The sequence below is a fragment of the Amycolatopsis sp. MEPSY49 genome (assembly GCF_051337345.1).
Classification (GTDB): Bacteria; Actinomycetota; Actinomycetes; order Mycobacteriales; family Pseudonocardiaceae; genus Amycolatopsis.
Genome location: NZ_JBDLYJ010000001.1, coordinates 1384653 through 1496227, shown reverse-complemented (window position 1 = coordinate 1496227; position 111575 = coordinate 1384653). Strand labels below are relative to the sequence as shown.

Genomic DNA, 111575 nt, shown 5'->3' with positions numbered 1-111575 from the left:
TCGCCGTCGTCGTGGCGGCCGGTGATCTCGGCCTGGTCGCCGGCGCCTTGATCTTCACCACCGGGACCGACTGGGTCTACGGCGCCGTCTGGATGAGCAGCATGCTCGTCGGCGCCAGCGCCTTCGTGCTGCTGCGGATCCTCACCGGCCGGATGAGCGGCGGCTTCTCGCGGCTGCTGGACGAACGCGAGCGCGAATGGCGCCACCGCGTGACCTACATCGGCTTCCAGATCCTGAGCTACCTGATGATCGCCGCGATGATCTACGGCATCTTGGTGGCGGACACCGAAGACGGCGGCTTCCGCGGCGCGATGATGCTGTCCGCACTGCTGGTCACCGGCACCACCATCCCGACCATCATCCTGGGCTGGGCGCTGCCGGACGACGACCCCGAGGACTTCGAAGAGGGGATGGCATGAACGGCACACTGGAGATCGACGGGATCTCCAAGCGCTACGGCGCCAAGGTCGCGCTGGACGGCGTCACGTTCGACGTCCGCGCCGGGGAGCTGTTCGGCTTCGTCGGCAGCAACGGCGCCGGCAAGACCACCACCATGCGGATCGTGCTCGGCGTCCTCGCGGCCGACGGCGGTGAGGTCCGGTTCCGGAACGAAAAGATCACCCACGAGACGCGCACCCACATCGGCTACATGCCCGAGGAACGCGGGCTCTACCCGAAGATGAAGGTCCTCGAGCAGCTCGTCTACCTCGCCGAGCTGCACGGACTCACCGCGAACGAGGCCCACCGCAACGCCGAGAACTGGATCTCCCGGCTCGGGCTGGCCGACCGCCGCAAGGACGAGGTCCAGAAGCTCAGCCTCGGCAACCAGCAGCGCGTCCAGCTGGCCGCCGCACTCGTGCACGACCCCGCCGTGCTGGTGCTCGACGAGCCGTTCTCCGGGCTCGACCCGCTCGCCGTCGACGTCATGAGCGGCGTGCTGCGCGAGAAGGCCGCGGCAGGCGTGCCGGTCGTGTTCTCCAGCCACCAGCTCGACCTCGTCGAGCGGCTGTGCGACCGGGTCGGCATCATCCGCGGCGGCCGGATGGTCGCCGTCGGCACCGTGGACGAGCTGACGGCCGGGGCGAGCAGCAAGCTCGTCGTCACCGCGCCCGCCGCGCCCGAAGGCTGGGCCGCGGGGCTGCCCGGCGTGCGCGTCCTGGAAAACCACGGCCCCACCACCGTCCTCGACCTCGACCCGAGCGCCGACGACCAGGCCGTGCTCGCCGCCGCGCTGGCGACCGGGCCGGTCACCGAGTTCAGCCGCCGTCGCCGGTCGCTGACCGAGCTGTTCCGCGACGCGGTGTCCGACAAGGGGGAACGATGAAGAAGCTGAGCGGCCGGCGGGCCGTCTGGCTCGTGATGAAGCGCGAGCTGAACACGCGCCTGCGCACGCGCTCGTTCGTCGTCGGCACCGTGGTGCTGCTCGTGCTGCTGCTGGGGTACGTCGGGTTCCAGACGTCGCTGGCGGGCTCGGCGGACAAGAGCACGGTCGGGCTCACCGGCCAGGCGACCGGGATCGCGCAGCAGCTGCAGGTCGCGGCGACCCAGTCCGGCCGGCACGTCGACACGGTCACCGTCACCGATCCCGCGGAAGGGCGCAAGAAGGTCGAGGACGGCGACCTCGACGCGCTCGTCTCGGGCAGCGCGGCGAAGCTGACCGCCACCTACAAGTCCTCTTTGGACGAACAGCTCCGCAAGGTGCTCGACCAGGTGGCGCAGCAGCAGGTCCTCGACGGCGTGCTGTCGTCCGCGCAGCTGGAGCCGGCCGACGTGATGGCGCAGGTCAACGGCACCCACGTGCAGGACGACCCGATCTCGCCGGAACCCGCCGACCACACGCAACGGCTCGTCGTCGGCCTGATCGTCGCGTTCCTGCTCTACCTCAGCATCATCACCTACGGGATGATGGTCGCCCAAGGCGTCGTCGAGGAGAAGTCGAGCCGGGTCGTGGAGATCCTGCTCGCCAGCGTGCGGCCGTGGCAGCTGTTGCTGGGCAAGGTGATCGGGCTCGGCCTGGTCGGGCTGACGCAGCTGGTGATCCTGGGCGCGGCCGGGCTCGCCGCCGCGTCGGCGACCGGGGTGTTCTCCCTGTCCGGCTTCGCCACCGGCACGCTGCTGTGGGGGCTGCTCTGGTACCTGCTCGGTTTCCTGTTGTACGCCACGATCTACGGCGCGCTCGGGTCGCTCGTCTCGCGCCAGGAGGACACGCAGTCGGTGGTCTCGCCGCTCAACGTCATCCTCATCGTCGGGTTCATCGCCGGGATCAACCTGCTGCTGCAGGACCCGTCCGGCTCGGGGACCAAGGTGCTTTCGTTGATCCCGCTGCTCTCGCCGATCCTGATGCCGGCCCGGATCTCGACGGGCGCGGCGGCGGGCTGGGAGATCGCGCTGTCGCTCGGGCTGACCGTCGCGCTGGTCGCGCTGCTGACCTGGCTGGGCGGCAAGATCTACGGCAACAGCGTGCTGCGCATCGGCAGCCGCATCAAGCTGTCGGAGGCGCTGCGCGGCTGATCACGACGTGATCCTGCCGTACCGCTCCAAGGACACCTGGCGCTCGTGGGCGTGGTCGACCATGGGTTCCGGGTAGTCCGACGGGCGGTCCTTCAGCTGGTGGACGGCCTTCCCGGGCACCGACCGCAGCTCCGGCACGTACTTGCGGACGTAGTCGCCGTCGGGGTCGAACTTCTCCCCCTGCGTCGTCGGGTTGAAGATCCGGAAGTACGGCGCCGCGTCGGTGCCGCAGCCGGCGACCCACTGCCAGTTCAGCTGGTTCGACGCGAGGTCGCCGTCGACGAGGTGCTTCATGAAGTGCCGCGCGCCGAGCCACCACGGCAGGTGCAGGTCCTTCACCAGGAAGCTCGCGACGACCATCCGGACGCGGTTGTGCATCCAGCCCTCGGCCAGCAGCTGCCGCATCCCGGCGTCGACGATCGGGTAGCCCGTCTTGCCGGCGCACCAGCGCTCGAACGCCTCGGGATCGTCGTCGTGCAACATGGCGTCGAAGCGCTTGTCGTAGTTCTTCCGCGCGGTTTCCGGGCGGTGCCACAGGACGTCGGCGTGGAACTCGCGCCAGCAGATCTCGCTGCGCAACGACTTCGCGCCGACGCGGGCGTCACCTTCCAGGTCGGCCAGGATGGTCCGCGGGTGGATGCAGCCCCAGCGCAGGTACGGCGAAAGCCGTGTCGTCCCTTCGCGGTCAGGCCGGTCGCGGTCGGCGTCGTACGTCTCGATCGGGCCATCGAGGAAGTCGTGCCAGACGTCGAGCGCGGCCTGCTCGCCCGGCTCCGGGAGCGTCGCGGCAACGCGAGGCGCGCGCGGGATCTTCAGTGACTTCGGCGGTGCCACCCAGTCCACAAGGGACGGTCCGGTGTCGGCCGGCGAGTGCCGGCCGCGTGCGGTCCACGCCCGGTGGAACGGCGTGAAGACGCGGTACGGATCGCCGTCCGGCTTGGTGACCTGCCCGGGCGTCACGGCGTAGGGCGAGCCCGTCTCGACCCAGTCGATGTTGTGCTCCGCCAAGGCTTTCGCGACGGCGGCGTCCCGCCGGCGGCCGTACGGGCCGGTGTCGGCGCTGACGTGCACCGCGGCCGCGCCGATCTGCTTCGCCGCGCGGACCACTTCCACGGCCGGTTCGCCGCGCACCAGCATCAGCCGCCCGCCGAGCTGCTCGTCCAGCTTCTCCAGGCACCCGTACATGAAGGCTTCCCGCGGTGCCCCACCGGGCTTCAGCAGCACGTCGTCGAGGACGTACAGCGCGAGGACGTGCTTGCTGTGCTTCGACGCCTCGAGCAGCGCGGCGTGGTCGCCCAGCCGCAGGTCACGGCGGAACCACAGCACGACGGGCGCTTCGCGAGTCACGACGGACAACGATAAGCGCCCCGCCGTGCGGGTGCACGGCGGGGCGCTTACCAGGGTGACTGACTCAGCGGTCGGACATCGGGACGTAGTCCCGCGACGCGTAGCCGGTGTAGATCTGCCGCGGGCGGCCGATCTTGGTGGCCGGGTCGTTGATCATCTCGCGCCAGTGCGCGATCCAGCCCGGGAGCCGGCCCAGCGCGAACAGCACCGTGAAGAACTTCGTCGGGAAGCCCAGCGCCCGGTAGATCAGGCCGGTGTAGAAGTCCACGTTCGGGTACAGCTTCCGCTCGACGAAGTAGTCGTCGGAAAGCGCCGTCTCCTCGAGCTTCTTGGCGATGTCGAGCAGCTGGTCGCCGCCCTTCAGCTTGCCGAGGATCTCGTCCGCGGTGTTCTTGATGATCTTCGCGCGCGGGTCGTAGTTCTTGTAGACCCGGTGCCCGAAGCCCATCAGCTTCACGCCCTTTTCCTTGTTCTTCACCCGCTCCACGAACTTGGCGACGTCGCCGCCGTCGTTCTGGATGCCCTCGAGCATGTCGAGGACCGCGGCGTTCGCGCCGCCGTGCAGCGGGCCGAACAGGGCGTTGATGCCGGCCGAAATCGACGCGAACAGGTTCGCCTCGGACGAGCCGACCAGGCGCACGGTCGAGGTCGAGCAGTTCTGCTCGTGGTCGGCGTGCAGGATGAACAGCAGGTCGAGCGCCTTCACGACGTCCGGGTCGACGTCGTACGGCTCGGCCGGGAAGCCGAAGGTCATCCGCAGGAAGTTCTCGACCAGGCCCAGCGAGTTGTCCGGGTACAGCAGCGGCTGGCCGACGGACTTCTTGTACGCGTAGGCCGCCAGGGTCGGGACCTTGGCGAGCAGGCGGATGGTCGACAGCTCGACGTTCGGCTCGTCGAACGGGTCGAGCGAGTCCTGGTAGAAGGTCGACAGGGCCGACACCGCGCTGGACAGCACGGGCATCGGGTGGGCGTCACGCGGGAAGCCGCTGAAGAACGCCTTGAGGTCCTCGTGCAGCAGCGTGTGGCGCTGGATCTTCTCGGTGAAGTCGGCCAGCTGCGTCTCGGTCGGCAGCTCGCCGTAGATCAGGAGGTAGGAGACCTCGACGAAGGTCGACTTCTCCGCCAGCTGCTCGATCGGGTAGCCCCGGTAGCGGAGGATCCCGGCGTCACCGTCGATGTAGGCGATGGCGGACGACGCGGCACCGGTGTTGACGAACCCGGGGTCGTAGGTGATGTACCCCGTCTGCGCCAGCAGCTTCCCCAGTTCGATCCCGGGCGCGCCCTCGACCGGGTGGACGATCTTGAACTCGTGCTCGCCACTCGGCAGGGTCAGCTTCGCGGTTTCGCCGCCGGACTGCCCCGCAGTCGTCGCGTCGGACATGCAAGTCCCTCTCACGTTCGGCACGGGTCGGCGGCGCCTGCGGGTTCCACAGGTAGCCACGTGTTAACGCGAGGAAACACTGGCGCCTCGCTGCACACCGCCCCGCTGGGGTATGAAGAATGCCCCTCAACGTTAGTCGAGAAACGTGCGTTCGCGCAGCGGTGGCGTTGCTCCTGGGTGCCCCTTTGGGACCAGGTTCACACGGCGGCCGCCATATCGGCGGACGTGGGCGGCTCGGCACCGCTCCGCGAAACCGTGATGGACGCCGCTTTCGCGGCGAATTCGAGCGCTTCGCGCCACGCGCCCGCGTCGAGGGAGGCCAGGTCGGTGACGTCGTGGGTGTGCAGCCAGGCCAGCAGCGCGCCCTGGACGGTGTCGCCGGCGCCGATGGTGTCGACCACCGTCACCTTGCGCGACGGGACGTGGGCCAGCTCACCTGCGGCGGTGATCACCGCGACGCCGTCGGCGCCCCGGGTGAGCACCACGGCGTCCACACCGGACTCGACCCACGTCTTCGCGGCGGCGACCGGGTCGGCGCCGCCGGTGAGCCACGCGGCGTCGTCGTCGGAGATCTTCAGCAGGCGGACGTCCGGCAGCCAGGAGGTGAACCGGGCGCGGTAGGCGGCCGGATCGGTGATCAGCGCCTCGCGGATGTTGGGGTCGAGGACGGTCAGCACGCCACGCGCGGCCTCGCGCCGCAGCATCGCCTCGTACGCCGACGCGCCGGGCTCGAGGACCATCCCGAGGGTGCCGAGCGAGAGCGCGGTCACGTTCTCCGGAAGCGGTCCCGGGTCCGCGACGAGCCGGTCCGCGGTGCCTTCGACGTAGAACGTGTAGCGCGCGGCGCCCTTCGCGTCGAGCGCGACGACGGCGAGCGTCGTCGGCTCGTCGCCGCGCTGCAGCAGCGACGTGTCGACGGCGGAAGCGTGCAGCCGCTCGACCATCGCGTCGCCGAAGCGGTCCGTGGACACGCGCGAGAGGAACGCCGCCGGCACGCCGAGGCGCCCGGCCGCGAGCGCGACGTTGTACGGCCCACCGCCGAGCCGCGGCAGCAGCGCGCGCAGCCCACCGTCCACAGTGGAATCCAGGGGGTCACCGGGGACCAGGTCGACCAGAGCTTCTCCGCCTACGACGATCACGCCGGGAGTTTAATGGAGTTCGGGCTGACAATTCCTGTCCGCTATTTGTTCAGCCCGCCGAGCAGCAGTTCACCCAGGGCGGTGAACGCTTCGGCGTCGGAGACGTCGATCCGCCGCCCGAGCACCCCGGTCTGGATGCCTTCGATGATCAGGGTGGTCATCTCGGCGACGAGCCGGGCGTGGACGTCGCGGAAGACGCCGTCGGCGACGCCCTTGTCGATGAACTGCCGGAGCCGCTGCGCCGCGAACCGGCTGTTGACCTGGTAGGCCTCGCGGGCCGGCCCGAACTCGGCGAGGTCGCGCATGAACTCCGGCGACGCGCGGTTCAGGTGCTCGGCGACGCCGGCCAGGTACTCCTCGATGAGCTTGCGGGCGTCGTCGATCCCGGCGACGCGTTCCTCGATCCGTTCGCCGGCGCCCCGGAAGAAGTGGGTGACGACCTTGAGGGCGAGCTGCTCCTTGCTGGGCGCGAGCGCGTAGAGCGTCGACTTCGAGCAGCGGAGGCGGCCGGCGAGGTCGTCGAGGGTGAAGCCGGCGAACCCCTCCGCGAGGAAGAGCGCCTCGAGGTCACCGAGCAGGGCGCGCTGGCGCGCGGTCGGCCGGCGGCGGGGTTCGGGGGGCATCGGCTCACTATCTCCTACGTCTTCCGGCCACCCCAGGCCTGCCGTACTGTACTCTAAACGAGCCCACAGTACTGTTTTCAGTACCGCTTTGGAGGACACCGATGCCCGCCGAACGCCTGCTGCCTTCTTCGGAGGCCGAGGACCTGGTCTCCCTGGCCCGCGAGATCGCCCGCGGCGAGCTGGCGCCCCGAGCAGCGGCGGCCGAGGAGGCGGAGCAGTTCCCGCGCGAGCAGTTCCGCCTGCTGGGCAAGTCCGGCCTTCTGGGGCTGCCGTACGCGGAGCGCTGGGGCGGCGGCGAGGTGCCGTACGAGGTGTACCTGCAGGTCCTGGAGGAGATCGCGGCGGCGTGGATGACGGTCGGCGTCGGCCTGTCGGTGCACACGATGTCCTGCTACGCGCTGGCGGAGTACGGCACGGACGCCCAGCGCGCGGAGTGGCTGCCGGAGATGCTGGAGGGCTCGCTGCTGGGGGCGTACGCGCTGTCGGAGACGCAGGCGGGCTCGGACGCGGCGGCCTTGTCGACGCGCGCGCGTCTCGACGGCTCGGACTACGTCGTCAACGGCACGAAGGCGTGGATCACGCACGCGGGCGTGGCGGACTTCTACACGACGATGGTGCGGACCGGTCCGGAGGAGATTTCGTGCCTGCTGGTCCCTGGTGCGACCGACGGTCTCTCGGCGGCCCCGCGCGAACGCAAGATGGGGCTCACGGGCTCCCCGACGGCCCAGCTGATCTTCGACGGCGCCCGGGTGCCTGCCTCGCGGCTGCTGGGCGCGCCCGGTGACGGGCTCCGGATCGCGCTGTCGTCGTTGAGTTCGGGACGGCTCGGGATCGCGGCGTGCGCGGTGGGCCTGGCGCAGGCGGCGCTGGACGAAGCGGTGGCGTACGCGAAGGGCCGGTCGCAGTTCGGCCGGCCGATCATCGAGTTCCAGGGGGTCGAGTTCCTCCTGGCCGACATGGCGGCGGTGGTGGAGTCGTCCCGCGCGATGTACCTGGACGCGGCGCGCCGCCGTGACCGCGGGCTGCCGTTCCAGCGCCAGGCGTCGATCGCCAAGCTGGTGGCGACCGATGGGGCGATGAAGGTGACGACGGACGCCGTGCAGGTGCTCGGCGGGGCCGGGTACACGCGGGACTTCCCGGTGGAGCGGTACCTGCGGGAGGCGAAGGTGCCGCAGATCTTCGAAGGGACGAACCAGATCCAACGGATGGTCATCGCCCGGGAGCTGAAGAAGGCTTAGCCGGTCGAGGGAACGGTGTCACACGCTCGGTACAGATAGCGTTACTCATGGCCGGCTCGGATGGTCGGCGACGTGAGGAGGCGCGGTGACCGCTGTTCCGGTTCGACTGCTGACCATCGAGGAGTACTCGGCGCTCGGCGAAACCGAAGTGGGTTTCACCGAACTCGTGGAGGGCCGGGTGGTGACGTCACCCAATCCGGGCGCGGCGCACAACCGAGTCGCGTTTCAGCTGGCCGGCCAGCTCGATCCGCAGCTGCCACCCGAGCTGAGAGTCATCCCCGGCATCGACATCGACCTGCAGCTGGCACCTGCCGATCAGCCCGGCTTCTCGCGCCGGCCCGACTTGTCGGTTGTCGACAAAACAGCGCTCGCGCGCCGGTACGAGGAGATGCTGCGCGCCGACGAGGTAGCAGTGGTGGTCGAGGTCGTGTCGCCGGCATCGACGCGCACCGACTACCGGGTCAAGCGCGACGAGTACGCCGACGCCGGTATTCCGCACTACTGGATTGTCGACCTCACCGAGCCGGTCTCACTGATCGCCTGCCAGGGCTACCGGAGCGTCGCCGCGGTCACCGGGACCTTCACCACCGACGTCCCGTTCCCGGTCAAGATCGACCTGGACACCCTCCTCGACTGATCGGACGGCACGCCGGAACCGCCCGGTAACCGGCGTGCCGTCCGAAGCTCAACGGGCTTCGCGGTACCGCCGGTCCTTCGACACGCCTTCGCCCAGCGACTCGTCGAAGTGGTACACCTCGTCACCCCGGACGAACACGCGCAGCGCGCGGTTCATCACGTCCAACGGGTCGCCCGACCACAGCACGACGTCCGCGTCCAGGCCCGGCTTCAGGGACCCGATCTGCTCGTCCAGCCCCAGCATCGACGCCGGGTTGATGGTCAGCGAGCGCAACGCCGTCGCCGGGTCGAGGCCGTCCTTGACCGCCAGCGCCGCCTGGTAGACCAGGAAGTTGATCGGGATCACCGGGTGGTCCGTCGTGATCGCGATCTTCACGCCCGCGCGGGCCAGGATGCCTGCCGACCGCAGCGTCCGGTTGCGCAGCTCGACCTTGGACTTCGTCGTGAACAGCGGGCCGAGGATCACCGGAACCTCGCGTTCAGCCAGCAGGTCCGCGATCAGGTGGCCCTCGGTGCCGTGGTTGATCACGAGCTTGTAGCCGAACTCGTCGGCCAGCCGCAGCGCCGTCACGATGTCGTCCGCGCGGTGGACGTGCTGGTCCCAGTACAGCTCGCCGTCGAGGACCTTCGACAGCGTCTCCATGGTCAGGTCGACCTCGTGCGGCTTGCCCTCGGACTCCGCGTGCGCGCGCTTGGCCTGGTAGTTGCGGGCCTTGGTGAACGCCTCGCGCAGGATCGCCGCGACGCCCAGCCGCGTCGACGGCGTCTGCTTCTTGTCGCCGTACACGCGCTTCGGGTTCTCGCCGAGCGCGCTCTTCACGCTGACGTGCTCGGCGAAGATCATGTCGAGGATGCTGCGGCCCCAGGTCTTGACGCCGATCGTCTGCCCGCCGATCGGGTTGCCCGACCCGGGCTTGATGACGACGCTCGTGACGCCGCCGGCCAGCGCGTCGTCGAAGCCGGGCTCGTACGGGTCGATGCCGTCGATGGCGCGGAAGCGGGCGCCGTTCGGGTCGGTCATCTCGTTCGTGTCGTTGCCGGCCCAGCCCTCGCCGTCCTCGTGGACGCCGAGGTGGGCGTGGGCGTCGATGAAGCCGGGCAGCACCCAGGTGCCGGCCGCGTCGACCAGTTCGGCGTCTTCCGGGATGTCGACATCGGCCTCGGCGCCGATCGCGACGATCTTGCCGCCGTCGATCAGGACCGTGCCGCCGTCGATGGGATCACCGTCGATGGGGACGACATAGCCCCCGACAATTGCCTTCGCCATAGTTCGCCACGCTAACGAACTCACTCGGACGCCCGCACGCGGGCCCCGGCGGCACCGGCCGGGGCGGGCATCCGGCAGGCGCCCGGTGACGTGAATGACTCATTCATGTCGCCTGGCGACATGAATGAGTCATTCACTACGTTCGTCCCGGCACGCGGGACTTCTCCAAGTGCACCAGTTCGTGGTTGTTCTCCGGCGTCCGGTGCGTCTCGCGGTACCCGTGCTTGGCGTACAGGTGCAGCGGCCCGACGCTCTTCGACCCCGTGAACAGCCGGAACACGGTCACTTCAGGCGGCGCCACGGCCTCGACGGCGAGCAGCAGCGACCCACCCAGCCCGAAGCCCTGCCGGTCCGGCGCCACGACCAACCGCCCGATCACCGCCACCGATCCGGTCACCGTCAACCGCACCGAAGCCACCAGCCGGCCCGCCTCCCGGATCCCCCACGACAACCCGGCCAGCGCCGCCCGCGTCTCCTCCAGGGTTTCCAGCAGCGGCGGCAAATCCCAGTCGTCGTGGGCACGCGCCTCCGTCACGTACGCCGCGCGTTGCAGCGTCAGCACTTCGCCCGCGTCGGAAGGACCGAGCCGGATCACCGGACGCGGATGCCCCAGCTGCCCGACCACGACGAGGCCGGCTCCAGCTCGATCAGGTCCGTGCCCGTGTTGAGCGCGTCCGCCGGGCAGGTCATCGGCTCGATCGCCACCGCGCGGCCGCGGCCGACCAGGTCGTCCGGGGTGAACACCTGCGCCCAGCGGAAGTCCGGGCCGGTCCACACGACCAGCCGCTGGTCCTCGTGGGACAGCACGAAGTGGTGCTCGCCGTCCGAAGCGGACAACGAGCCGAACGCCGTGTCCAGGTTGACGCCGGCCAGCACGCGCCCGGACCGGAAGTCGTACTCCGTGCCCTCGACGTCCTGCTCCGGCGCGTACGGCATCTGCTCGTCGCCGAGGTACGGCCGCACGCGGCTCGCCGGCAGCGTCAGGGTCAGCTCGTCGGTCGGGACGTCGCCGATCCGGAAGTACGGGTGTGTGCCGACGCCGACGCCGATCGGCTGCTCACCCTCGTTGCGGATCTCGTGAGTGACGACCAGTTCGCGCGGCGCGACCTCGTACGTCACGGTCGCCCGCAGCGGCACCGGCCAGCCCGGCTGCACCTCGACGTCGACGGCCAGGGTGATCGACGACTCGGCGTGCTCCAGCAGCTCCCACTCGAGGTGGCGGGTCAGGCCGTGGATGGCGTTGCCGCGCGCCTCCTCGGTGATCTCGAGCTGCTGTTCCTCACCCTGGAACGTCCACTTGCCGGCCTTGGTCCGGTTCGGCCAGGGCAGCAGCACCTGCCCGGCGCCCTTCGGCGGCTTCGCGTCTTCGGGGAACTCCTCGACGTACGGCACTCCGCCGACTTCGAACGCGCGCAGGCCCGCGCCGATCTCGGTGACGACGGCGCGCGCGTTGCCGCGGGTGATCTCGAACTGCTGACCGGTCGGGTTGCCCATGAGACGACCTTACCGATCCAGAATCTAACTAGACCGGTCGTCATAGTTTGAGTTACAGTCGGCGCCATGGTCCGTCGCACCGACACGCGGCAGCGGATGCTCGACACCGCCGCCGACCTGTTCCAGACCCAGGGCTACCACGCCACCGGCCTCACCCAGCTGACGACGGCCGGCGGGGCGCCGAAGGGCTCGCTCTACTTCCACTTCCCCGGCGGCAAGGAGCAGCTCGCCGCCGAAGCCGTCCGGCTGTCGGGCGAGCGCACCGGCGCGCTGCTCGAAGCGGTCCTGAAGGACGCGCCCGACGCGCCGACGGCGATCGACCGGGCCGTCGAAGCACTGGCGGCCTTCCTCACCGAGTCGGACTTCCAGCGCGGTTGTCCACTTGCGACAGTCGCGCTGGACGCCGCCGCGGACAGTGAGCCGATCCGCGAAGCCTGCGTCGACGGCTACTCGTCGTGGCACGGCATCCTGCGCGAATACCTTGCTCGGCAACAGCTTTCCGCCGAGCGCGCGGACGAGCTGGCGACCGTCGTGCTCGCCGCGATCGAAGGCGGGCTGCTGCTGGCCCGCACCCGCCGCGACCTGGCGCCGCTGCGCGCCGTCGCCGCCCACCTGCACGCCACCCTCGACCGGGAGCTGTCCTGATGCGCGTCCACCACCTGAACTGCGGCACCATGCGCCCGCTCGGCGGCCGGCTGATCGACGGGCGGCCGGGCCTGTTCCGGCGGGCCACCATGGTCTGCCACTGCCTGATGCTGGAGACGGATACGGGTCTCGTGCTCGTCGAGACCGGCATGGGCACGCCGGCCGCCGTCGACCGGAACGCCTGGCTGGGCGCGGGTTTCGTCCGCCAGTCCAACCCGGTCGCGGACCCGGCGCAGACGGCGATCGCCCAGATCCGCGCGCTCGGGTTCGACCCGGCGGACGTCCGCGACATCGTGCTGACCCACCTCGACCTCGACCACGCGGGTGGCCTCATCGACTTCCCGTGGGCGCGGGTGCACGTCTACGCCGAAGAGCTGCGGGCGTTCACCGAACCGCGCGACGCCGCCGAGCGCGGCCGTTACCGCCGGATCCAGTTCGCGCACGGTCCACAGTGGACGTCCTATGCGGACACGGGCGAACCGTGGTTCGGGTTCGACGCCGTCCGGCAGCTGGACGGGCTGCCGCCGGAGATCCTGCTGGTCCCGCTGTCCGGGCACACGCGCGGCCACGCCGGGGTCGCCGTCGACACCGGCGCCGGCTGGCTGCTCAACGCCGGCGACTCCTTCTTCTTCCACGGCCAGGTCGCCGCCGATCCGCACTGCCCGCCGGGCCTCAAGTGGTTCGAGGGCCACATGGAGACGGTCAAGCGCGCCAGGCTGGACAATCACCGCCGCCTGCGCCAGCTTGTTCAGGAGCACGGCGACGAAGTGACCGTCTTCGCCGCGCACGACGAGACCGAATTCGTCCGGCTTAGCGCTGGTGACAACCGGGGCTTCGCCCCGGGCCGGGGGCTTCGCCACCCGGACCCCCGAAAAACGAGCAGGAGCAGGGTATGAAAGTGCACCACCTGAACTGCGGATCGATGCGCCCGGCGGGAGGCAAGCTGCTCGACGGCGAGCCCGGCCTGCTGCGGCGCTCGGAGCTGGTGGCCCACTGCCTGCTGATCGAGACCGGCGACAGCCTGGTGCTGGTCGACACCGGGTTCGGCACCCAGGGCGTGGCCCGGCCGGGCGAGTGGCTCGGCCGGCCGTTCCTGGCGATGGTCGGCGCGAAGCCCACGGCCGCCGAGACGGCGGTCGCGCAGATCGAGGCGCTCGACCTGGACCCGGCCGACGTCCGGCACATCGTCGCGACGCACCTCGACGTCGACCACGCGGGCGGCCTGGCCGACTTCCCGAACGCCGTCGTGCACGTCCGCGCGGAGGAGCACCGCGCGGCGACGTCGCCGGCGAACGCGGCGGAGAAGAACCGCTACCGCGCGATCCAGTTCGCGCACCGCCCGCTGTGGAGCACGTACGACGAGCTGGGCGAGCCGTGGTTCGGCTTCGAGGCGGTCCGCCCGCTCAAGGGCCTGCCGGAGGAGATCCTGCTGGTCCCGCTGACGGGCCACACGCGCGGCCACACGGGCGTCGCGGTCGACACCGGCGACGGCTGGCTCCTGCACGCCGGCGACGCGTACTTCTTCCACGGCCAGCTGGACCCGGTCGCGCCGCATTGCCCGCCCGGCCTGACGGCGTTCCAGAACATCGTCCAGACGCTGCGCCGGCCGCGCCTGGAGAACCTGGCACGGCTGCACGAACTGGCGCGCGACCACCAGGACGAGGTCAAGGTGTTCTCCGCGCACAGCCCCGTCGAGCTGGCGGCGCTGCGGCGTTAGCTCGCGTCGATGGCCGCCTTGACCAGCGGGGCCATCTGCTCCGGCGTCATCTTGGCCGGGCCGGTGTAGTTGACGAGCACGGGCGTGCCCGACACCAGCTCGGCCGAAGCGAGGGTGGCCGTCTTCTGTTCGTCGACGTAGTAGACGGCGCCGTCCGGGAAGCCGGCGACGTCCTGCGCGCCGGCCTTCGCCTTCTTGATGGACGCGACCATGTCGGCCGGCTTCGCCTGGCGGCCCTCGTAGCGGGTCACCGCGAGCGCGCCCGCGGCCTTGCCGTTCAGCTGGTACTCGCAGCTGCGGGCCTTGCCGCCGTTGGCCGCGTTGTCCTGCACCGGGCCGGCGACCGCCTGGAGGTTGTCCAGGAACAGGGCCTTAGACACGGCGGCGGCGGGCAGCAGCTTGCACGGATCGAGCGACGCGGCGGCCGCGTTCGAACTCGGCTTCGGCGCTTCGGACGGCTTCGACGACGACGGCGCCTTCGACGGCTCGTCGCCCGAGGAGCAGGCGGTCAACGCGGCAAAAGCGACCAGGACGACGGCGAGAGTACGCATATCGGGCACCGTACTCCGAACGGTCTACGCCGTGGGCGCCCGGTACCGCCAGAACGCCGGGAGCAGGAACATCGACGCGCACACGGACACGATCACCAGCACGCCACCGACGGACGCGGCCGCCGCGGTGCCGAACGCGGCCGCGCCCCAGCCGTGCACGAGGTCGGCGATCCGCGGGCCGCCGGCGACCACGACCGTGAAGACGCCCTGGAGCCGGCCGCGCATCTCGTCGGTGGTCGCGACCTGCAGGATCGCCATCCGGTAGACGGCGCTGACCATGTCCGCCGCGCCGGCCGCGGCCATGAAGACGACGGCGAGCCACAGCGAGTGCGCGAGCCCGAACGCGGCCACCGCGGCGCCCCACGCGCAGATCGCCACGACGACCGCGACGCCCTGGCGCGGGATGCGCGTCAGCCAGCCGGAGAAGAGGCCGATCAGCATCGCGCCGGCGGGCAGGGCGGCGTAGAGCCAGCCGAGGGCCGGGCCGCCGCCGGGTGGGTCGCCGAAGGTGCGTTCGGCCATCTCCGGGATCAGCGCGCGCGGCATGCCGAAGACCATCGCGATGATGTCGGCGACGAACGAGGCCAGCAGCACCTTCTTGGTGGCGAGGTACTTGAAGCCGTCGATGACGTCGCTGACGCCCGCGCGGCGCGACGGCCCGTTGAGCGGCGGGATCGCCGGCAGCCGCCAGACGGCGAGGAGCGTGATGGTGAGGGCGACGACGTCGATCAGGTAGAGGGTCGAGAGGCCGAGGACGGGGATGAGCGCGCCGGCGAGCAGCGGCCCGAAGACGGCGCCGAAGGTGGACATGGTCGAGCTGAGCGCGTTGGCCGAGGGCAGCAGTTCGTCCGGCACGAGCCGCGCGACGACGGCGCCGCGCGTCGGCATGTTGATCGCGAAGAGCGCCTGGTTGACGGCGAGCAGCGCGAGGACGAGCCAGACGGAGCCGAAGTTCAGGAAGGCCTGCAGCCAGAGCAGGGCGGAGGTGATCGCGACGAGGACGTTGGTGACGACGAGCAGCTTCCGCCGGTCGACGGCATCGGCGACGGCGCCGCCCCAGAGCCCGAAGACGAGCAGCGGAACGAGCGCGACCAGGCCGGTGAGGCCGACGTAGGCGGAGGACCCGGTGAGGTCGAAGACCTGCTTGGGCACGGCGACGGCGGTCAGCTGCGTCCCGACGGCGGTGACCACAGTGGACAGCCAGAGCCGCCGGAAAGCGGGGATCTTGAGCGGCCGGGTATCGACGATGATCCGGCCGAGAAGTCCACGCACGCCGCCCGCGCGAGGCGGCGCGGTCTCGGGCTCAGAGGTCACAACCAATGAGCTTAGCTCGGCTAAGTACCTGCGGTCGCGTGATTTCCGTCGCCTGCGGGGTGGTGCTTTGAGGCGGCGCCGGCGGGGAGTGGTTTTGCCGGGGCGATGGCGCGGGAGCTGTACTTCTCGGGGAGCGGTTTCGCGGGCGTGCGGTCCCCGGGTGAGCGATCCTCCGGTGAGCGGTTCCCGGGGGCACGCCGTTCCTGGCGAGCGCTTCCCGAGGCGCGGTTCCCGCCGAGCGACTCCCGGGACACGCCGTCCCGGTGAGCGAATCCCAAGGCACGCCGTCCCCGCAGAACGATTCCCGAGGCGCGGTCCCGCCCAGCGACTCCCGAGGCACGCGGTCCCCGCCGAGCGATCCTCGTCGTCCGGCGCCCGCCGAGCAGCCCCGCCGCGCAGAGCCCTCCCTCCCTGGGGGAGCCCCCGCTTTCAGCGTATCGGCACCGCCTGACAGAAAGCCGGAAAAACGCAGGTGAGCCGGTCGTTCATCCACATCACGGACCACCTGTGGACAATCCCGGCCCACCGAAGGCCGCCCGACTGAAAGCCCCGCAAAGACCCGAAAAGCCGCGGCCGTGACGTGGTTGTCCACATCACGGCCGCGGCTGTGCACGAACTCAGGGAGCGACGCGCTCGATGTTCCACCCGTCGTCGTTCCGGACGTACCGGAGCCGGTCGTGCATCCGGTCCTCGCGGCCCTGCCAGAACTCGACCAGGTCCGGCCGGATCCTCCATCCGCCCCAGTGCGGCGGCGCCGGGATCTGCTCGACGTCCGCGAACCGCCGCTCGATCCCGCTCAGCGCGTTGTCCAACGCCCGCCGGCCGTCGACCACCCGGGACTGCGGCGATGCCCAAGCCCCCAGCTGCGAGCCGCGCGGGCGCTGGGCCCAGTACTCCGCCGTCTCCTTGACGCCGACCTTCTCGACCTCGCCGCGGACGTGGACCTGGCGGTGCAGCGCGTACCAGGGGAACGTCACCGACGCGTACCGCGTCGCCGTCAGGTCGTGGCTCTTCGACGACGTGTAGTTCGTGTAGAACACCACGCCGCGGTCGTCGAGGCCCTTGCACAGCACCGTCCGGGACGATGGCCTGCCTTCGGCGTCCGCTGTCGCCAGCACCATCGCGTTCGGTTCGGCGATCCCGGCGGCGACGGCCTGGTTCAGCCAGCCCTGCAGCTGATCGGTCCAGGTGGCCGCCAGCGCGGATTCGTCGAACGCGGCACCGTCGTACGCCACCCGCATCCCGGGCAGGCGAACCACGGCGTCTTCGATCTCCGGCATCATCGCCAAACCTCCACGCCCGGTCGGGGCATCAGTCGACTTCGGCTCTAGGCACGTTAGGGCCTTCCGAGCTGCGGCGGAACCCACTGAACGGTGACACCCGCCACCACCGCGGCGTAACCGCCGGACAACAAGCCGTAACCCGTGCGTTACCCACCGGACCAGGATCGATACAGGACGCACCTACCTTCGGCCCGTTCCCCACCACCCCGGAGGCAGGCATGACCGAGACCCTGTCGAACGCCGAAGAAACCGCGAAACGCCGGTACGCCCCGCTCGCGGCCAACGAAAACCGCGAAGACTACTCACTGCGCTTCGCCGCCCATTCGTTCCGGAAATGGTCACCGTTCGTGGTCGCGACGACGGCGCTGGGCGGCATCGCCTACCTCGCCGACTTCGCGATCGGCGCCAGCATCGTCCTCTCCTACGGCTTCACCTCCGGCGTCCTGGCGATCCTCGCCGCGGCCGTCGTCATCTTCGTGACCGGCGTGCCCATCGCGGCCGCCTGCGCGAAGTCCGGAGTGGACATGGACCTGCTGACCCGCGGAGCCGGCTTCGGCTACTTCGGGTCGACGCTGACGTCGCTCGTCTACGCGAGCTTCACCGTCATCTTCTTCTCGCTCGAAGGCTCGATCATGGGCCAGGCGTTCGAGCTCGCCCTCGGCATCCCGCTGCCGATCGGCTACCTGCTGGCGACGCTCATCGTGCTGCCCTTCGCGCTCTACGGCATGGGCGCGGTCGCGAAGATGCAGACCTGGACGCAGCCGCTGTGGATCGCCGGGCTGGTGCTGCCGTTCGTCGTCGTGCTGGTCCGCGAGCCGGGCAAGTTCGCCGAGTTCGCGCACTTCGGCGGCACCGAGGGCACCGGCTCCGGGTTCTCCGCGATCGGGTTCGGCCTCGGCATGGGCGTCGCTCTGTCGCTGATCGGGCAGATCGGCGAGCAGGCCGACTACCTGCGGTTCATGCCCGAGAAGACGGCGGAGAACAAGCGGTCGTGGTGGGCCGCGGTGCTCGCCGCCGGCCCCGGCTGGGTGATCCTCGGCGCCGCGAAGCAGATCGGCGGCGCGCTGCTGGCGTTCCTCGCGCTCGGCGTCGTCGGGAAGACGCACGCGCTCGAGCCGATCGCGCCGTACCTCGAAGCGGTGAAACCGGCGCTCGGCCCGGTGGCGCTGACGTTCGCCGCGCTGTTCGTCGTCGTCTCGCAGATCAAGATCAACACGACCAACGCGTACTCGGGCTCGCTGTCGTTCGCGAACTTCTTCTCGCGCGTGCTGCACAAGCACCCGGGCCGCGTCTGGTACGTGCTGGTCAACTGCGGGATCGCGCTGGCGCTGATGGAGTTCGGCGCGTTCGGGTTCCTCAACAAGATCCTGGGCTTCTACTCGAACGTCGCGATCGCGTGGATCGGCGCGGTGTGCGCCGACCTGGTGATCGCGAAGCCGCTCGGGCTCTCGCCGCGCTACATCGAGTTCAAGCGGGCCTACCTGCACAAGATCAACCCGGTCGGGTTCGGCTCGATGGTCGTCGCCTCGGCGGTGTCGATCGTGGCGTACTTCGGCGCGTTCGGGCCGTTCCTGGCCGCGTTCAGCCCGCTGCTCGCGCTGGTCATCGCGATCGTCCTGGTGCCGACGCTCGCCGTCGCGACGAAGGGAAAGTACTACCTGGCGCGGGAGAACACGGTCATGGCGACGGTGACCGATCTCCGCGCGACGCACACCTGCTCGGTCTGCGGCGACCCGTACGAGCTGCCGGACGTCGCCGACTGCGCGAAGCAGGACGGCCCGATCTGTTCGCTGTGCTGCACCCTGGACAACAGCTGCCACGACATGTGCCGGACGGCGGGTCCGGTCGACCTGGGCCTCCCGGCCGCGCGCACGACGTAAGGTCCGTGCGGGCCCTTTCCCGGCGTCCGCGGCCGGGAAAGGGCCCTCACGTGAGCCGGCTTCCCCCCGGGCCCCCCTCCCGGCTCGACTCTTTCACGTTCGGGGCGGCGCCGGGGTTGCCCGGAGTTTCCAAGATCTTTTCCGGCCGCATGATGGCGGCCAGCATCAGCGCGCGCAGTTCCGCGCCGACGTCCTCCACCGGCAGCGGCGGCTCGTGCGCCTGCCACTCGCGCAGCAGCCCGGTGGCCGCGCCGACCAGGGCGATCGCCGTCAGCCGGTAGTCGCGGTCGGGCGCGACCCCGTGTTCGGCCGCGCGCCGCGCCTCGGTCGCGATGAACGTCGCCCAGCGGTCGACCCACACCTGGTGCTGCTCCTCGAGCTCCGTGCTGACGCCGACGGCTTCGACGTAGTTGAGGCGCGGCAGCCGCGGGTCGACGGTGACCGTGTCGATGAAGACGTCCAGCAGGGTCGCGATGCGGGTCATCGCGTCGGCGTCGGCGACCTTGTCGAGCGCCGCGGTGACGTGGTCGAGGGCGAGGCTGTTGATGCGGTCGTGGAGGGTGCGCAGCACGTCCTCCTTGCCGCTGAACTCCTCGTAGAAGTTCCGCGTCGACACACCCGCGCGGCCGCACACTTCGGTGATCTTCGTGTGGCGGAAGCCGGCGGAGGTGAACAGCTCGAGCCCGGCCGCGAGCAGCCGCTCGCGGCGGTCGGCGCGGCGTTGCTCGGGTGCGACGCCGCCGTACGTGCGAGCCACCGGTTGTCTCCTCCTTCTGAGGGATTGCCAGATCCTACCGGGCTGGTTACTTTGTGAAAATCTTGATTACCAAACAGCCGGAGGCAACGATGCTTCGTCGGTTACTGGTCGCCGTCACGCTGCTTTTCGCGGTGCTCACCCCCGCGGCGCAGGCGGATCCCGGTGTCCTGCTGTCCGCGCGGGCGACGACGGTGTTCGTCGGCCCGTTCCCGGCACCGGTCCGGGCGTGGCACCTGCTGTACCGCTCGACGTCGGCGACGGGAGCGCCGAACGCGGTCTCGGGGACGCTGCTGGTGCCGCCGGCGCCGTGGCTGCGCGGCGGCCCGCGTCCGCTGATCACGTACGCGGTGGGGACGCACGGCCTCGGTGACCAGTGCGCGCCTTCTTCCCTGCTGGCGCGCGGCATCGAGAACGAAAGCGCGCTGCTCGCCCAGGCGTTGTCGCAGGGCTGGGCGGTGGTCGTGACGGACTACGAGGGACTCGGCACGCCGGGGACGCACACGTACGCGGTGGGCCAGTCGGAGGGGCGGGCCGTGCTGGACGCGGCGCGCGCGGCGGTTCTGGTGCCGGGGACGGGGTTGTCGCCGTCGGGGCCGGTGGGCGTGTTCGGCTACTCGCAGGGCGGCCAGGCGGCGGCGTGGGCGGCGGAGCTGCGGGGGTCGTACGCGCCGTCGGTGAACGTGGTCGGCGTGGCGGCGGGCGGGGTCCCGGCGGACCTGAACGCGGTGTTCGCGGCGAACGACGGCGGCGCGGCGTTCGGCCTGGTGCTGGGCGCGGCAACGGGTTTCGCGGCGGCGTACCCGGACGTGCCGTTCACGTCGATCCTGAACGACCGCGGCCGCGAGGCGGTGGCCCGGGTGTCCCAGGCGTGCACGGTGGAACTGGGCGCGGCGGCACCGTTCGCACACTTGACGGACTTCGTGACGGTGCCGGACCCGATCCACGACCCGCGCTGGCAGGCCCGGCTGGCGCAGAACTACCTGGGGACGACGGCCCCTTCGATGCCGGTGTTCCTGTACCACGCGACTCTGGACGAGCTGATCCCGTTCAGCGTCGGGACGGCGTTGCGGGACCGCTGGCAGTCGGCGGGCGCCGCCGTCACCTGGCAGGAGTTCCCGCTGCTGGAGCACATCGGCGGGGTGTCGGTCGGCGGGCCGGTGGCGATGACCTGGCTGGGCACGAAGTTCTGAGAGTTCCGCTCGCCGGGGACGGACGCAGGGGGTCTGTCCCCGGCGAGCGGGCGATCCACCCGAAACTGTCGGTGGCCTCCGGTAGCGTGGAAAACGGGGGCTGCTCAGACCGCCGCGGCTCCGGCCTCGGTCAGCCCCTTCATCGCCGCCACGGCATCCGGCGCCAGCGAAGTCACCAGTGAGCCACGGGCGGCGAGCGGGCTGCGCGACCACCACTCGCCCGAGGCCGCCGGCAGTTCCGGCCCGCCCACCACGAGGTCCGATGCCAGGACCCGGCGGCCCGCCAGCACCGCCAAGCTCCCGTCCAAACCCGAGCCGATCGGCAACGTCTGGCGCAGCACCGGCATCCCGGCCCGCACCACGTCCTGGGTGCTCGTCAGCGAACCCGGGCGCTCCCCCGCCCGCCCCAGCACCAACACCTCCCGCGCGTGCAGGTACGCGTCCATTGCCAACGAAGCCCGGAACACCGCCGTGTGCCGAGCCCGCGACGTGATCACCGTCGGCTCCGGCAGGTACTCGAGTGACCCGCCCTCCGCCACCGAAACGTCCACTGTGGACACGGATGGCTCGCCGTGGAGACCGGGCAAGGCCAAAGTCGCCGCCACACCGGACAACCGAAGCGACGCACCCGGCTCGACCCGTACCGTGAGCAGCAGATCGTCCCCACCCAAAGGCGAAGTCGCCGAGTTGACCAAGTGGACCACCGCCGTCGTCCCGCGGCCTCGGCGGGGGAACAACGTCAACGGGGCCATCGACCTCAGCTCGCTCAGCACCGTGCGCGTTCCGTCGAAGCACGCCGTCACGCGGGCGTGGGCCTTCACAGCAGGGAACGGACCCAGGCCGCGACGTCGGGCGCGTCCGGGGTGTCCACAAGGGACTGCGTGATGACCGGCAACGACCCCCGCATCCGGTGCGCGTCCGAGGTCATCACGTCCATGTCCGCGTTCACCAGGTGCGCGATGTCGATCTTGTTGATCACCAGCAGGTCCGCCGTCGTGACGCCGGGGCCGCCCTTGCGCGGGACCTTGTCGCCGCCCGCCACGTCGACCACGAAGATCTGGCTGTCGGCCAGCCCGCGGCTGAACACCGCCGTCAGGTTGTCGCCGCCGCTCTCGATGATCACCAGGTCCAGGCCCGGGAACTTTTCCTCCAGGCGCTCGACAGCGTCCAGGTTCGCGGTGATGTCGTCGCGGATCGCCGTGTGCGGGCACGCTCCCGTTTGGACCGCCTCGATCCGGGCCGGGTCCAGCACCCCGGCCCGGCGCAGGAAGTCCGCGTCCTCGGTCGTGTAGATGTCGTTCGTGACGACGGCCAAGTCGATCTCGTCACCCAGCGCTCGGCACAGGGCGGCAGTCAGCGCCGTCTTGCCCGAACCCACCGGGCCGCCGATGCCGATCCGGTACGCGCGACCCGCGGTGGGCGCCGCGTCGTAGTGGTCCGGCTCGGCGGCCGTCGGGTCGAAGTTGACCTCGTGAAAGTGCCCGTGGCCCTTAGCTGGCAAAGAGACGCACCTCTTCCTGGTGGTGCCGGGCGTGCGCCTCGGCGAACAGATCCAACGCGGGCGACCCCGGTGACGGCAACGACGCCGGGTCGTCTCCCGCCACCGCCGCCGCGTCCGAACAAACCGAAGACAGGTCCAGGCGCGCCACAACAGCGTTGACCGCGAAGGGATCCAGTCCCAGCAGCCGCACGGCCGCACTCGCCGGCCCGCTGACCGACAGGTACGCGGCCGCCATCGCGGCGTCGTACGGCGAGCCACCCGCGACACCGACCAGCGCGCCCAGCATGATCGGGTGGTGCGGCCGCGGGGTCTCGGCCAGCAACCCTTCCAAGACAGGAGACGGCCAAGCGATCCGGCCGGCCCGTGCGGTTCCCCTGCCCTGGGCCCGCGACGCCTCACGCTGAGCGAGCGACGGCGTCCGCGCATCGAGTTCGGAATCCAAGCGAACCCAGTGTCCACTGGAGACAGAACGCGCGGCAGCGTGTGCGGAAGCGGCAGCGAAGACCGCGGCAAGGAACCCCGCCGTTCGCAATCGTCCGAAAAGGAATCCCGGCAGGTCGCGCACGGACGTCACCAGCCGACGGGCGACGACTTCCTCCAACCCGCCACTGTGGACGTGCCCGCCGCCGGGGAAGCGGGAGTCCGCGAGGATCAGCGCCGAGAGGTCCATCAGAAGAGGAAGTACCGCTGGGCCATCGGCAGTTCCGTGACCGGCTGCGGCTCGATCAGCTCGCCGTCGACGTGCACGGCGAAGCTGTCGGGCTCGACGCGGACGTCCGGCGTGGCGTCGTTGAGCACCATGTCCGCCTTCGTCCGCGCGCGCATGTTCGACACGGCGACCAGGGGCCGCGTGATGCCGAACGTTTCGCGCAGCCCGCTGTCCAAAGCGGACGGCGCGACGAAGTGCAGGCTCAGCGCGGCCCCGATGTTCGCCCCGAACATGGGGCGGGCCATGACCGGCTGCGGCGTCGGGATGGACGCGTTCGCGTCGCCCATCGCCGCCCACGCCGGGAACCCGCCCTTCAGGACCACGTGCGGGCGGACACCGAAGAACTTCGGCTCCCACAAAACGAGATCCGCGAGCTTGCCGACCTCGACCGAGCCGATCTCGGTCTCCATGCCGTGCGCGATGGCCGGGTTGATCGTGTACTTGGCGACATAGCGCCGGGCGCGCAGGTTGTCGGCCGCGCCGTCGCCGGGCAGCGCGCCGCGACGGCGTTTCATCACGTGCGCGGTCTGCCACGTCCGGATGATCACCTCGCCGATCCGGCCCATCGCCTGCGAGTCCGAGCTCATCATCGAAATCGCGCCCATGTCGTGCAGCACGTCTTCGGCGGCGATGGTCGACGGCCGGATCCGGCTCTCGGCGAACGCGAGGTCCTCCGGCACCGACGGGTTGAGGTGGTGGCAGACGACCAGCATGTCGAGGTGCTCGTCGAGCGTGTTGGCCGTGTGCGGCCGGGTCGGATTGGTCGACGACGGCAGCACGTTCGGCAGTGAGACGACCTCGATGATGTCCGGCGCGTGCCCGCCGCCGGCGCCCTCGGTGTGGTACGCGTTGATCGAGCGGCCGCCGATGGCGTCCACAGTGGACTCCAGGAAGCCGGCTTCGTTCAGCGTGTCCGTGTGGATCGCGACCTGGACACCGGCTTCGTCGGCCACGGTCAGGCAGGCGTCGATCGCGGCCGGCGTCGTGCCCCAGTCCTCGTGCAGCTTGAAACCGCCCGCGCCGGCCGCGAGTTGTTCGCGCAGCGCCTCCTGCCGGACCGTGTTCCCCTTGCCCAGCAACAGGACGTTGACCGGATAACCGTCCATGGCGGACAGCATCCGGCCGAGGTTCCACGCGCCGGGCGTGACGGTGGTCGCCTTCGTGCCCTCGTTGGGACCGGTGCCGCCACCGACCAAAGTGGTCAGTCCGGCGGCCAGCGCCGTGTCGACGAGCTGCGGGCAGATGAAGTGGACGTGGCAGTCGATGCCGCCGGCGGTCAGGATCTTGCCGTTGCCGGCCAGCACTTCCGTCGACGGCCCGATGACCAGGCCTGCGTCGACGCCGTCCATCGTGTCCGGGTTGCCCGCCTTGCCGATGCCGACGATCCGGCCGTCGCGCACGCCGACGTCGGCCTTGACGACGCCCCAGTGGTCGAGGATCACCGCGCCGGTGATGACCAGGTCGGGCGCGCCCTCGGCGCGGGTCGCCATCCCCTGGCCCATCGACTCGCGGATGACCTTGCCGCCGCCGAAGAGCACCTCGTCGCCGGAGCCGCCCGGCCCCATCGAACGGTCCTCGGTGACCTCGATCAGCAGGTCGGTGTCGGCGAGCCGGATCCGGTCGCCGGTGGTCGGGCCGAACAGCTCGGCGTAGCGCTCGCGGTCGATCTGCGGCATTTCAGAAGTCTCCCGAGAATTCGGACCGCAGCCCCGGCACGCGCCGGGCGCCGGCGAGCGGAACAAGATCGACTTCCCGTTCGACGCCGGGTTCGAAGCGCACCGACGTCCCCGCCGGGACGTCGAGCCGGTGGCCGCGGGCGAGATCGCGGTCGAATTCGAGGCCGGGGTTCACCGCGGCGAAGTGGTAGTGCGAGCCGACCTGGACCGGCCGGTCGCCGAGGTTGCGCACGAGCAGCCGGACGCGCGCGCGGCCGGGGTTCAGCTCGACCGGCTCGTCGCCGGGGATGATCTCACCGGGGTGCACCGGCCCTCCTTCACACGATCGGGTCATGCACGGTGACGAGCTTGGTGCCGTCCGGGAAGGTCGCTTCGACCTGCACGGAGTCCACCATTTCGGGGACGCCGTCGAGCACCTGCGCACGACTCAGCACGCTCCGGCCGCTGGCCACGAGCTCGCTGACCGTGCGCCCGTCGCGGGCCCCTTCGAGGACGTGGTCGGTGATCAGCGCGACCGCCTCCGGGTAGTTCAGCCGGACGCCGCGGTCCAGCCGCTTCCGCGCGACGTCCGCCGCCACGTGGACCAGCAGCTTGTCGCGCTCCTGCGGGCTGAGGTGCATGCGCTAGGTCTATCACCCGGACCACGCCCGCGCCTGGTTCGGAAACATACCTTTAACCTGCGCTTCGTCACACTGAGTGGTGAAAATTCTCCGGCCGGACGGCCTCGGTGACTGAATCGTTCTCGTAATCGTGACCGAAACCACCGCATCTTTCGATTGCCCCCTGGCCATCGAGGGAGCAAGGTCTATCCATCCGTGCGATGGTGCGCGCTTTCCGTGCGCTATTCCGTCCGCGCGAGCACCACCACCAAGACGGGGAAAAAAGCGCACCGAAAGGTTCCGCGAAACAGTGACTACCTCCACGATCAGCAAGCCACAGCCGTCCGGCCAACCCGACGACGGCTTCCGACCGGGCCTGGAGGGCGTCGTCGCCTTCCACACCGAGATCGCCGAACCCGACCGGGACGGCGGTGCGCTGCGCTACCGCGGCGTCGACATCGAGGACCTCGCCGGCAAGGTGACCTTCGGTGACGTATGGGGCCTCCTCGTGGACGGCCGGTTCGGCCACGGCCTGCCGCCCGCCGAGCCCTTCCCGCTGCCGGTGCACACCGGCGACGTCCGGGTGGACGTCCAGGCCGCGCTGGCCATGCTCGCGCCGATCTGGGGCTATCGCCCACTGCTCGACATCACCGACGACGAGGCCCGCGAGCAGCTGGCCCGCGCCTCGGTGATGGCGCTGTCCTACGTGGCGCAGTCGGCGCGCGGCATCGGCCAGCCCGCCGTGCCGCAGACCCGCGTCGACGAGGCCCACTCGATCACCGAGCGGTTCCTCATCCGCTGGCGCGGCGAGCCCGACCCGGCGCACGTCAAGGCGCTGGACGCCTACTGGGTGTCGGCGGCCGAGCACGGCCTCAACGCGTCGACCTTCACCGCCCGCGTCATCGCCTCCACCGGCGCCGACGTCGCGGCGGCCATGTCCGGCGCCATCGGCGCGATGTCGGGCCCGCTGCACGGCGGCGCCCCGGCGCGCGTGCTGCCGATGATCGAAGAGGTCGAGCGCACCGGCGACCCGGCGGGGCTGGTCAAGGGCATCCTCGACCGCAAGGAACGCCTGATGGGCTTCGGCCACCGCGTCTACCGGGCCGAGGACCCGCGGGCGCGCGTGCTGCGCCGCACCTGCCAGGAGCTGGGCGCGGCCCGCTACGAGGCGGCCGCCGCGCTGGAGCAGGCGGCGCTGAAGGAGCTGCGCGAGCGGCGTCCGGACCACCCGATCGAGACCAACGTCGAGTTCTGGGCCGCCGTCATCCTGGACTTCGCCCAGGTCCCGCCGCACATGATGCCCGCGATGTTCAGCTCGGCGCGCACCGCCGGCTGGGCCGCGCACATCCTCGAGCAGAAGCGCACCGGACGCCTGGTGCGGCCGTCGGCCAAGTACGTCGGCCCGGCGCCCCGCACCCCGGAAGACGTCGAGGGCTGGGAACTGGTCACCAAACACTGACCCCCACGCGCACTTTCACGTGAAAGTGAACCGGAGGAACCCTCCACCTCACTTTCACGTGAAAGTGCCGGCTTGGTCGTGGGTGGCCGTGGCGGCGAGCATGGCCGTGAGCTGGTCGACCAGCCACGTGTCCAGGTGCTCGCGCGGGACCGTTCGTTCCTGGAGCCAGGACAAGAGGGCGCCCTCGACCACCGCCGTCCAGCAGCGCAAGGTGAGTGACAGCAGTGGTGAGGGGTCTTCGACGCCGAGGGCGTCCAGGATCAGGGCCACCGCGCGGTTGCGGACCTCGTCGATCGCCGCGTCCGTTTCGGACGTCGCGATCACCGATCCGCTGCGCAGTAACGCGATGTAGCCCGCGCGGTAGTGGTCGGCGACGTCGATCAAGCCTCGGACGGCCGCCCTCAACCGGGTTTCGGGCGGACCTTCTTCGAGGCCGGCCAAGCCGTCGATGAGCCCGACGGTGACCGTGCGCAGCGCCTCGACCTGCAGCTCGCGCAGGCTGGAGAAGTACCGGTAGAACAGCGGCCGCGAGACCTCGGCGCGGCCGACGATGTCGTCCACCGTGACCAGCTCCGGCGCCCGCGAGCCGAACAGGTCGAGCGCGGCGCGGATCAGGTCGTCGCGGCGGGCCTGCGGCGACATCCGCCGCGGTCGGCTCACGGCGTCAGGTCCAGCTTCGCCGCCGCCCGCAGCAGCCCCGGCGTCAGTCGCGAAAGGACCAGCGCGGCCTTCGCCTCCGGTGTGGACGGTGCGATCGCGGTGTCCTTCTCCACGGCTCGCAGGATGTCGCGCGCGACCCCCTCGGGCCCGAAGCCGCGTCGGGCGTACAGCTTCGTGCTTTCCTTTTGCCGCCGACGTTGTTCCTCTTCGGACACCCCCACGAACGTCGTCGTGTTGGTGATGTTGGTCTTGACGATGCCCGGGCACACCGCCGTGACGCCGATGTGGTGCTCGGCCAGCTCGGCGCGCAGGCAGACGCTCAGCGTCAGCACGGCGGACTTCGTCGTCGCGTACGCGGTGAGGATTTTCGACGGCAGGTAGGCGGCCGCCGAGGCGAGGTTGACGATCTGGCCGCCCTCGGCCCGTTCGGCGAGCATCGGCGCGAAGGCGCGGCAGCCGTGGATCACGCCCCAGAGGTTGACGTCGATGACGCGTTCCCAGTCCTCGACGGACGTGTCGAGGAACGGACCGGACATGCCGATGCCGGCGTTGTTGACGACGATGTCCGGGATGCCGTGGTTCTCGCGCACATCGCGCGCGAAGCGGTACACGGCATCGCCGTCCGAAGAGTCCACTGTGTACTCGGCAACGCCGTGGTCTTCCAGCAGCTTCAGGGTTTCCGCGGCACTGGACGCGTCGATGTCGGTGACGACGACGTCGGCGCCCTCGGCGGCGAAGGCGAGCGCGGTGGCCCGGCCGATGCCGCTGCCGGCGCCGGTGACGACGACCAGCTTGTGCGCGAACCGGCCGATGCCCACCCGCGCCTGGCGAAGAGCCCGGCTTTCGGTACCTGTTTCGGCGTACTCGATCAGTTCGGCGGCGGCCCGGGCGACCACGTCCGGCTTGGCGCGGGTGACCCAGTGCGTCCCGACGACCCGGCGGATCCGCAGGTCGGGCACCCAGCGGGCGACCTCGGTCTGCAACGGGGTGGTGACGTAGGCGTCGCCGGTCGGGGCGAGCACCTGCACCGGGACGTCGGCGGGCCGCGGCGCGGGGCGGGAGAGCCGCGTGAACATGTTGGCGCGGTAGAGCTCGAGCCCGTACCGGCCGTCGGACTTGTCCGGTGGCGCCGCGTCGGGCTCCATGCGCTGGATCTGCTTGCCCAGCAACCCGGTGCGCCACAACAGGTCCGGGATCAGCGGGACCTGGAACGCGAGGATGTACCACGAGTGCAGGAACTGGCTCAGCGCGTTCTTGAGCCGCTTCGGCGTCGGGCGCGTGAGCTGCGCGCGGAACCAGGCGCCCGCGTGGTCGAGGCTCGGGCCGGAGATCGACGTGTAGGACGCGACCCGGCCGCGCAGGCGATCGCCGGTGACGGCGTGCCAGGTCTGGATCGAGCCCCAGTCGTGGGCGACCAGGTGCACCTTCCCGCTCGGCCGCACCGCCTCGACGACCGCGCGCAGGTCGTCGGCCAGCTGGTCCAGCCGGTAGGACGCGCGTCCCGGCGGCTTGTCCGACTGTCCGGCCCCGCGGACGTCGTAGGTGACGACCCGGTGTTTCGCCGTCAGCGACGCGGCTACCCCGTCCCACATCGAGCTGTTGTCGGGGTAGCCGTGCACGAGCACGACCGTGGGCCCGTCTTCCCGGCCGTCGATGGTGACGGAGAGGCGGACACCGTCGCTGGCGGTCACCCACTTGTGAGACATTCTGTCATCTTAGACAAGTTGTCAATAGCGCCGTTCACCCTCACGGCGGTTATGCGTGCTCGAATGTTCAGGTTTTCCCTTGTATGACAGCGTTTTCGAGGTTTCCCGTGGAACCAAGCGGGCCCGGCTGACGACTCTGTCCACCGAACGGTGGACACCGGGATTCAGCTGAGCGTTGCTCCCGATCAAGGCGCCGCGGGACCAGGCTGTGAGCCATGACCACAGCAGTGAGCGTGCGCGGCCTGCGCAAGCAGTACCCCGGTCACCTGGCGGTGGCCGGGCTCGACCTCGACATCGCCCCCGGCGAGGTCTTCTCCCTGCTCGGGCCGAACGGCGCCGGCAAGACCACGACCGTCGAGATCCTCGAAGGCCACCGGCAGCGGACCGCCGGCGAGGTCACCGTGCTCGGCGAGGACCCCGGGAAGGCCGGCCGCGCGTGGCGGTCGAAGATCGGCATCGTCCTGCAGACCGCCAACGACGCCGCCGAGCTGAGCGTCGCCGAGACCGTCCGGCACTTCGCGAAGTACTACCCCGACCCGCGCGATCCCGACGAAGTCATCGAGAAGGTCGGGCTCACCGAGAAGGCCAAGGCGCGGGTGAAGTCGCTTTCGGGCGGGCAACGGCGGCGCGTCGACGTCGCGCTCGGCATCATCGGCCGGCCCGAGCTGCTCTTCCTCGACGAGCCGACCACCGGCTTCGACCCCGAGGCCCGCCGGCAGTTCTGGAAGCTGATCAGCGACCTCGCCGCCGAGGGCACCACCATCCTGCTGACCACCCACTACCTCGACGAGGCCGAGGCGCTCGCCGACCGCGTCGCGGTGATCGCGCGCGGGGAGATCGTCGCGCAGGACACGCCGCAGAACCTCGGGGGCCGGGCCGCCGCCGAGGCGACCGTGCGGTGGACCGACGAACGCGGCGCGCACGTCGAGCGCACCGCGTACCCGACCAAGCTCGTCACGGAGCTCTCTGCTGGGGGTAGGGAGCTCGCCGGGCTGACCGTGACCAGGCCGAGCCTGGAGGACATCTACCTGGACCTGATCGGAGACAAGGCATGACGGCGACACCCGGGGCTTCGCCCCAGGCCGGGGGCTCCGCCACCCGGAACCCCCGAAGTGCGACCGCGCTCGCCCTCCCCGGCCCGCTTTCGTTGGGGCTCGCTCGCGGCGGCACCGAGCTGCGGCAGTTCTTCCGGCACAAGGAACAGGTGGTCTTCACCTTCTCCCTGCCCGCGGTCCTGATGATCCTGCTCGGGTCCATCCTGGACGGTCCGACCGCGCTGGCCGGCGTCACGTCCGGGCAGCTGCTGGCCGCCGGGATGATCGGCTCGGGCATCGTCTCGACGTCGTTCAACAGCATCGCGACCGGCGTCTCGGCCGACCGGGAAACCGGGGCGCTCAAACGCCTTCGCGGCACGCCGATGCCGCCCGCGTCCTACTTCATCGGCAAGATGGTGCTGGTCGCGGTGTCCAGCCTCGCGCAGACCGTGCTGATGGCCGCGGTCGCGGTGCTCCTCTTCGGACTGGAGCTGCCGTCCGATCCGGCGAAGTGGCTGACGCTGCTGTGGGTGTTCGCGCTCGGCATCGTTTCGTGCACGCTGCTCGGCATCGCGATCAGCTCGCTGGCCAAGTCGACGAACGGTGCCGTCGCGATCGTCCAGATGCTGTACCTGGTGCTGCAGTTCATCTCCGGTGTGTTCGTCTCGCCGATCACGAACCTGCCCAAGGTTATGGTGGACGTCGCGTCGTTCTTCCCGTTGAAGTGGATCTGCCAGGGTTTCCGGTCGGTGTTCCTGCCGGACGCCGCGGTGAGGATGGAGATGGCTGGGTCATGGGAGCTCCCGCGGGTGGCGCTGGTGCTGGGGATCTGGTGCGTGGCGGGGGCGGTGCTGGCGCGGCTGACGTTCCGGTGGACCGACGCGAAGTGACGGACGCCTGGGACCGGTTCAACTGGCTCTGGGAGATCCTCTTCGCGGTCGCGTACCTGGCCACGACGACGCTGGTGCTGCTGGACGAAACCGATCCGGTACGCGCCGTCGTCGCGGTGGGGGCACTCACCGCGCTCGCGCTGACCTACCTGCTGTGGGGACGGCGGGTGGTGCGCGACGACGGACACATGGCCCAGCGGTGGGCGCTGGCCCTGATCGTCCTGGCGCTGGTCGCGGTCGCGATGTTCGCCAACAACACGGCCAGCTTCATCCTGTTCATGGCCTGCCCGCTGCTGTTTTCGACGCTCGACTTCCGCCCGGCCGCGGTGGTCACCACGGTGGCGATCCTGCTGAGCCCCGTGTCGTCGATCGCCAACGACGGACTGCAGGGGCCGGCCCTGCACATCCTGCTGCCGATGACCGCGATCCTCGTCGTGTTCGGGATCCTGTCCGGCAAGTTCATCCTGCACGTCGTCGAGGAGAGCCGCGCGCGGGCGGACCTGATCGACCGGCTCGAGGAGAGCCAGGCGGAGGTCGCCCGGCTCTCCCGCGAGGCGGGCACGGCGGCCGAACGCGAGCGGCTGGCGCGCGAGATCCACGACACCCTCGCCCAGGGGTTCACCAGCATCGTCACGCTCGCCCAGGCCATCGAGTCCGAAGTGGACACCGACCCGGCGGCGGCCCGGCGGCACGCCGAGCTGGCCGCCCGCACGGCGCGGGACAACCTCACCGAGGCCCGCGCGATGGTCGCCGCGCTGGCGCCGGCCGACCTGGCGATCGGGTCTCTGGTGGACGCCGTCCGCCGCCAGGCCGACCGGCTCGCCGACGAGACGGGTGTGTCCGTCGAGTACGAAGTGGACGATGCCCTCCCGGCGATCGGCATGGCGGGTGAGGTGGTCCTGCTGCGGGGCGCGCAGGAAGCCCTGAACAACGTCCGGCGGCACGCGGCCGCGTCCTCGGTGTCGGTGCGGCTGTCCGTTGTGGACGACGCGGTCCGGCTGTCCGTCCGGGACGACGGCTCCGGCTTCGACCCGGACGGCTCGACCGGCTTCGGCCTGCGCGGCATGCGGTCCCGGGCCGAGCAGGTGGGTGGCACACTGAGCGTCCGGAGTGGCCCGAGCGGCACCGAACTCACCCTGGAGGTGCCGGCTTGATCCGCGTCATGCTCGTCGACGACCACCCCGTCGTCCGCGAAGGCCTCCGGGGCATGCTCGAAGCCGAACCCGACCTGACCGTGGTCGGCGAGGCCGGCTCGGGCGACGAAGCCGTCGCGCTCGACCGCGTCGCGCAGCCGGACGTCGTGCTGATGGACCTGCGGATGCCGGGCCTGGACGGCGTCGGCGCGACGAAACGCATCCTGCGAGACCAGCCGGGCCGCCGGATCGTCGTCCTGACGACGTACGAAACGGACGCCGACATCCTGCGCGCGGTCGAGGCCGGAGCGTCGGGTTACCTGCTGAAGGACGCGTCGCGCACGGAACTGGCGAACGCGATCCGGGCGGCTTCGCGCGGCGAGACGGTGCTGGCGCCGTCGGTGGCCGGGAAGCTGGTCAATCGCGTGCGCAACCCGGAGCCGCAGCCGCTTTCGGCGCGCGAGGTCGAGGTGCTGCGGCTGGTCGCGAAGGGCGGCACGAACGCGGACATCGGCCGCGCCCTGCACATCAGCGAGGCGACGGTGAAGACGCACCTGCTGCGCGTGTTCGGCAAGCTCGGGGTGTCCGACCGGACGGCCGCGGTGACGACGGCGATGGCCCGGAACCTGCTCGGCTGAGCGCCGCGCGGCAGAATGCGTTCATGCTTGAGTCGACCGAACACGCCCTGCTCCGCCGGATCGCCCACGAGCAGGCCGCCTGCCGGGCTCCCTCGCTCGTCGCCGCCGTCGTGCGGGACGGGGAGATCGTCTGGTCCGGGGCCCGGGGGCGCGTCGGCGACCAGCCGCCCGGGACCGACACCCAGTACCGGCTGGGCTCGATCACCAAGACCCTCGTCGCGACCGCCGTCATGCGGTTGCGCGACGAAAGCCTGCTCGACCTCAACGACCCGCTCGAGAAGCACGTCCCGGGCACGCCGTTCGGCGCCGCGACCGTCGCGCAGCTGCTCTCCCACACGTCCGGCCTGACGTCCGAATCGCCCGGTCTGTGGTGGGAGCGCACCCCCGGCGCCGACTGGGACGCGCTCGTCGGGAGCCTCGCCGACGGCGCCACCAAGCACCGGCCGGGCGCGCGGTTCCACTACTCGAACGTCGGCTACGGCGTGCTCGGCGAGCTCGTCTCGCGCCACCGTGGCAAGGGCTGGCTCTCGGTGCTCGACGAGGAGGTCCTCGGCCCGCTCGGGATGAGCCGGACGACGCCGCACCCGGTGGGCGCGCACGCGGACGGCTTCGCCGTGCACCCCTTCGCCGACGTCCTCCTGCCGGAACCCAGCCCGGACGCCGGCGCGATGGCCCCCGCCGGCCAGCTGTGGTCGACGGCGAAGGACCTCGGCCGCTGGACGGCGTTCCTCGGCGGCCACGGCGGCGGCGTCCTGTCCGCGGACACCATCGAGCAGATGCGCACGATGGTGACCGTCGACGACACCGACGTCTGGACGACCGGCTTCGGCCTCGGCCTGATGCTGGTGCGCTACCAGGGCCGCCGGCTGGCCGGGCACACGGGCTCGATGCCGGGCTTCCTCGCCGTGACGCTGGTGGACCCGGTCGCCCAGACGGGCGCGCTGGTGCTCACGAACTCGACGGCCGGCGTCGGTATCACCCAGCTCTGCCTGGACCTGATCACGATGACCGACGAGCTGGAGCCGCGCCTGCCGGCCGAGTGGCAGCCGTCGGCGGTCGACCCGGCGCTGCTGGCGTTGACCGGGCTCTGGCACTGGGGGCCGACGCCGTACCACCTGCGGATCCAGGGTGACGGGCTGTTGCTGCTGGCCCCGGCCGAGGGCGCGGGCCGCAGTTCGCGGTTCCGCGCGACCGGTCGTGACACGTACGTCGGTCTTGACGGGTATTACGCGGGCGAGACGCTCGAAGTGGGCCGGGACGCCGAGGGGGTTGCCACGCACCTCGACCTCGCGACGTTCATCTTCACGCGCACGCCGTACGACCCGGCCGCGCCCGTGCCGGGCGGGGTGGAGAGCTGGCGCTGACCCGCCGGGACGTCATGAACGACTCTTTCATGTCGCCGGACGCGGTGAACGACTCGTTCATGACATCGCGGCCGCGCCTCACGCCTGACCCGCCGGGCCCCGCTCACACCCCCAGGGTGGTGAGCGGGGCCCGCAAGCCAGTGCCGGAACCTACCGGCGTCCGGGACCCGCGGGAACCGTGTTTTTACCCCCACGGCCCGGGTGCCCGATGGTCCCGACGGCGTAGCTGTCCCCATCCGGCAGACCGGCGACCAGGTGTTCCGACGGCCAGCCGGCCAACCACAGCCGGCGCCGGCCGGCCAGCTCGGCCGCGATGTCCGGCGGCGTCACGGGCAGGTGGAACCGGATCCGGACGTCGCCGGGCAGGACGGCCCAGCCGTCCACCGGCCCGCCCGGGCGCACGTCGAACGACGCGGCCGCGACCGGCGTCCACCGGCCGGTCGCGAGGCAGCGGGCCGGGCCGGCCAGCTCCGACCGCCATTCGGCCAGCGCGAAGACGGCGACCCCGCCGGCGATCGGGATGAACCACGGCAGCCAGCCGCCGGTCAGGGCGACGGCGCCGGCCTCGAGCGCGAGCACCCCCGCTCCGGCCGCCCACACCGCGGCGGTCGCCGCCCACAGGCGCAGTCGCAGGCTCGCGCGCCGGTTCGACGGCCGTTTCGGCACCAGCCGGGACGCGGCGAACGCGGTCCCACCACCGAAGATCGCGACGACCACCGCGGCGTTGACGACGTCGGCGCCGCGGGGCGGGTGCGCGAACAGCGCGGCCACGATCACCGCGTCCAGCAGCACCAGCCCCCCGAGACCGGCGAGGATCAAGCCCCGGCGCCGCGCGGGCAGCTCACCGGTGAGCCACCACGGCAGCCGCCGGACGAAGACCAGCACCAGGGTCACGGCCAGCCCGATCGGCAGGGCGAGGGTGGTGTCCGGTGTCCAGCCGCCGTTCGCGACCAGGTGCGCGACCGCGATGCCCGCCCAGCTCCACAACAGCCACCACCGCGGCCCCCACGGCGTTTCCTCCCCGTTCACGGCCGTGAAGCTACCGAGCGTCCCGAGGTCCCCGACAGCGATTTACCCCCACGGCCCGCCGCGAGAAGCCGCCGGACGGGCGAGCCCCCTAGAGTCGGAGGTGGGGCGTCCCGATGCCCGGAACACCCCTTGTTTCACATATTGGACAGCGAAGAACCACCTTCACCAGCCGCATCCCGACCTGAGAGACTGGCCACATGACCGACGCTGAGTTGACCATCCCCGCAGACCTCAAGCCGGCCGACGGCCGCTTCGGCTGCGGACCGTCGAAGGTCCGCGCCGAGCAGCTGAGCGCACTGGCGGAGTCCGGCTCCACCTATCTCGGCACGTCGCACCGGCAGAAGCCGGTCAAGTCCCTCGTCGGGCGCGTGCGGGCGGGTCTGTCCGAGCTGTTCTCCCTGCCCGAGGGCTACGAGGTGGTCCTGGGCAACGGCGGCACCACGGCGTTCTGGGACGCGGCCGCCTTCGGCCTGGTCCGCGAGCGCGCGCAGCACTTCACCTACGGCGAGTTCTCCTCGAAGTTCGCCACCGTCACCAAGGGCGCGCCGTTCCTGGCCGACCCGGTCGTCGTCAAGGCCGACGCCGGCAGCGCGCCGGACATCGCCTACGAAGCCGGCGCCGACCTGGTCGGCTGGGCGCACAACGAGACGTCGACCGGTGTCGCCGTGCCGGTCCGCCGTCCCGAGGGCTCCGACGGCGCGCTCGTCGCGATCGACGCCACCTCCGGCGCCGGCGGGCTCCCGGTCAAGGCCGAGGACTTCGACGTCTACTACTTCGCGCCGCAGAAGTCCTTCGCCGCGGACGGTGGCCTCTGGATCGCGCTGGCCTCCCCGGCCGCGGTCGAGCGGATCGGCGAGATCGGCGGGAGCGACCGCTGGATCCCCGAGTTCCTGTCGCTGACCACCGCGCTGGACAACTCCCGCAAGGACCAGACGTACAACACCCCGGCCGTCGCCACGCTGTTCCTGCTCGCCGAGCAGATCGAGTGGATGAACGGCCAGGGCGGCCTCGAGTGGACGACCGCGCGCACGAAGGACTCGTCGTCGCGGCTGTACGAGTGGGCCGAGAAGACGAGCTACACGACGCCGTTCGTGAAGGACCCGGACCTGCGCTCGCAGGTCGTCGGCACGGTGGATTTCAGCGACGAGGTCGACGCCGCCGCGGTGGCGAAGGTGCTGCGCGCCAACGGGATCGTCGACACCGAGCCGTACCGCAAGCTGGGCCGCAACCAGCTGCGCGTCGGCCTGTTCCCGGCCATCGACCCGGACGACGTCACCAAGCTGACGCAGGCCATCGAGTACGTGGTCGAGCGCCTCAGCTGACCTGGGGTTCCTTCGAGGGGACCTTCGCCGCTTCGGTGGCGGAGGTCCCCTTTTCCGTGCTCAGGCGGCGGGCGGCGAACACGGCCAGGACCAGCAGCGCGAGGCCGTACAGCTCGTAGGACTCCGTCGCCAGCCACCAGCCCCCCGACGGCGCCGGGCGCGGGGCGAACCACATCGGGCCGACGATGAACAACGTCAGCCCGGCCACGACGACCGCGGCCGCCACCCACCGGATCGCCCGGCCGAAGCGCCACGCGTACCACCCGGCGAGGACGAGGATCGGCACGCACCACGTCCAGTGGTGGGTCCACGAGATCGGCGACACGAGCAGGCCGCCGAGCGCACAGGCGGTCAGCCCGAGCACCGGCTCGGCGCGCGCGACGATCACCGCGACCAGGGCCATCACCACCAGCGCGGCCAGCACCCAGGCGAACTCCGGCCAGCCCGCGCGCACGCTCAGACCGTGCAGCGACTGGTTGCCGACGTAGTCGACGCCGCCGATGCGGCCGGCGTCGAAGACCAGCTTCGTCCAGTACGTGACCGACGCCGACGGCCGGATCAGCCACAGCAGCGCCCCCGCCGCGACGAACCCGCCGACCACGCGCGCGGCCGAGCGGAAGTCGCGGCGGAAGAGGAAGTAGACGACGAAGACGGCCGGCGTCAGCTTGATCGCCGCGGCCACGCCGATGAGCAGGCCCTTCGTCCGCCGGCGGTCACCGGGGAGCAGGATGTCGAGCACGACCAGGACCATGAGCAGCGCGTTGATCTGGCCGAAGCCGAGCGTCGAGCGCACCGGCTCCAGCAGGGCCCCGGCGAGCTGCGCGCCGATCGCGACCAGCGCGGCGACCGTCCGGCCGGTGACCTTGGTGGCGTCGGTGAGCGAGCCGTTGAGCGTCGCGACGTAGAGGTAGGCGACGACGCCGGTCGCGACGATCGACGCGATGCTGACCAGCTTCATCGTGACGGCGAAGGGCAGCAGCGTGCCGGGCCAGAACGCGGCCGCGGCGAACGGCGTGTACGTGAACGGCAGCAGGATCTGGTGCGTGGTCGGCACCCACGCGTCGTACGGCGAGCCCTGCTCGGCCAGCGCCTTGGCCCCGCCGAGGTACACCTCGAGGTCCAGGCCGTCGAACCGCTTGAGGACGAGCACGAGGATCACGGCGACGACTTCGAGCGCGGCGAGCGCCCACGCCAGCTTCCGCCCAGTCAACGCGCCCCCTCGAACCCAGGTCTTCGACCGGCCGAGATTACCGGGCGCTCAGCAGCAGCTGTGCACCGGCAAGCCCACTGACCTGGCGTTCGCCCTCGCGCTCGTCGCGGCTTCGACGTCGGCGAGCATGCGGTCCAGCGCCGCGCGGTCGTACACCCGCCCGGCCGCGACGACCGTGTCGATCCGCCGGACCGCGCGGATGTCGGCGAGCGGGTTCGCGTCGAGGAGCACCAGGTCGGCCACCTTGCCCGGGACGATCGTGCCCGCGGTCGCGGACCGGCCGAGGAACGCCGCCGCGTCACGGGTCGCCACCTGCAGCGCCCGCCGCGGCGACAGCCCCGCCTCGACCAGGTACTCCAGCTCGTCGTGCAGGCTGAAGCCGGGGAAGACGTACGGGTTCAGGCAGTCGGTGCCGGCGAGGAGGGGGACGCCCGCCCGGTGCGCCGCGCCGACCAGCTCCACCTGCGCGCGGAAGTAGGCGGCCTGCTGCGCGATCTCCTCGGGCGTGACGGGTGTCCGGATCCGCGCCTGCTCGACCCAGTTGTCCCGCACGTCCCGCGGGATGTACTTCAGGCGCGGATCGTGCGCGAAGGTGTCGGCGGGCGAGCACAACACGTTGTTGACGACCATCGTCGGGGTCAGCCGGGTTCCGTTGCCCACGAGGCCGCCGAAGAACTCCTGGGCGCGCCACGGGCTGTACGCCTCGGTCGCGCGCCGGTCCAGCTCCCGGGCCAGGACGAAGAACGATCGTGGGTTCGCCGGGTCGAAGGGCGTCCCGGCCAGCGTCCGGAGGAACTCGTCCCGGTGCGCCGACGTGTAGAGGGGGACGCCGAAGAAGTGCTCGAAGCTCTGCTGGCCGGCGTCGCTCGCGGCCGGTTGCGAAACTCGGTACGGCCAGTGCCCGACGAACGGCAGCCCGGTTCGCCGGCACTCGTCGGCGATCGCCGCGAAAGCCTCGGCGCCCAGGTAGGAGTACACCTTGACGAAGCCGGCGCCCTCGGCGAGCGCGGTCCGGACGGCGGCGCGCGCCTCGGCGGCCGTCGCCACCTTCGTCACGGGCGGCTGCAGCATGGAGACGGGACCGTCGACGATCGAGCTGCCCATGACGACCCGGGGGCCGGCCAGTTCCCCGCGGACGATCTTGTCGCGCGCCGCGCGGTTTTCGGAGTAGCCCCACATCTCGCGGATCCCGGTGACGCCGTTGGCCAGGTACAGCGGCGGGAAGATCGTCTCGAGGTCGAGGCCGTGCGTGTGCAGGTCCCAGAGGCCGGGCACCAGGTAGCGGCCCCGGCCGTCGACGGTCCGGACCCCGGTCGGGGACGGCAGGTGCGCGGCGGGGCCGGTCCAGGCGATCCGGTCGCCGACCAGCACGACGGCCGAGTCCGGGTGGGGTGGGCCATCGGTGCCGTCGACGACGGTGGCCCCGAGCACGACGACGACATCCGAACCGGCCGCGGCGGCCTCCTGAGCGAAGACGGCGGGGGCGATCCCCGCGGTGGCGAGCCCGGCACCGGCGCCTGCCAGCCATCGGAGGAAGTCACGCCGCTTCGCCTCGACCCGCACCACGGCCGCCCCCTTCGCTCGGGTTCGCCGCTCATTCAACCCGCCACGCGGGGGGCGCGAATCTCCCAGCGTGCGGTGTTCCGGCTGCGCACGCTCGGAGGTAGCGCGGGGTGGGGCGCCACCGCGGATGTGCACGCGCGGGCGCAGGCGGCGGCGCGGCTCGCCACAAACACCTCGCCGCGCCGCGCCTCGCCGCGCCTCGCCTCGCCGCCCTCGCCAAAGCCGCCCTCGCCCGGCCGACACCCACGCGAGGCCCGGAGCTTTCACGCGAAAGTGCCGGGCTGGCCCCTCGCACTCGCGGCACTTTCACGTGAAAGTGCCGGGCCGGCCCCGCGCCACTTTCACGTCGAAGCGTCGGGCCGGCACCCGCGCGAGAGCGCACTTTCCNCGGGCAGTTCCTGGCTGAGTCGGTGCTGCTGTCAGGGCTCGGCGGGCTGGCGGGGGTGCTGGCCGGGGTGCTGGTGACGGCGGGGTACGCGTTGAGCCAGGGGTGGCCGGCGGTGCTGCCGTGGGCGACGCTGGCGGGAGGTGTCGGGGTGGCGGCGCTGGTGGGGGCGATCGCGGGGGCGTACCCGGCGGTCCGCGCGGCCCGGCTGGCCCCCACGCAGGCGCTGGCGTGAGCCGGGGGCGGAGCTTTCACGTGAAAGCTCCGCCCCCGGCTCACGCCAGCGCCTGCGTGGGGGCCAGCCGGGCCGCGCGGACCGCCGGGTACGCCCCCGCGATCGCCCCCACCAGCGCCGCCACCCCGACACCTCCCGCCAGCGTCGCCCACGGCAGCACCGCCGGCCACCCCTGGCTCAACGCGTACCCCGCCGTCACCAGCACCCCGGCCAGCACCCCCGCCAGCCCGCCGAGCCCTGACAGCAGCACCGACTCAGCCAGGAACTGCCCGCGGATCTGCCGCTTCGTCGCCCCGAGCGCGCGGCGCAGGCCGATCTCGCGTCTCCGCTCCAGCACCGAGATCACCATCGTGTTCGCCACCCCGACCCCGCCGACCAGCAACGCCACGCCGCCCAATCCCAGGAACAGCGCGCTGTACGTCGTGTCCGTGAGCTTCTGCGCGGCGAGCGCGTCCGACGGGCGGCGGACCTCGACCTCGTTCGGCGCCTGCGGGTTCAGCGTCGCACCGAGCACCGACCGCACACTGTCCACTTGGGACTCCTCCGCGCGGACGTACACAGTGGACGGATGGCCGTCGAACCCGAGCAGCCGCTTCGCGACGTCCCAGCCGACCAGCACCGACCGCTCGATCTCCGGCGCCAGCGGCATCGGCGAGAGGATCCCGACGACCGTGAACCACTGCGTCCCGATCAGCACCTGCGGCGGCCGCGCCGGGTCGATGTGGTCGATGCCGAGGCGGGCCGCCGCCTGCGAGCCGAGCACCGTCACCGGGTAGTCCTGGTTGCCCGCCGCGAGAAAGGCACCGGCGCGCACCTTCCCGCCGAGCACGGCCAGCAGGTCCGGCCGAGCCGCGAACACCGCGAGCCCGGACGTGTCGTCCGGCGCGATCTTGTCGCTGCGCCGCACGCTCGCCGACGTGTTCCCGGTCCCGCTCGCCGCCTGCACCGGCCCGATCCGCTTGGCCATCGGGACGGCGTCGTCCGGCAACACCGCGTCGTCGCCGAACAGCGTCTGCCCCGGCCCGGCGGTGAGCAGGTTCGTGCCGAGCGCGGCCAGCCGGTCGTGCAGGGCCTGCCCGCCGGACGCCGGGATCGCCAGCACCGCGACCATCGCCGCGACGCCGATCGCGATGCCCAGCGCGGAAAGCACCGCGCGCACCGGCCGGGTCCGCATGCCGTGGGCGCCCAGCGCGACGACGTCCGGCGGCTTGAGCCGGGCCGGTTCCGGCAACAGCACCGCGGTCATCGCGCACCCACCAGGCCGGTGTCGAGCCGCAGGTGCCCGTCGAGCAGCTCGATCCGGCGCGGCATGCCCGCCGCGATCTCGCGGTCGTGGGTGATCACGACGATCGTGGTGCCGTCCGCGGACAGCTCGCCGAGCAACGACAACACGGACGCGCCGGTGCCGGTGTCGAGGTTGCCGGTCGGCTCGTCGGCCAGCAGGATCGACGGCTCGTTGACCACGGCCCGCGCGATCGCGACGCGCTGGCGTTCCCCACCCGACAGTTCCCCCGGCCGGTGCCACGCCCGGTGCCCGAGCTTGACGCGGTCGAGCGCGGCCAGCGCCCGGTCGCGCCGCCGTCGCCGCGGCACCCCGGCGTAGAGCAGGCCGGTGCACACGTTGTCCACCGCACTCATCCCTTCGTCGAGGAAGAACTGCTGGAACACGAACCCGATCCAGCGCGACCGCAGCGCCGAGACCTTCCGGTCCGGCAGCGCGGCGACGTCGTGGCCGTGCAGCTCGACGCGCCCCGAGGACGGCCGGTCGAGCGTGCCCATCAGGTGCAGCAGCGTCGACTTGCCGGACCCCGACGGCCCGACGATCGCGACCATCTCGCCGTTTTCCAGCGACAGCGAGACGCCGTCGAGCGCGGCCACCCCGCCGGGGTAGGTGCGCGTGACCTCGTGGACGCGCAGCACGGGCGTCACGACGTCGTCACCACCCGCATGCCCGCGGTCAGCCCGGTCCCGGTGACCTCGACCTTGCCGCCGCTGAACAGTCCCGTTTGGACGGCGATCAGCCGGCGCTGCCCGTTTTCGTCGACCTCGACGGCGTACCCGCCTTCGGCGAGCGCGAGCAACGCCCCGACCGGAACCGCCAGGACTCCTTTGTGGACGTCCTTGGTGAACCGGACGCTCGCCGGCGCCGAGTCGAGCGTGCCGCCGGCCGCCGGGTCGTCCAGCTTCACGGTCACGGTGATCTTGGGCTTGCCGTCGTCCTGGCCGGCGGCGTCCTTGCCCTCGACGGCGGTCCGCCCGACGTCGGTGATCGTGCCCTGCGTCGTCTTGCCGTTGATCGTCACGGACGCTTTCGCGCCCTGCTGCGCGAGATCCTGCTTCGCCGCCTCCAGCTTCACCTGCACCGACCGGACGGTCCCGGTCGTCTTGAGCACCTCGCCCTGCGCGGGCGATCCCGGCTTGGCCGACAGCGCCGACACGCGGACCTCGCCCGCCGCGAGCACGACGTCACCCTGGCCGAACGCGCCGGTCTGCTCCAGCCCCAGCGACTTCTGCCACTTCTTCAGCGCGGCCGCCGTCGCCGCGGTGAACTTCTTGTCCGGCGTGCCGAACCCGCCGAAGCCGCACGCCTTGAGGTTCTCCTCCAGCTGCTTGACGTCGGCGCCGTCGTCCACGCCCGTGGCGAGGTCCCGGTAGAACGGCAGAGTGCCGTAGAACAGCGGCACCGGTTTCGCGTCCACTCCGTACACCGGCTTGCACCGGGTGATCGTGGCGCCGGCGTCGGGCAGCGACGTGATCGTGCCCGGCTTGCGGCCCTGGACGCTCGATTCGTCGCCGTAGCCGAGCGTGCCGTCGGCTTCCTCCTCCTCGCTGAGGTCGGTCTTGACGACCTCGGCGGTCTCGGCCGCGGGCGGCGCGGCCTCCTGCACCGGCGTCGCCGAAGACACCCGCGTCAGGATCACGACCGAGCTGGTGCCCAGCACCACGACGAGGACCGCGCCGGCGACGAACCAGCGCGTCCGGCCGCGACGACGGGGCTTGAGGTGGGTCACTTCGCTCACTTGCCCGCCGCCTCGGAGTGGACCGACATGCCCAGACCGCACGCCTTCGCGGCCTCTTCGAACTTCTTCGGGTCGTCGCCCGGCCCGCCGATCCGCGTCGCGCCCTTGCCGGTCGGGTCGGGGTCCGGCATGTCGACGCCGTGCTCGCGCATGCACTTGGCCTGCTGCCGCATCTTGTCGAGCTCCTCGGCGCTCGGCGGCTTCATCTCGCCGCCGTTGGGCATGAGGTGCTTGCACGCTTCCTGCGCGGCGTCGACCTTCCCGCGGTCCGCGCCGTCGCCCTGGATCGCGATCGACATCCCCTTGCCGTCGCCCGCCGGTTTCGGGTCGGGCATGTCGACGCCGTGCTCGCGCATGCACTTGGCGAAGTCGCGCATCTTGTCCTCGTCGCTCTTGCCGCTGTTGTCGGCGGCAGTGGGCCCGCCCGACTTCGGCGGGGTCGAGATCGACGCGACCTTCGACCCGTCGTCGGCCTTCGCGCCGCAGCCCCCGAGCAGCAGTGCCGCCCCGATCGCCGCGACGAAGATCCGTGTCCGCATGGCTCGCTCCTTTCGTCTTCCGGATGCGTGCCAGGTCTACGGACCGGGGGATTCGGGCGCGCTAAGCGACGTCGCTTATGCGGTCCTTATGGCCCTCCTGCGCAGACTGGGCGGGTGCGCGTGCTGGTGGTGGAGGACGAGCGGCTGCTGGCCGACTCCGTCGCGGAGGGGCTGCGGCGGTTTTCGATGGCCGTCGACGTCTGCTACGACGGCGAACAGGCCCTCGAGCGGGTGGGCGTACACAGCTACGACGTCGTGGTCCTCGACCGCGACCTGCCGAAGGTGCACGGCGACGCCGTGTGCGCCGCGGTCGTCGAGGCGGGCGGCGAGGCACGCGTGCTGATGCTGACCGCGGCCGCCGACGTGACCGACCGCGTCGCCGGCCTGGGCCTCGGCGCCGACGACTACCTGACGAAGCCGTTCGCGTTCGCCGAGCTGGTCGCGCGGGTGCAGGCGCTGTCGCGGCGCGCGCGGCCGGCGTTGCCGCCGGTGCTGGAGCGCGACGGCGTCGTGCTCGACCTGCCGCGGCACCAGGCCGCCCGCGACGGCCGGTTCCTGTTGCTCTCGCCGAAGGAGTTCGCCGTGCTGGAGGTGCTCATGCGGGCCGAGGGCGCGGTGGTCAGCGCCGAAGACCTGCTGGAGAAGGCGTGGGACGAGCACGCCGACCCGTTCACGAACGCCGTGCGCGTCGCGGTCATGACGTTGCGGCGCAAGCTCGGCGACCCGCCGGTGATCGAGACCGTGCCCGGCGCCGGCTACCGGTTCGGCACGCCGTGACCGCGCTGTCGGTCCGGACGAAGCTGACGGCCTGGTACGGCGGGCTGTTCCTGCTCGCCGGGCTGGTCCTCGTCGTCCTCAACTACCTGCTGGTGCAGAGCGAGCTGCCGGACCCGGCCCGGGTCGCCTCGACGACGATCGGCTCGGCCGACGCGCTCTACGGCGTCCAGGCCGACACCGTCGTCGGCTCTCCGGGCGTGGCGGTGCGGCTGCTCAGCGGGTCGCTGGACGAGTACCGCTCCTCGACGCTGTCCACGCTGGTCGTCGGCTCGGCGATCGCGCTGGTGGCGACGGCGGCGCTGGCCGTGCTGTTCGGCTGGCTGATGGCGGGCCGCGCGCTGCGGCCGCTGCACGACATCACGTCGGCGGCGCGGCGGCTGGAAGCGGGCAAGCTCGACCGCCGGATCAACCTGGAAGGCCCGCCCGACGAGCTGAAGGAGCTGGCGGACACGTTCGACGGCATGCTCGACCGGCTCGCGGAGTCGTTCGACAGCCAGAAGCGGTTCGTCGCGAACGCGTCCCACGAGCTGCGGACGCCGCTGGCCGTGCAGCGGACGCTGGTCGAGGTGGCGATGGCCGACCCGGAAGCGGCGCCGGAGCTGCGAAAACTCGGCACGCACCTGCTGCACACGAACGAGCGCAGCGAGCGGATGATCGAGGGCCTGCTGGTGCTGGCCCGCAGTGACCGCGGCCTGCAGGCGCGGGCGCCGGTCCGGCTCGACGAAGTGGTGACGACGGTGGTCCGGGCGACCGCGGCGTCGGCGGAGGCGGCCGGGGTGACGGTCGAGACCCGCCTGCGGCCGCGCGTGGTGGCGGGAGACCCGGTGCTGCTCGAGCGCCTGGTGACGAACCTGGTGGTCAACGCGATCACGTACAACGCCTCGGGCGGCTGGGTGTACGTCGAGGTCCGCGGCGATCCGGCCCTGGAGGTGCGGAACTCGGGGCCGGTGGTGCCGCCCGAGGCCGTGCCGACGCTGTTCGAGCCGTTCCGCCGGGTGGGGTCGGAGCGGACCGGGGACACGCGCAACGCGGGGCTGGGGTTGTCGATCGTGCGCTCGGTGGCGGCGGCGCACGGGGGGTACGCGGAGGCCCAGCCCGGGCGGCGCGGCGGGCTCACTGTGACGGTCCGCCTGCCGCCGTCTTGATCCACTCGATCGTGACTGACCGTGTCCGGCGTGTCACCCGGTGGCCGCCGACCTGGGTCGTCGATGATGCGGAAGTCGCTAAGTGAACAGTGGGCAGTTCGACGCGGACTCGGCGCGCCTCGCACGTCAAGCCGACGCGCCGTTCTAACGTGGTCACCACAACGGTGAAGAAGATCGGGGAGGCGAGAACAATGCGGGCGCTGCGAGTGGTCGGGCTGCACGAGGACGGCAAGTCCATCGTGCTCGAAGACCCGGCGAGCCGTACTCGTTTCCTGCTCCCGGCTGATGAGCGACTGCGCGCGGCGGCGCGGGGTGACATCACCCGCCTCGGCCAGATCGAAATCGAGTTGGAGAGCCAGATGCGGCCACGCGAGATCCAGCAGCGCATCCGCGCCGGCGAGTCCGTCGAGCAGGTCGCCGCCGGCGCCGGTGTGTCGACGCAGCGCGTCGAGCGCTACGCCTACCCCGTCCTGCTCGAGCGGTCCCGGACCGCCGAGCTCGCGCAGAGCGCCCACCCGGTCCGCGAAGACGGCCCCGACGTGCAGACGCTCGGCGAGGTCGTCGCGTACGGCTTCGGCGTCCGCGGACACGACTACTCGCAGGCCACCTGGGACTCCTGGAAGGGCGACGACGGCCGCTGGGTCGTCGTGCTGCGGTGGAAGGCCGGGCGGTCGGACAACCGCGCGCACTGGGCGTTTTCGCCGGGGGCGCACGGCGGCACGGTCGTGGCGCTCGACGAGAACGCCGAGGTCCTGCTCGACCCGAACGCCTACCGCGCGCCCCGCACGGTCCGCGCCCTCGAACCGGCCCGCGAGGCGGAGTTCCAGCCGACGCTGGACTCGGTCGAACCGGAGCGCGCCGAGTTGCCGGCCGCCGAGCCGGACCCGGACGACGACACCCGCGAGATCCCCCGCGTCCCGGCGGATCCGGAAGAGGACACCGCCGAGCCGCGGCCGAAGGCCAAGAAGAACCACCCGATCGTGCCGTCCTGGGAGGACGTGCTGCTCGGGGTCCGCTCGCAGCGCGGCTAGTCCAGCCGCGCGGCGAGCGTCTTCGGCGCCACCTGCCGGTAGGCCTCCCGCACGATCCGGTCGATCTCGCCCCAGTCGACGTCGACGTCCAGCCGCACGCCCAGCCATCCGCGGTGCCCGACGTACGGCGGGCGGAAGAACCGTTCGGGCTCGGTGCGGACGAGCTCCTCCTGCACGCCGGGCGGTGCCGGGCACCAGAAGGCGAGCCTGCCGTCGCCGTGGTGGTCGTCGTGGAACATGACGAAGGACTTCTTGCCGCGCACGAACCAGGTGGGCGCGCCGTGGCTGAGCCGCTCGGTCGCCTCGGGCAGGGCCAGGCACAACTTCCGCAACGCGTCCAGCTGCCGCATCGCGCCAGATTACGAGCGCACGCGTCAGAAAGCGATCACCAGCACGCCGACCCACGCGATCACGACGCCGCCCGCCGCGCCATACGCGGCCCATCGCAAGATCGGCGTGCGGCGGATCAGCCACAGCGACGGCGTGATCCCGGCCGTCACGACGACCGACGCCACCAGCGCCAGCCAGCCGCTCGTCTCCCGGGCCAGCGTCGACGCCAGCGCCAGCATCGCCACCACGACCACGGCCGCGATGAACGCCGACACCGTCAGCCCGGTCAGCCACGGCGTCGGTTCCCCCGGCGGGCCCGGCGGCCCGAGCACCGTCTGGACGAACTTCCGGCCGGGCGCGCCCTCGCGCGGAGACGGGGGCGGCTCGACGACCGTGTCGGCGCCCGTCACCGGGTCGACGAACCGCACGGTCGTGCCCATCACCGAAGCGAGCCGGCCGGCCAGCTGACGGCCGCGCTGCGAAACGACCGCGCCCGCTTCGGCCCCGGATCCGGCCGAGACCGCGGACGCCACGCGCGCCCACTCGTGCAGGGCCTGCGCCAGGTCGGCGCCGATCGCGAGCTTGTGCGGGTCGACCTCGCGCGCCTGTTCCCCGCCCGGTCCGGCCAGCACGGCGCGCTCACCGCGGATCCGCAGCTCCATGAACCGGAACCTTAGTCGGCCCGCGCCAGTTCGTAGAAGGCCACGGCGGCGGCCGTCGCGATGTTGAGTGAGTCGACTCCGGCCGGCATGGGTATCCGGACGGCGTGATCAGCCGCCGCCAGCGCCGTTTCCGTCAGCCCGGGACCTTCGGCGCCGAACAGCAGGGCCACCCGCCCGGGCGCGTGCGCGCGCAACTCCCGCAGCGGGATCGAACCCGGCCGCGGCGTGAACGCGGCCACGGCGAACCCGCGCGCCCGCAGGTCGTCGAGCCCGCCGGGCCAGTCCGCGAGGTGCCCGAACGGCACGCGCAGGACGTGGCCCATCGACACGCGCACGCTGCGCCGGTACAGCGGGTCGGAGCAGCCGGGGCCGAGCAGGACGCCGCCGACGCCGAGCGCGGCCGCGTTGCGGAACAGCGCGCCGAGGTTTTCGTGGTCACCGACGCCTTCCAGCACGGCGATCGTGCCGGAGCCCTCGACGACTTCGGAAACCGTCAGCGGCGCCGGCCGGTCCGCGACGGCGAGGATCCCGCGGTTCAGGTGGAAGCCGACGATCTCGGCCATCGTCTCGGCGGAGGCCGCGTACTGCGGCACGTCGAGCCCGGCGAGGTCGTCCGCCAGCTCGGCGAACCGCCGTTCGACGCCCAGCAGCGCCCGCACCGGGTACCGGGACGCCAGCAGCCGGGACACCACGACCGTGCCCTCGGCGATGACGAGTCCCTTGCCGCCCGGGCGGTCCGGGCGGCGGTCCGCGGTGGACAGGTCGCGGAAATCGTCGACGCGCGGGTCGTCGATTTCGTCGATGTGGATCACGCCCATCCGCCCAGTCTGTCACCCGCTTGCCGGGCGCCTGACTGGTCCGAATGTCGAACGGCGAGTGGTACGAACGGAGGGATTTTGCTGTCAGTTAACTCGTCGTGACGGAGAGCACCAGTTTGGCCGCTAGCCCGGCTGCATCGCCTGTGAAACGGTTGTCCGCCGGGCCTTGAAACACGTCCTGGTTCCACGCCGACGAAAAGCAGGGATGGTCATGGGGATGGACCTCGCGGCTCAACCGAACACGCTGGACCGCGGGAGGTACCGCCGCAAGGTGCAGCGCTGTCTCGACACGTTGGCCCGCATGCTCACCGACGGCAGCTTTTCGTTCCCGCGCAAGAACATCGGGCTCGAGGTCGAGCTGAACCTCGTCGACCGAGAGCTGCGCCCGTCGATGACGAACACCGCCGTGCTGGAGGCGCTGGACGACCCGTCGTTCACCACCGAGCTGGGCCAGCACAACATCGAGCTGAACGTGCCGCCGCGGCCGCTGGCCGGTGATTCCGCCCTCCAGCTCGAAGACGATCTTCGCGCGTACCTCACGACCGCGGCGTCGAAGGCCCGCGACACCGGGTCGCAGCTGGCGATGATCGGCATCCTGCCGACGTTGAAGCACGACCACTTCGACCAGAAGTGGCTGACCAACAAGGCCCGCTACACGACGCTGAACGACCAGATCTTCGCCGCGCGCGGCGAACGCACGGTGCTCGCGATGGAGGGCTCGGCGCTGCCGGGTCAGCAGGCCGAGCGGCTGCGCAGCTACGCCGAGTCGATCCTGCCGGAGGCCGCGTGCACCAGCGTGCAGCTGCACCTCCAGGTGGCGCCCGAGGAGTTCGCGGCGCACTGGAACGCGGCGCAGTGCCTGGCCGGGCCGCAGATCGCGCTCGCGACGAACTCGCCGTTCCTGCTGGGCAAGGCGCTCTGGCACGAGACGCGCATCCCGTTGTTCCTGCAGGCGACCGACACCCGGCCCGAGGAGCTGAAGAACCAGGGCGTGCGGCCGCGCGTGTGGTTCGGCGAGCGCTGGATCACGTCGATCTTCGACCTGTTCGAGGAGAACGTCCGCTACTTCCCCGGCCTGCTCCCGGAAACCGACGCCGAAGACCCGATCGAAGCGCTCGACGCGGGACAGGCGCCGAAGCTCACCGAGCTGCGCATGCACAACGGGACGATCTGGCGCTGGAACCGCCCGGTGTACGACGTCGTCGACGGCCTGCCGCACCTGCGCGTGGAGAACCGGGTGCTGCCCGCCGGGCCGACGGTCGTCGACACGGTCGCGAACGCGGCGTTCTTCTACGGCGCCCAGCGCGCGCTCGCCGAGGCGGAACGCCCGGTGTGGAGCCAGATGTCCTTCCAGGCGGCGGAGGAGAACCTCTACGCCGGCGCCCGCCGCGGCTTCGAGGCGCAGCTGTACTGGCCCGGCATCGGCTGGATCCCGCCGGACGAGCTGGCGCTGCGCGTGCTGCTCCCGCTCGCCCACGAGGGCCTGCGCCGCTCCGACGTCTCCGACGAAGCCCGGGAGCGCTACCTCGGGATCATCGAGCGGCGGTGCCTCGCGCGGCGGACGGGCGCGACCTGGCAGCGTGACTACGTCCTGCGGGCGCAGGAACGCGGGCTCGACCGGGAAGCGGCGTTGACCCGCATGCTGGGCCGCTACTTGGAGCTGTCGGAGTCCGGCGAGCCGGTGCACACCTGGCCGGTCGCCGACTGACCTTCCCGCTAGCCTGGGTCGATGCCGAAGATTCTCGGTGAATCGCTGGAGGCGCACCGGCGCGAAGTCCGCACGCGGGTCTTCGAAGTCCTGCGCGCCCAGCTCTACGAACGCGGGTTCGACGCGATCACGCTCGCCGGCGTCGCCTCGGCGGCCGGGGTGGGCCGGACCGCGCTCTACAACCACTTCCCCGACAAGGAAAGCCTGCTCGTCGCGTTCGTCGAGGACGAGGCGGCCCGGTACGTCACGCGGCTGACCGAAGCCGTCGAGGCGCAGGCCGACCCGGTCGACCAGCTCGCGACGTTCGTCCGGCTGCAGCTGCGCGTGCTGGCCGAGTTCCACATGCCGCCGGGGACGGCGCTCGCGTCGGCGCTGGCGCCCGCGGCCTACCGCCGGATCAGCGCGCACGCCGACCCGATCACCGACCGGCTGCGCGCGATCCTGGCCGGCGGCGTCGACCTCGGGCGCTGGCCCGCCGAGGACCCGGACGTCCTGATCCCGATGATCACCGCGGCGCTCGGCAACCGGACGCTCGTCGACGGGCCGCCCGAGCAGCTGGAAGACGTCGTCGAAGCCGCCGTCCGATTCGTCTTGAGAGCGGTCGGAACGTCGATTTAGGGTAGCCTAACCCGGAAGTATGCCCTACGATCTTTCTGACAGCGTGTCAGATCGATCGCCGGGAGGCCTGCCCCATGACGGTGACCACGGACGCTCGCCCGTTCTCGGCGACCCTGCGCGCGTCGACGCTCGAGGTGCACGAAAAGGCCAACTACTCGACGTACATGCGCGCCCTGCTCGGCGGTGAGCTGACGCAGGAGGGCTACACCCAGCTGGCGATCCAGTACTACTTCGTCTACAGCGCGATCGAAGCGGCGAGCGACCGGATGGCGGGCGACAGTGTCGGGGGCGAGTTCGTCTTCGACGAGCTGCGCCGGCTGCCGAATCTGGAGCGCGACCTGGCCCACCTGGTCGGCCCGGACTGGCGCTCGACGATCTCGCCGCTCGCGTCCACCCGGGCTTACGTCTCGCGGATCGAGGAAGCGTCGTCGTGGGCCGGCGGGTACGTCGCCCACCACTACACGCGCTACCTCGGCGACATCGCGGGCGGCCAGGCCATCCGGCGGCTGCTGGAGCGCCAGTACGACCTCGCCGAGGCGGGCACGCTCTTCTACCACTTCGACGGGATCGGCAGCGCCCCGCGGTTCCGCGATGCTTATCGAGCGAAGCTGGACAACGCGCCGTGGGACGAGACCGAGCGCGCGCGGGTGATCGACGAGACGCTGGTGGCGTTCGAGTGCAACGTCGCCGTCTTCGACGAGCTGGCTGCGCGGCTCGACGAGTTCCGTGCCTGATCTCACAGCTCGTTGACCTCCAGTTAAGTCCAGGTAGCAGGCTCGGTTTCGGGTGACGGACCCTCGGGTACGCCACTCACGAGCCGGTCATCCCAGGCGGTGATCACCACATGCCCCCGCTCGCCGCGGAGGGGCGTGTGCTACTAGGTTCGGTACCGGAAACTTGTGTCGAAGACAGAAGGAGGGCCAATGGCCCGCTACGAGCTGCCCGATCTCGACTACGACTACGGCGCCCTCGCGCCGCACATCTCCGGCGAGATCAACGAGCTGCACCACAGCAAGCACCACGCGACCTACGTCAAGGGCGCGAACGACACGCTCGACAAGCTCGAAGCCGCCCGCGAAGCGAACGACTTCGGCTCGATCGTCGGCCTGGAGACCACGCTGGCCTTCAACCTGGCCGGCCACGCCAACCACGTCGTGTGGTGGAAGATCCTGTCGCCGGAAGGCGGCGACAAGCCGACCGGCGAGCTGGCCGCGGCGATCGACGAGGCGTTCGGCTCCTTCGACAAGTTCAAGGCGCAGTTCACCGCCGTCTCGACGACGATCCAGGGCAACGGCTGGGGCGCGCTCTCCTGGGACCCGATCGGCAAGACGCTGATCACCCAGCAGCTGCGCGACCACCACAACAACCTGATCCTGCCGACCGTGCCGATCCTGCTGGTCGACGTCTGGGAGCACGCGTTCTACCTGGACTACAAGAACGTGAAGCCGGACTACGTCAAGGCCCTGTGGAACATCTTCAACTGGGCCGAGATCTCCAAGCGGTTCGACAACGCCGTCGCGGGCGGCAACGGCCTGCTGCTCGGCTGAGTTCTTCGCGTGGACGGGGCCCTTCCTTCGGGGAGGGCCCCGTTTTTCGTCGTGGGCTGAATTGACTTGACCTCGAGTGCGGTCGAGGTGTTTGAGTGGTCCCCATGGACGTCGACGCGTATCTGAACCGCCTGGGCGTCGCGTGGCCGGCGGCGCCCGACCTCGCGACGCTGCGCCACCTGCAGGAACGGCACCTGGCCGCGGTGCCGTTCGAGAACCTGAGCATCCACCTCGGCGAGCCGATCGAACTGACCGAAGACGCGTTGTTCGGCAAGATCGTGCGCCGCCGCCGGGGCGGGTTCTGCTACGAGCTCAACGGCCTCTTCGCGGCGCTGCTGCGCGCATTGGGATACGACGCTTCGCTGCGCGCGGCACAGGTGTTCCGCCCGGACGGCACGCTCGGCCCGCCCCTGGACCACGCGGCGATCGCCGTTTCCCTGGAGGAGGACTGGCTGGTCGACGTCGGCTTCGGCCGTTTCTCCCGGCACCCGCTGCGACTGTCCGGCGTGGACGCGCAGTCCGATCCGGACGGTGAGTTCCTCGTGCTGGACGCGCCCCACGGCGACCTCGACGTCCTGCGGGACGGCAAGGCGCAGTACCGCCTGGAACGCCGTCCGCGCCCGCTGTCGGACTTCGTCCCGATGGCCTGGTGGCAGGCGACGTCCCCGTCGTCGCACTTCACGAAGTCGTTGACGTGCTCCCGCCCGACGTCCCAGGGGCGCGTGACGCTCTCGGGCGACCGCTTGATCGAGACGGTCGACGGCGTGCGGCACGAAGTGGTTTTGGAGTCCCAGGCGGCGGTCCGGGCGGCGTACCGCGTCTACTTCGGCCTGGCGCTGACCCGGCTGCCCACGCCACCGGGTGAGAGTCCCTTGACGAGCGGCGCGCTCAGCCCGACACTGCCGTGAAGTGAACGAAGCCCCGGCCTGGGGTTCCCAGGGCCGGGGCTCCGTCCGTTCCCGAACTGACTGCCGCTCCCACCACGAAGCGGACGTGTATGAGGTTAGCCTAACCTCATCTCTCCCGGCAAGGGGTCGGCCAGGGAGACCCGGATCTCACTCGTTCGAGTGACTTTTAGGCTCTGAACCCCCATTTTTTGTCGGTGCGTGCCGATACGGTTACGCCGTGAACATGAGGGGGATGAAGAAAGACCGCACGGTGCTGATCGCCGTCTCGCTGACGGCGGTCTTCATGCTGGTGGGCGGACTGGCCTGGTGGTCGGCCCACGACTCGCCGGAGGACGCACCGAGGGCGCTGCCGTCCGCGCTGCCGTCCGCGTGGCCATCGGCGAACGCCGAGGCGATCCGGCCGGTCCCGATGCCGACCGGGGAGATGGCCGCGGCACTGCCGTTCGGCGCCCGGGGCCACGTGCTCTGCAACGCCGTCCCGGAGGAGACGTGGCGCAAGGTGCTGGGTGGCCCGGTCCTGCGCGAGGTGTCGAACTCGTCCTGCCACGTGGCCACCGCCGACCTGGACGTCACCGCGAACACCTACGACCGGATTCCGGTCCCCGGAGTCGAACCGGCGGAAGTCACGGTCGCCGGACACCAGGGCACGATTTCCAAGAGCCCCGTCAGCCCCGCCTTCGACGCGATGCTGAACGTCCGGCTCGCCGACACCGACGAAGCCTGGGCGGCTCCCGAACTCCAGCTCCGGATCGCGGACCCGGCGCGCGGTCGCACCGAGCGTGAACTACGCGACATGGCGGCGGAACTCGGCACCGCGATGGTCACGGCGATCACCACACCGGGTCCCCCGCTGCCGAGCGAGGCAGAGCGGCTGCACCCGCCCGAGATGACCCCGGTCCCCGGCACCGGCATCGCCGACGCCGCCTACCCGTTGATCATGCGGCAGCTCTGCACCCAGCTCGCCCGAGGTCTGGGCCTGCCCCTCGACCAGGTCGAACCCGACTGGCCGGGCACCTGCACGCACAAGACCGACGGAGCCGAGGTCAAGCTCTCATACAGCGCGGACAGCACGACGAAGAGCTTCCGCACCCACTTCGCGGGCCGGCCGGCGGATGTGAGCGAACCGGACGGGGTCATCGAAGTTCAGCTGGTCGACGGTTCCGCCCAAACCCTCGTGCTCAGGAGGTACGACCTCAACCGGACCATGGCGGGGATCCGCGACCTGGCCGAGAAGGTGGTGCCACCGCTACTGGGCCGCTAGACCTTGGCCCGCTTGAGCACCCGAAGCCCGAACCCGCGCTGAACCGGCCACGAAACCCCACCCCGCCGGATCAGCACCACCGCGCACACGACCGCGGCCACCGCCGAGACCGCCCCGCCGATGTAGAAGGGAGACCGCCCGCCGAACGCCTGGGCCATCCACCCCACCATCGGCCCGCCGATCGGGTTGCCGCCGATGAGCACCAGCACGTACAGCCCCATCACGCGGCCGCGCATCTCGGGGCTGACCGACGTCTGCACCAGCGCGTTGGCCGTGTTGAGGAACGTCATGGTGGCGAAGCCGAGCGGGATCAGGCCGAGGCCGAACGTCAGGTACGTCGGCATGAACGCCGTGATCAGCTCGAACACGCCGAGGAAGAACGCGGACACCAGCATCAGCCGGACCCGCGGCCGGCCCTTCGTGCCGCGGCGGGCGGACATCACCGCGCCGGTGAACGTGCCGACCGCGACCAGCGTCGACAGCAGGCCGTAGCCGTCGGCCGCGGTGTGGAAAACGTTTGCCGCGACGATCGGCAGGGAGCTGAAGTACGTGATGCCGAACGTGCTGACGAACAGCACCAGCACCATCACCGTCATCAGGTCCGAGCGTCGCCGGACGTAGCGCAGTCCCTCGACCAGCTGCCCCTTCTCGCGCGGCACCGCCGCGACGCGGAACAGCTTGTCCGGGTTCATCAGGACCAGCCCGATGATCACCGCGACCGTGCTCAGCGCGTTCGCGATGAACAGCCAGCCGGTGCCGATCCACGTGATCGCGAACCCGGCGATCGCCGGCCCGACGATCCGCGCCATGTTGAAGATCGACGAGTTGAGCGCGACGGCGTTCGCGACCTGGTCGCGGCCCACCATCTCGGCGACGAACGACTGCCGCGTCGGCACTTCGAGCGCGGCCGTCACGCCGAGAGTGAAGCACAGGACGTAGACCTGCCACAGCGCCACGAGGCCGGTGATGTCGAGGACACCGAGCACCACGGCCTGCGAACACGCCGCCACCTGGATCCAGGTGAGCAGCCGCCGCTTGTCGACGCGGTCGGCGAGGACGCCGGCCCACAGCGAGAGGAACAGCGTCGGCGCGAACTGCAGCGCGACGGCGATGCCGAGGGCGATCGGGTTGTTGCCGCTGAGGGTGAACACCAGCCAGTCCTGGGCGATGCGCTGCATCCAGGTGCCGACGTTCGAGATGACCTGGCCGGTGAAGAACAGCCGGTAGTTGCGGACGCGCAGCGAGGCGAACATGCTGCGGCGTGGTTTCGGCTGGGACGGCGGCGAGGCGGACGGCGGTGAAGCCGTTTCCCGGGTAGCAGTGGTCTCGATCGAACGCTTCGTTTCGCTACCCGTGGCCGTCACCGTGGTTAGTTCCCCGCCATCCTGTCTATGATTTCGGCGGCTTTCGAGAGCACTTCGCGCTCTTCGTCGCCGAGTTCCGCCAATTGCCGGTCCAGCCACGCCTCCCGCACGGAGATGGCCTTGCGAACGTAGGCCAGCCCGCTCTCGGACAGCTCGACGATGGCTTGCCTGCCATCGGTCGGGTGGGGGCGCCGCTCGACGAAACGCATCTCCTCGAGCGCGGCGATCACCCTCGTCATCGAGGGCGGCTGGACGCCTTCCTTCGCGGCGAGCTGCCCCGGGGTCAGCGCACCGCACTTGTGCAAGGTGGACAGCGCGGCGACCTGAGTCAGCGTGAGGTCGTCCCCGACGCGCTGTGCCCGCAGCCGGCGGTTGAGCCGGACCACCGCGAGACGCAGACGGCTCGCCAAGGAGCGCTCGTGCGTGTCGCCGGACATATAGTTAGCATACCTTACGAAACTTCGGGCGAACGGGTGATCTCCACCGCAACCCCCGCGGACCCCGCGCGTCCTCCTCTCGGAGAAATCTGGGGGTTCGATGAACAAGAAGCTGGTGGGCTCGGCCGCGATCGGCGCGGCGGTCCTGGCGATCGTGGCGGCGCAGTTCCTGAGCGGCGGTGACGACGCACCGGCAGCGGCACCACCACCATCGCCGGCGCCGACCATCCAGGTCGCTCACCAGGAGGTCTACCGCTTCCCCGACGTCGCCGACGGGCGCGGCTGGAACTTCGCGATCCCGGTGCCGCCCTGGCCGTCGGACCACGTCGGCGACCGCGCCACCTACCTCGACTCGGCCGGCGGGGTGGTCCTGGAGACCGACCGCGTGCCGCTCGACCAGGAGGACCCGGTGAGCGGCCTGCGGGCGCTGGCCAAGGCGAACCAGGATCCCGGCTACCGGCTGACGTCGATCGCCGAGCACGAGCCGGTCGCGTCGAGCGACGCCGGTGAGTGGGACTTCACCTACCAGAAGCAGGGCGCCACCCGGCAGGTCCGCGAGATCGGCGTCGGAACCGGCGACGTCCTGATCACCATCCGCTACGACGCCCCGCAGCCCGCCTTCGAGGCGAACCTGCCCGTTCTCACCCATGCCCTCCAGGTCCAGGCCCCGGGCTGATCAGCGGAACGCCGCCTGGAGCGGCCCGACCGCGAAGTAGGCGACGAAGGCCAGCGCGATCACCCACATCAGCGGGTGTACCTGGCGGGCCTTGCCGGTGGCGGCGCGGATCACGACGTAGCTGACGAAGCCGGCGCCGATGCCGTTGGCGATCGAATAGGTGAACGGCATGACGACGATGGTCAGGAACGCCGGCAGCGCGATCGAGTAGTCGGTGAAGTCGATGTCGCGGACCTGCGACATCAGCATCGCGCCGACCACGACCAGCGCCGGCGCGGCCGCCTCGACCGGCACGACCTGGTAGAGCGGCGTCAGGAACATCGCGGCGATGAACAGCACGCCGGTGACGACGTTCGCGAGCCCGGTCCGCGCGCCCTCGGCGATGCCGGACGCCGACTCGACGAACACCGTGTTCGAGCTCGCCGAGCCGAAGCCGCCCGCCGCGCCCGCGAGGCCCTCGACGAACAGTGCCTTGCCGACGTTGGGCAGCTGGCCGTCCTTCGGCAGCAGGTCGGCCTCCTTCGCGAGGCCGGTCATGGTGCCCATCGCGTCGAAGAAGTCGGCCAGGACCAGCGTGAACACCAGCAGGCAGACGGTGATGATCGGCAGCCGCGTCCAGGCGCCGAACGAGACGTCACCGACCAGCGAGAGGTTCGGCAGGCCGACGACCTGGTCCGGCAGCGCCGGGTAGCCGAGGTTCCAGCCCTTCGGGTTCGTGCCCTGCGACGGCCCGGCCTTGACGATCGCCTCGACGACGATGGCCAGCACGGTCGACGCCAGGACGCCGATCAGGATGGCGCCCTTGACCTTGCGCACGACCAGGATGCCGGTGAGCAGCAGGCCGACGACGAACACCGCGGTCGGCCAGGAGGCGATGGAGCCGTTGATGCCCAGGCCGACCGGGACGGTCGTGTGCGCGGCGTCCGGCAGCCGGCGCACGAACCCGGCGTCGACCAGGCCGATCAGGCAGATGAACACGCCGATGCCGACGGCGATCGCGGACTTGAGCGCGGCGGGCACGGCCCGGAACACCGCGGTCCGGAAGCCGGTGAGCACCAGCAGGACGATGATCACGCCCTCGATGACGACCAGGCCCATCGCCTCGGGCCACGTCATCTGCGGAGCGATGGTGACCGCGACCAGGCTGTTGATGCCGAGGCCGGTCGCGATGGCGAACGGGTAGTTCGCGACCAGGCCCATCAGGATCGTCAGCACGCCGGCGACGAGCGCCGTCACCGCGGCGACCTGCGGCACGGGCAGGATGCCGCCGAGCAGGTCCTTGTGCGCGCCCGCGTCGTCGGCGGAGAAGCTGCCGATGATCAGCGGGTTCAGCACCACGATGTAGGCCATCGTGACGAAGGTGACCAGGCCGCCGCGCAGCTCGCGCGGGACGGTCGAACCCCGTTCGGTGATCTTGAAGAACCGGTCCAGTGTGGACGTCCCGGTGCGGGTCGTCTCCTGCTCCGCCATTGGCCTGCCCATTCTGTCGCTGCTGCGGAGTACCCTTCACCACGTGAGTGAACCGATCAATCCACCGGAGGTTACGGGCTCGTTGCGGCACACGCCGGAGCTGCCCAAGAAGCTGACCGACCTGACGCCGGTGGTGATCGTAGGCACCTCGATCTGGGCTGTCGCGCTGGTGGTGCTCTTCTTCACGACTTCGGGGCTGTGGGTGCAGACCGCGCTGTCCGGGTTCGTGCTCGGGTTCATCGGCCTGGCGATCATCGGCTGGCAGCGCGCCGCCGCCCGCCGGGGCTCGAAGTCGGCCCAGCGGCTCTAACTCAGGAGTGTCCTCGGCGACGGATCGTCGAGGAGTGCCGTGATGAGGTGCCGGTCGGGCCAGCGGCCGGCCGCCCAGGCGAACGCGCGGGCCAGGCCTTCCGAGGTGTCGGCCGCGTGCAGCCGGCCGTCGGACCACCATTGGACGTCGTGCTCGTCACCCTGGATCCGCACGGTGAGCGGGTCGTGCACCAGAACACCGCCTTCGGGCAGCCGGACGCCGAGTTGATCCGCGACGAGCTTCAGCGCGGGCAGCTCGGCCCACGGCGCGTACTCACCTTCGCTGGTCACCTCGGCTTCTTCCGTGCTGGCGAGCGGGAGGTCGAGCAACGTGGCCAACCGGCCGGCGTCGTCCGGCGCGACGAGGTACTGATCGGGCGCCAAGGCCCCGGCGACCCACGGCACGTCGAGGACCAGGGCACCGTCCACGACGGACCCGTCGGCGGCCCGAACGGCGTCGGGCGGCTCGGGTTCGAACCCGGACTCGACGACGGCGTCGTAGGCGCGGGTGGTCAGTCCGGGTGAGACCGTCCGATCCGGATCCCCGAGCCGCTTCAGGACGTCGGCGGCTTCGTCCACACTGGACAGGGTGAGGTCGGTCCGCACTCCCGCGGTGCGCAGGAGGTCCTCCCCCAGGCCGAGGTCCGGAACCTCGTCGTAGAGACCGGCCAGGTCGGCGCCGGGCAGCCGCCATTCGTTCGGCGCGAGCCCGCCGAGCACGGCGTACTGCGCGATCCACCACCGCGCGTGGCCCCGCGGCGTGCGCAGGGCGTGCCAGGTCTCGGGCCGCGAGGCGAGCAGGCGCAGGGCGGCGGGCCAGGCGTCGTCGGCGACGAGGTCGAGATCCCGAATGGCCACGAGCGTCGACGGCGGTTCAGGGAGCGAGTCCCACCAGGCTTCCTCGTCCGGCAGGTCGTGGTCGGGTTCGTGCGGCTCGTCGTCGGCGACGAGCGCGAACGAGTCGAGCACTCCGGCGGCTTCGAGTGTGCTTTGGGGCCAGTCCTCGGCGAAGTCTTCGTCGAGGACGTCGAGCGTGCCGTCCTCCTCGAAGACTTCTTCGTCGAAGACGTCCAGCAGCGGCGACGTCGGCAGCACGAGTTCGTCGGCGCGTCGCCAGGTGTCGGTGGCTGGCAGGGCGAGGGCGCCGACCCAGCGCGGGGCGTCGTCCCCGCAGTCGGCGATCAGCCGGAGGACGGCGCCGGCGAGCGTTGTACCGTCCAATCCGGACCGGACGTCCTCCACACTGCGCTCGACGGCGTCGCGAAGCTGATCGGCGTTGAGCAGCTCACGCGCGTCGGCATGCTTGGCACCCAACCGTTCCAGCAGCGGATGCGACGCGGCGGGGTGCACCAGCCGCAGCCCAGGAATATCCACATCGGACAGCAGTTCGAGCAGCTCCGCCGATCCCTCGACGAGCAGGCACCCACGCGCGCCAGGCAACGTCCGGCCGTCGGACAACGGGACGGGCAGTCCATCAAGCCTTTCACCGGCAAGCGCGTGAGACTCGACAGCCTTGGCAAGCGCCGCGTAGAGGTCGTGCCACCAGCTCGGTTCGCGGGAGGTGCCAGTAAGCGTTTCCAGCACTTCTTCGATGCCGATCACTTGCACGGCAACGGCTTTGAGCACACTGGCGGGCGCGGCGCCCTTGATCAGCCCGGGAACGACGTCGGCGATCAGCTCGGGAAGCCCTTCGACATCGACGTCGAGAACTTTCGCCTGCCTCCCGGCGACGTCACGACCGTCCTGAGTGGACAGCCAAGGTTCGGCGCTGAGACCGGCGACGACTTCGTCGCGCAGCTGGGCGTCCACAGTAGACTTCGGAAACCCGGGCACGGGCACGAGCGCGAACCGCTGCTCGGCCGGCAGCAACCTCACCAATTGCACGTACTCGGCAGCGGCGTTCTTGAGCGACGCGGTCAGGTCAGCCCCGGGAAGCGCCCGGCGACGTGACGGTTCGACCGGCACGGAAGCGAGAAGGCGTGCGGGGAGCGAGAGCCCGTCGTCGGTCGGGGTGGGAGCGTGGAGAACGTCTTCTTCGAGAGGCTTCGGAAGGCCGTGCGGGTCAACCGGAACGGCCCAGACGACGTCCCCGCGATGAGTCAGCCACCGGGTTTCCTTTCCCGGTCCTCGGATCTCAACGACAGCACCGTGGTCTTGCCGAGTCCAAACGCGACCGTCCACATCGGCTTCGGTCAACCACGGCAGAGCGAGAAGCAGATCACCGATGTCCTCGGCGAGCTGGTCGAGCAGGGCCCGCCCATCGACGTCATCCCTGAGCGGCAGCCGAACCTCGGTGTCGAATCCTTCCGGAACGTCAGCCTTCACCGGCCAGGGCAGCCGCAGAACGGGAACGTCCCCTTGAATGTCCGCGGCTTCACGAGTCTTCTCGGCGGAGAAGAGCACCCCACCACTGGTCGAGACGACGCTGGGAGCATCGGAAACGGTGCGAACAGCGGCAAAACCGACCCCGAAGCGCCCAACGGTGTCACCGGTCTTGCCGGAGGCCCGAAGAGAGGCAAGGGAGGCAACGCCCCTGGCGTCCAGGGGAGCACCGGTGTTGGCGAACCGGAGTTCCCGGTCCACGAGGGACACCCGGATCTTCCCGGGAGTCCCCTGCGCCATGGCGGCATCGGCGGCATTCTGGGCAAGCTCGACGAAGAGCCGGTCCCGATAGGCCCCAACGCGCAGATCCCGCTCGACGTTGGTGTCCTCGATCAGCCTCGTGGGCGAATCCCGCCAGGCGCGCAGGGTGGACTCACGGAGCCGCGCGGTGCCAAAGGGATCGGCGGCCCCGTCGGCCTCAGAGATCCCGCTGCTCACGAGCGGCTTCATCGGGGGTATCGATCCGAGCCTGAGCCTCATCAGCCGAGCCCGCATCAGCCGGCGCGGACTCGCCCTCGCCGGCTCGGGTGGGCTCCGGCTCAGCGGCATCCTCCCGAGCAGCCACCTCACCAGGGACGGTGGGCTCAGCGGTCAGAGCACCTTCGGGTCCGTCAGCGGCAACAGGTTCATTGGTCTCGGTGACCACATCGTCGGTGAGAGCAGCAGCAGGCGGCTCGGCTCCACCCGCAGCGGGCTCGACAACCGCATCGGTGATATCAGCCCCGGCCGGCTCGCCCGCAGCGACATCGCCCTGAACCGACGCCGACTCACCGGCCTCCGCCGCAGGCACCTCAGCCTGCGTCGGCTCAGCCACATCGCCCCGGAACGGCACCGACTCACCCACCGCAGAACCACCGGTCTCCGGCTCGGTCGGCTCAGCCACGGCAGGCCCACCCACCGCGGTATCGCCCTGCGCCGATTCACTCGCCGGAGACTCCCCGACCTCCGAATCGGTCACCTCAGCCTGGGTCGGCTCAGCCACAACCGGCTCGCCCACCGCTGCTTCACCCTGCGCCGATTCACCCGCGGCGTACTCACCCGCGGTGGGCTCCGCCACCGCATCAGTCACCTCAGCCTGCGTCGGCTCGACCGCAACCGGCTCGCCCGCCTCACCTTCACCCTGCGCCTGCTCGCCCACGGTGGGCTCCGCCACCGCATCAGTCACCTCAGCCTGTGTGGGCTCCGCCTCGGCCGGCTCGGGAACATCAGTCTCGACCGGTGCAGCCTCGGCCGCTTCCGGCTGAGCAGTTGCATCGGCCTCAGCTGGCTCAGGAGCCACCGGCGCGGCAACCTCGACCGCTTCCGGCTCGCCATCCGCGGCAGCGTGGTCGGGCTCCGTCACGGCTGCCTGCGGCTCGGCAACCGCATCGGTCTGCGCGGCGACCGGCTCGGCGCTCGCAACCTCGGCTTGCTCTGGCTCCGCTGCGCCCGCGGGACCACCCACCTCGGCCTGCGGCAACCCGGCCTCGACCGGCTCCTCCGCAACATCGGTCTGCGCGGCTCCGGCTGCAACGGGCTCTTCCACCTGTGCCGATTCGGGCTCGGCAGCCACAGCCTCCGGCTCGGCGATCACGCCGGTCGCCTCGGCCTGCGCGGCAGCCGGCTCAGCGACTACACCCGCCGCCTCCGCCTGCGCCGCGTTGGACTCGGCCGGCTCACCGATCGCGCCCGCGATCGCCGTCTCCGGCTCCGCCGCCGGCGACTCCACCAACGACGGCGCCGGCGTGAAGTCCAACAACGAATCGTCGTAGACCAGCTCCGCCACCGGGACCGACGAGGTCACCTCGACCTCGACCTCCGAGTGCGCTCCGCAGCCGTACTCCACGTCCACCACGTGGCCGTCCGCCGGGGCGATGTCGTTGCTGCACACCCCGAACACCCCGCGCAACGAACCCGCCAACGGCACGAAGAACCCGCACGTCCCGCACACGTCCGGTGCACTCCGCGCCATGTCCGACCGAGGTCCGAACTCGCCGGAGTGCCAGCGGGCCGCCGCCTCCGTGCGGCCGAACCGGGACAACACGTGCACCCGGCCCAAGCCCGCTTCACGCGCGACCTCCTCCACCGCCGGGTCGTCCGACTGCAGGTACGCCGGGGCCAGGCGGGGGTCGTTCTCGTCCGTCGGGAAGATGTCGCCGACGCCCAGGTCGCCCGCGCGCACCCGGCGCTCCCACGGCACCCAGGCCGGCGCGATCAACGCCGACGGGCCCGGCACCAGGACGACCTCGCTGACCGTCACCGGCTCGTCGTCGCCCGCCAGGGCCACCGTCACCGACCAGCGCCAGCCGCGATAACCCGGCACCTGGGCCTCGAACAGGTGACTTGCCGTGACCGCGTCCTCGCGGGTGACACCCACGTGGGTGCCGATCTGCTCCTCGGGGGTTTCTTCGAGCACCGCCGCGCGCGCGAACTCCACCGCATCGGCGAGCTTGCGCTGCACGGAACCGTCGTCGAGGGTCAGCAGCAGCGTCATGCGGCCAATTGTGCCGCACGCCTCCCCGGCGCCCGTGCCAGGCTGTTCATCGTGCGCACGCCGATCGTCACCACCCTGCTGGCAGCCGCCGCGCTCAGCGGCTGTGCCGCCGCCCCCGGCCAGGAGACCACCCCGGAACAACTCACCGTCCAGGTCGTCTCGACCCTGCCGCACGACCCCGCCGCCTTCACCGAAGGCCTCGAGTTCGCCGGCGACACCCTCTACGAGAGCACCGGCCTCGCCGGGCAGTCGACGCTCACCGCGGGGCCCGCCGGCGGCCCGCCCACCACGAAGACCACCCTCCCCGCTCCTTTCTTCGGCGAGGGCGTAACCGTCCTCGGGCCGAAGCTCTGGCAGCTCACCTGGCAGGACGGCGTCGCCATCGAACGCGACGCCAAAACCCTCGCCGAGCTGCGTCGCGTCAAGTACGACGGCGAAGGCTGGGGCCTCTGTCACCAGGAGAGCGGCCGGCTCGTGATGAGCAACGGCTCGTCCCGGCTGACCTTCCGCGACCCGGCGACCTTCGCCGTCACCGGGAGCGTCGACGTCGGGCGCGACCAGCTCAACGAGCTCGAATGCGTCGGCGGCGACGTCTACGCAAACGTTTGGCACACCGACACCGTCCTGCGGATCGACGCCGCCACCGGGCACGTCACCGGAACGATCGACGCAGGTCGGCTGCGCGCTCAAGTGAACGCGACCGGCGCCGAAGACGTCCTCAACGGCATAGCGGCCGTTCCCGGCACCGGCGAATATCTGCTCACCGGGAAGCAGTGGCCGGTCACGTTCCGGGTGAGGTTCGTCCCGAAGAACGCGTAAAGCACGGATGAGCAGGCGGAACCGACCCCCGGTAAGGCAGGATTGAGACGTGGCACTCTTCGGCTCCCGCTCCGACGGCTCCGGCTCGCAGCAGCGCGGCCGGAAGTCGAAGCGACGCTGGACGCCGGAGCCGGGCGCCGGGCAGGCCAAGCCGTGGCGGGAAGCCGTCGCGCCGCAGCCGACCCGCGTCGAGCACCGCAGCGCCCCGCCGCCCACCCGCGTCGAACGACCCGTCCAGCGCGGCGAGTACTACGACGCCCCGCCGCGCGCCCCTCACTACGACGCGAACGAGGCCCCGACCGCCGCCGCCCCGACCAGGCACCAGCCGCCGCCCCCGCCGCCACGCGGCGCGCGGCCGTACCCGCCGCACGACCCGAACCGCACCGAGCCGGTCCGGCGCGAGCCGCCCGGCTTCTACCAGGGCGAACGCCGTCCCGGCAGCGGTGAGTACGAGCACTACGACACCGGCGGCTACGCGGGCGAGCCGCGCCCACCGGAGCCGGCGCCCCAGCCGCCGCGGGAAGAGCCGCGGACGCCGGGTGGCACGCCGAAGCTGCCGAAGAAGATCACCGTCACGCGGGTCGCGGCGATGCGCAGCCGGCAGCTGACCGGCCAGGCCGTCGGCGCCTTCCAGCGCGCGACGAAGGCCGACGGCGCCGAGAAGTCCGGTCTGACCTCGCTGACCTACGCCGTGATGCTGAACTACGCCAGCGACGCGGCGATGGCGATCGCGCTGGCCAACACCCTGTTCTTCGCCGCGACCAGCGGCGAGAGCAAGGGCAAGGTCGCGCTCTACCTGCTCATCACGATCGCGCCGTTCGCCCTGGTCGCGCCGGTGATCGGGCCCGCGCTCGACCGCGTGCAGCGCGGCCGGCGGCTGGCGATGTGCGCGTCTTCGGTCGGCCAGGGGCTGATGGCCGTCGTGATGGCCCTGCACTTCGACGACTGGCTGCTCTACCCGGCCGCGCTCGGGATGATGGTGCTGTCGAAGTCGTTCACCGTGCTCAAGGCCGCCGTGACCCCCCGGGTGCTGCCGTCGGAGATCACGCTCTCCAAGACCAACGCCCGGCTCACCACGTTCGGCCTGGTCGCCGCGGGCGCGTTCGGCGCGCTGGCCAGCGGCATCAACGCGATCTCCGGGTCGGCGGGCGCGCTGTGGTTCACGGCGCTGATCTGCGTCGCCGCCGCCGTGCAGTCGATGCGGATCCCGGCCTGGGTGGAGGCGACCGAGGGCGAGGTCCCGACGTCGCTTTCGGCGCACCCGACCGAGAAGAAGCGCCGCCAGCCGATGGGGCGCCACATCGTCGTCGCCCTGTGGGGCAACGGCTCGGTGCGCGTCCTCACCGGCTTCCTCATGATGTTCGCCGCGTTCGCGGTCAAGGCCCAGACCGAAGGCAGCGGGCAGACGCCGTTCATGCAGCTGCTGCTGCTCGGCGTGATCGGCGCCGCGGCGGGCGCCGGCGGCTTCCTCGGCAACGCGCTGGGCTCGCGCCTGCACTTCGGCAGCCCCGACCAGGTGATCGTCGGCTGCGTGGCGGGCTGCGTGCTCGCCGCGCTGGTCGCGACGATCCTGCCGGGCCTCGCCACGGCCGCGATCGTCGGCTTGATCGGCGCGACGGCCAGCGCGCTGGCGAAGATCAGCCTCGACGCCGTCATCCAGGAAGACCTGCCCGAGGAGTCGCGCGCGTCGGCGTTCGGCCGCTCGGAAACCGTGCTGCAGCTGGCCTGGTGCCTGGGCGGCGCGGTCGGCCTGCTGCTGCCGCCGACGTACTGGATCGGCTTCCTGGTGATCACGATCGTGCTGGCCGTCGGCCTCACGCAGACGTACCTGGTGCGCCGCGGCGGTTCGCTTGTGCCGGGCCTCGGCGGCGACCGGCCGCTGCGCCCCGAGCCGACCGGCAGCTTCCCGGCCCAGGGCCTGCCCAGGGACCCGGCGCCCCGCCGGTAGGCTCCGGAACCATGCGACGTTCCCGGGTGGTGGCCCTGCTTGCGGCCGGTGGGTTCGCGGTGGCCGGCTGCTCGGCACCCGGCCCGGCCGAGGTCACGTTCTACGCCGACGGCCACACGATCAACACCACGCCGGTCCTCACGTGCGACTACTCCCAGCAGCTCGCGCAGCCGTGCAGCGCCAAGGGCGACACGCGCACGCTGAAGGTCCGCCCGGGCAAGCCCGTGCAGATCTCCGTGCCCGGCGAGGTCGCCGAGGCGCCGTGGCAGATCGTCTACGAGTACGTGACCCCGCAGGGCGAGTACAAGCAGAGCGACCCGATCCCGTTCACGTCGCTGGACCGCTACGCCTACACCGTGACGCCGCCGACGCCCGCCGACCGCATTTCCGCGGTGGACGTGCAGAAGTACACGGCCGTGCTCAACTCGAGCACCGGCGAGTCCGGGCTGCTGCCCAGCGACGTCTGGGGTCTCCGGCTGGAGGCTTAGGGATCGATGTCCCGGGCGACCGCGCGCATGATTTCGGCGATCTGCTTGGTGTGCTTGCGGTCCGGGTAGCGGTTGCGCCGCAGGTCCGGCTGCACCTTCAGCTCGAGGAGCTTGATCATGTCCTCGATCAGGCCGTGCAGCTCCTCCGCGGGGCGGCGGCGCGCCTCGGCGACCGACGGCGGCGGGTCGAGCAGCCGGACGGAGAGCGCCTGCGGCCCGCGGCGGCCGTCGGCGACGCCGAACTCCAGCCGCTGCCCGGCTTTGAGCCCCTCGACGCCCTGCGGCAGCGCGGCCTTGCGAATGTAGACGTCGGCGCCACCGTCCTGCGTGACGAAGCCGAACCCCTTCTCCGCGTCGTACCACTTGACCTTGCCGGTCGGCACTTCCCTCACCAGTCCTTCTGTGTCCCGCTCACGACGAACGCGCCCGGGGGCGTACCCAGGGCGCGCTGGGTAAAGGGTATCTCGCCACACGCCCTGGGGAGAAGTCGATACCGCCGGATACCCTCTGCTTCATGAGTAAGGCGACGAAGGAGGCCGCCGTGGCAGCCACCGGCAAACCGTTTCTGATGCGCGTCGGCATCGGCTTGTTCGGCATCGGCATGCTCGCCGTGCTGGCGGTCTTCATCATGTTCGCCGCCGGCCTGGAGAACCTGCCGATCTGGCTGTCGGTCGCCGCCGGTGTCGTCACGCCCCTGGGTCTCCTGCTGGGCCTGATCGCGCTGGTCCGCGAGGCACGCGCCAAGAATTAGGGGACGGTCGCGAACGTCTTCTCGAACCACTCCGGGAACTCCGTCAGCGACTCGAACACCACCTCCGCTCCTTCGCTCAGCAGGAGCGCGCGGTCGCACGGACCCGTCGTGACGCCGACCGCGATCGCGTTGGCGGCCAGCGCTCCCCGGATGTCACCCGCGTGATCTCCGACATACACGCGAGCGTCGTGCGCCAAGAGCGCCTCGGCCTTCCGCGTCGACCACAGCTCGCCGACGACCTCGTCGACGTCCAGGCCGAGCGCGTCGACGTGCAGCTGCGCGTTGGGCCCGTACTTGCCGGTGACGACGAGCGTGCGCCCGCCCGCGGCCCGCACCGCCCGGAGCGACTCGACCGCGCCCGGCAGCGCGACCGTGCTCGGCACGACCACTTCGGGGTACATCGCGCGGAACCGGTCGACGAGCCCGGGGATGCGCTCCTCCGGCGCTTCGAAGCCGCGCAGGATGTCGTCGAGCGGCGGGCCGAGGTTGGCCGCGAACGCGTCGCCGTCCAGCGGCAGGCCGGATTCGGCGCCGAGCGCGTTCATCGCCGCGGCCATGCCCGGCCGCGCGTCGATCAGTGTCATGTCGAGGTCGAACCCCACCGTGATGCCCACAACCGACAACCTAGCCGCCACCACCGACAGTTTTACACGTGAGCCGATCAAGTACAGCGTCTTGACAGCGGCCCCATCTGTGTCAAGGTGAGGGTGTGACCAGCTTCACTGACCGGACGAAGGCGTCCCTGCGGGAAGCGCTCCTCGACGCCGCGGCCGACCTGCTGCCGGACCGCGGGCACGCGGGCCTGCGGATGGCCGACGTCGCGGCGAAAGCCGGCGTGAGCAGGCAGACCGTCTACAACGAGTTCGGCAACAAGGCGGCGCTGACCCAGGCGGTGGCGCTGCGGACCGCGGCGGAGTTCCTCGACGGGATCCGGCAGCGGTTCGAAACGGCGGACGGGCTGCTCGCGGGCATCCACCACGCCGTCGTCTACACGATCGAGCACGCGCGGGAGAACCGCCTGGTCGCGGCGGCGCTCGGCACCGAAGCGGGCGAGGACCTGCTGCCGCTGCTCACGAGCCGCGGCGAGCCGATCCTCACCGCGGCGGCGGACCTCGCCGCCGAGCAGTACCGCGAGTTCGAACCGGGGCTCTCGGCCGAAGCCGCCGCCCTGCTCGCGGAGACCGTCGTGCGGCTTTCCCTGTCGCACCTGGTGCTCCCGACGCACTCGGCGACGGAGGCGGCCGACGCCGTCACCGCGGTCGTGGAACCCGCCATCCGCCAATTCGTCCACAATGGAGTGAAACGATGACCGACACGCTGTCCGAACTGCGGACCGGTTTCTCCTCGCTGCGCAAGGGCGGGCTGAACTGGGACTCGTTCCCGCTGCGCCTGTTCGTCAAGGGCAACAAGAAGTTCTGGAACCCGGCCGACATCGACTTCAGCCGTGAGCGCGAGGGCTGGGACACGCTCAACGACGAGCAGAAGCGGTCGACGACGTACCTCGTCGCGCAGTTCATCGCCGGCGAAGAGGCCGTCACCGAGGACATCCAGCCGTTCATGCGGGCGATGTCGGCGACCGGCCGCTTCGGCGACGAGATGTACCTGACGCAGTTCTGCTTCGAGGAAGCCAAGCACACGGAAGTGTTCCGCCGCTGGATGGACGCGGTCGGGCTGACCGAGGACCTCCACCCGTTCGTGGCGGAGAACCCGCACTACCGCAAGCTGTTCTACGAAGAACTACCGCAGTCGCTGCGGGCGCTGGAGGACGATCCCAGCCCGCTCAACCAGATCCGCGCGAGCGTGACGTACAACCACGTGATCGAGGGCAGCCTCGCGCTGACGGGGTACTACTCGTGGCAGCTGATCTGCACCCAGCACGACATCCTGCCGGGCATGCAGGAACTGGTCCGCCGCATCGGCGACGACGAGCGCCGCCACATGGCGTGGGGGACGTTCACCTGCCGCCGCCACGTCGCCGCGGACGACTCGCTGTGGGACGCGGTCCAGCAGCGGATGGGCGAGCTGCTGCCGCACGCGCTGAACATGATCCAGTGGGTGCAGGACCAGTTCGAGGAACTGCCGTTCGACAACGACCCGCAGGAGATCATCCAGTACGCGGCGGACCGCGCCCAGCGCCGACTGGGCGCGATCGAGTCGGCGCGCGGGATGCCGGTGGAGCAGATCGACCTGGACTACTCGCCGGAGCACCTGGAGGACACGTTCGGCGAGGAAGACGCGAAGGCGATCGCCGAGGCGGCCGCTGCGGTTTCCTGAGGCGTTGCGGGGCACCATCGCGGAGGTGCCCCGCAACGTGCGTTCACCAGTCCCAGCTGAGGATGATCATCACTCGCCCTCCCTTCGCGAAGTCGCGAAGGGACAACGCCCGGACGTCCCGCGCGGTTTAGGCGTGCTTGGTCGACGCCGCCTTCTCCAGGCCCAGCAGGCTGATCGACTTCTCGCGCATCTCGACCTTGCGGACCTTGCCCGTCACCGTCATCGGGAACTCCTCGACGACGTGCACGTACCGCGGGACCTTGTAGCGCGCCAGCTTGCCTTCGCAGAACTCGCGCACCTTCTCCGCGGTCAACGGCTCCGCGCCTTCGCGCATCCGGATCCAGGCCATCAGCTCTTCGCCGTACTTCTCGTCCGGGACGCCGATGACCTGCGCGTCGAGGATGTCCGGGTGCGTGTAGAGGAACTCCTCGATCTCGCGCGGGTACAGGTTTTCGCCGCCGCGGATGACCATGTCCTTGATGCGGCCGGTGATGTTGAGGTAGCCGTCGCCGTCCATGATCGCCAGGTCGCCCGTGTGCATCCAGCGCGCCTTGTCGATCGCTTCCGCCGTCTTGTCCGGCTGCTCCCAGTACCCGAGCATCACCGAATAACCGCGCGTGCACAGCTCGCCCGGCTCGCCGCGCGGCACCGTCAGGCCGGTCTCCGGATCGACGACCTTGACCTCCAGGTGCGGCCCGACGCGCCCGACGGTCGACACGCGGCGCTCGATCGAGTCGTCCGCGCGGGTCTGCGTCGACACCGGCGACGTCTCGGTCATGCCGTAGCAGATCGACACCTCGCCCATGCCCATCCGGTCGATGACCTGCTTCATCACCTCGACCGGGCACGGCGAGCCGGCCATGATGCCGGTGCGCAGCGACGACAGGTCGAAGCTCGCGAAGTCCGGGTGGTTCAGCTCGGCGATGAACATCGTCGGCACGCCGTAGAGCGACGTGCACTGCTCGGCCGACACCGCTTCGAGCGTCGCTTTCGGGTCGAACGCCGGCGCCGGGATGACCATGCACGAGCCGTGGCTGGTGCACGCGAGGTTGCCCATCACCATGCCGAAGCAGTGGTAGAAGGGCACCGGGATGCAGACCTTGTCGAACTCCGTGTAGCCGCAGAGCTCGCCGACGAAGTAGCCGTTGTTCAGGATGTTGTGGTGGGACAGCGTGGCGCCCTTGGGGAAGCCGGTGGTCCCGGAGGTGTACTGGATGTTGATCGGGTCGTCGGCCGAGAGGGCGGCCTGCTTTTCGGCGAGGGACGCCGGGTCGCCCCGCCAGCCCGCGTCCATCAGCGCCTGCCAGCTCTCGCCACCCAGGATGACGACGTGTTCGAGCGCGGCGCACTTCTCGCGCACCTCGTCGACCATCGCCGGGTAGTCGGACGTCTTGAACTTGTCGGAGGCGACCAGCAGCCGGATGCCGGCCTGGTTGAGCACGTACTCGAGCTCGTGCGACCGGTAGGCGGGGTTGATGTTGACCAGGATGGCGCCGATCTTGGCCGTGGCGTACTGCAGGAAGGTCCACTCGGCCCGGTTCGGCGACCAGATCCCGACCCGGTCCCCCTTGCCGATGCCCTGCGCGACCAGACCGAGGGCGAGGGCGTTCACCTCGGCGGCGAGCTCGCGGTAGGTCCACCGGCGGCCGGCGGTCCGGTCGACGAGGGCGTCCCGCTCCCCGAACGCGGCGACGGTCCGGTCGAAGTTGTCCCCGATGGTGTCCCCGAGCAGCGGGACCTCGGAGATTCCCGAGGCATAGCTCGGCAGGGCGGGCGCGTCAGGCATGGTGCCTCCCAGTGACGTCTTCGTCGGGCGACCCGAGTCTAGGAAGCGAACCCGCTCGTCGCGACTGCTCGGAGCCGTTCCGTGATGGGAGCGCTGGTAAGGTCCGGACGGACTTCGAGGGGGCGATCGATGGCCGGCCAGGGGTTTCGCGACGAGCTGACCCAGTTGCTGCAGGCGCGCTACCCGCTGCTGGTCGTCGAGACGCACGAAGAGCAGCGAGTGCTTCGGGAGATCCGCGCGGTCGCCGAAGACCAGCAGCGCCTTCGCACCCCACGCCGTGTCTACGTCTGGTCGTCGACCAGCGGGCTCGCCCCCGCCGGCGGCCCGCCCATCAGCGAGACCCGCAGCGCGGCCGCCGCGCTCGAACGGATCTACGGCTGGGGCGAACCCGCCGTCTTCGTCTTCGCCGACCTGCACCCGTCGCTCGTCTCCGAAGGCGGGCACCGGCCCGATCCCGACGTCGTCCGGCGGCTGCGTGAGCTCGCCGCCGCGTTCAAGACGCGTCCCGTGCCGCTCAGCCTCATCCTCGTGTCGCCGTCGCTGCCCGTGCCGCCGGAGCTGGAGCACGACGCCACCGTCGTCGACTTCCCGCTGCCCGACCAGCGCCAGATCGGCGAGCTGCTGGACGGCATGGTCGCCGCGCACCGGCAGAACGTCCGGATCAGCATCGACCGCGACGACCGGGACATGATCGTCGCCGCGGCGCGGGGCCTCACGCTGCCCGAGGCCGAGAACGCGTTCGCCAGGGCGCTCGTCGAAGGCGGCGGGCTCGACCCCAGCGACCTCGAGCTGATCCTCGCCGAGAAGCGCCAGGCCGTCCGCCGGTCCGGGATGCTCGACATCGTCCCCGCCGAAACGAGCTTCGACGCCGTCGGCGGCCTCGACCGGCTCAAGCGGTGGCTCACCAAGCGCACCGGCACCTGGACACCCGCCGCGTCGGCGTACAACCTCGCCGCGCCGAAGGGCCTGCTGCTCACCGGCGTGCCCGGCTGCGGCAAGAGCCTGTCCGCGGTGTGCGTCGCGAACATGTGGCGGCTGCCGCTGCTGCGCCTCGACCTGGGCCGCGTCTTCGCCGGGCTGGTCGGCTCCAGCGAGAAGAACATCCGCACGGTCATCCGCACCGCGGAGGGCATCGCGCCGTGCGTGCTGTGGGTCGACGAGATCGAGAAGGGCCTCGCCGGCGCGGGCGGCGGTGGCGACGGCGGCACCGCGCGGCGCGTCTTCGGCACGTTCTTGTCGTGGATGCAGGAGAAGTCGGCGCCGGTGTTCGTGATGGCCACCGCGAACCAGGTCGACTCGCTGCCGCCGGAGTTCCTCCGCAAGGGCCGCTTCGACGAGATCTTCTTCGTCGACCTGCCCTCGGGTCCCGAGCGCGCCGCGATCTGGCGGATCCACCTGCGCAAGCGCGTCACCGACGCGTTCGTGGCGAGCGAACTCCGCCTCGACGACGCCCTGTTCGCCGAACTCGCCGACGTCAGCGCGGGGTACAGCGGCGCCGAGATCGAGCAGGCCGTGCTGGCCGGCCTGGTCGACGCGTTCGCCGAGAAGCGGCCCCTGCGCCGCGACGACCTCGTGCGCGCGGTGAAGTCGACCGTGCCGCTGTCGGTCACCCAGGCCGACGAGATCCTGGCCATCCGGAACTGGGCGGAGACCCGGGCCGTCGCAGCCACGGACACTTCCGACGACGTCGTCGAGGCTCCCGTCGCCCCACCGCGGCCGGAGTCCCCGAGGGGAAGGACGATCGACGTATGACGCACCGCGTGACCGTCACCATCGGCAAGGACGGCTCGATCAGCGCCGAGACGCACGGCGTGACCGGGTCCAAGTGCCTCGACTACATCCCGCTGCTCGAGGACCTGCTCGGCGCGGAGACCGTGACGTCGGAGTTCACCGAGGACTACCGGCGCACGTCGGCTACCGAAGAGAACACGGCGTCGCAGCAGCAGTCGCAATGGAACTCCTGAACCTCCACCGGATCGTCGACGTCACCGCGGCCGAGGGCCCCGGCCTGAGGTGCGCGGTGTGGACGCAGGGGTGCTCAGTGCGCTGCCCCGGCTGCTTCAACCCGCAGACGTGGACGACCCGCGGCGGCACTCTCCTGCCCTGGCGAGACCTGGTGTCGCGCGTTCTGGACATCGAGGGCATCGAAGGCGTGACGCTGCTCGGCGGCGAGCCGTTCGACCAGCCATCGCCGCTGGGCGAGTTCGCCGCCGCGGTGCGCTCGGCGGGTCTTTCGGTGATGACGTTCACCGGGCACGTCTTGGAGGACCTGCCGCCGTCGAAGCTCCTGGACTCGACGGATCTGCTGGTGGACGGCCCTTTCCTGGCCGAACACCCGGAGCCGTCCCGGCCGTGGGTCGGCTCGGTGAACCAGCGGTTCCACTTCCTCACCGACCGCTACGACGAGTCGATCTTCACCACCCCGAACCGCTTGGAACTGACGATCTCGCCCGAAGGCGCGATCGAGCTGAACGGCTTCGCCACCACCGAAGTACTCGAAGCGCTGCTCGAAAGGGATCCCCGATGAGTGTCACGCTGAAGCTGCGCAGCGAGGCGCTGGCCCAGCTCAACGCCGCGACGATCGCGGCGCACATGCAGGCCGGCGTGGTCACCGTGCGGACCCGGATGCGCCACCGCGACCTCCTCGCCCGCGCGCTCACCGGGTTGCGGGCCCAGGTGACTGACGACGGCAATTCCGTCGTCGCCGCGTGGGAAGGGCGCCGGATCACGTTCGTCTACGGCGCCGAGGGCGTCCAGATGGCGCACGTCGACGGCCCCGGCCTGGCCGAAGCCGAAGCCCAGCGGCTGGTGCTGTCGGTCGACGAGGCGTACGCGGCGGAGGTGCAGCGCTCGGTGCTCGCGCGGCTGAAGGAGCGCGCGGCGCGGTCCGGCATGGTCATCGAGTCCGAGCGCGTCAACGCCGACCAGTCGATCAGCGTCACCCTGGCCGCCACGTCGTGACCGAGGTCAGGGTCGGGCTGATCGAGTTCGGCAAGGCGCTCAACGACTCGGTCGCCCTCCCCGGCCTCGGGGAACTGCCCGGCGGGCAGGTGAGCATCGGGCGCGCCGTCCGCGGCGCCCGCGCGCGGCTGCTGCGCGGCGACCGGGTCCTGGCCGACAACCTGCGCCTCGGGATCATGGTGCGGAAGAAGTTCTTCTCCAGCGACGTCGAGCCGGTGACCGATGCCGGGTTCCTCAAGGACGTCTTCGTCGCGGTCGGGCGGACCGACCTCGGGAGCGGCGACTCGCTGGAGCTGTACACCGACGACACGGTCGGCCCGGACTTGAGTCAGCCGGACGGTGTCGCCCAGGTCGTCGCGCCGGCCTACGACCAGCTGACCGGGTTCCACGTTCAGCTGGTCGTCCGGGACGGCGTCCTGCGGTTCGGTTCGCTGGTCTCGCTGTCGCGGGGCGGCCAGCCGATGCGCGTGCTCGGGCTGTTCGGTCCCGGACCGGTTTCCGAGCTGCAGGCCGGGCAGCAGGGCACGGTGCTGCTCGGCTTCCAGTGCGACGTGCCGCCGATGGCCGGCGACGCGCTGACCGCGTTCCAGGAGCCGTCGCATGACCACTTGGAGCGGCGCGAGGGCGTCGCCGTCGTGCACGGGCTGAACGACCTGGGAAACGGGTCTGTGGTGGCGGCGGTCGAGGTCCCGGAAGGCCGTGGATCGCTGTTCACGGTCGGCACGCGGGCGCGGGTGCTGCGGCCGATGGGGACGACGTTCAACGAGCGGAGCACGGTCGTGGCGTCGGACCTGCGGATCCTGTCGCTGGCGCGGGGCGGGGTCGCCGTGCGGACGAACGGCGGGACGCGGACGTTCACGGTCGGGCTGGCGTTCCGGGACCTGCGACAGAACGACACGATCGAGGCTTACGTGCCTGCTGACGCCGTCGCGCTGGCGCCGCCGCCTTTGCCCGCTCCGGCGGCTGTGTCGTTGGTGGACGTCAACTCGGCTTCCGGGCCGGAGCTCGCGCGGGTGCTTTCGCCGGAGCAGGTGACGAAGGCATTGGAGCTGCGTCAGCGGCAAGGCGGGTTCCCGGACGTGGAGGCGTTCGGCGTCGCGGTCGGGTTACAGCCGCACGAAATCGTCCGCTTGCGCAAACAGGCGACGGCCGGCCGGGTGACGTTCCGCGAGACGGGCGTGCGGCAGCTCGACATCTGAGCGCGGGGTGGCCGTTCCGCTACGCTCGGGGACGTGCCGGAGGAATTCTCACTGGGCCTGGCTGAGGTCGACACGGCGGTCCGGCGTACCGGTCTCCCGGCGAACTGGCACCCGTTCGAAATCCGCAGCCCAGGCCGGACCTTGCTGGAAAACGAGCGCATCGCGGCCGCGTCGTGGGAGTCGATGCGGGCGCGCGGCCTGGCGGGTCCGGACAAGCTGGACATCGAGGTCGAGCAGACGCTGCGGGCGTGGACCCAGCCGGACGTGCTGATCATCGTCCGCGCGGCGGAGGAGGGCCGCCAGGTGTTCTACCGCGCGGCGATCGGGCACGGGCTGGGGGTGTTCTCGGAGCTGGCGGGCGAGGAGATCGTGTTCGCCCAGACCCGCCCGGACCGGCTGGTCGACCTGGTGGTCGGCATGCTCCCGGCGTACCGCCCGGTCCCGCTGGCCGAGCTGACGTTCATCGAGCCGGGCACCCGCCGCGACGCGGACGCGGCGACGGAGTTTTCGGCGTGGCCCCTGCACCGGTACGGAACGTTCGAGCTGTCGGTCCGTCGTGCTTCTTTGCAGCCGGTCGGGACGGTGACGTTCGTCGACAACGAGGGTGGCCGGTTCCTGATGTTCAGCGAGTCGTTACCGGGCAACGAGACGCGGGTGACGTTCACCCCATCGGATGGTTCTCACCTGCGGACGTGGCTGCTGGAGCGTGGCCGGAACCACTGACGCGGCCGGTTCGTCACTAGTACAGTGCGAGAGGGCCACGCAGTGTGGCGGACGACGGCTGGGAGGGCGTCATGGGCGGTTCGCAGTTCGGCGCACCGGGGTCGTTCACACCCCCACCTGCCGCCGGTGATGCGGGGTCGAACTTCATCTCCGGGTTGCTCAGCGGACAGGTGGACGACCAAGCCGCCCAGCAGGTCGGCGAGGGCGGTCGTCACCTGAAGTCTCTCGCGGAGAACGGCCAGTTCGCGGTCAACGAAGAGGGCTTCCAGGCGTACATCAAAGCCTGTGACTTCTTCATCGACGGCTTCAGCGACATGATCACCAACGTCTACAAACTGGCCAATCCCGCTCAGATGGGCGGCAGCAACTACGCCAAGGCTGTCGCCGACTTCAACGTGCAGGTCGCCAACGGCGACCCGGAGTCGCTGATCCCCAACCTCGAAAAGATGCGAGACGGTGTCGAGCAAGCTCGCGAGGCCATGGTGATCGCGCGCAAGAACTACCGTGAGACCGAGGATGCCCACAGCATGACGTTTGCCAAGTTGAACGAGGGGCTGCGGGAGTAGTGATCGCACGACGAGTTTCAGTCGCGGTCGCGGCCCTGGCGCTGGGTTTCGGCCTCGTCGCCTGCACGAGCGAGGTCGGCGGACAGGCGAACCCGAGTTCGCAGGTTTCCGCTGCGAACAGCACGCCGGCTGATCCAGACGACCCCTTCGAGGGGCTCAGTTCCTGCACGATTCTCGACCAGGCCCTTGCCGGGCAAGGCTTTCCCCAGGCGGAAAAGACGGTCGCGGACCCGGACCACGGCTGTCACGCCAACAAACCCAGGTCCGGCGACACACCGGCCGTCGATGTCGGTCTGTTCCTCCAGGCCGGCGGGAACTACAAGGACAACGTCAACAACCCGGCCAAGGCCAGCGACGGGAAGGTCAACGAGCGCCCGGCGATCGAGGAACAGGAACCCTTGAACGTCAAGGGTCAATGTGCCATCCGGTTCCAGGTTCGGGACTCGCGGGCCCTGCTGTCGCTCACCTTCGGATCGGACACCGCCGGCGCTTGCCAACAGATCGAAAGCCTCGCTCCGAAAGTCGAGCCTCTGCTGCCGAAGAACAACTGATACGGAGTCCAGCCATGAGTCAGCCGCACCGGGCGCAGCACCGCCAGTCCGAGGGTGACTACTACGCGGCCACCGAGCAGAAGCTGCAAGGCCACGGCGCCGACGCAAAAGGGATCACTCAGAAAGCAGCGTCGGACTATTCGGTCGCTCAGGGAAAGCTCCTGCAGGAAGGGCAAACCCTGCGCGGCGGGGCTCCGACGCCTGAGGAAAACTACGCGAACCAGCCACACGAAGTGCTGTACGACATGGTCCACAAGAACATGAACCTCGAGGACCTGAACGACCGCAGCAGGGTGGCGAACGTATACGGCAACTGGCTCGCCGACGCCTCCAACCAGTTCCGCGATGCCGCCACGGCCGCCGGGGGCTCTTGGCAAGGGCCCGCCGCGGACCAGGCGAACACGTTCTTCCAGAGCACAGCCGGGCACACCGAACAAACCGGTAATGCCATGCAGCTCGCGTCGAACCACTACTCCCAGCAATCCGCCGCCGCGCACTACGCCAAGACCAACATGCCCGAGCCCACCGGTTTCGACCAGCAAGCCGAGCTCGACAAGGCCAAGCAGCAGTACAACTCCGGCAACCTCATCGGCATGAGCAGCACCATGGCCGGCATCCAGGCCAAGCAACAGCAAGCCGACGCCGCGCACCAGCAAGCCGTTCAGGTGCTGCAGAACCTTGACGGCACCTACCACGAAACCGCCAGCTCCCAGCCCACCTACGCTCCTCCGCCCCAGCTCGGCGGCGGGAACGACGCCACCTCCGTCTCCGGGTTCCACGGCACCAGCAGCACCAGCTTCACCGGCACCCCCACCATCGGAGGCGGCACCACGGGCATCGGCGGCACCAGCGGCAGCTACGTCCCGGGCGGCACCACCCCACCCGGCGTGACACCGCCCGGCACCACTCCGCCGAACTTCGTGCAGCCGGGCGTCACCAGTGGCACCGGCAACAACTTCACCGGTGGCAACACGAACTTCCGCGCCACTCCCGCCCCCAGTGCCTTCCCGCGCATGACTCCCGACGGCCTCGCCATGCCCGGCACCACCGGCGGCGGCACCACCGCGGGCGGGGACACCGTCCGCGGCAAGTCCGGCGTCGGACGCGCCGGGACCGGGTTCGCCGGCTCTCGCGTCTCCGGAGGCGGCTACACCGGTGGCCCGAAGGAAACCCCCGGTGAAAGCGCCAAAACCGGCGGGAAAGCAGCGGGCGAACGGCTCGAACGCGGGGCCACCGCCGCCGCGGCCGCGAAGGGCAAAGGCTCAACCGCCAACGCCGGGGCCGCGGGCGCTGCCGGGAAGAAGAAGGAAGACGACAAGGAACACAAGAACAAGTACGCCGTCGAGGAGGATGTCTTCGACCTCAAGCCCGAACGCGGGCCCGATGGCGAAAAGATCGTCAAGCCCACCATCGGGGAGACGTAAGGGACAACCCCTGAATCTCCCTGAGAAATGATCAACACGCCGAAGTGGCGGGCTACATTGGGAGCATGCGCTTCTTCGTCGTCGACGCCTTCACCGACCGGGCCTTCGCCGGCAACTCCGCCGGGGTCGTCCTGCTCGACGAGCCTGCCGACCCCGCCTGGATGCAGGCCGTCGCCACCGAAATGAAGCACGCCGAGACGGCCTTCGTGACCACGAACGAAGGCCCGAAGTCGCTCCGGTGGTTCACCCCCGCGGTCGAGGTCGCGCTGTGCGGGCACGCCACCGTCGCCGTCACCCACGTTCTCGGCGGCGAACAGACCTACACCACCAAGAGCGGCGAGCTGCGCGCCAAGGCCGACGGCGGCTGGGTCGAACTGGACTTCCCCTCCGACCCGCCCACCCCGACCGACGACGACCTCTCCGAAATTCTCCCCGGCGTCGACATCGAGTACGTCGGACGCGGCGTCGAGAACCTCTTCGCCGTCCTCAAAGACGCCGAGACGGTCAAAAACCTCGAACCCGACCTCGCCAAGCTCAAGGACACCTGGACCGGACGGCTGCTCGTCACCGCGAAGGGCGACGACTACGTCAGCCGCTTCTTCGCGCCGGGCGTCGGCATCGACGAAGACCCCGTCACCGGCTCGGCGCACTGCATCCTGTCGCCCTATTGGTCCGACAAACTCCGGAAGACCGAACTGACCGGCCACCAGATCTCGCAGCGCGGCGGGGTCGTCCGGACCCGCCAAGACGGCGATCGCGTCCACCTCGCCGGCCAGGCCGTCACCATCGTGAGCGGGGAGCTGCACGTCTGATGCGCACACTGCTGAACATCATCTGGCTCGTCCTGTGCGGCTTCTGGATGGCCCTGGGCTACCTGGTCGCCGGCGTCATCTGCTGCATCCTGATCGTCACCATCCCGTTCGGGCTGGCGTCGTTCCGGATCGCGAACTACGCGCTCTGGCCGTTCGGCCGCACGGTCGTCGACCGCCGTGACGCCGGCGCCGCGTCCTTCGTCGGCAACGTCATCTGGTTCATCTTCGCCGGGCTCTGGCTGGCCATCGGGCACATCTTCACGGGCATCGCCCTGTGCGTCACGATCATCGGCATCCCGCTGGGCGTGGCGAACTTCAAGATGATCCCGGTGTCCCTCATGCCGCTCGGCAAGGAGATCGTCGAGATCCCCTGATCAGGACTCCGGCTCGTACGGCAGCCGCACCACCAGGCACGGCCCGCCGACGAACAAGCCGCCGTCGACGCCCAGCGCCTTCCCGCCCGCGTACAGGAACGGCCCCTCGATCTGCGTCGGGTGGATGCCCAGCTGGTCGGCGATCACGCTGTGGCCGTGCACGATCCGGGTCCCGCCGAGCGCGTCCATCAGCTTCTGCGCGTTCTCCTCGCCGTCCGGGCCGCGGAACGCGTACCGCGTCGTCATCCGGCGCCAGACGTCCCACCACGCCTCGATGTCCGAGCCGGCCAGGATGTCGGCCGCCGCCTCGTTGATCTCCGGGACCGTGGACCCCCAGTCCAGGTACTCCAGCGTGTCCGAGTGCAGCAGCAGGTGGTCGGCCGCCAGTGCCGCGAGCGGACGCTGGGACAGCCACTCGATGTGCTCCGGCGTCAGCCGGTCCTGGTCCGACAGCAGGCCCCCGTTGATCTCCCAGCTGCGGGCGAAGCTGCGCGGCCCGAAGTCGGACGGCACCGGCTCGTCGCCGAAGTGGTACATCCCCAGCGCCAGGATCTCGTGGTTGCCCAGCAGCGTCTGGACCTGGCCGCCCGCCTCGGCTGCCTGCTCTTCGAGCCGCATGACCAGGTCGATCGCGCCGACGCCGTCCGGGCCGCGGTCGACGAAGTCCCCCAGGAACCACAGCTGGTCCTCGGCCCCCGACCAGTTGTCTTCGTCGTCCACCAACCCCTCGGCGCGCAGTGCCTCGACCAGCTCGTCGCGGTGGCCGTGCACGTCGCCGACAACGTACGTGGAGTTGCTCATCCGGTGACGATAAGCCCTTCGCCCGCCCGGCCGGTGGTCAGCCTTCGCCGAACGGGTCCAGGGTCCGCCCGATCAGGTCAGCGACCGAGTCGATCACCAGTGTGGGCCGATACGGATAGCGTTCGGCCGACTCCCGGGTGGATATGCCGGTGAGCACGAGAATCGTCTGCAGGCCGGCCTCGATGCCCGAGTGCACGTCGGTGTCCATCCGGTCGCCGATCATCAGCGTCGACTCCGAATGCGCACCCAATCGGCGCAACGCCGAGCGCATCATCAGCGGGTTCGGCTTGCCGACGTAGTACGGCGAGCGGCCGGTGGCCTTCTCGATCAGCGCCGCGACGGACCCGGTGGCCGGCATCGACCCCTCGACGCTCGGGCCGGTCGCGTCCGGGTTGGTCGCGATGAACTTCGCCCCGCCCTCGATCAGCCGGATGGCGCGCGTGATGGCGCTGAAGCTGTACGTGCGGGTCTCGCCGAGCACGACGTAGTCCGGGTCGCGCTCGGTCAGGACGTAGCCGACCTCGTGCAGCGCCGTCGTGAGGCCCGCTTCGCCGATGACGTACGCCGAGCCGTTCGGCCGCTGCGACGAGAGGAACTTCGCCGTCGCCAGCGCCGAGGTCCAGATCGACTCCTCCGGGATGTCGAGCCCGGTGCGCTCGAGCCGGGCCCGCAGGTCGCGCGGGGTGTAGATCGAGTTGTTGGTCAGCACCAGGAAGTCGATGCCGTTCGACTTCAGCTCGGCGAGGAACTCGTCGGCCCCGGGGACGAGGTGCTCCTCCTTGACGAGGACGCCGTCCATGTCGGAGAGATACGTCCACCGGCGATCGTTCATGCGCGGAACCTATCACGCGCGCGAGACACCTGCGGGCGGGCGCGAAAAGGGTTACAGTGGGAATTGCCGGTACCGCGAGGGGAGTCGCGTTCCCGGTCACCGAGGGGGTTCGGGGGAATACTTTTCGACGTCGGCGGCGCGGGTTGCCGTCGCGCAATTCTTCCTGCCCCCGCACGCGAAGGGGGAGAACAAATGACCGAAATCATCGAGCGCCCGGCCGCGGCCGCGCCGATCGCCGGGCCGAACTGGGGACTCACCAAGTTCCTCGACCCACTGCCGATTCCGCCCGTGTTCCGGGCCCGCAGCCGGGAAATGATCACCATTCCGATGGTTACCAAGCGCCAGCGGCTGCACTCGCAATTGCCCGAAAGTACGTTGTGGACGTACGCGGGCCATTTTCCGGGTCCGACAATCGAAGTGCGCAGCGGCAAGCAGCTGCGGATTTCGTGGTCGAACGAAATCGAGGGGGAGTTCCCGCTGGTCGCCGTTCAGGGCCCGGTGACGGACGGGCCGACGAGCCGCCCGGGCCGCGAGCTGGACCGGCCGGGCTACTCGATCGTCGAGGGCGTCGCCGACCTGCCGGCGTGGACCGTCGTCCACCTGCACGGCGCGCGCACCAACGCGGGCAACGACGGCTGGGCGCACAACGCCGGGCTCAAGGGCACGTCGCAGCTGGCCGAGTACCAGAACCGCCAGCCCGCGATGCCGCTCTGGTACCACGACCACGCCATGGCGATCACGCGCTTCAACGTCCACACCGGCCTGGCCGGGATGTACCTGATCCGCGACGACGAAGAGGACGCGCTCGACCTGCCGCACGGCGACCGCGAGATCCCACTGATCATCACCGACCGGAACCTCGACACCGACCCGGCGACCGGCGCGCTCACCGGGCAGCTGCTGTTCAAGTTCCCGTACGTCCCGAACGGCCCGATGATCCCGTTCTCGGGGCCGTTCAACCTGGTGAACGGCGTGATCTGGCCGCACTTGGACGTCGACGCGAAGTGGTACCGCTTCCGGCTGCTCAACGCGGCCAACTCGCGGTTCTACACGCTGAACCTGGTCGACGAGAACAACAACCCGGTGAACGACGCCGTGCGCCTGATCGGCACCGACGGCGGCCTCCTGCCGGTCCCGACGGAGCTGCCTCGCAACGGCCTGACGGTCGCCCCGGCCGAGCGCTTCGACGTGCTGATCGACTTCAGCCGCTTCAAGGGGCAGAAGCTCAAGCTGCGCAACGCCGACCCGCGGCTCGGCGGGATCGAGCCGGACCTCATGGAGTTCCGGGTGGACGGCCGCGCGAAGCACGACTCCTTCACGCTGCCCGGGAAGGTGTCGCCGTCCTACGTGCGGCTGCAGCACGGCACGACGCTGCCGGAGGACCACGACCACGTCTGGACCGCGCTGCTGCTGAACAAGGACGGCCACCCGGAGATGTGGGACCTCGAGCAGGTCGACGCCGACCCGGGCGGCGAAGGCGTCATCCAGGTGCAGGACCCGTCAGGCGGCCTCAAGACGTTCCGGATGATCGGGCGGCTCTTCGACGACACCACGGGCATCTTCATCGACCACGACCGGTGGGCGGTGTGGAACATCCTGCACGTCGCGAACGGCGGGCCCGCGCACCCGGTCCACATCCACCTGACGGAGTTCCAGGCGCTGTTCCGGCGGGCGTTCACGACGACGTTCGACCAGCCCTCGGAGCGGACGACGGCGCCGATCAGCGGGTTCACCGACGTCCCGCTGGAGAAGTACGAGGAGGGCTGGAAGGACACGATCATCGTGAACCCCGGCCAGTGGGTGAGCGTCGCCGGCCAGTTCGGCGGGGGCACCGGCGAGTTCATGTACCACTGCCACATCCTCGACCACGAGGACGAGGGCATGATGCGGCCGTTCGTCGTGCACCCGCCGGAGGTGGCGAAGTTCCACGTCCACCCGGGCGGCGGCCACCACCACGACGCCTGACCCCGCGTCGGCTAGGAGGCCGCGGCCGGGTGCACCGCCACGGTCGCGGCCTTCACCGACAGCGTCACCGCCGAGCCGGGCTCCAGCGCGAGCTCGGCCACGGCGGCCGGCGTCAGATCGGCGGTCAGGCCGTGCGCCCAGCCGTCGCCCTCGGCGCGCAGGCGGATCACCGGCCCGTGCGGTTCCAGGGCCGCGACGACGGCGTCGGTCGTGTTGCGCGGGCTGCCGTGGTGCTCGCCGTCGTGGGGGTAGACGGCGACGGCGTTCGGCGGGAACACCGCCACCGCGGGCTCCCCCAGCACCAAGTCGGCGGCGGGGATCCCGCTCACCACCTCGTCCGACGACGTCCGCAGCCCGCCGGGAACCGCGGTGCCGGCGACGAGGTTGAGCCCGGCGATCCGCGCGGTGAACGCCGTCCGCGGTGCCGAAAGCACTTCGCGCGTCGGGCCGCGTTCGACGACCCGGCCGCCGTTCATCACCGCGACGTGGTCGGCGAGCGCCAGCGCGTCCAGCGGGTCGTGCGTGACGAGCACGGTCGTCGGCCCCGTCTTGAGCACCCGCCGCAGCAGGCCCCGGATCGCCGGCGCGGCGTCGACGTCGAGCGCCGCGAACGGCTCGTCGAGCAGCAGCAGGTCCGGCTCGGCGGCCAGCGCCCTGGCGATCGCGACGCGCTGGGCCTGGCCGCCGGACAGCTGCCCGGGCCGCCGGTCCGCGAGCGCGACGGCGTCCACTTCGGCCAGCCAGTAGAAGGCCCGCTCCCGCGCGGCGCGACGGCCGGCGCCGGTCGAGCGCGGCGAGAACGCGACGTTGTCGGCCGCGGACAGGTGCGGGAAGAGCAGCGCGTCCTGGGACAGCAGGCCGATCCCCCGCCGGTGCGGCGCGACGCCGGCCAGCGCGCGCCCGGCCACGGTGATCTCCGCCGCCGTCGGCGTGATGAGCCCGGCGAGGCAGCCCAGCACCGTCGACTTGCCCGAGCCGTTCGGGCCGAGCAGCGCCAGCACGGTTCCGGTGGGCACGTCGAGGTCGACGTCCAGCGAGAACGAGCCGCGGACGGCCTCGATCCGGGCGGTCAGGCTCACCGGAGGCCGCCTTCCCACGAGCGCGGCCGCGCGACGGCGATGACGAGGATCGCCACGACGATGAGCAGCAGCGAGAGCGCGACGGCGCTGTCGATGTCCACTTCGGCCTGGGTGTAGACCTCGAGCGGCAGCGTGCGCGTGACGTCTTCGAGGCTGCCGGCGAAGGTGATCGTCGCGCCGAACTCGCCGAGCGCGCGGGCGAAGCTCAGGACGACACCGGAGCCGAGCGCGGGCAGGAGCAGCGGGAGCGTGACGCGCCGGAAGACGGTCCACGGCCGCGCGCCGAGGGTCGCGGCGACCTGCTCGTAGCGGTCGCCGGAGCCGCGCAGCGCGCCTTCGAGGCTGACCACGAGGAACGGCATCGCGACAAACGTCTGCGCAATGACGACCGCGGCCGTGGTGAACGGCACCGACTCCCCGGTCAGCGTGGTGATCAGCATGCCGAGGAAGCCCTTGCGGCCGAGCAGGTAGAGCAGTGCGAGGCCGCCGACGACCGGCGGCAGCACCAGCGGCAGCAGCACGATCGACCGCAGCAGCCGGACCCCGCGGAACCGGGCCCGCGCGAGGACGACGGCCAGCGGCACGCCCAGCAGCACACAGGCCGAAGTGGACAAAGCGGCCGTGATGAGCGACAGCCGCAGCGCGTGCCACGACGACGGCGTGGCGATCAGCGACGGCAGCCGCGTCAGGTCCGAGCGCACCAGCAGCCCGACGACCGGCAGGACGACGAGGGCCAGCGCGAGGGTGGCCGGGATCGCGAGCACCCACGGAACGCGCGAGCGGCCGGCCGGGACGGATCCCGGCCGGCCGCTGGAAACCCGCTTACTGCGCAGGGCCGAACCCGGCCTTCGTCAGCTCATTCTTGCCCTCGGTACCGAGGACGAAGTCGTCGAACTGCTTGGCCAGGGCGCTCTGGCCGCCCTTGACCACGGCGATCGGGTAGTTGTTGATCGCGCCCGACGCCTCGGGGAAGTCGACCTTCTCGACCTTGCCCGCGGCCGAGGTGGCGTCGGTGACGTAGACCAGGCCCGCGTCGGCGTCACCGGAGGCGACCTTGTTCAGCACCTGCTTGACGTCCTGCTCTTCGCTCTTCGGCTTGAGCGTGACGCCGGTGGCGGTCTCGACCTTCTTGGCCGCCGAGCCGCACGGCACCTGCGGCGCGCAGGTGACGACGGTCAGGCCCGCCTTGTTCAGGTCCGCGAAGGACTTGATCCCCTTGGGATTGCCCGGCGCGACCGCGATGGCGAGCTTGTTGGTCGCGAAGACCGTCGGCTGCCCGTCGATCACGCCGCCCTGGACCGCTTTGTCCATGTTGGCCTGGTCGGCCGAGGCGAAGACGTCCGCCTTGGCGCCGTTGGTCAGCTGCTGGACCAGGCCGGACGAGCCCGCGAAGCTGAACTTCACGGTGACGCCGGGGTGCTGGGCCTCGAACTCCTTGCCGAGCGCGGTGAACGACTCGGTGAGGGACGCGGCGGCGAACACGGTGAGCGTGCCGCCGCCGGCGTCGCCGCCGCCCTTCGGCGCGGGCGCGGTGACCGACGACCCGCCGGTCTGCGTGCTGGGCTCGTCCGAGCTGCTGCACGCGCCCGCGAACAGGGCGACAGCGGCCACGGCGAGAGCAAGCTTCTTCATCTACTTCCTTCCGGTGTCTCCACCACGACGGTGGTCGCTTTGACCACCGCGACCGCGAGCACCCCGGGGCGCAGGCCCAGCTCGCGGACGGCTTCCGTACTCATCAGGGACACCACGCGGTGTGCCCCGCACTGCAGTTCCACCTGGGCCATCACCTTGTCGGCGATGACCTCGGTGACCAGCCCGACGAACCGGTTGCGGGCCGAGCGGCCGACGGCGGAGGGGTCCTCGGGGCCGGAGGCCTGGGCCCGGGCGAAGCCCGCGAGCTGGGCGCCGTCGACGACCTTGCGGCCGGCGGCGTCGTCGGTCGCGGTCAGCTGCCCCGCGCGCACCCACCTCCGGACGGTGTCGTCGCTGACGCCGAGCAGGCGCGCGGCCTCGGACAACCGAAATTGCGGCATGGCGCTGACATTATCTCCGCAGTTGAGGAAAAGCTACGCGGGGCGCGAATTGTGCATGACTTCGGCGCGCAGCTGATCGAGGATGACATTCTGATAACGCTCGATCGCTTTCCGCTCGGCCGGGGAGAACTGCGCGAGCGTCTCGCGAAGGGCGTCGAAGGCCGGCTCGAAGAGGGGCGCGAAGCGGTCGGCGGCCCCCGGCACTACCTCGACGAGGACCTTGCGCCGGTCCTCGGGATCGCGCACGCGGCGGACCAGACCGACCTTCTCCAGCCGGTCTATGACGCCGGTCACAGCGCCGGTGGACAGGCCCGTCAGCTCGGCGATCCGGCCCGCGGTCAACGGTCCGCCCGATTGGATGACCAGGTCGAACGTCTTGTGGTCGGTGCCGGACAGGCCCATCCGCTCGGCGATCCGCGCGTGCCGCAGGACGGTGAACGTGCTGCCCGCGCGCCCCAATTCCGCGAAGCGGAAGAGCTCCTCTTCGGTGACCGGGTAGGTCTTTTCCGTCACAGGCCCTCGTTAGTTCGGCAACTGAACCACTCACTCGGCAAAGGATCCTACTTGGCACGACGGGATCGCGCGTTTCGGAGCTACGCTGTGCGTAATGACAGCAGTGGATCTCGGGTTTCCTCGCGTCCCCGGTACACGAGGGTCATCTCGCGTGCCCAGGCCCGAGAACCCGCACCTCATCGACACCTTCGGCCGGGTGGCCACCGATCTGCGGGTTTCCCTGACGGATCGGTGCAACCTGCGCTGCACCTACTGCATGCCCGCGGAGGGCCTCGACTGGATGCCGGGCGAGCAGGTGCTGACCGACGACGAGCTGGTCCGGCTCATGCGGATCGCCGTCGAGCAGCTCGGCGTCACCGACATCCGGCTCACCGGCGGCGAACCGCTGCTGCGGCCGGGCCTCGAGGACATCGTCGGGCGGATCACGGCGTTGTCGCCCCGGCCCCGGTTGTCCATGACCACCAACGGGATCGGGCTCGCTCGCCGCGCGGCGGGCCTCGCCGAGGCGGGGCTGAACCGGATCAACGTCTCGCTCGACACGATCGACCCCAAGACGTTCCTCGAGATCACCCGCCGCGACCGGCTCTCGCACGTGCTGGCCGGCATGGCGGCCGCGCGCGACGCCGGGATGTCGCCGGTGAAGGTCAACGCGGTGCTCATGCGGGGCGTCAACGAGACCGAAGCCGTGCCGCTGCTCAAGTACTGCCTCGCCGAGGGCTACCACCTGCGGTTCATCGAGCAGATGCCGCTGGACGCCCAGCACGGCTGGAACCGCGGCGAGATGATCACGGCGGCGGAGATCCTTTCGATGCTGGAGGCGTCGTTCGAGCTGACGCCGTTCCCGGCGGCGCGGGGTGGCGCACCGGCCGAGCGCTGGCTGGTCGACGGCGGACCGGGCGACGTCGGCGTGATCGCGTCGGTGACCCGCCCGTTCTGCGCGGCGTGCGAGCGCACGCGGCTGACCGCGGACGGCGCGGTGCGGTCGTGCTTGTTCAGCAACGACGAGACGGACTTGCGCTCTCTCGCGCGCGCGGGCGCGCGCGATGAAGAGATTGCCGACGCCTGGCGGGCGACGATGTGGGGCAAGCTCGCGGGACACGAGATCAACGACGCCGGATTCGCCCAGCCGATCCGGCCGATGAGCGCGATCGGCGGCTGAGATGTCGACTCTGACCATCGTGGTGCGGTACTTCGCGTCGGCGCGGGCCGCGGCGGGGGAAGAAGAGGAGAAGGTCCAGCTGCCGGCGGGCGCTTCGGTGGGCGACGCGGTCGCCGAGTTGCGGCGGCTGCACCCGGTGGGGTTGCCGCGGGTTCTCGACGCTGCCAGTTACCTGGTGGACGGGGTTGCGGTGCGGGATCTCGGGCGTGGGCTGCGGGACGGCGCCGAGTTGGACGTGCTGCCGCCCTTCGCGGGCGGCTGAGCCCGGCTTCGACGCCTGTCGGTGCTTGGCTGGCTCCTGGGGGGTCTGCCGACCTGCCGGGCCTCGCTGGCTCCCGAGCCCGGCTGACGGCCGGGCTCTGCTGACTCCTTATCTCTGCCGCTGCCGAGCCCTGCCGACTCCCGAGCCCCGGTGGTCGCCGGGGCTTCGCCATCTTCCGGTCGCTGTTAGCCCCCGGCCTCTACCGGCCGCCGGATCCTGGTAGCCAGCCGAGTTCTCCTGGCTCCCAGCCCCGCCCACCACCGAGCCCGACCAGCCGCCACCTCTGCCAGCCCGCTGGCCCCTGGTAACCAGCCCAGTTCTCCCGCCTCCCAGCCCCGCCCCACCACCGAGCCCAGCCGGCCGCCACCTCTGCCAGCCCCGCTGGATCATGTCGACCACCGCCTTTGCCGGCCGCCGGGTCGCTGGTCGCCGAGCCCTGCCAGACCCTGCCCACTAGCGAGCCCTGCTCAGCTATCGGCGTGTCGCCGTCACTCGACCGGTCAGCGCGCCGGCCCACGCCTTCGCTCTCCCTATAAACAGCCGACCGCTCGCGCGGCGCCGCCGACCGCTCGGCGAACCTCTTCCCGGCTCCGGCGTGGCGCGTCACCAATTCCGGCTGTTCGCGAGAAGCTGATCCCGCTCCGCCACCACGCCTTCCGGTGACACGTTTCGCCTGGTCCGTCGCGGTGCGTCGGCACCGCCGGACCCCCGCACGGAGGCGCACGGTTCCGGCGGTGGCGTCAAACCCCACGAACGGGTGGGACTGTTGTGACTCAAGGGGCACATGAGGCACAGTTGTCAAGTCTGGCGTAGTCCGGCGAGCAGTCATAAGATGCGCGCTTCAATCGCCGATCAGGCGTCGCGAATGGTCCATTCGCTGCGCAAAACACGTGATGCAAGCCTCACGATCCGTGTTTTATCTCGGCCAGGAAACGGGCAGATAACGGCCCGCTGACCTGCGCAAACATCCGCATCGACGGGGGTTGCGTGCCGTTACTGTGACGTAGGTCACGCCCCGAATAATTTCCGATCACGGCCATCGTTACGTACCGTCGCTTTTCGGTTGGCCCCGACCAACCAGCACGACCGGGAATCCGTAGCGCCTAGCCCTGTCCGACGGATCCCCGGACCCATACCCCGAGCGAAAGCATTTCCGGACAGGGACGAGGGGACGAGGAAGACGCGCCGTGCGTCGGACTCGCCCGCCGGTCTGAGACGGCCGGCGCCAGGACCCCGATCCTGACCCTCAGCACAGGTTCGTAGGCGCTGGGAAACCGAGAAGCATCCAAATGTCTTACCGAGGCAAGCACCGCAAGATGTCCGCTGCCACCCGCACCGTCGCTCGCGTCGCCATCGCGGGCATTGCGGTCGGCGCGCCCCTCGCCATCGCCGCGACCCCCGCGTCGGCGACCAACTGGGACGCCATCGCGCAGTGTGAGAGCAGCGGCAACTGGAACACCAACACCGGCAACGGCTACTACGGCGGCCTGCAGTTCTCGCAGAGCACGTGGAAGGCCTACGGCGGCACCGGCAGCGCGGCGAACGCTTCCCGCGAGCAGCAGATCGCTGTGGCCGAGCGCGTCCTGCAGGGCCAGGGCATCGGCGCCTGGCCGGTCTGTGGCAAGAAGGGCGGCGGCTCGTCGGCCCCCAAGGCCACCCACAAGACCACCACCAAGCAGTCGACGCCGAAGAAGACCACGGTCGCCCCGAAGAAGGCGGCGGCCCCGGCGGCGACCGGCGTGGCGAGCTCCAACCCGGCCGGTGACTACACCGTCGTGGCGGGCGACACGCTGTCCAAGATCGCCAAGCAGTTCAACGTCCAGGGCGGCTACCAGAAGCTGCAGGACCTGAACGCGAAGTACATCCCGAACGCGGACCTGATCCTCGTCGGCCAGAAGATCGCCACCAAGTGACGATCTCGCGCAGCGATGCGTAAGTCCGGCCTCGAGCCGTGACTGCCAAGCCCTCCACCGCCAATCCCCCGGGCGGTGGAGGGCTTGCGGCGTTCTTGGAGGCGAATGAGGCCGCGGGCTGCGCCTGAGCGGGCTGCCGGCCGCGCCAGCCGGGCATCCGGTTCGGTGTAACGGGCGACCGCGCGTGGCTTGTTGTCCGAGCCGCACTGCCGGCAAGCCGCCTCAGCCCGCCGCCAGGCCGGCTCTGCCTTCAGAGCGCCCGGCCCCGCCGCCATGCCAGCTGGCAGCGCTGAGCGGCTCTCAGAGCCCTCGGATCCGCTCCGCCTGCCTCAGCTGCATCTCCTCACCCCGCCGCAGCACCTCCACGACCACCGCCAGCTGCTCGGCCGAATAGTCCTCCAGGATCGCCCTCCCCGCGCGCTCGATCGGGGCGTAGATCTCCTCCAGCAGCCTTGCCGCCTCCGGGGTCAGCTCCACCACCGCCCGGCGGCGGTCCTCCGTGGCCGTGCGGCGGGTCAGGTGCCCCGCGTGCGTCAACCGCTGGATCGCCGTTGTCGTCGCCGCCGGGCTCAGCCGGGCCTGCGTTGCCAGCTCGCCCGCCGTCAGCGTCTCCGCCGCCGCGACGAGGCCGATGATGCGCAGGTCCGTCCGGTTCACCCCGAACGCCGACGCTGCGGCTTCGTCGACCACGTCGCTCGCCGCTCCCGAGGCCGCTGCCGCCCGCGTTGCCTCCGTGACCAGAGATTGCTTCGACACTCGAAAGAGTCTACCGTTGCCACAAATACTTCGATAGTCGAAAGGATTGTGGTGGCACCTCAAGCCCTGCCTCGCTGGCTCCGCCCCGCCAACCGGTTCGTCCGTCTGCTGACCCGTCTGGGCCTGCGGCTCGGCACGATCCACGTCCTGACCGTCCCCGGCCGGAAGTCCGGCGCGCCGCGGCCGACTCCCGTGTCGCCGCTGACCGTCGACGGCCGGCGCTACGTCATCGCCGGCCTGCCCCACGGCGATTGGGCGCGCAACGTCCGCGCCGCCGGCCAGGGCGAACTCGCCCACGGGCGCCGGAAGCAAGCCGTGACGCTCGAAGAGGTCGGCGACCCCGACGTTCGCGCGCGGGTCATGCGCGCCTTCCCGCGGGAGGTGCCGCACGGGGTGCCGATGTTCGTCAAGCTGGGCCTCGTCGCCAGGGCCGATCCCGACGAGTTCGCCGCGGCCGCCGACCGCGTCGCCGTCTTCCGGGTTACGGCGAGTTGACCCACTCGTCCGTGCCGTCGGTGAAGTGCTGGTGCTTCCAGACCGGCAGCCGCGCCTTGACCTCGTCCACCAGGTCCGAGCACGCCGAGAACGCCTGCCCGCGGTGCTCGGCCGCCACCGCGCACGCCAGCGCCACGTCGCCGATCGCCAGGTGACCGACGCGGTGGCTCACGGCGACCGCCCGGACGCCGGCCCAGCGGGTCGACAAGTCGGCGACGACCTCGGCGATCACGTCGCCCGCGCTCGGGTGGCCCTCGTACGTCAGGTCGCGCACGCCCTTGCCGCCGTCGTGGTCGCGGACCACGCCGGCGAACGTCACCACCGCGCCCGCCGCGTCGTCCTCGACCAGCCGCGCGTGCTCCTCGACCGACAGCGTCTCCTCGGTCACCAGGGCCCGCACCACGCGCACCGGGACCGCCGTGGCGGCGGGACGCGGGTGGTCGCCTCCGGCCAGCTGGTCGACCGCGTGGTCCAGGATGCCGTCCAGCACGCCCAGGCCGTCCTTCACGCCGCCGCTGGAGCCCGGGAGGTTCACGACCAGGGTCCGCCCCGCCACGCCCGCGACGCCGCGCGAGAGCACCGCCGTCGGCACCTTGGGCAGCCCGGCCGCGCGGATCGCGTCCGCGACACCCGGCAGCTCGTGGTCGAGGACCGCGCGCGTGACGTCCGGGGTGCGGTCGGTCGGCGAGATGCCGGTGCCGCCGGTGGTGAGCACGACGGCGACCTCGTCGGCCAGCGCGGCCCGCAGCGCGACGCCCACCGGATCGCCGTCCTCGACGACGACGGGCGCCGGCACGTCATACCCGCGCCCGGCCAGCCAGGCGACGATCACCGGGCCCGTTTTGTCTTCGTAAACGCCCTTCGCGGCGCGGTTGGACGCCACGATCACGCGTGCGGTGCGCTTCACGGCCGCTCCCAGGTCCCGGTCTTGCCGCCGTCCTTGCGGAGGAGGCGGACGTCGTCGAGCGTCGCCGCCGGGTCGACGGCCTTGATCATGTCGTGCAGGGTCAGCCCGGCCACCGCGACCGCGGTCAGGGCCTCCATCTCGACGCCGGTGACGTCGGTGGTCTTCGCCGTCGCGCGGATGCCGACCTCGGTCTCGCCGAGGGTGAACTCGACCTTGACCCCGGACAGCGCGATCTGGTGGCACAGCGGGATGAGGTCGGGGACGCGCTTGGCGCCCATGATCCCGGCGATGCGCGCGGTGGCGAGGGCGTCACCCTTGGGGAGGCCGTCGGTGGCCAGCAGCCGCAGCACCTCGGCGGTGGTCCGCACGGTGCCCGCGGCGAGCGCGGTGCGCGCGGTGGCGGTCTTGCCGGAGACATCGACCATCCGGGCGGCACCGGTCTCGTCGACGTGGCTGAGTTCACTCACACGCCGAGGCTACTTCCGACCGCGCACGGCGCGGCGGTGGGCACCGGCCGGTTGGGGTTTCCGCCGCGGACGACAGGTCGGCGTGGGCGGACGCCGGCGGCTGGGGAAGCGCGCGGTGCGGCGGTGGGCACCGGCGTGGAAGCTTGGTTGGCGGGGTCGGATGCCGGCGGCTGGGGAAGCACGCCCAGCGCGGCGGTGGGTACCGGCCGAGTGGGCTCCGGCCACGCACGCCAAATTGGCGTGAGGCGGACACCGGTCGCCCAGGAGGCCGCTGCTTTGCCGGAGACCGCGACCGTCCGAGCCACGCCCGGTCGGCCCCGTGGCACACGCCAGATCCCGCGGGGACGGACGCCGTCGGCGAGGGAAGCACGCGTGAACCTACTCCGAGCACGTCCGCGCGGAGGTGGGCAACGGCGGCCGGCCCGCCACGCTCGCCAGAGCCCGACGATTCAGGCGGCGGAGGGTGTCGGCGGCACCGGGCTGCGTGACCGGCGGGTCATCGTTGGCGGCGATCGCCGGTGGACGCGCACGGCTGGCGGAGCCCTGTCCGCCAGCCGGCCCGGACGGATGACCGGCGGCGACCCCGACTCAGAACAGGCGAACTGGCAACACCCCCGCCACTGCTGCTGTCTGCCGGGCAGGTTCGGCGGCGCACGCCAAATCCCGCGCCGGGCGGACCCCGGTGACCAAGAACGCCGTCGTCGCGTTGTTTGCGCACGAGTTGGCGCCGAACAGGTACGTTCCGTGGCCACCCTGATCAGCCGTCACCAGTCGGGCACGGCTGCCGAATGCCTGGCGTAGCCGCAATGCTCCCGTCAACGGCGTTGCCGGGTCGCGGAGGTTCTGGACCATCAGCACGTCCGATGGGCCCCGACCACCGATCCGCACTGGCGGCTCCAAAGGCTCCGACGGCCAGTACGCGCACGCCCAGACGTTGGCCGCCGCCGCTCCGAACATCGGGTGGCGGACCCGGTCGATTGCCACGTTCCTCTGGTACGTCCACAGCGACTCCGGCCAGTCGGAGTCGCCGCACACTACGTACAGCTGGCTCGACAACAGGTTCTCCACGTCCGGGATCGAGCCGCCCGGAACCGGTGGGATCGGCTGTCCGATGTCCAGCGCGTGCCACGCCGTCGCCAAGTACGGCAAAGTCGCGTCGTAATACAGCATCCCGAACGTCACCTGGCGGAACAGCTTTCCGTCGATGCCCTGCGAATTCGGCTGCGCGTCCAGGCGCGCCGCGAGGTCGAAGTACTTCGCCTTCACCGCCGCCGGTGTCGTGCCGAGGCCGTACTCCGGGTGGGCGGCGGCGAACGCGGCGAAGTCCGGGAAGCGGTCCTCGAAACCCCGGCCCAGCAACCGCGAACCCTCGACGTCCAAGCCTCCTGGCCCGGTGTTGCTGTCGAGCACGATGCGATCACTGCGCTGCGGGAACAGCGTCGTGTACACCGCGCCGAGGTACGAACCGTACGAAACCCCGTAGTACGACAGCTTCGGCTCGCCCAGCGCCGCGCGGATCCGGTCCATGTCGCGGGCCGTGTTCGCCGTCGTGACGTACGGCAGCATCGACGCCGTCCGGGAAGCGCCGCACTGGTGCGCGATGCCCTTCACGTACTCGGCGCGCGCGGTGACGTCGGCCGGGTTCAGCGCGTACGGCGGCACGTTGCTCTGCTGCTGCGCCGGCGTCAGATCGCACGTCACCGGTGTGCTGTGGCCGATGCCGCGCGGGTCGAACCCGATGACGTCGTACGTGTCCAGGACGCTTTGCGGCCACCCCAGCAGCTTCAGCTGCGCGGGCAGGTCCAGGCCCGGGCCGCCGGGACCGCCCGGGTTGGTCAGCAGCACGCCCCGGCGCAGCCCCGGGTTCGTGCTCTTCAGCCGCGAGATCGCGACCTGGATCCGCGTTCCGTCCGGTTTCCGGTAGTCCAGCGGGACGTCGAGCGTCGAGCACTCCAGGCCCGGCGCCGTGACGTCCGCCGGGCACGCGCCCCACACCAGCGCACCGGGCGCGGCCTGAGCCACTCCCGGCACCACCGATGCCACCGCGACGGCCACCGCCGCGACCAGCAAAGTCCTCCGCATTCGGCTTCCCCCAACCGTGTCGGGATTCAGCCTAGGACGCCGGAAGACTCCGGTCGTCATCCGAAAGTACGACTCAGCCCTGTTCGGCGCGCACGGCCTTCCGCACGGCCTCGGCGACCGCCGGCGCCACCGCGCTGTCGAAGACGCTCGGCACGATGAACGACGCGTTGAGCTTGCCGTTGTCGACGACGTCGGCGATCGCGTCGGCGGCCGCGAGGAGCATCGAGTCGTCGATGTTGTGCGCGTGCGCGTCGAGCAGGCCGCGGAAGACGCCCGGGAAGGCCAGGACGTTGTTGATCTGGTTCGGGAAGTCGCTGCGGCCGGTCGCGACGACGGCCGCGTGCTTCTGCGCTTCCAGGGGGTCGATCTCCGGGTCCGGGTTGGCCAGCGCGAAGACGACGGCGTCCTTGTTCATCGTCGCGACCTGCTCGGCGCCGAACAGGTTCGGCGCGGAGACGCCGATGAAGACGTCCGCCCCGGCCAGCGCCTCGTGCAGGGTGCCGCCGACCTGCTCCTTGTTCGTGTGCGACGCGATCCAGGCCAGGTTGTCGTCGAGGTTGCCGCGCGCGGAGTGGACGACGCCGTCGATGTCCGCGGCGACGATGTCGCCCGGGTTCTTGTGCAGCAGCAGGCGGATGATCGCCGAGCCCGCCGCGCCGACGCCGCTGACCACGATCTTGCAGTCCTCGATGTTCTTCCCGACCACGCGCAGGGCGTTGCGCAGCGCGGCCACGACGACGATCGCGGTGCCGTGCTGGTCGTCGTGGAACACCGGGATGTCCAGCTGCTCGCGGAGGCGCTTCTCGATCTCGAAGCAGCGCGGCGCGGCGATGTCCTCGAGGTTGATGCCCGCGTACACCGGCGCGAGCGCCTTCGCGATGAGGATGATCTCTTCGGTGTCCTGGGTGTCCAGGCAGACCGGCCACGCGTCGACGTCGGCGAACTTCTTGAACAGCGCCGCCTTGCCCTCCATCACCGGCAGCGCGGCGGCCGGGCCGATGTTGCCGAGGCCGAGCACCGCGGAACCGTCGGTGAGCACCGCGACGGTGTTGCGCTTGATGGTCAGCCGGCGCGCGTCCTCGGGGTTGTTCGCGATCGCCTGGCAGACGCGGGCGACGCCCGGGGTGTAGGCGCGCGAGAGGTCGTCACGGTTGCGGAGCGCGACCTTGGGCGTGACCTCGATCTTGCCGCCGAGGTGGATCAGGAACGTCCGGTCGGAGACCTTGCGGACCTTGACGCCGGGCAGCGAGTCCAGCGTCTGCGTGATGTCGTTCGCGTGGTTCTCCGACAGCGCGTTGGCGCTGATGTCGACCACGATCGAGTCGGAGTGGGACTCGACGACGTCGAACGCGGTCAGGACGCCGCCGACGCGCCCGACGGCGGTGGTGAGGTCACCGGCCGCGCTGGACGAGGCCGGGGCCTCGACCCGGACGGTGATCGAGTATCCGGGACCGGGAACCGGCATGGCACTTACCCCCGCATGGGAAAGGTCGGGCAGGACGGGAGCGAACCTACTCCCGTGACCGCCCTCACGAGGGGCCGATACCGGTACTGACCAGTAACTATGCCGTCAGCGGTTGATCTCGGTCTCCGGGTGCACGTAGGGCACCGAGTCGAGGGGGAACGTGATGTCACCGAACGGCGACAGCGAGCCCTGGCGGTCGGAGGCGAGTTCCGTCACGGGGTGCTCGCCGTCCTCGCCCGGCCAGGTCGGGTCGATTCCGTTGTTCTTCTTCTCACCCTTGGCCACAACGTCCTCCACAGCCGTTCTCGGTTCTCGGGACACAGTCTGCCTGAGCCGAGGCGAGCTGTCTCAACCGCCCGGTATCCTGGCTTTCTATGCCCGCGACCTCCTTGGCGGACTGGCTGCGCGCGGAGTCCGACGCCGCACTCGAAGAGCTGCTCCGCACGCGGCGCGACCTCTCCACGCCGCCGCCCTCCGACAGCACGGTGCTGGCCACCCGCGCCGGCACGCCCGGCTCGGTCGCGCGCGCCTGCGAAGACCTCGACACCGTCACCATCGCCGTGCTCGAAGCGTGCCTGCTGGCCGGCGCGGACCGCGACCCGGTGCCGGTCGCCGACGTCGCGGACCTGGTGGGCATCGACATCGCCGCGCCGCTGGCCCGGCTGCGCGCGCGGGCGCTGGCCTGGGGCCCGGACGACGCCCTGCGCGTGCCGCCCGCGGTCCGGGAGGCGCTCGGACCGTTCCCGGCCGGGCTGGGCGCGTCATCGCCGTCGCTGGCCGGCGAGGACCTCGCCGCGCGGCTCGCGGACCTGCCCGACGACGAACGCGGCGTCCTGAACGCCCTCGCCGCCGGCCCGCCCATCGGCCGCACGCGTGACGCCGGGCTCGACCTGACGCTCGAGAAGGCCGAGACGCCGGTGCAGAAGCTGCTGGCACGCGGGCTGCTGCTGCGGCGCGACGACCAGACCGTCGAGCTGCCGCGCGAGCTCGGCATCGCGGTGCGCGGCAGCGTCTTCGCGCCGGGCGCGCTCACCGAACCGGAGCTGCCGGTCCACCGGCATCAGACGTCTACTTTGGACAAAGCGGCGGCCGGCGAGGCGATGGAGTTCCTGCGCCACACGGAATCCCTGCTGCGCTCGTGGTCCGCGGCGCCGCCGCCGGTGCTCAAGTCGGGCGGCCTCGGCGTGCGCGAGCTGAAGAAGCTGGCCAAGGACCTCGAGATCGACGAGACGCAGGCGGTGCTGCTCGCCGAGCTGGCCGTCGGCGCCGGGCTCGTCGCGGACAGCGAGTCGACCGCGCCCGAGTGGGTGCCGACGACGTTGACCGACTCGTGGCTCGCGTCGCCGACCGCCCAGCGCTGGATGACGCTCGCGCAGGCCTGGCTGGAGCTGCCGCGGCTGCCCGGGATGGCCGGCGGGCGCGACGCCAAGGACAAGCCGATCGCGCCGCTGTCGGAGGACCTGCGCCGCCCGCTGGCGCCGGTCACGCGGCGGCGGGTCCTGACCGCGCTGGCCGACCTGCCCGAGGGCGCCGGCGTGAAGAGCGTCGACGAGCTCGTCGCGGTGCTGGCCTGGCGGGCCCCACGACGTGGCGGGCGGATGCGGGACGAAACCGTCCGCTGGACGATGGCCGAGGCGTCCGCGCTGGGGATCGTCGGGCTCGGCGGCCTCACGACGGCGACGCGCGCGCTGCTGGCCGACGACCGGCCGGGCGCCGTCGAGGCGATCCTGGACGCGCTGCCTGCGCCGGTGGACCACGTGCTGCTGCAGGCCGACCTGACGGTCGTCGCGCCGGGACCACTGGAGCCGGAGCTGGCGGCGGAGATGGACGCCGTGGCCGACGTCGAATCGGCCGGGCACGCGACCGTCTACCGGATCACCGAGGCGTCCGTGCGGCGGGCGCTGGACACCGGGCGCACGGCCGACGAGCTGCACGCGCTGTTCAAGAAGAAGTCCGCGACGCCGGTCCCGCAGTCGCTGAGCTACCTGGTCGACGACGTCGCCCGCCGGCACGGCCGGTTGCGCGGCGGCGCGGCGGCGTCGTTCCTGCGGTGCGACGACGAGGCTTTGCTGGCGGAAGTGCTGGCCAACCCGGTCGCGGCCGAGCACGACCTGCGCCTGATCGCGCCGACGGTCGTGGTCAGCCCGGACCCGCTGCACGAGGTCCTGGCCGGCCTGCGCGCGGCGGGGTTCGCCCCGGCGGCCGAAGGGCCGGACGGCCGGGTCGTCGACATCCGCCCGGGCGGGCGCCGGCTGCCGGCGAAGGCCCGCGGGCCGCGGCGCAGCCCGGGTGAGCAGGCGGTGCTGACACCCGATCAGGCGACGCGGATCGTCTCCAACCTGCGCGCGGGCGACGCGGCGTCGGCGCGACGGCGGGGATCGGCGGTGCGGGCACCGGTGGGCGGTGGCGCGGACACGTCGGCGACGCTGGAGCTGCTGTCACGCGCGACGCTGGAACGGCGAGAGGTCTGGATCGGCTTCGTCGACTCGAAGGGAACGGCCAGCCAGCGGGTGGTCCGGCCGATCCGGGTCGGCGGCGGGATCCTCGAAGGCGACAACAACGAGCGGTACTCGCTGCACCGCATCACGTCCGCGGCGCTGGTCGAGGACTAGAGGGCCCGCCCAAACGACATGAAAGAGTCGTTCATGTCGTCAGAAGCCATGAAAGAGTCGTTCATGACGCCGGGACGGAACTAGAGGGCTCGCAGGCCGGCCAGGACGCGCTCCATGAACTCGCGGGACGAGCGGTCCCCGAGGATCAGCTCCGTCTGGTGGATCAGGACCAGCCCGATGTCGGACATGTCGCCCACCAGCACCTTCACCACGCCCAGCGGCAGCCGCAGGTGCGCCGCGATCTCGGCCACCGAGCGCGTGTCCAGGCACAGGTCGCAGATGCGGCGGTGCTCGACCGACCGCACGCCGCGGTAGCGACGGCCGTCGTCGGACGTCGAGACCAGGGCCTCGAGGGCCAGGTTGTGGTCGGACCTCGTGCGGCCGCCCGTCCGCGTGTACGGGCGGACCCGCGAGCCCGCCGAGGCGACGGGCGACGCGACGCGGGCCGGCTCCTCCCACGGCTCGGGCTGCGGGATCCAGCGGGTTTCCGGGTCCGGCGGAGGTGTCCAGCCGGTGCGCGGGTCGATCGGCGGAGCCCACGACGGCGGGGGCGCCGCCTGGGTTCTGGACACCGGGGGTCTCGGTGCGGGCGGCCGGGGCGCCGGCGGGGCCGGTGGCCGCGGCGGGGCCGGCGGCCGGGCGCCGCGCGGGGGCGTCCACGCCGGCTCGAGCGGCGGGGGCTCCGGCTCGTAGCGCTCCTCGTCCTGCCACTCCGGCTCGTCAGGGACGTAACCGTCGGACGGCGACGACGGGGATCCCCACTCGCGGGTGTCCTCGTCGGTGTAGCCCTGCGGATCCGGCTGGGGCCGCGCCGGCTTGCGCTTGGGCATGATCATCGACAGCGTCGACATGTCGAACTTGCTGGGCGAATCGAAACCCTCGCGCTCGGTGCCGCGGTGCAGCGCGTCCCAGCCGCTGGAGTCCGGATCGTCGAATCCCGAAATCCTCATCGTGTCCTACCCACGCACGCCACCCTGCAGCTGGGCGCGCAGCTCGGGGGTGATCTGCTGGCCCACGCGCTCGACGAGCAGCGTCATCTCGTACGCGACCGTGCCGATGTCGCACGTCGGCGCGGCCAGCACCGCCAGCGACGAACCGTCCGAAACGGACATGAGGAACAAGTAGCCGCGCTCCATCTCCACCACGGTCTGGTTGACGCCGCCCGCTTCGAAGCAGCGCGCGGCACCGTACGTCAGGCTGATCAGCCCGGACGCGACCGCGGACAGCTGCTCGGCGCGCTCCTGCGGCAGCCCTTCCGACGGCGCGAGGAGCAGCCCGTCCGCGGACACCAGAACGGCGTGCGCGGCGCCGGGTACCCGGCGCACGAAGTCCGTGATGAGCCAGCCGAACGAACCCTGGCCGGAAGCCGTCACTACTGCCCCTCCTTGCTCCTGCGGCGCCGCGCGCCGCACTCCGGAGTGGCCGGCACGGCCCACGCTCAAGCGTATTCGCCCCGCCGGAAGTGTCGAGTCGACCACCGGCCGGCCGCTGCGCACCCTACGTGTGCGCCCGGCCGCGCTCCGCGCCGGCCCGGTCCGGGCAGCGCGGGCGAAGCACACCCCTCGACCCGACCCGGCAGGCTGTCCGCGCAGGTCAGACCGGCGGACGGCGGGCCGAGCCGTCACCGGTACCGGACAGCGGCGGACGTTCCGTCCTCCGGACGGCGGCAAGGCTCCCCGAAGTGGGTGAAGCCCGTGGAGTTCACTCCAACGGCCGCATCCGGTCCGGCCAGCCATACCGTCAGCCCGCGCGCAGGGCCGTATCGTGCGCGATCGCGTGCTGGACGACGGAGATCAGCACCTGCTTGGCGGAGTCGCGCTCACGCGCGTCGCACGCCATGATCGGGACCGACGGCGCGATGGTGAGCGCGTGCCGCACGTCCTCGATCTGGTGGTGCAGGAGCCGGTCGAAGCAGTTGATCGCCACGACGTAGGGCAGCTTCCGGTTCTCGAAGAAGTCGATCGACGGGAACGCGTCGGCGAGCCGCCGCGTGTCCACCAGCACGACCGCCCCGATGGCACCGACCGCGAGGTCGTCCCACATGAACCAGAACCGGTGCTGACCCGGCGTGCCGAAGACGTACAGCACGAGGTCCGAGTCCAGCGAGATGCGCCCGAAGTCCATCGCCACGGTGGTGGTGGTCTTGTTGGGCGTGGCCGAGGTGTCGTCGTGCCCGACGCTCGCCTCGGTCATCATGGCCTCGGTGGTCAGCGGGTCGATCTCGGAGATCGCCCCGACCAGCGTTGTCTTCCCCGAACCGAACCCGCCGGCGACCACGATCTTGGCCGACGAGGTCGGACCCGTCACCTGCGGCGCGTTCGCGTCGGAGTCAAATTCTCCGAAGCCCACTGAGCACCCTTTCCATGAACTCGATACTCGGGCGGTCGCCCACCGTCTGGTTGCTGGAGTGCACCAGCACCAGGCCGAGGCCCGCCACGTCACCAATCAACACCCGCACCACGCCGAGCGGCAGCCGCAACAGCGCCGCCACTTCGGCCACCGACCGGGTGTCGAGGCACAGGTCGCAGATCGACCGGTGCTCGGGCACCCGGACCCGGTCGAGCATCCGGCCCTGTTCGCTGGTCGAGATCAGCGCCTCGATCGCCAGGTCGAGCGTCGCCTTCGTCCGCCCCCGGGTCCGGAAGTACGGCCGGACCAGGCCGGACGTCTCCATCTCCGTCGGCGGCGGCGCGTCGACGTACTCCTGGTGGGCCTGCTGCGGCAGCGCCGCCGCGAGCTCACCGGAGTCCGGGCCCGACGAGAAGTCGCGCTCGGTGCTGTACGCGGCGAAGTCGCGCGCGTCGTACAGCGGCCCGCTCGACCCGCCGAACAGCTCCGCGCCCGGTCCGCCCAGCAGCCGGTCGCGGTACTCGCCGCTGCCGGCCTGGATCGGCCGGATCGGCTCCTGACCGGCGTTGCTGTCGGTCAGCCAGTTCGGCGGTTCCCGCACGGGGTCGCTGTCGGAGGCCTGCACCCGGCGCGACCGCCACTCGCGGTCGACCCGCTCCCGGAACGACTGCCAGTCCTCCCGGCCGTCGTCCGAGTGCTCGGACCACCCGCCGGAGAAGTCGTCACCGAGCCGGCCATCGCCCCTCAAGCGCCCGTCGTCCACGGCTCTCTCCTCGGTTCCCGGGTCCTCAGCGGCGGATCGCCGCACCCTGCAGTTGCGCCCGCATCTCCGGAGTCAGCTGCTGGCCGACCCGCTCCACCAGCAGGGTCATCTCGTAGACGACCAAGCCGATGTCACTCTCCGGCGAACCGAGGACCGCCAGGCACGAACCGTCGGAAACCGACATGAGGAAGAGGAAGCCGTTCGCCATTTCGACGACCGTCTGCGCGACCGTCCCGCCTTCGAACACCTTGGCCGCACCGCGCGCGAGGCTGGTGAGCCCCGACGCCACCGCGGCCAGCTGGTCCGCCCGGTCCTTCGGCAAACCACGCGAAGCCGCCAGGAGCAGGCCGTCGGCCGACACCACGACCGCGTGGGCCGCGCCGGGCACCCGGTGCACGAAATCCGTGATCAGCCAAGCGAAGCTGCCGGCATTGTTCGCCTTGGCATGCGCCTGGCCGTTCGGCTGCGCGGAGCCACCCGGCTGCATTGCACCCGCCCGTGTCACTTTCACTCCTCACTGCTGTCTGTGGTGTTGCCACGCCCCGGAACCCTGCTGCTTTCCAGCTGTTCTTCGGCCGGGAGTTCCTTCAACGCGTGCCGGCCCGAGGTGTAGCCCCGCTGGAAGCTTGCCATCCGGCTCCGCGCCGCGGACGCCGAGCGGGTGATCGCACCCGTTCCGGGCATGCCGGCGGTGTTGTCCGCGAAGCTGTTCTGCGCCGGCGCCTCGGCCGAAGGACTGTTGATCGACCCCGGGACCAGGTACTGGTTCGGGACGCGCTTGGGCAGCCCGGCCGGGGTGATCTCCTCGTTCTTCGACTCCAGCAGCGACTGCGCCGCCTGCCAGCCGTCGTCGGAGGCGCTGTGCCAGCCGTCGTCGGCGGGGAGGAGCGGGTGCCGGGTCGCGGCGGTCGGCTGCAGCTCGTCGACGGGCTCCTGGCGCCGGGCGGCCGGTTCGGCCGGTACCGGCCGCTCGTCGGAGCCGGTGAGGGGCGGCAGGTTCGGGTCTTCACCCTCGCTCTGCGGCTGCACCGGGTCGGCAGCCGAGTCGTCGCCCTCACTGAACCAGCGTGACAGCACCGACTGGTAGATGGGCAGCCGCCGGGTGGGTACATCGTCCTCGAGGGCCGACGACCCGACCTCCGCCGCGGGCGGCGGGGGCGGTGGTGGCGGCTCCTCCGGGGGGACGTACTTCGGCTCGCGCTTCGGCAGGACCAGCGGCGCGAACTGCGTGTCACCCGCCCGCGAGCTGGCGCCGTCGCCGTTCGGCTGCGGCGTCAGCGGCGCGAGGTCCTCGGCCGTCGGCCAGGCCGGCGTCTCGGGCTTCGGCAGCTCGGGCGACAGGAACGGGCCCGCCGCGCGGCCGCCGCTGACCAGGTCGTCGAGGCTGATCGGCTGGTCGAGCGGGACCAGGCCGCCCTGGTTCGCCACCGGCTCGGGAGCCGGCGGACGCGGCGGGGGCGGCGGTGCCGAAGGCGGCACCGGCGTGTGCGTCTGCGTCTGGTCGAAGTCCGAGCGCGCGGCCGGGATCGGGATGCTCGGCAGCGACATCGACGTCTCGGACCGGTTCGCCGGCGGCGGGGTCTGCCGCGCCATGCCCGGGCGCAGCGGCGTGAGCAGCTCGGCCGGGACGACGACGCGGGCGATCACGCCACCCTCGATGTCCTCGTTCTCGCGCAGCCGGACCTCGATGCCGTGGCGCTTGGCCAGGCGCGAGACCACGTACAGACCCATCCGGCGGGTCACCGACACGTCCAGGTCCGGCGGCTCGGCCAGGCGCGAGTTGACCTGGGTCAACTGCTCGTCGCTCATGCCGACACCGTGGTCGGTGACCTGGATGGCGAGCGCTTTCCGGCGGGTCACGACGGCCCGCACGATGACCTTCGTCTCCGGCTCGGAGAAGTAGGTCGCGTTGTCCAGCAGCTCGGCGAGGACGTGCACGAGGTCGTGGATCGCGAGGCCCTGGACCGCGACGTCGGGCACGATGCCGACCTCGATCCGGGCGTACTGCTCGATCTCGGACACCGCGGCGCCGATGACGTCGGCGGCGGGCACCGGCTTGGGCACGGACTTCGCCAGGCCGGCGCCGGAGAGCACCAGCAGGGACTCACCGTTGCGCCGCAGCCGCGTGGCCAGGTGGTCGAGCTCGAACAGGCTGGCCAGGTGGTCCGGGTCCTGCTCGTCGGCCTCGAGGCGGTCGATGACGCCGAGCTGGCGTTCCACCAGCCGCTGCGACCGCCGGGAGAGGTTCACGAAGATGCCGTTGACGTTCTCGCGCAGGAGGGCCTGCTCGGCGGCCATCTTGACGGCCTGTTCGTGGACGATGTCGAACGACCGCGCGACCTCGCCGATCTCGTCGCGGGAGGTGACGGGCACCGGCTGGACGGCCTTTTTGGAGGCGCCCACCGGGTCCGGGTCGTCCAGGATCGCCTGCACGGTCTCCGGCAGCCGCGTGTAGGCGACGTCCAGCGCGCTCTTCCGCAGCACCCGCAGCGGGCGCAGCATCAGGCGGGCGACGACGAGCATCAGCGCGATCGCGGCGACCAGCGCGGCGAGCACGATGCCACCGCCGACCCAGGCCGAGTTGACCGCCGCCGTGGCGAGGTCGTCGGCGCGGGTCTTGAGCTGGGCCAGCAGGTTCGACTCGACCGCGTGCAGCTTGTCCGCCGACACGGTGCTGTCCTTGCCGAGCGCCGTCGTGTCGATGCTCGGCGCCTCACCCAGCTGGGCGAAGGAGAACGCCGCGGTCTGGATCCGGCGGCGGTCGTCGACCTCCGGGCCGGAGTAGGTGTCGTTGTAGAGCTGGCGCTGGTCGTCGTCGGCGTTCGCGAGGAAGGCCTGGACCGAGGCGTCCGCGCTGGAGGCCGACGCGCGCGTCTGGTCCAGCAGGTCGCCCGGGAAGTTGCCGCGGAACGCGGCGATCTGCAGCTCGGCGTCGGAGCGGGTGGTGAACTCCTTGGCCTCGCTGATCGCCTGCGTGCTCGTGCCCAGCCGCAGCACGTCCCGGTCGGTGACCGCGGTGGTCACCTCGCGGCCGAGCTCGATGAGCGAGTCGAGGATGCCCGAGTAGGCGGTCATCACCGTGATGTCGGGCAGGCCGCTCGCGGTGTTGAACGCCGCCCGCAGCGGGCGCAGGGCGTCGAGGCGCTGGAGACCGCGGGTGTAGCGGTCCTTCGTCCCCTGGTCGTCGTAGTTGAGGGTCGCCGCCGCCGAGCGCAGGTTGGTGACCTCGCGGTCGACCTTGGCGATCTGCGCGTCGAGCCCGGTCTGCAGCAGCTGGTTGTTGGACGAGATCCGCGCGACGGCCAGCGAGCGTTCGTTCTGCAGCTCGTGGACGACCGTGGTGACCTTGACGGCGAAGGCGACCTGGTCGGCCGTCCGCTGGAACTCGGCCGCTTCCTGCGCGTCGTCGACCACGCGCAGGGTGCCCAGCACGAGCGCCGTCAGCGTCGGGATGAGGAGGACGGCGGCCAGCTTCGAGCGCAGCCGCCAATCGCGCATGCCGGAGAACAGCCCGGCCTTCCTGCCCGGAGCATCTCCGGGCGACTGCGCAGGGGTCCCTCCCACCCCCGCGGCGTCTTCGTTCGGCACCGCCGCACCACCATCGTCGTTCGTGCTCGTGAAACCCTGCTCGGTCCAGCGCCCGCCAGGGCGCATCGCGTTCTCCTCAACCACTCGTCAGCACGCTCCCGGCGTTCCGGCTTGGCGGCCGATCGGCAGGAGCCAGCGCGAGACGCTACCCGTACGGGTGAAAAGATCGTCTTCGGTGTCGGCCCTGGGGGTACCTGAACCCCGTCCAGCCGGACGGAATCGGTTCAGCTCGAGCATCACGGTCGGGTCCCTGCGCTGGTCTGCATCGGTCTGTTTGGTCGGTTCAGCCCACCGGCACGGCGGCTGAGCACGGCCAGGCAGTGGTCTCTGCGGGGGAGAATCTCTCAGGAAAAGCACAGTGAGCCCTGGTAAACCGAAGGTTGTCTTGATCGGCCATCCAGGCACTCTCTCTCACTACATCGGAGGTTGATACCTCCCCGCAGGTGCAGAGGGTAGCGAACGGCCGGAGAAGATGTAACCCTCCTGACGCTTCGTGCCCGATGTTGCACAGCGTTCGCTCAGCCGGCCCACAGCCGACCATCCGAAATTCGAGATCTTGGCTCTACGCTGGGTGAATGACTACGGCGAGTGGAGCAGTGGGTCTAGACCAGAGGCCGAAAGAGTGACGTGCACCACCCTCCCGGGTATTGATCCCACCCGTTGTGAGCGAGCTGTCACCGCCTCTACAGTGGCCCGCGGGACTCTCCTGAGAATGAGTTACGTACTTCCCCGGGATTCGGTCCACCAACCGTCAAACTTTTCACCCAAGGAGCAGGCCTTGCTTGGAAACGCCATGAGCAGTGGCCGGGTTCGCACTCGCCGCGCCGCGCTCGGGCTCGCCCTCACCGTCGCAGCCGCCACAGCCCTGACCGGCTGCAGCGCGCTCGGCTCGGACGACTCGAACGCCTCGTCGAACGGGGGCGGCCTGGAGAAGTCGAAGATCAAGGTCTCGATCATGCCGACCACCGACCTGGCCCCGTTCTGGCTGGCCCAGGACGGCGGGTACTTCAAGGCCGAGGGCCTCGAGGTCGAGCAGATCATCGCCAACAGCGGCCAGGCGTCGATGACCAAGGCGATCTCCGGTGAAGCGGACATCGCGCTCTCGACCTACACGCCGTTCTTCGTCGCCAAGAGCACCGGCGCCGCGGACGTGCAGCTGGTCGCCGACGGCACGTCGGTCAACGCCAAGAGCAACGCGATCGTCACGGTGCCGAACTCGACCGTGAAGACGGTCAACGACCTCGCCGGCAAGCGGATCGCGATCACGGCGAAGAACACCGCGTCCGACATCCTGACCAAGTCGGTCATGAAGGACCACGGCGTCGACTTCACCAAGGTCAACTGGGTGACGATGCCGCTGCCCAACATGGCGGCGGCACTGCAGCAGGGCCAGGTGGACGCGGCCTACATGCCGGAGCCGCAGCTCTCGCAGGCGGCGAAGATCGCGGGCGCGACCCCGGTCATCGACATCAACACCGGCGCCAGCCAGGACTTCCCGCTGACCGGCTACGGCGCGGCGACGAAGTGGGTGCAGGCGAACCCGAAGACCCTCGCGGCCTTCCAGCGCGCGATGAAGAAGGCCACCCTCGACGCGATCAACGACCGTTCGAAGGTCGAGCCGCTGCTGGTCAAGTACGCGAAGATCGACGAGGACACGGCCAAGCTGCTCACCCTGCCCGGGTACGGCTCCACCCTGGACGCGCGGCGCCTCCAGCGGGTGCCCGACCTGCTGCTGCAGATGGGCGTCATCACCAGCAAGGTGGACGCCGCGTCGATGATCGCCCCGCAGGCGACCAGCTGACGTGAAGAAGCTGCTCCGAGGCCTGGCCGGCCTGGTCGGCTTCCTCCTGCTCTGGGAGGTCGTCGTCCAGGTCGGCCTGGTCAGCAAGACGTTCACGCCGCCGCCGAGCGTCGTCCTGGTCACCGTCGGGGAACTGCTGGGCGACCCCTCCTTCATCCGCGACATCGTCGCGACCATGCTGGCCTGGCTGATCGCCATCGCCATCGCCATCGCCGTCGGGGTGCCGGCCGGGCTGCTGCTGGGCAGCGTCCCGGTGCTGCGCACGGCCACCGCGGCGATCGTCGAGTTCCTCCGCCCGATCCCGGTCACCGCGCTCGTCCCGCTGGTGCTGCTGGTGATCGGCTCGGGCCCGGAGGCGAAGATTTCCCTTGCGGTGTACGCATCCCTGTGGCCGATCATGTTCAACACCATCTACGGCATGGGCGAGATCGACCCGGTGCTGATGGAGACCGCGCGCGCCTGCGGGACCAGCCGGTTCCGCATGCTCTCGTCGGTCGCGCTGCCGCAGACCGCGCCGTTCGTCTTCACCGGCGTCCGGCTGTCGGCGACCATCTCCCTGATCGCCGTCGTCAGCGTCGAGTTCCTCGCCGGTTCCGAAGTCGGCCTCGGCAGCTTCATCCTGGTCGCGGGCACCGGTTCGATCCGGTTCGACCTGGTGCTGGCCGGTACCGTGGTCGCGGGGGTGCTGGGCTACCTGATCAACGAAGGACTCGAGCAGCTGGGCAAGCGGCTGTTCCGGTGGAGCACCGTCGACCGGGAGGCGATCGCATGAGCACGGCGACACTTTCCGGCCGGGTCGGCCGGCGCGCCGCCCGCGGTGCCGCGACCGTCGTCCGCAACTGGCTGCTGTTCGCGATCCTCGTGGTCGTCTGGGAGTTCGCCGCCCGGGCCGGCGGCAGCAAGTTCTTCCCGCCGCCGACGGAGATCGCGACCGCCGCCGCGAAGCTGTGGTTCACCGGGCCCGCGTCGCACCTGTTCCTCACCGACGCGGTGTTCGACAACGTGTTCCCCAGCCTCGGCCGGACGCTCGGCGGCTGGGCGCTGGCCGCGGTCGTCGGCGTCGTCCTCGGCGTGCTGCTCGGCCGGTCCGGGACGGCGATGGACTACGTCGGCCCGCTGTTCGCGTTCTTCCGCTCGATCCCGCCGCCCACGCTGATCCCGGTGTTCGCGGTGCTGTTCGGGCTGAGCTCGGGCATGCAGATCGGGTCGATCATCTTCGGCGCGGTGTGGCCGGTGCTGCTCAACGCGGTCGACGGCGTCCGGTCGGTCGACCAGGTGAAGGTGGAGACGGCGCGGTCGTTCCGGACCCCCAAGCGGTACTGGATCGGCATGGTCGTGCTGCCCGCGGCGGCGCCGAAGATCTTCGCCGGGCTGCGGGTCAGCCTGTCCATTTCGCTGCTGCTGATGGTCGTTTCCGAACTGGTCGGCGCGTACAACGGCATCGGGCGGTCGCTGCTGAACGCCCAGCAGGACTTCGACTTCCCGAACATGTGGTCGTGGCTGGTGCTGCTGGGCATCCTCGGCTACGTCTTCAACACGATCTTCCTGGCCGCGGAGCGGCGGGTGCTGGCCTGGCAGCCGACCCGCCTCGGCCGCGACTGACGCTGGAAAGGCCTCTCCCCATGTCAACCATGCTCGAAGTGTCCGGCCTCAGCCACCGCTACGGCACGGGCGCGAAGGCGCACACCGCGGTGAACGACCTGTCGTTCACCGTCGAGGCCGGGCAGCTGGCCAGCATCGTCGGGCCGTCAGGGTGTGGGAAGTCGACGCTGCTGCGCTGCGTCGCCGGGCTCACCCCGCCGACCGAAGGCACGGTGAGCCTGCACGGCGACCGCGTCAACGGCGTGCCGGACGACCTCGCCGTCGTGTTCCAGGACTACAGCCGGTCGCTGTTCCCGTGGCTTTCGGTGCAGAAGAACGTCGAGTTCCCGTTGCGCTGGCGGCAGATCTCGAAGGCCGAGCGCCGTTCGCGGGCCGCGGAGGCTTTGGAGCAGGTCGGTCTGTCGGGCGTCGGCGGGAAGTTCCCGTGGCAGCTGTCGGGCGGCATGCAGCAGCGGGTGTCGATCGCCCGCGCGCTGGCCAGCCGGCCGGCGCTGCTGCTGATGGACGAGCCGTTCGCGTCGGTCGACGCCCAGACGCGCTTCGAGCTCGAGGACCTGACCCGGCGCGTGCAGCGCGAGCAGGGCAGCACGATCCTGGTCGTCACCCACGACATCGACGAGAGCGTGTACCTGTCCGACCGGGTGTTGGTGCTGTCGAAGTCGCCGGCGTCGATCGTGGCGGACCTGCCGGTCGGGCTGCCCGCCGCGCGGGACCAGATCACGACGCGCGAGTCGGCGGAGTTCGTGACGCTGCGCGGCGAAGTGGCGCGGCTGCTGCACGGCGGCAGCCCCGAGGCGGCCGCCACGGCCGCGTCCGACGCCGCCGAGTGGGAGCTGGCGGAGCAGTCTTCGGACGTGACGGAAAGCAGCAAGACCGGCAGCTGAGTCCATTTAGGACTTTTGAGGCCGCGGCGGATCTCGTTGATCCGCCGCGGCTTTTTCAGTTGTCCGCGGAGTCCGGGTAGACGAAGTGCCGGCTGGTGTCGTGCCAGTCGAACAGCCGCCACTGCTCGACGTTGCGGCCCCCGCAGGCCGGGAAGACTTCGACCACGACGTTGCCGCTGAGCCGCGCCGTCAGCAGCCCGACCGGGCCGAGCGCCGCCGACTCGACGAAGCACTCGTGCTCGGTGACCATCCCGGTCAGCTGCCGGGCCTGGCGGTCGAACTTCGTCCGGTACTGGTCGAACGCCGTTTCCGCGTCGCCGATGTCCCGGTAGCGCATGTCCACCGAGCCGAACAGCAGCAGTTCGCGGTGCGTCACCCGGAACGGGCACTGCGCGTGCAGCCGCTTTTCGACGCCGTCGCCCTGGAAGCCGACGATCGCGATGTTCAGCGTCCGGCTGAACTCGACGACCCGGCAGCCGACGAGTTCGGCCACCGCCGCTTCCAGCTCTTCGGTTGTCGACAAGTCAGTACAGCGTCCGGTCGGACGCGGCCACCTTGACGTGCACCAGCGTCGGCCGCGGGTCGGCCAAGGCCGCCGTCAGGCCCGGGACCAGGCCGGACGGCTCGGTGATCGTCACGCCCTGGCAGCCCATGCTCGCCGCCAGCGCCGCGAAGTCGATGCCGCCCAGCTCGGTGCCGGGGAGCTTGGCGCCGCCGATCGTCTCGCCGAGGATGCGGACCGCCGCGTACTCCGAGTTGTCCATGATGAGGATCGTGACCGGGAGTTCCTGGCGCGCGGCCGTCCACAGTGCCTGGATGCCGTACATGCTGGAGCCGTCGCCGACCACGCCGACGACCGGGCGGTCCGGCCGGGCGAGCGCCGCGCCGACCGCGCCCGGGACGCCGTAGCCGAGCGTGCCGCTGGCCATCGTCAGGAAGCCCGTGTCGGTGCCCTTGATCGGCAGGTGGTCGTGCAGGATGCCGCGGTGGCTGGGCGTCTCTTCGACGAC

113 protein-coding genes and 1 pseudogene (2 of these 114 cut by a window edge) are annotated in these 111575 nt (G+C 70.9%); 56 read left to right on the top strand and 58 right to left on the bottom strand.

What is annotated here, in order from left to right:
- The 3 genes in view from ABFJ78_RS07475 to ABFJ78_RS07465 are tightly spaced (each overlapping or abutting the next) and all read left to right on the top strand, a layout consistent with a single transcriptional unit that may run on beyond the window.
- Positions 1-419, top strand: partial view of a hypothetical protein gene (locus ABFJ78_RS07475; RefSeq protein ID WP_436385049.1) — the 3' portion only. Its footprint begins 115 nt before the window's first position; 419 of the gene's 534 nt are visible here — the last part of the coding sequence; the start codon falls outside the window, past its left edge; the stop codon is at positions 417-419.
- Entirely contained in the window at positions 416-1324 is a 909-nt protein-coding gene (locus tag ABFJ78_RS07470) for an ABC transporter ATP-binding protein (protein ID WP_436385048.1), read from the top strand. Before ABFJ78_RS07475 ends, ABFJ78_RS07470 begins: the two co-directional genes overlap by 4 nt.
- Entirely contained in the window at positions 1321-2511 is a 1191-nt protein-coding gene (locus ABFJ78_RS07465) for an ABC transporter permease (protein ID WP_436385046.1), read from the top strand. Before ABFJ78_RS07470 ends, ABFJ78_RS07465 begins: the two co-directional genes overlap by 4 nt.
- Here the strand turns inward: ABFJ78_RS07465 and ABFJ78_RS07460 are convergent, their stop codons facing one another.
- From ABFJ78_RS07460 to ABFJ78_RS07445, 4 genes are all read right to left on the bottom strand, one after another.
- Positions 2512-3858: a cryptochrome/photolyase family protein gene (locus tag ABFJ78_RS07460; RefSeq protein WP_436385045.1), complete on the bottom strand. Its 1347-nt coding sequence runs from the start codon at positions 3856-3858 to the stop codon at positions 2512-2514.
- Positions 3859-3922: 64 nt separating this feature from the next.
- Positions 3923-5239: a citrate synthase gene (locus ABFJ78_RS07455; RefSeq protein ID WP_436385044.1), complete on the bottom strand. Its 1317-nt coding sequence runs from the start codon at positions 5237-5239 to the stop codon at positions 3923-3925.
- A 197-nt stretch (positions 5240-5436) separates the two neighbouring features.
- Positions 5437-6378: a carbohydrate kinase family protein gene (locus tag ABFJ78_RS07450; protein WP_436385042.1), complete on the bottom strand. Its 942-nt coding sequence runs from the start codon at positions 6376-6378 to the stop codon at positions 5437-5439.
- A 41-nt stretch (positions 6379-6419) separates the two neighbouring features.
- Positions 6420-7001 (bottom strand): TetR/AcrR family transcriptional regulator, encoded by a 582-nt coding sequence (locus tag ABFJ78_RS07445; RefSeq protein ID WP_436385040.1) that lies wholly within the window; start codon positions 6999-7001, stop codon positions 6420-6422.
- A gap of 101 nt (positions 7002-7102) precedes the next feature.
- Between ABFJ78_RS07445 and ABFJ78_RS07440 the strand changes: the two genes are divergently transcribed.
- Positions 7103-8239 carry an acyl-CoA dehydrogenase family protein gene (locus ABFJ78_RS07440; RefSeq protein ID WP_436385039.1) on the top strand — a complete coding sequence of 379 codons (1137 nt, stop codon included), beginning with the start codon at positions 7103-7105 and terminating at the stop codon, positions 8237-8239.
- 85 nt (positions 8240-8324) lie between these two features.
- Positions 8325-8876, top strand: a complete 552-nt coding sequence (locus ABFJ78_RS07435) for a Uma2 family endonuclease (protein ID WP_436385037.1) — start codon at positions 8325-8327, stop codon at positions 8874-8876.
- Between the two features lie 48 nt (positions 8877-8924).
- Here the strand turns inward: ABFJ78_RS07435 and ABFJ78_RS07430 are convergent, their stop codons facing one another.
- From ABFJ78_RS07430 to ABFJ78_RS07420, 3 genes are all read right to left on the bottom strand, one after another.
- Complete coding sequence (locus tag ABFJ78_RS07430; protein WP_436385035.1) at positions 8925-10142, bottom strand: amidohydrolase; 1218 nt, start codon at positions 10140-10142, stop codon at positions 8925-8927.
- A gap of 136 nt (positions 10143-10278) precedes the next feature.
- Positions 10279-10767, bottom strand: a complete 489-nt coding sequence (locus tag ABFJ78_RS07425) for a GNAT family N-acetyltransferase (protein ID WP_436385034.1) — start codon at positions 10765-10767, stop codon at positions 10279-10281.
- Positions 10734-11636, bottom strand: coding sequence for an aldose 1-epimerase family protein (locus ABFJ78_RS07420; RefSeq protein ID WP_436385032.1), 903 nt, complete (start codon positions 11634-11636; stop codon positions 10734-10736). Before ABFJ78_RS07420 ends, ABFJ78_RS07425 begins: the two co-directional genes overlap by 34 nt.
- A 66-nt stretch (positions 11637-11702) precedes the next feature.
- On the opposite strand from ABFJ78_RS07420, the gene ABFJ78_RS07415 reads away from it, so the two are divergent.
- Genes ABFJ78_RS07415 through ABFJ78_RS07405 form a run of 3 tightly spaced genes read left to right on the top strand, consistent with a single transcriptional unit; the run spans position 11703 to position 13998 of the window.
- The gene (locus ABFJ78_RS07415) at positions 11703-12281 is read left to right on the top strand and encodes a TetR/AcrR family transcriptional regulator (RefSeq protein ID WP_436385030.1); all 579 of its coding nucleotides are present in this window, start codon (positions 11703-11705) and stop codon (positions 12279-12281) included.
- Positions 12281-13177: an MBL fold metallo-hydrolase gene (locus ABFJ78_RS07410; RefSeq protein WP_436385028.1), complete on the top strand. Its 897-nt coding sequence runs from the start codon at positions 12281-12283 to the stop codon at positions 13175-13177. Before ABFJ78_RS07415 ends, ABFJ78_RS07410 begins: the two co-directional genes overlap by 1 nt.
- Complete coding sequence (locus ABFJ78_RS07405) at positions 13174-13998, top strand: MBL fold metallo-hydrolase (RefSeq protein WP_436385026.1); 825 nt, start codon at positions 13174-13176, stop codon at positions 13996-13998. The genes ABFJ78_RS07410 and ABFJ78_RS07405 overlap by 4 nt, the downstream gene beginning before the upstream one ends.
- Here the strand turns inward: ABFJ78_RS07405 and ABFJ78_RS07400 are convergent.
- The 3 genes from ABFJ78_RS07400 to pdxH form a co-directional block, all read right to left on the bottom strand.
- Entirely contained in the window at positions 13995-14549 is a 555-nt protein-coding gene (locus ABFJ78_RS07400) for a DUF3558 family protein (RefSeq protein ID WP_436385024.1), read from the bottom strand. The genes ABFJ78_RS07405 and ABFJ78_RS07400 overlap by 4 nt on opposite strands.
- A 24-nt stretch (positions 14550-14573) precedes the next feature.
- Positions 14574-15821: an MFS transporter gene (locus tag ABFJ78_RS07395; protein WP_436385411.1), complete on the bottom strand. Its 1248-nt coding sequence runs from the start codon at positions 15819-15821 to the stop codon at positions 14574-14576.
- Positions 15822-16480: 659 nt separating this feature from the next.
- Positions 16481-17146 (bottom strand): pyridoxamine 5'-phosphate oxidase, encoded by a 666-nt coding sequence (pdxH, locus tag ABFJ78_RS07390; protein WP_400895574.1) that lies wholly within the window; start codon positions 17144-17146, stop codon positions 16481-16483.
- A gap of 218 nt (positions 17147-17364) precedes the next feature.
- Here pdxH and ABFJ78_RS07385 point away from each other — a divergent pair, with 218 nt between their 5' ends.
- On the top strand, positions 17365-19026 hold the full coding sequence (locus ABFJ78_RS07385; RefSeq protein WP_436385023.1) for a purine-cytosine permease family protein: 1662 nt from the start codon (positions 17365-17367) through the stop codon (positions 19024-19026).
- Positions 19027-19072: 46 nt separating this feature from the next.
- On the opposite strand, the gene ABFJ78_RS07380 is transcribed toward ABFJ78_RS07385, so the two are convergent.
- Positions 19073-19783 carry a TetR/AcrR family transcriptional regulator gene (locus tag ABFJ78_RS07380; RefSeq protein ID WP_436385021.1) on the bottom strand — a complete coding sequence of 237 codons (711 nt, stop codon included), beginning with the start codon at positions 19781-19783 and terminating at the stop codon, positions 19073-19075.
- A gap of 89 nt (positions 19784-19872) precedes the next feature.
- On the opposite strand from ABFJ78_RS07380, the gene ABFJ78_RS07375 reads away from it, so the two are divergent.
- Positions 19873-20973 (top strand): lipase family protein, encoded by a 1101-nt coding sequence (locus tag ABFJ78_RS07375; protein WP_436385020.1) that lies wholly within the window; start codon positions 19873-19875, stop codon positions 20971-20973.
- 104 nt (positions 20974-21077) lie between these two features.
- Here ABFJ78_RS07375 and ABFJ78_RS07370 read toward each other — a convergent pair whose 3' ends face one another.
- From ABFJ78_RS07370 to ABFJ78_RS07345, 6 genes are read right to left on the bottom strand one after another with little or no spacing between them, the layout of a single operon-like run.
- Positions 21078-21794 (bottom strand): urease accessory protein UreD, encoded by a 717-nt coding sequence (locus tag ABFJ78_RS07370; RefSeq protein ID WP_436385018.1) that lies wholly within the window; start codon positions 21792-21794, stop codon positions 21078-21080.
- A complete protein-coding gene (gene ureG / locus ABFJ78_RS07365; protein ID WP_436385017.1) occupies positions 21791-22474 on the bottom strand; it encodes an urease accessory protein UreG in 684 nt (227 codons plus the stop codon). Before ureG ends, ABFJ78_RS07370 begins: the two co-directional genes overlap by 4 nt.
- Positions 22464-23144, bottom strand: a complete 681-nt coding sequence (locus ABFJ78_RS07360; protein ID WP_436385015.1) for an urease accessory protein UreF — start codon at positions 23142-23144, stop codon at positions 22464-22466. Before ABFJ78_RS07360 ends, ureG begins: the two co-directional genes overlap by 11 nt.
- Positions 23144-24859, bottom strand: a complete 1716-nt coding sequence (locus ABFJ78_RS07355; protein WP_436385014.1) for an urease subunit alpha — start codon at positions 24857-24859, stop codon at positions 23144-23146. The genes ABFJ78_RS07360 and ABFJ78_RS07355 overlap by 1 nt, the downstream gene beginning before the upstream one ends.
- 1 nt (position 24860) lies before the next feature.
- A complete protein-coding gene (locus ABFJ78_RS07350; RefSeq protein WP_436385012.1) occupies positions 24861-25166 on the bottom strand; it encodes an urease subunit beta in 306 nt (101 codons plus the stop codon).
- Positions 25167-25176: 10 nt separating this feature from the next.
- Positions 25177-25479: an urease subunit gamma gene (locus tag ABFJ78_RS07345; RefSeq protein WP_155540714.1), complete on the bottom strand. Its 303-nt coding sequence runs from the start codon at positions 25477-25479 to the stop codon at positions 25177-25179.
- Between the two features lie 289 nt (positions 25480-25768).
- Here ABFJ78_RS07345 and ABFJ78_RS07340 point away from each other — a divergent pair, with 289 nt between their 5' ends.
- On the top strand, positions 25769-26917 hold the full coding sequence (locus tag ABFJ78_RS07340; protein WP_436385011.1) for a citrate synthase 2: 1149 nt from the start codon (positions 25769-25771) through the stop codon (positions 26915-26917).
- Between the two features lie 54 nt (positions 26918-26971).
- Here ABFJ78_RS07340 and ABFJ78_RS07335 read toward each other — a convergent pair whose 3' ends face one another.
- Together ABFJ78_RS07335 and ABFJ78_RS07330 are read right to left on the bottom strand one after the other, a co-directional pair.
- Positions 26972-27559 (bottom strand): TetR/AcrR family transcriptional regulator, encoded by a 588-nt coding sequence (locus ABFJ78_RS07335; RefSeq protein WP_436385410.1) that lies wholly within the window; start codon positions 27557-27559, stop codon positions 26972-26974.
- 14 nt (positions 27560-27573) lie between these two features.
- The gene (locus tag ABFJ78_RS07330) at positions 27574-29268 is read right to left on the bottom strand and encodes an SDR family oxidoreductase (protein ID WP_436385409.1); all 1695 of its coding nucleotides are present in this window, start codon (positions 29266-29268) and stop codon (positions 27574-27576) included.
- A 230-nt stretch (positions 29269-29498) separates the two neighbouring features.
- Between ABFJ78_RS07330 and ABFJ78_RS07325 the strand changes: the two genes are divergently transcribed.
- From ABFJ78_RS07325 to ABFJ78_RS07305, 5 genes are read left to right on the top strand one after another with little or no spacing between them, the layout of a single operon-like run.
- Complete coding sequence (locus tag ABFJ78_RS07325; RefSeq protein ID WP_372670327.1) at positions 29499-30338, top strand: ABC transporter ATP-binding protein; 840 nt, start codon at positions 29499-29501, stop codon at positions 30336-30338.
- Entirely contained in the window at positions 30335-31207 is an 873-nt protein-coding gene (locus ABFJ78_RS07320; protein ID WP_436385008.1) for an ABC transporter permease, read from the top strand. Before ABFJ78_RS07325 ends, ABFJ78_RS07320 begins: the two co-directional genes overlap by 4 nt.
- A complete protein-coding gene (locus ABFJ78_RS07315; RefSeq protein ID WP_436385408.1) occupies positions 31204-32361 on the top strand; it encodes a sensor histidine kinase in 1158 nt (385 codons plus the stop codon). Before ABFJ78_RS07320 ends, ABFJ78_RS07315 begins: the two co-directional genes overlap by 4 nt.
- On the top strand, positions 32358-32978 hold the full coding sequence (locus ABFJ78_RS07310; RefSeq protein WP_400868000.1) for a response regulator: 621 nt from the start codon (positions 32358-32360) through the stop codon (positions 32976-32978). The genes ABFJ78_RS07315 and ABFJ78_RS07310 overlap by 4 nt, the downstream gene beginning before the upstream one ends.
- A 23-nt stretch (positions 32979-33001) precedes the next feature.
- Positions 33002-34342, top strand: coding sequence for a serine hydrolase domain-containing protein (locus tag ABFJ78_RS07305; protein ID WP_436385006.1), 1341 nt, complete (start codon positions 33002-33004; stop codon positions 34340-34342).
- 150 nt (positions 34343-34492) lie between these two features.
- On the opposite strand, the gene ABFJ78_RS07300 is transcribed toward ABFJ78_RS07305, so the two are convergent.
- On the bottom strand, positions 34493-35371 hold the full coding sequence (locus tag ABFJ78_RS07300; RefSeq protein WP_436385005.1) for a hypothetical protein: 879 nt from the start codon (positions 35369-35371) through the stop codon (positions 34493-34495).
- A 197-nt stretch (positions 35372-35568) separates the two neighbouring features.
- Here ABFJ78_RS07300 and serC point away from each other — a divergent pair, with 197 nt between their 5' ends.
- The gene (gene serC / locus ABFJ78_RS07295; protein ID WP_436385004.1) at positions 35569-36693 is read left to right on the top strand and encodes a phosphoserine transaminase; all 1125 of its coding nucleotides are present in this window, start codon (positions 35569-35571) and stop codon (positions 36691-36693) included.
- On the opposite strand, the gene ABFJ78_RS07290 is transcribed toward serC, so the two are convergent.
- Together ABFJ78_RS07290 and ABFJ78_RS07285 are read right to left on the bottom strand one after the other, a co-directional pair.
- Positions 36686-37903, bottom strand: coding sequence for a glycosyltransferase 87 family protein (locus tag ABFJ78_RS07290; RefSeq protein ID WP_436385002.1), 1218 nt, complete (start codon positions 37901-37903; stop codon positions 36686-36688). The genes serC and ABFJ78_RS07290 overlap by 8 nt on opposite strands.
- Before the next feature lie 48 nt (positions 37904-37951).
- Entirely contained in the window at positions 37952-39469 is a 1518-nt protein-coding gene (locus ABFJ78_RS07285) for an amidohydrolase family protein (RefSeq protein ID WP_436385001.1), read from the bottom strand.
- 341 nt (positions 39470-39810) lie between these two features.
- On the opposite strand from ABFJ78_RS07285, the pseudogene ABFJ78_RS07280 reads away from it, so the two are divergent.
- Positions 39811-40086 (top strand): annotated as a pseudogene (locus ABFJ78_RS07280) (ABC transporter permease); the annotation flags it as partial.
- Between the two features lie 40 nt (positions 40087-40126).
- Here the strand turns inward: ABFJ78_RS07280 and ABFJ78_RS07275 are convergent.
- Genes ABFJ78_RS07275 through ABFJ78_RS07260 form a run of 4 tightly spaced genes read right to left on the bottom strand, consistent with a single transcriptional unit; the run spans position 40127 to position 43645 of the window.
- Complete coding sequence (locus ABFJ78_RS07275; protein WP_436385000.1) at positions 40127-41332, bottom strand: ABC transporter permease; 1206 nt, start codon at positions 41330-41332, stop codon at positions 40127-40129.
- Complete coding sequence (locus ABFJ78_RS07270) at positions 41329-42015, bottom strand: ABC transporter ATP-binding protein (protein ID WP_086680226.1); 687 nt, start codon at positions 42013-42015, stop codon at positions 41329-41331. The genes ABFJ78_RS07275 and ABFJ78_RS07270 overlap by 4 nt, the downstream gene beginning before the upstream one ends.
- Positions 42012-43106: a peptidoglycan-binding protein gene (locus ABFJ78_RS07265; protein WP_436384999.1), complete on the bottom strand. Its 1095-nt coding sequence runs from the start codon at positions 43104-43106 to the stop codon at positions 42012-42014. Before ABFJ78_RS07265 ends, ABFJ78_RS07270 begins: the two co-directional genes overlap by 4 nt.
- Positions 43103-43645 (bottom strand): hypothetical protein, encoded by a 543-nt coding sequence (locus ABFJ78_RS07260; RefSeq protein WP_436384998.1) that lies wholly within the window; start codon positions 43643-43645, stop codon positions 43103-43105. Before ABFJ78_RS07260 ends, ABFJ78_RS07265 begins: the two co-directional genes overlap by 4 nt.
- Positions 43646-43759: 114 nt before the next feature.
- Between ABFJ78_RS07260 and ABFJ78_RS07255 the strand changes: the two genes are divergently transcribed.
- The 3 genes from ABFJ78_RS07255 (at position 43760) to sepH (ending at position 46598) form a co-directional block, all read left to right on the top strand.
- Positions 43760-44422: a response regulator transcription factor gene (locus ABFJ78_RS07255; RefSeq protein ID WP_372670317.1), complete on the top strand. Its 663-nt coding sequence runs from the start codon at positions 43760-43762 to the stop codon at positions 44420-44422.
- The gene (locus tag ABFJ78_RS07250; protein ID WP_436384997.1) at positions 44419-45567 is read left to right on the top strand and encodes a sensor histidine kinase; all 1149 of its coding nucleotides are present in this window, start codon (positions 44419-44421) and stop codon (positions 45565-45567) included. The genes ABFJ78_RS07255 and ABFJ78_RS07250 overlap by 4 nt, the downstream gene beginning before the upstream one ends.
- Before the next feature lie 191 nt (positions 45568-45758).
- The gene (gene sepH / locus ABFJ78_RS07245; protein ID WP_436385407.1) at positions 45759-46598 is read left to right on the top strand and encodes a septation protein SepH; all 840 of its coding nucleotides are present in this window, start codon (positions 45759-45761) and stop codon (positions 46596-46598) included.
- Here sepH and ABFJ78_RS07240 read toward each other — a convergent pair.
- From ABFJ78_RS07240 to ABFJ78_RS07230, 3 genes are read right to left on the bottom strand one after another with little or no spacing between them, the layout of a single operon-like run.
- The gene (locus ABFJ78_RS07240; protein WP_436384996.1) at positions 46595-46948 is read right to left on the bottom strand and encodes an MmcQ/YjbR family DNA-binding protein; all 354 of its coding nucleotides are present in this window, start codon (positions 46946-46948) and stop codon (positions 46595-46597) included. The two genes, sepH and ABFJ78_RS07240, sit on opposite strands and share 4 nt — an antisense overlap.
- A 24-nt stretch (positions 46949-46972) precedes the next feature.
- Complete coding sequence (locus ABFJ78_RS07235; protein WP_436384995.1) at positions 46973-47590, bottom strand: DUF2537 domain-containing protein; 618 nt, start codon at positions 47588-47590, stop codon at positions 46973-46975.
- Between the two features lie 11 nt (positions 47591-47601).
- Positions 47602-48408, bottom strand: a complete 807-nt coding sequence (locus ABFJ78_RS07230; protein WP_436384994.1) for a TrmH family RNA methyltransferase — start codon at positions 48406-48408, stop codon at positions 47602-47604.
- A gap of 211 nt (positions 48409-48619) precedes the next feature.
- Between ABFJ78_RS07230 and ABFJ78_RS07225 the strand changes: the two genes are divergently transcribed.
- The 6 genes from ABFJ78_RS07225 (at position 48620) to ABFJ78_RS07200 (ending at position 54450) form a co-directional block, all read left to right on the top strand.
- Positions 48620-50116, top strand: coding sequence for a glutamate--cysteine ligase (locus tag ABFJ78_RS07225; RefSeq protein WP_436384992.1), 1497 nt, complete (start codon positions 48620-48622; stop codon positions 50114-50116).
- A 21-nt stretch (positions 50117-50137) separates the two neighbouring features.
- Positions 50138-50734 carry a TetR/AcrR family transcriptional regulator gene (locus ABFJ78_RS07220; protein WP_436384991.1) on the top strand — a complete coding sequence of 199 codons (597 nt, stop codon included), beginning with the start codon at positions 50138-50140 and terminating at the stop codon, positions 50732-50734.
- A 74-nt stretch (positions 50735-50808) separates the two neighbouring features.
- Positions 50809-51468: a heme oxygenase (biliverdin-producing) gene (locus ABFJ78_RS07215; protein ID WP_436384989.1), complete on the top strand. Its 660-nt coding sequence runs from the start codon at positions 50809-50811 to the stop codon at positions 51466-51468.
- A 189-nt stretch (positions 51469-51657) separates the two neighbouring features.
- Positions 51658-52281, top strand: a complete 624-nt coding sequence (locus ABFJ78_RS07210) for a superoxide dismutase (RefSeq protein ID WP_003088226.1) — start codon at positions 51658-51660, stop codon at positions 52279-52281.
- Between the two features lie 104 nt (positions 52282-52385).
- Positions 52386-53189 carry an arylamine N-acetyltransferase family protein gene (locus ABFJ78_RS07205; RefSeq protein WP_436384988.1) on the top strand — a complete coding sequence of 268 codons (804 nt, stop codon included), beginning with the start codon at positions 52386-52388 and terminating at the stop codon, positions 53187-53189.
- Between the two features lie 232 nt (positions 53190-53421).
- Entirely contained in the window at positions 53422-54450 is a 1029-nt protein-coding gene (locus tag ABFJ78_RS07200) for a hypothetical protein (protein WP_436384985.1), read from the top strand.
- Here the strand turns inward: ABFJ78_RS07200 and ABFJ78_RS07195 are convergent.
- Positions 54447-55703 (bottom strand): MFS transporter, encoded by a 1257-nt coding sequence (locus ABFJ78_RS07195; RefSeq protein ID WP_436384983.1) that lies wholly within the window; start codon positions 55701-55703, stop codon positions 54447-54449. The two genes, ABFJ78_RS07200 and ABFJ78_RS07195, sit on opposite strands and share 4 nt — an antisense overlap.
- A 116-nt stretch (positions 55704-55819) precedes the next feature.
- Positions 55820-56251, bottom strand: a complete 432-nt coding sequence (locus ABFJ78_RS07190) for a MarR family winged helix-turn-helix transcriptional regulator (protein ID WP_125307987.1) — start codon at positions 56249-56251, stop codon at positions 55820-55822.
- A 100-nt stretch (positions 56252-56351) separates the two neighbouring features.
- On the opposite strand from ABFJ78_RS07190, the gene ABFJ78_RS07185 reads away from it, so the two are divergent.
- Positions 56352-56927, top strand: a complete 576-nt coding sequence (locus tag ABFJ78_RS07185; RefSeq protein ID WP_436384980.1) for a hypothetical protein — start codon at positions 56352-56354, stop codon at positions 56925-56927.
- Here ABFJ78_RS07185 and ABFJ78_RS07180 read toward each other — a convergent pair whose 3' ends face one another.
- Positions 56928-58397 (bottom strand): NCS2 family permease, encoded by a 1470-nt coding sequence (locus ABFJ78_RS07180; RefSeq protein ID WP_436384979.1) that lies wholly within the window; start codon positions 58395-58397, stop codon positions 56928-56930.
- Positions 58398-58479: 82 nt separating this feature from the next.
- On the opposite strand from ABFJ78_RS07180, the gene ABFJ78_RS07175 reads away from it, so the two are divergent.
- Positions 58480-58707 carry a DUF2530 domain-containing protein gene (locus tag ABFJ78_RS07175; RefSeq protein WP_436385406.1) on the top strand — a complete coding sequence of 76 codons (228 nt, stop codon included), beginning with the start codon at positions 58480-58482 and terminating at the stop codon, positions 58705-58707.
- Here the strand turns inward: ABFJ78_RS07175 and ABFJ78_RS07170 are convergent.
- Together ABFJ78_RS07170 and ABFJ78_RS07165 are read right to left on the bottom strand one after the other, a co-directional pair.
- Entirely contained in the window at positions 58704-61538 is a 2835-nt protein-coding gene (locus tag ABFJ78_RS07170) for a sacsin N-terminal ATP-binding-like domain-containing protein (RefSeq protein ID WP_436385405.1), read from the bottom strand. The two genes, ABFJ78_RS07175 and ABFJ78_RS07170, sit on opposite strands and share 4 nt — an antisense overlap.
- Positions 61507-63561 (bottom strand): DUF3027 domain-containing protein, encoded by a 2055-nt coding sequence (locus ABFJ78_RS07165; protein WP_436384978.1) that lies wholly within the window; start codon positions 63559-63561, stop codon positions 61507-61509. The genes ABFJ78_RS07170 and ABFJ78_RS07165 overlap by 32 nt, the downstream gene beginning before the upstream one ends.
- A 51-nt stretch (positions 63562-63612) precedes the next feature.
- Here ABFJ78_RS07165 and ABFJ78_RS07160 point away from each other — a divergent pair, with 51 nt between their 5' ends.
- From ABFJ78_RS07160 to ABFJ78_RS07150, 3 genes are read left to right on the top strand one after another with little or no spacing between them, the layout of a single operon-like run.
- Positions 63613-64380, top strand: a complete 768-nt coding sequence (locus ABFJ78_RS07160; protein WP_436384977.1) for a glutaminyl-peptide cyclotransferase — start codon at positions 63613-63615, stop codon at positions 64378-64380.
- A 49-nt stretch (positions 64381-64429) separates the two neighbouring features.
- Positions 64430-66328, top strand: coding sequence for an MFS transporter (locus tag ABFJ78_RS07155; RefSeq protein ID WP_436384976.1), 1899 nt, complete (start codon positions 64430-64432; stop codon positions 66326-66328).
- Positions 66329-66339: 11 nt separating this feature from the next.
- Complete coding sequence (locus ABFJ78_RS07150) at positions 66340-66816, top strand: DUF2771 family protein (RefSeq protein WP_400867944.1); 477 nt, start codon at positions 66340-66342, stop codon at positions 66814-66816.
- Here ABFJ78_RS07150 and ABFJ78_RS07145 read toward each other — a convergent pair.
- Positions 66813-67199, bottom strand: a complete 387-nt coding sequence (locus ABFJ78_RS07145) for a cold-shock protein (protein ID WP_013230216.1) — start codon at positions 67197-67199, stop codon at positions 66813-66815. The genes ABFJ78_RS07150 and ABFJ78_RS07145 overlap by 4 nt on opposite strands.
- Before the next feature lie 131 nt (positions 67200-67330).
- Between ABFJ78_RS07145 and ABFJ78_RS07140 the strand changes: the two genes are divergently transcribed.
- Positions 67331-67567, top strand: a complete 237-nt coding sequence (locus ABFJ78_RS07140; protein ID WP_191984079.1) for a hypothetical protein — start codon at positions 67331-67333, stop codon at positions 67565-67567.
- Here the strand turns inward: ABFJ78_RS07140 and ABFJ78_RS07135 are convergent.
- A complete protein-coding gene (locus ABFJ78_RS07135; RefSeq protein ID WP_436384975.1) occupies positions 67564-68181 on the bottom strand; it encodes an HAD family hydrolase in 618 nt (205 codons plus the stop codon). The two genes, ABFJ78_RS07140 and ABFJ78_RS07135, sit on opposite strands and share 4 nt — an antisense overlap.
- A gap of 95 nt (positions 68182-68276) precedes the next feature.
- Here ABFJ78_RS07135 and ABFJ78_RS07130 point away from each other — a divergent pair, with 95 nt between their 5' ends.
- Positions 68277-68876: a TetR/AcrR family transcriptional regulator gene (locus ABFJ78_RS07130; RefSeq protein ID WP_436384974.1), complete on the top strand. Its 600-nt coding sequence runs from the start codon at positions 68277-68279 to the stop codon at positions 68874-68876.
- Complete coding sequence (locus ABFJ78_RS07125; protein WP_436384973.1) at positions 68873-69841, top strand: R2-like ligand-binding oxidase; 969 nt, start codon at positions 68873-68875, stop codon at positions 69839-69841. Before ABFJ78_RS07130 ends, ABFJ78_RS07125 begins: the two co-directional genes overlap by 4 nt.
- A 127-nt stretch (positions 69842-69968) precedes the next feature.
- Here the strand turns inward: ABFJ78_RS07125 and ABFJ78_RS07120 are convergent, their stop codons facing one another.
- Positions 69969-71627, bottom strand: a complete 1659-nt coding sequence (locus ABFJ78_RS07120) for an AMP-binding protein (RefSeq protein ID WP_436384972.1) — start codon at positions 71625-71627, stop codon at positions 69969-69971.
- Between the two features lie 129 nt (positions 71628-71756).
- On the opposite strand from ABFJ78_RS07120, the gene ABFJ78_RS07115 reads away from it, so the two are divergent.
- From ABFJ78_RS07115 to ABFJ78_RS07065, 11 genes are all read left to right on the top strand, one after another.
- Complete coding sequence (locus ABFJ78_RS07115) at positions 71757-73379, top strand: AAA family ATPase (RefSeq protein ID WP_436384971.1); 1623 nt, start codon at positions 71757-71759, stop codon at positions 73377-73379.
- Positions 73376-73591, top strand: a complete 216-nt coding sequence (locus tag ABFJ78_RS07110) for a DUF2997 domain-containing protein (RefSeq protein ID WP_436384970.1) — start codon at positions 73376-73378, stop codon at positions 73589-73591. Before ABFJ78_RS07115 ends, ABFJ78_RS07110 begins: the two co-directional genes overlap by 4 nt.
- A complete protein-coding gene (locus tag ABFJ78_RS07105) occupies positions 73579-74154 on the top strand; it encodes a 4Fe-4S single cluster domain-containing protein (protein ID WP_436384969.1) in 576 nt (191 codons plus the stop codon). The genes ABFJ78_RS07110 and ABFJ78_RS07105 overlap by 13 nt, the downstream gene beginning before the upstream one ends.
- The gene (locus tag ABFJ78_RS07100) at positions 74151-74588 is read left to right on the top strand and encodes a hypothetical protein (RefSeq protein ID WP_436384967.1); all 438 of its coding nucleotides are present in this window, start codon (positions 74151-74153) and stop codon (positions 74586-74588) included. The genes ABFJ78_RS07105 and ABFJ78_RS07100 overlap by 4 nt, the downstream gene beginning before the upstream one ends.
- Positions 74585-75787: a hypothetical protein gene (locus ABFJ78_RS07095; protein WP_436384964.1), complete on the top strand. Its 1203-nt coding sequence runs from the start codon at positions 74585-74587 to the stop codon at positions 75785-75787. The genes ABFJ78_RS07100 and ABFJ78_RS07095 overlap by 4 nt, the downstream gene beginning before the upstream one ends.
- A gap of 33 nt (positions 75788-75820) precedes the next feature.
- On the top strand, positions 75821-76510 hold the full coding sequence (locus ABFJ78_RS07090; protein WP_436384962.1) for an ESX secretion-associated protein EspG: 690 nt from the start codon (positions 75821-75823) through the stop codon (positions 76508-76510).
- Between the two features lie 44 nt (positions 76511-76554).
- Positions 76555-77076, top strand: a complete 522-nt coding sequence (locus ABFJ78_RS07085) for a hypothetical protein (protein ID WP_436384959.1) — start codon at positions 76555-76557, stop codon at positions 77074-77076.
- Entirely contained in the window at positions 77076-77627 is a 552-nt protein-coding gene (locus ABFJ78_RS07080) for a hypothetical protein (protein ID WP_436384957.1), read from the top strand. The genes ABFJ78_RS07085 and ABFJ78_RS07080 overlap by 1 nt, the downstream gene beginning before the upstream one ends.
- A 14-nt stretch (positions 77628-77641) precedes the next feature.
- Positions 77642-79051 carry a hypothetical protein gene (locus ABFJ78_RS07075; RefSeq protein WP_436384956.1) on the top strand — a complete coding sequence of 470 codons (1410 nt, stop codon included), beginning with the start codon at positions 77642-77644 and terminating at the stop codon, positions 79049-79051.
- 65 nt (positions 79052-79116) lie between these two features.
- Complete coding sequence (locus ABFJ78_RS07070; protein ID WP_436384954.1) at positions 79117-79863, top strand: PhzF family phenazine biosynthesis protein; 747 nt, start codon at positions 79117-79119, stop codon at positions 79861-79863.
- Entirely contained in the window at positions 79863-80237 is a 375-nt protein-coding gene (locus ABFJ78_RS07065; RefSeq protein ID WP_436384953.1) for a YccF domain-containing protein, read from the top strand. The genes ABFJ78_RS07070 and ABFJ78_RS07065 overlap by 1 nt, the downstream gene beginning before the upstream one ends.
- On the opposite strand, the gene ABFJ78_RS07060 is transcribed toward ABFJ78_RS07065, so the two are convergent.
- Together ABFJ78_RS07060 and ABFJ78_RS07055 are read right to left on the bottom strand one after the other, a co-directional pair.
- Positions 80238-81038 carry a metallophosphoesterase gene (locus ABFJ78_RS07060; RefSeq protein WP_436384951.1) on the bottom strand — a complete coding sequence of 267 codons (801 nt, stop codon included), beginning with the start codon at positions 81036-81038 and terminating at the stop codon, positions 80238-80240. It lies immediately after the preceding gene.
- Between the two features lie 37 nt (positions 81039-81075).
- The gene (locus ABFJ78_RS07055; protein WP_372670279.1) at positions 81076-81870 is read right to left on the bottom strand and encodes an HAD-IIA family hydrolase; all 795 of its coding nucleotides are present in this window, start codon (positions 81868-81870) and stop codon (positions 81076-81078) included.
- Between the two features lie 192 nt (positions 81871-82062).
- On the opposite strand from ABFJ78_RS07055, the gene ABFJ78_RS07050 reads away from it, so the two are divergent.
- On the top strand, positions 82063-83835 hold the full coding sequence (locus ABFJ78_RS07050) for a multicopper oxidase family protein (RefSeq protein ID WP_436384949.1): 1773 nt from the start codon (positions 82063-82065) through the stop codon (positions 83833-83835).
- An 11-nt stretch (positions 83836-83846) separates the two neighbouring features.
- Here ABFJ78_RS07050 and ABFJ78_RS07045 read toward each other — a convergent pair whose 3' ends face one another.
- From ABFJ78_RS07045 to ABFJ78_RS07025, 5 genes are read right to left on the bottom strand one after another with little or no spacing between them, the layout of a single operon-like run.
- On the bottom strand, positions 83847-84914 hold the full coding sequence (locus ABFJ78_RS07045; RefSeq protein ID WP_436384947.1) for a sulfate/molybdate ABC transporter ATP-binding protein: 1068 nt from the start codon (positions 84912-84914) through the stop codon (positions 83847-83849).
- On the bottom strand, positions 84911-85678 hold the full coding sequence (locus tag ABFJ78_RS07040) for an ABC transporter permease (protein ID WP_436384945.1): 768 nt from the start codon (positions 85676-85678) through the stop codon (positions 84911-84913). Before ABFJ78_RS07040 ends, ABFJ78_RS07045 begins: the two co-directional genes overlap by 4 nt.
- 58 nt (positions 85679-85736) lie before the next feature.
- On the bottom strand, positions 85737-86546 hold the full coding sequence (gene modA, locus ABFJ78_RS07035) for a molybdate ABC transporter substrate-binding protein (RefSeq protein ID WP_436384943.1): 810 nt from the start codon (positions 86544-86546) through the stop codon (positions 85737-85739).
- Positions 86543-86947, bottom strand: coding sequence for a TOBE domain-containing protein (locus ABFJ78_RS07030; protein ID WP_364452110.1), 405 nt, complete (start codon positions 86945-86947; stop codon positions 86543-86545). Before ABFJ78_RS07030 ends, modA begins: the two co-directional genes overlap by 4 nt.
- A gap of 33 nt (positions 86948-86980) precedes the next feature.
- Positions 86981-87460: a MarR family winged helix-turn-helix transcriptional regulator gene (locus ABFJ78_RS07025; protein WP_436384941.1), complete on the bottom strand. Its 480-nt coding sequence runs from the start codon at positions 87458-87460 to the stop codon at positions 86981-86983.
- Between the two features lie 151 nt (positions 87461-87611).
- On the opposite strand from ABFJ78_RS07025, the gene moaA reads away from it, so the two are divergent.
- From moaA to ABFJ78_RS07010, 3 genes are all read left to right on the top strand, one after another.
- Positions 87612-88619, top strand: a complete 1008-nt coding sequence (gene moaA / locus ABFJ78_RS07020) for a GTP 3',8-cyclase MoaA (RefSeq protein ID WP_436384940.1) — start codon at positions 87612-87614, stop codon at positions 88617-88619.
- Between the two features lies 1 nt (position 88620).
- Positions 88621-88881, top strand: coding sequence for a MoaD/ThiS family protein (locus ABFJ78_RS07015; protein ID WP_436384938.1), 261 nt, complete (start codon positions 88621-88623; stop codon positions 88879-88881).
- Between the two features lie 1289 nt (positions 88882-90170).
- Positions 90171-90794, top strand: a complete 624-nt coding sequence (locus tag ABFJ78_RS07010; RefSeq protein ID WP_436384937.1) for a transglycosylase family protein — start codon at positions 90171-90173, stop codon at positions 90792-90794.
- A gap of 300 nt (positions 90795-91094) precedes the next feature.
- Here the strand turns inward: ABFJ78_RS07010 and ABFJ78_RS07005 are convergent, their stop codons facing one another.
- Positions 91095-91550 carry a MarR family winged helix-turn-helix transcriptional regulator gene (locus ABFJ78_RS07005; protein WP_436384935.1) on the bottom strand — a complete coding sequence of 152 codons (456 nt, stop codon included), beginning with the start codon at positions 91548-91550 and terminating at the stop codon, positions 91095-91097.
- A gap of 51 nt (positions 91551-91601) precedes the next feature.
- On the opposite strand from ABFJ78_RS07005, the gene ABFJ78_RS07000 reads away from it, so the two are divergent.
- Entirely contained in the window at positions 91602-92045 is a 444-nt protein-coding gene (locus tag ABFJ78_RS07000; RefSeq protein WP_436384932.1) for a nitroreductase family deazaflavin-dependent oxidoreductase, read from the top strand.
- On the opposite strand, the gene ABFJ78_RS06995 is transcribed toward ABFJ78_RS07000, so the two are convergent.
- The 5 genes from ABFJ78_RS06995 to ABFJ78_RS06975 all read right to left on the bottom strand — a co-directional run bounded on the left by ABFJ78_RS06995 (position 92032) and on the right by ABFJ78_RS06975 (position 97251).
- Positions 92032-92952 (bottom strand): molybdenum cofactor biosynthesis protein MoaE, encoded by a 921-nt coding sequence (locus ABFJ78_RS06995; RefSeq protein ID WP_436384929.1) that lies wholly within the window; start codon positions 92950-92952, stop codon positions 92032-92034. The two genes, ABFJ78_RS07000 and ABFJ78_RS06995, sit on opposite strands and share 14 nt — an antisense overlap.
- On the bottom strand, positions 92949-93419 hold the full coding sequence (moaC, locus tag ABFJ78_RS06990) for a cyclic pyranopterin monophosphate synthase MoaC (protein WP_400867886.1): 471 nt from the start codon (positions 93417-93419) through the stop codon (positions 92949-92951). The genes ABFJ78_RS06995 and moaC overlap by 4 nt, the downstream gene beginning before the upstream one ends.
- A 588-nt stretch (positions 93420-94007) precedes the next feature.
- Complete coding sequence (locus ABFJ78_RS06985) at positions 94008-95501, bottom strand: alpha/beta hydrolase (RefSeq protein WP_436384927.1); 1494 nt, start codon at positions 95499-95501, stop codon at positions 94008-94010.
- 73 nt (positions 95502-95574) lie between these two features.
- Positions 95575-96966, bottom strand: a complete 1392-nt coding sequence (locus tag ABFJ78_RS06980; RefSeq protein ID WP_436384926.1) for an NAD-dependent malic enzyme — start codon at positions 96964-96966, stop codon at positions 95575-95577.
- 105 nt (positions 96967-97071) lie between these two features.
- Positions 97072-97251 (bottom strand): hypothetical protein, encoded by a 180-nt coding sequence (locus ABFJ78_RS06975; RefSeq protein WP_436384924.1) that lies wholly within the window; start codon positions 97249-97251, stop codon positions 97072-97074.
- A gap of 89 nt (positions 97252-97340) precedes the next feature.
- Here ABFJ78_RS06975 and ABFJ78_RS06970 point away from each other — a divergent pair, with 89 nt between their 5' ends.
- The gene (locus ABFJ78_RS06970) at positions 97341-99578 is read left to right on the top strand and encodes a helicase-associated domain-containing protein (protein WP_436384921.1); all 2238 of its coding nucleotides are present in this window, start codon (positions 97341-97343) and stop codon (positions 99576-99578) included.
- 80 nt (positions 99579-99658) lie between these two features.
- On the opposite strand, the gene ABFJ78_RS06965 is transcribed toward ABFJ78_RS06970, so the two are convergent.
- The 6 genes from ABFJ78_RS06965 to ABFJ78_RS06940 form a co-directional block, all read right to left on the bottom strand.
- Positions 99659-100528, bottom strand: a complete 870-nt coding sequence (locus ABFJ78_RS06965; RefSeq protein WP_436384920.1) for a DUF742 domain-containing protein — start codon at positions 100526-100528, stop codon at positions 99659-99661.
- A 6-nt stretch (positions 100529-100534) separates the two neighbouring features.
- Positions 100535-100951: a roadblock/LC7 domain-containing protein gene (locus ABFJ78_RS06960; RefSeq protein WP_372670260.1), complete on the bottom strand. Its 417-nt coding sequence runs from the start codon at positions 100949-100951 to the stop codon at positions 100535-100537.
- Positions 100952-101318: 367 nt separating this feature from the next.
- Positions 101319-101927, bottom strand: a complete 609-nt coding sequence (locus ABFJ78_RS06955; protein WP_086676271.1) for a GTP-binding protein — start codon at positions 101925-101927, stop codon at positions 101319-101321.
- Positions 101908-102690 (bottom strand): DUF742 domain-containing protein, encoded by a 783-nt coding sequence (locus tag ABFJ78_RS06950; protein WP_436384919.1) that lies wholly within the window; start codon positions 102688-102690, stop codon positions 101908-101910. The genes ABFJ78_RS06955 and ABFJ78_RS06950 overlap by 20 nt, the downstream gene beginning before the upstream one ends.
- A 25-nt stretch (positions 102691-102715) precedes the next feature.
- The gene (locus ABFJ78_RS06945; RefSeq protein ID WP_086676266.1) at positions 102716-103177 is read right to left on the bottom strand and encodes a roadblock/LC7 domain-containing protein; all 462 of its coding nucleotides are present in this window, start codon (positions 103175-103177) and stop codon (positions 102716-102718) included.
- A gap of 20 nt (positions 103178-103197) precedes the next feature.
- Positions 103198-106344, bottom strand: coding sequence for a sensor histidine kinase (locus ABFJ78_RS06940; RefSeq protein ID WP_436384917.1), 3147 nt, complete (start codon positions 106342-106344; stop codon positions 103198-103200).
- Between the two features lie 727 nt (positions 106345-107071).
- On the opposite strand from ABFJ78_RS06940, the gene ABFJ78_RS06935 reads away from it, so the two are divergent.
- The 4 genes from ABFJ78_RS06935 to ABFJ78_RS06920 are packed head-to-tail and all read left to right on the top strand — an operon-like array spanning position 107072 to position 110565.
- Positions 107072-108079, top strand: coding sequence for an ABC transporter substrate-binding protein (locus ABFJ78_RS06935; protein ID WP_436384915.1), 1008 nt, complete (start codon positions 107072-107074; stop codon positions 108077-108079).
- Between the two features lies 1 nt (position 108080).
- Positions 108081-108851 (top strand): ABC transporter permease, encoded by a 771-nt coding sequence (locus ABFJ78_RS06930; protein ID WP_436384913.1) that lies wholly within the window; start codon positions 108081-108083, stop codon positions 108849-108851.
- Entirely contained in the window at positions 108848-109681 is an 834-nt protein-coding gene (locus ABFJ78_RS06925) for an ABC transporter permease (RefSeq protein WP_436384912.1), read from the top strand. Before ABFJ78_RS06930 ends, ABFJ78_RS06925 begins: the two co-directional genes overlap by 4 nt.
- A gap of 20 nt (positions 109682-109701) precedes the next feature.
- Positions 109702-110565, top strand: a complete 864-nt coding sequence (locus ABFJ78_RS06920) for an ABC transporter ATP-binding protein (RefSeq protein ID WP_436384910.1) — start codon at positions 109702-109704, stop codon at positions 110563-110565.
- A gap of 55 nt (positions 110566-110620) precedes the next feature.
- Here ABFJ78_RS06920 and ABFJ78_RS06915 read toward each other — a convergent pair whose 3' ends face one another.
- Positions 110621-111088 (bottom strand): hypothetical protein, encoded by a 468-nt coding sequence (locus ABFJ78_RS06915; protein ID WP_436384909.1) that lies wholly within the window; start codon positions 111086-111088, stop codon positions 110621-110623.
- Position 111089: 1 nt separating this feature from the next.
- Positions 111090-111575, bottom strand: partial view of a benzoylformate decarboxylase gene (mdlC, locus tag ABFJ78_RS06910; RefSeq protein WP_436384907.1) — the 3' end only. 1101 nt of this gene lie beyond the right edge of the window; 486 of the gene's 1587 nt are visible here — the last part of the coding sequence; its start codon lies off the right edge, out of view — the gene reads right to left on this strand; it ends in the stop codon at positions 111090-111092.

Coding starts and splice junctions, on each gene's coding strand:
- ABFJ78_RS07470 (WP_436385048.1), top strand. CDS start 416: ATGAACGGCACACTGGAGATCGACGGGATCTCCAAGCGCTACGGCGCC.
- ABFJ78_RS07465 (WP_436385046.1), top strand. CDS start 1,321: ATGAAGAAGCTGAGCGGCCGGCGGGCCGTCTGGCTCGTGATGAAGCGC.
- ABFJ78_RS07455 (WP_436385044.1), bottom strand. CDS start 5,239: ATGTCCGACGCGACGACTGCGGGGCAGTCCGGCGGCGAAACCGCGAAG.
- ABFJ78_RS07445 (WP_436385040.1), bottom strand. CDS start 7,001: ATGCCCCCCGAACCCCGCCGCCGGCCGACCGCGCGCCAGCGCGCCCTG.
- ABFJ78_RS07440 (WP_436385039.1), top strand. CDS start 7,103: ATGCCCGCCGAACGCCTGCTGCCTTCTTCGGAGGCCGAGGACCTGGTC.
- ABFJ78_RS07430 (WP_436385035.1), bottom strand. CDS start 10,142: ATGGCGAAGGCAATTGTCGGGGGCTATGTCGTCCCCATCGACGGTGAT.
- ABFJ78_RS07420 (WP_436385032.1), bottom strand. CDS start 11,636: ATGGGCAACCCGACCGGTCAGCAGTTCGAGATCACCCGCGGCAACGCG.
- ABFJ78_RS07415 (WP_436385030.1), top strand. CDS start 11,703: ATGGTCCGTCGCACCGACACGCGGCAGCGGATGCTCGACACCGCCGCC.
- ABFJ78_RS07410 (WP_436385028.1), top strand. CDS start 12,281: ATGCGCGTCCACCACCTGAACTGCGGCACCATGCGCCCGCTCGGCGGC.
- ABFJ78_RS07405 (WP_436385026.1), top strand. CDS start 13,174: ATGAAAGTGCACCACCTGAACTGCGGATCGATGCGCCCGGCGGGAGGC.
- ABFJ78_RS07400 (WP_436385024.1), bottom strand. CDS start 14,549: ATGCGTACTCTCGCCGTCGTCCTGGTCGCTTTTGCCGCGTTGACCGCC.
- pdxH (WP_400895574.1), bottom strand. CDS start 17,146: ATGATGCCGGAGATCGAAGACGCCGTGGTTCGCCTGCCCGGGATGCGG.
- ABFJ78_RS07385 (WP_436385023.1), top strand. CDS start 17,365: ATGACCGAGACCCTGTCGAACGCCGAAGAAACCGCGAAACGCCGGTAC.
- ABFJ78_RS07375 (WP_436385020.1), top strand. CDS start 19,873: ATGCTTCGTCGGTTACTGGTCGCCGTCACGCTGCTTTTCGCGGTGCTC.
- ABFJ78_RS07360 (WP_436385015.1), bottom strand. CDS start 23,144: ATGGACCTCTCGGCGCTGATCCTCGCGGACTCCCGCTTCCCCGGCGGC.
- ABFJ78_RS07355 (WP_436385014.1), bottom strand. CDS start 24,859: ATGCCGCAGATCGACCGCGAGCGCTACGCCGAGCTGTTCGGCCCGACC.
- ABFJ78_RS07345 (WP_155540714.1), bottom strand. CDS start 25,479: ATGCACCTCAGCCCGCAGGAGCGCGACAAGCTGCTGGTCCACGTGGCG.
- ABFJ78_RS07335 (WP_436385410.1), bottom strand. CDS start 27,559: ATGTCGCCGCAGGCCCGCCGCGACGACCTGATCCGCGCCGCGCTCGAC.
- ABFJ78_RS07325 (WP_372670327.1), top strand. CDS start 29,499: ATGACCACAGCAGTGAGCGTGCGCGGCCTGCGCAAGCAGTACCCCGGT.
- ABFJ78_RS07320 (WP_436385008.1), top strand. CDS start 30,335: ATGACGGCGACACCCGGGGCTTCGCCCCAGGCCGGGGGCTCCGCCACC.
- ABFJ78_RS07305 (WP_436385006.1), top strand. CDS start 33,002: ATGCTTGAGTCGACCGAACACGCCCTGCTCCGCCGGATCGCCCACGAG.
- serC (WP_436385004.1), top strand. CDS start 35,569: ATGACCGACGCTGAGTTGACCATCCCCGCAGACCTCAAGCCGGCCGAC.
- ABFJ78_RS07275 (WP_436385000.1), bottom strand. CDS start 41,332: ATGACCGCGGTGCTGTTGCCGGAACCGGCCCGGCTCAAGCCGCCGGAC.
- ABFJ78_RS07260 (WP_436384998.1), bottom strand. CDS start 43,645: ATGCGGACACGGATCTTCGTCGCGGCGATCGGGGCGGCACTGCTGCTC.
- sepH (WP_436385407.1), top strand. CDS start 45,759: ATGCGGGCGCTGCGAGTGGTCGGGCTGCACGAGGACGGCAAGTCCATC.
- ABFJ78_RS07240 (WP_436384996.1), bottom strand. CDS start 46,948: ATGCGGCAGCTGGACGCGTTGCGGAAGTTGTGCCTGGCCCTGCCCGAG.
- ABFJ78_RS07235 (WP_436384995.1), bottom strand. CDS start 47,590: ATGGAGCTGCGGATCCGCGGTGAGCGCGCCGTGCTGGCCGGACCGGGC.
- ABFJ78_RS07230 (WP_436384994.1), bottom strand. CDS start 48,408: ATGGGCGTGATCCACATCGACGAAATCGACGACCCGCGCGTCGACGAT.
- ABFJ78_RS07225 (WP_436384992.1), top strand. CDS start 48,620: ATGGGGATGGACCTCGCGGCTCAACCGAACACGCTGGACCGCGGGAGG.
- ABFJ78_RS07220 (WP_436384991.1), top strand. CDS start 50,138: ATGCCGAAGATTCTCGGTGAATCGCTGGAGGCGCACCGGCGCGAAGTC.
- ABFJ78_RS07215 (WP_436384989.1), top strand. CDS start 50,809: ATGACGGTGACCACGGACGCTCGCCCGTTCTCGGCGACCCTGCGCGCG.
- ABFJ78_RS07210 (WP_003088226.1), top strand. CDS start 51,658: ATGGCCCGCTACGAGCTGCCCGATCTCGACTACGACTACGGCGCCCTC.
- ABFJ78_RS07205 (WP_436384988.1), top strand. CDS start 52,386: ATGGACGTCGACGCGTATCTGAACCGCCTGGGCGTCGCGTGGCCGGCG.
- ABFJ78_RS07200 (WP_436384985.1), top strand. CDS start 53,422: ATGAAGAAAGACCGCACGGTGCTGATCGCCGTCTCGCTGACGGCGGTC.
- ABFJ78_RS07195 (WP_436384983.1), bottom strand. CDS start 55,703: ATGTTCGCCTCGCTGCGCGTCCGCAACTACCGGCTGTTCTTCACCGGC.
- ABFJ78_RS07190 (WP_125307987.1), bottom strand. CDS start 56,251: ATGTCCGGCGACACGCACGAGCGCTCCTTGGCGAGCCGTCTGCGTCTC.
- ABFJ78_RS07185 (WP_436384980.1), top strand. CDS start 56,352: ATGAACAAGAAGCTGGTGGGCTCGGCCGCGATCGGCGCGGCGGTCCTG.
- ABFJ78_RS07180 (WP_436384979.1), bottom strand. CDS start 58,397: ATGGCGGAGCAGGAGACGACCCGCACCGGGACGTCCACACTGGACCGG.
- ABFJ78_RS07170 (WP_436385405.1), bottom strand. CDS start 61,538: ATGAAGCCGCTCGTGAGCAGCGGGATCTCTGAGGCCGACGGGGCCGCC.
- ABFJ78_RS07165 (WP_436384978.1), bottom strand. CDS start 63,561: ATGACGCTGCTGCTGACCCTCGACGACGGTTCCGTGCAGCGCAAGCTC.
- ABFJ78_RS07150 (WP_400867944.1), top strand. CDS start 66,340: ATGCGACGTTCCCGGGTGGTGGCCCTGCTTGCGGCCGGTGGGTTCGCG.
- ABFJ78_RS07140 (WP_191984079.1), top strand. CDS start 67,331: ATGAGTAAGGCGACGAAGGAGGCCGCCGTGGCAGCCACCGGCAAACCG.
- ABFJ78_RS07125 (WP_436384973.1), top strand. CDS start 68,873: ATGACCGACACGCTGTCCGAACTGCGGACCGGTTTCTCCTCGCTGCGC.
- ABFJ78_RS07120 (WP_436384972.1), bottom strand. CDS start 71,627: ATGCCTGACGCGCCCGCCCTGCCGAGCTATGCCTCGGGAATCTCCGAG.
- ABFJ78_RS07115 (WP_436384971.1), top strand. CDS start 71,757: ATGGCCGGCCAGGGGTTTCGCGACGAGCTGACCCAGTTGCTGCAGGCG.
- ABFJ78_RS07110 (WP_436384970.1), top strand. CDS start 73,376: ATGACGCACCGCGTGACCGTCACCATCGGCAAGGACGGCTCGATCAGC.
- ABFJ78_RS07105 (WP_436384969.1), top strand. CDS start 73,579: ATGGAACTCCTGAACCTCCACCGGATCGTCGACGTCACCGCGGCCGAG.
- ABFJ78_RS07100 (WP_436384967.1), top strand. CDS start 74,151: ATGAGTGTCACGCTGAAGCTGCGCAGCGAGGCGCTGGCCCAGCTCAAC.
- ABFJ78_RS07075 (WP_436384956.1), top strand. CDS start 77,642: ATGAGTCAGCCGCACCGGGCGCAGCACCGCCAGTCCGAGGGTGACTAC.
- ABFJ78_RS07070 (WP_436384954.1), top strand. CDS start 79,117: ATGCGCTTCTTCGTCGTCGACGCCTTCACCGACCGGGCCTTCGCCGGC.
- ABFJ78_RS07065 (WP_436384953.1), top strand. CDS start 79,863: ATGCGCACACTGCTGAACATCATCTGGCTCGTCCTGTGCGGCTTCTGG.
- ABFJ78_RS07060 (WP_436384951.1), bottom strand. CDS start 81,038: ATGAGCAACTCCACGTACGTTGTCGGCGACGTGCACGGCCACCGCGAC.
- ABFJ78_RS07055 (WP_372670279.1), bottom strand. CDS start 81,870: ATGAACGATCGCCGGTGGACGTATCTCTCCGACATGGACGGCGTCCTC.
- ABFJ78_RS07050 (WP_436384949.1), top strand. CDS start 82,063: ATGACCGAAATCATCGAGCGCCCGGCCGCGGCCGCGCCGATCGCCGGG.
- modA (WP_436384943.1), bottom strand. CDS start 86,546: ATGAAGAAGCTTGCTCTCGCCGTGGCCGCTGTCGCCCTGTTCGCGGGC.
- ABFJ78_RS07030 (WP_364452110.1), bottom strand. CDS start 86,947: ATGCCGCAATTTCGGTTGTCCGAGGCCGCGCGCCTGCTCGGCGTCAGC.
- ABFJ78_RS07015 (WP_436384938.1), top strand. CDS start 88,621: ATGTCGACTCTGACCATCGTGGTGCGGTACTTCGCGTCGGCGCGGGCC.
- ABFJ78_RS07010 (WP_436384937.1), top strand. CDS start 90,171: ATGTCTTACCGAGGCAAGCACCGCAAGATGTCCGCTGCCACCCGCACC.
- ABFJ78_RS06985 (WP_436384927.1), bottom strand. CDS start 95,501: ATGCGGAGGACTTTGCTGGTCGCGGCGGTGGCCGTCGCGGTGGCATCG.
- ABFJ78_RS06980 (WP_436384926.1), bottom strand. CDS start 96,966: ATGCCGGTTCCCGGTCCCGGATACTCGATCACCGTCCGGGTCGAGGCC.
- ABFJ78_RS06970 (WP_436384921.1), top strand. CDS start 97,341: ATGCCCGCGACCTCCTTGGCGGACTGGCTGCGCGCGGAGTCCGACGCC.
- ABFJ78_RS06965 (WP_436384920.1), bottom strand. CDS start 100,528: ATGAGGATTTCGGGATTCGACGATCCGGACTCCAGCGGCTGGGACGCG.
- ABFJ78_RS06945 (WP_086676266.1), bottom strand. CDS start 103,177: ATGCAGCCGGGTGGCTCCGCGCAGCCGAACGGCCAGGCGCATGCCAAG.
- ABFJ78_RS06940 (WP_436384917.1), bottom strand. CDS start 106,344: ATGCGCCCTGGCGGGCGCTGGACCGAGCAGGGTTTCACGAGCACGAAC.
- ABFJ78_RS06935 (WP_436384915.1), top strand. CDS start 107,072: ATGAGCAGTGGCCGGGTTCGCACTCGCCGCGCCGCGCTCGGGCTCGCC.
- ABFJ78_RS06925 (WP_436384912.1), top strand. CDS start 108,848: ATGAGCACGGCGACACTTTCCGGCCGGGTCGGCCGGCGCGCCGCCCGC.
- ABFJ78_RS06920 (WP_436384910.1), top strand. CDS start 109,702: ATGTCAACCATGCTCGAAGTGTCCGGCCTCAGCCACCGCTACGGCACG.